Origin of the sequence: Nocardia yamanashiensis (assembly GCF_021183565.1) — a bacterium.
In the GTDB taxonomy this organism is placed as follows: domain Bacteria; phylum Actinomycetota; class Actinomycetes; order Mycobacteriales; family Mycobacteriaceae; genus Nocardia; species Nocardia yamanashiensis.
Window position 1 is genome coordinate 7483846 of record NZ_CP089226.1, and the last position, 115343, is coordinate 7599188.

100 protein-coding genes and 1 pseudogene (2 of these 101 only partly in view) are annotated in these 115343 nt (G+C 69.0%); 57 read left to right on the plus strand and 44 right to left on the minus strand.

All coding sequences use genetic code 11. The features are described from left to right. From LTV02_RS34435 to LTV02_RS34455, 5 genes are all read right to left on the minus strand, one after another. Positions 1–255, minus strand: partial view of a glycosyltransferase gene (locus LTV02_RS34435; RefSeq protein ID WP_233035765.1) — the start only. Its footprint begins 1047 nt before the window's first position; only the first 255 of its 1302 coding nucleotides appear in the window; its start codon is at positions 253–255; its stop codon lies beyond the left edge, outside the window. Beyond that, complete coding sequence (locus LTV02_RS34440; protein ID WP_408639301.1) at positions 252–1028, minus strand: LppM family (lipo)protein; 777 nt, start codon at positions 1026–1028, stop codon at positions 252–254. Before LTV02_RS34440 ends, LTV02_RS34435 begins: the two co-directional genes overlap by 4 nt. A 3-nt stretch (positions 1029–1031) precedes the next feature. Continuing rightward, the gene (locus LTV02_RS34445) at positions 1032–1835 is read right to left on the minus strand and encodes a carotenoid biosynthesis protein (RefSeq protein ID WP_233035766.1); all 804 of its coding nucleotides are present in this window, start codon (positions 1833–1835) and stop codon (positions 1032–1034) included. Beyond that, positions 1832–3424, minus strand: coding sequence for a phytoene desaturase family protein (locus LTV02_RS34450; protein WP_233035767.1), 1593 nt, complete (start codon positions 3422–3424; stop codon positions 1832–1834). The genes LTV02_RS34445 and LTV02_RS34450 overlap by 4 nt, the downstream gene beginning before the upstream one ends. A gap of 199 nt (positions 3425–3623) precedes the next feature. Continuing rightward, entirely contained in the window at positions 3624–4226 is a 603-nt protein-coding gene (locus LTV02_RS34455; RefSeq protein WP_233035768.1) for a GNAT family N-acetyltransferase, read from the minus strand. A 223-nt stretch (positions 4227–4449) separates the two neighbouring features. Between LTV02_RS34455 and LTV02_RS34460 the strand changes: the two genes are divergently transcribed. From LTV02_RS34460 to LTV02_RS34575, 24 genes are all read left to right on the plus strand, one after another. After that, positions 4450–4890 carry an SAV_6107 family HEPN domain-containing protein gene (locus LTV02_RS34460; protein WP_233035769.1) on the plus strand — a complete coding sequence of 147 codons (441 nt, stop codon included), beginning with the start codon at positions 4450–4452 and terminating at the stop codon, positions 4888–4890. A 125-nt stretch (positions 4891–5015) separates the two neighbouring features. Continuing rightward, on the plus strand, positions 5016–5441 hold the full coding sequence (locus tag LTV02_RS34465) for a DUF3040 domain-containing protein (protein ID WP_233035770.1): 426 nt from the start codon (positions 5016–5018) through the stop codon (positions 5439–5441). A 457-nt stretch (positions 5442–5898) separates the two neighbouring features. After that, a complete protein-coding gene (gene mraZ / locus LTV02_RS34470; RefSeq protein WP_067717389.1) occupies positions 5899–6330 on the plus strand; it encodes a division/cell wall cluster transcriptional repressor MraZ in 432 nt (143 codons plus the stop codon). A gap of 168 nt (positions 6331–6498) precedes the next feature. Beyond that, positions 6499–7497, plus strand: coding sequence for a 16S rRNA (cytosine(1402)-N(4))-methyltransferase RsmH (rsmH, locus tag LTV02_RS34475; RefSeq protein WP_332909606.1), 999 nt, complete (start codon positions 6499–6501; stop codon positions 7495–7497). A 124-nt stretch (positions 7498–7621) separates the two neighbouring features. Continuing rightward, entirely contained in the window at positions 7622–8467 is an 846-nt protein-coding gene (locus LTV02_RS34480; protein WP_233035771.1) for a hypothetical protein, read from the plus strand. A gap of 44 nt (positions 8468–8511) precedes the next feature. Further along, positions 8512–10416, plus strand: coding sequence for a peptidoglycan D,D-transpeptidase FtsI family protein (locus LTV02_RS34485; RefSeq protein WP_408639438.1), 1905 nt, complete (start codon positions 8512–8514; stop codon positions 10414–10416). A 169-nt stretch (positions 10417–10585) separates the two neighbouring features. Continuing rightward, positions 10586–12292 (plus strand): UDP-N-acetylmuramoyl-L-alanyl-D-glutamate--2,6-diaminopimelate ligase, encoded by a 1707-nt coding sequence (locus tag LTV02_RS34490; protein ID WP_408639302.1) that lies wholly within the window; start codon positions 10586–10588, stop codon positions 12290–12292. Then, positions 12289–13770 carry a UDP-N-acetylmuramoyl-tripeptide--D-alanyl-D-alanine ligase gene (locus LTV02_RS34495; RefSeq protein WP_233035774.1) on the plus strand — a complete coding sequence of 494 codons (1482 nt, stop codon included), beginning with the start codon at positions 12289–12291 and terminating at the stop codon, positions 13768–13770. Before LTV02_RS34490 ends, LTV02_RS34495 begins: the two co-directional genes overlap by 4 nt. Then, positions 13767–14843, plus strand: a complete 1077-nt coding sequence (mraY, locus tag LTV02_RS34500; RefSeq protein WP_067717361.1) for a phospho-N-acetylmuramoyl-pentapeptide-transferase — start codon at positions 13767–13769, stop codon at positions 14841–14843. Before LTV02_RS34495 ends, mraY begins: the two co-directional genes overlap by 4 nt. Positions 14844–14892: 49 nt before the next feature. Then, the gene (gene murD / locus LTV02_RS34505; RefSeq protein ID WP_067717748.1) at positions 14893–16335 is read left to right on the plus strand and encodes a UDP-N-acetylmuramoyl-L-alanine--D-glutamate ligase; all 1443 of its coding nucleotides are present in this window, start codon (positions 14893–14895) and stop codon (positions 16333–16335) included. Then, positions 16332–17861: a putative lipid II flippase FtsW gene (gene ftsW, locus LTV02_RS34510; protein ID WP_408639303.1), complete on the plus strand. Its 1530-nt coding sequence runs from the start codon at positions 16332–16334 to the stop codon at positions 17859–17861. Before murD ends, ftsW begins: the two co-directional genes overlap by 4 nt. Beyond that, positions 17858–19021 (plus strand): undecaprenyldiphospho-muramoylpentapeptide beta-N-acetylglucosaminyltransferase, encoded by a 1164-nt coding sequence (murG, locus tag LTV02_RS34515; RefSeq protein WP_233035775.1) that lies wholly within the window; start codon positions 17858–17860, stop codon positions 19019–19021. Before ftsW ends, murG begins: the two co-directional genes overlap by 4 nt. Before the next feature lie 37 nt (positions 19022–19058). Then, positions 19059–20582: a UDP-N-acetylmuramate--L-alanine ligase gene (murC, locus tag LTV02_RS34520; RefSeq protein ID WP_408639304.1), complete on the plus strand. Its 1524-nt coding sequence runs from the start codon at positions 19059–19061 to the stop codon at positions 20580–20582. Between the two features lie 3 nt (positions 20583–20585). Continuing rightward, entirely contained in the window at positions 20586–21428 is an 843-nt protein-coding gene (locus LTV02_RS34525; RefSeq protein WP_332909546.1) for a cell division protein FtsQ/DivIB, read from the plus strand. A gap of 321 nt (positions 21429–21749) precedes the next feature. Beyond that, a complete protein-coding gene (ftsZ, locus tag LTV02_RS34530; protein ID WP_233035776.1) occupies positions 21750–22991 on the plus strand; it encodes a cell division protein FtsZ in 1242 nt (413 codons plus the stop codon). Positions 22992–23144: 153 nt separating this feature from the next. After that, positions 23145–23885 carry a peptidoglycan editing factor PgeF gene (pgeF, locus tag LTV02_RS34535; protein ID WP_233035777.1) on the plus strand — a complete coding sequence of 247 codons (741 nt, stop codon included), beginning with the start codon at positions 23145–23147 and terminating at the stop codon, positions 23883–23885. Positions 23886–23917: 32 nt separating this feature from the next. After that, on the plus strand, positions 23918–24664 hold the full coding sequence (locus tag LTV02_RS34540) for a YggS family pyridoxal phosphate-dependent enzyme (protein WP_067717349.1): 747 nt from the start codon (positions 23918–23920) through the stop codon (positions 24662–24664). A gap of 104 nt (positions 24665–24768) precedes the next feature. Then, the gene (locus tag LTV02_RS34545) at positions 24769–25566 is read left to right on the plus strand and encodes a cell division protein SepF (RefSeq protein WP_067717346.1); all 798 of its coding nucleotides are present in this window, start codon (positions 24769–24771) and stop codon (positions 25564–25566) included. A 346-nt stretch (positions 25567–25912) separates the two neighbouring features. Next, entirely contained in the window at positions 25913–26215 is a 303-nt protein-coding gene (locus tag LTV02_RS34550) for a YggT family protein (protein WP_067717345.1), read from the plus strand. A 72-nt stretch (positions 26216–26287) separates the two neighbouring features. Continuing rightward, positions 26288–27115 (plus strand): DivIVA-like cell division protein Wag31, encoded by an 828-nt coding sequence (gene wag31, locus LTV02_RS34555; RefSeq protein WP_067717343.1) that lies wholly within the window; start codon positions 26288–26290, stop codon positions 27113–27115. Between the two features lie 102 nt (positions 27116–27217). Beyond that, positions 27218–27421: a hypothetical protein gene (locus LTV02_RS34560; RefSeq protein ID WP_233035778.1), complete on the plus strand. Its 204-nt coding sequence runs from the start codon at positions 27218–27220 to the stop codon at positions 27419–27421. Between the two features lie 333 nt (positions 27422–27754). Beyond that, on the plus strand, positions 27755–30910 hold the full coding sequence (gene ileS / locus LTV02_RS34565; protein WP_233035779.1) for an isoleucine--tRNA ligase: 3156 nt from the start codon (positions 27755–27757) through the stop codon (positions 30908–30910). 191 nt (positions 30911–31101) lie between these two features. Beyond that, positions 31102–32067 carry an SMP-30/gluconolactonase/LRE family protein gene (locus LTV02_RS34570; RefSeq protein WP_233035780.1) on the plus strand — a complete coding sequence of 322 codons (966 nt, stop codon included), beginning with the start codon at positions 31102–31104 and terminating at the stop codon, positions 32065–32067. 120 nt (positions 32068–32187) lie between these two features. Beyond that, positions 32188–32724, plus strand: coding sequence for an NlpC/P60 family protein (locus tag LTV02_RS34575; protein WP_233035781.1), 537 nt, complete (start codon positions 32188–32190; stop codon positions 32722–32724). A 6-nt stretch (positions 32725–32730) separates the two neighbouring features. On the opposite strand, the gene LTV02_RS34580 is transcribed toward LTV02_RS34575, so the two are convergent. Beyond that, positions 32731–33144 (minus strand): organic hydroperoxide resistance protein, encoded by a 414-nt coding sequence (locus LTV02_RS34580; RefSeq protein WP_233035782.1) that lies wholly within the window; start codon positions 33142–33144, stop codon positions 32731–32733. Between the two features lie 108 nt (positions 33145–33252). Here LTV02_RS34580 and LTV02_RS34585 point away from each other — a divergent pair, with 108 nt between their 5' ends. Continuing rightward, positions 33253–33795 carry a TetR/AcrR family transcriptional regulator gene (locus tag LTV02_RS34585; RefSeq protein ID WP_233035783.1) on the plus strand — a complete coding sequence of 181 codons (543 nt, stop codon included), beginning with the start codon at positions 33253–33255 and terminating at the stop codon, positions 33793–33795. A 21-nt stretch (positions 33796–33816) separates the two neighbouring features. Here LTV02_RS34585 and LTV02_RS34590 read toward each other — a convergent pair whose 3' ends face one another. After that, the gene (locus LTV02_RS34590; protein WP_233035784.1) at positions 33817–34395 is read right to left on the minus strand and encodes a TetR/AcrR family transcriptional regulator; all 579 of its coding nucleotides are present in this window, start codon (positions 34393–34395) and stop codon (positions 33817–33819) included. Between the two features lie 136 nt (positions 34396–34531). Here LTV02_RS34590 and LTV02_RS34595 point away from each other — a divergent pair, with 136 nt between their 5' ends. Continuing rightward, the gene (locus LTV02_RS34595) at positions 34532–35356 is read left to right on the plus strand and encodes a carboxymuconolactone decarboxylase family protein (protein ID WP_233035785.1); all 825 of its coding nucleotides are present in this window, start codon (positions 34532–34534) and stop codon (positions 35354–35356) included. Between the two features lie 80 nt (positions 35357–35436). Then, complete coding sequence (locus LTV02_RS34600; protein WP_233035786.1) at positions 35437–36744, plus strand: MFS transporter; 1308 nt, start codon at positions 35437–35439, stop codon at positions 36742–36744. Here the strand turns inward: LTV02_RS34600 and LTV02_RS34605 are convergent, their stop codons facing one another. Next, positions 36745–37785: a hypothetical protein gene (locus LTV02_RS34605; RefSeq protein WP_233035787.1), complete on the minus strand. Its 1041-nt coding sequence runs from the start codon at positions 37783–37785 to the stop codon at positions 36745–36747. Positions 37786–37838: 53 nt separating this feature from the next. Here LTV02_RS34605 and LTV02_RS34610 point away from each other — a divergent pair, with 53 nt between their 5' ends. Beyond that, positions 37839–38294 carry a MarR family winged helix-turn-helix transcriptional regulator gene (locus tag LTV02_RS34610; RefSeq protein WP_233035788.1) on the plus strand — a complete coding sequence of 152 codons (456 nt, stop codon included), beginning with the start codon at positions 37839–37841 and terminating at the stop codon, positions 38292–38294. 60 nt (positions 38295–38354) lie between these two features. Here LTV02_RS34610 and LTV02_RS34615 read toward each other — a convergent pair whose 3' ends face one another. Both LTV02_RS34615 and LTV02_RS34620 read right to left on the minus strand, forming a co-directional pair. Beyond that, complete coding sequence (locus LTV02_RS34615) at positions 38355–39452, minus strand: alpha/beta hydrolase (RefSeq protein WP_408639306.1); 1098 nt, start codon at positions 39450–39452, stop codon at positions 38355–38357. Positions 39453–39585: 133 nt separating this feature from the next. Continuing rightward, the gene (locus tag LTV02_RS34620) at positions 39586–40464 is read right to left on the minus strand and encodes a UTP--glucose-1-phosphate uridylyltransferase (protein ID WP_233035790.1); all 879 of its coding nucleotides are present in this window, start codon (positions 40462–40464) and stop codon (positions 39586–39588) included. A gap of 146 nt (positions 40465–40610) precedes the next feature. Between LTV02_RS34620 and LTV02_RS34625 the strand changes: the two genes are divergently transcribed. The 3 genes and pseudogenes from LTV02_RS34625 to LTV02_RS34635 all read left to right on the plus strand — a co-directional run bounded on the left by LTV02_RS34625 (position 40611) and on the right by LTV02_RS34635 (position 46111). Next, on the plus strand, positions 40611–41990 hold the full coding sequence (locus tag LTV02_RS34625) for a DNA polymerase IV (protein WP_233035791.1): 1380 nt from the start codon (positions 40611–40613) through the stop codon (positions 41988–41990). Between the two features lie 194 nt (positions 41991–42184). Further along, positions 42185–42685: a hypothetical protein gene (locus LTV02_RS34630; RefSeq protein WP_067717301.1), complete on the plus strand. Its 501-nt coding sequence runs from the start codon at positions 42185–42187 to the stop codon at positions 42683–42685. A 133-nt stretch (positions 42686–42818) separates the two neighbouring features. Further along, positions 42819–46111, plus strand: a pseudogene (locus LTV02_RS34635) (arabinosyltransferase domain-containing protein). A gap of 166 nt (positions 46112–46277) precedes the next feature. Here the strand turns inward: LTV02_RS34635 and LTV02_RS34640 are convergent. The 3 genes from LTV02_RS34640 to LTV02_RS34650 form a co-directional block, all read right to left on the minus strand. Then, positions 46278–46742 carry a VOC family protein gene (locus LTV02_RS34640; protein ID WP_233035792.1) on the minus strand — a complete coding sequence of 155 codons (465 nt, stop codon included), beginning with the start codon at positions 46740–46742 and terminating at the stop codon, positions 46278–46280. Positions 46743–46827: 85 nt separating this feature from the next. After that, complete coding sequence (locus LTV02_RS34645; protein ID WP_233035793.1) at positions 46828–47541, minus strand: hypothetical protein; 714 nt, start codon at positions 47539–47541, stop codon at positions 46828–46830. Further along, the gene (locus LTV02_RS34650) at positions 47538–48542 is read right to left on the minus strand and encodes a hypothetical protein (RefSeq protein ID WP_408639307.1); all 1005 of its coding nucleotides are present in this window, start codon (positions 48540–48542) and stop codon (positions 47538–47540) included. The genes LTV02_RS34645 and LTV02_RS34650 overlap by 4 nt, the downstream gene beginning before the upstream one ends. Before the next feature lie 263 nt (positions 48543–48805). Between LTV02_RS34650 and lspA the strand changes: the two genes are divergently transcribed. From lspA to LTV02_RS34670, 4 genes are all read left to right on the plus strand, one after another. Beyond that, positions 48806–49507: a signal peptidase II gene (lspA, locus tag LTV02_RS34655; RefSeq protein WP_233041836.1), complete on the plus strand. Its 702-nt coding sequence runs from the start codon at positions 48806–48808 to the stop codon at positions 49505–49507. Beyond that, positions 49504–50430 (plus strand): RluA family pseudouridine synthase, encoded by a 927-nt coding sequence (locus tag LTV02_RS34660; protein ID WP_233035794.1) that lies wholly within the window; start codon positions 49504–49506, stop codon positions 50428–50430. Before lspA ends, LTV02_RS34660 begins: the two co-directional genes overlap by 4 nt. A gap of 3 nt (positions 50431–50433) precedes the next feature. Then, entirely contained in the window at positions 50434–51081 is a 648-nt protein-coding gene (locus tag LTV02_RS34665) for a hypothetical protein (protein ID WP_233035795.1), read from the plus strand. Positions 51082–51155: 74 nt separating this feature from the next. Then, on the plus strand, positions 51156–51977 hold the full coding sequence (locus tag LTV02_RS34670; protein WP_233035796.1) for an acyl-CoA thioesterase domain-containing protein: 822 nt from the start codon (positions 51156–51158) through the stop codon (positions 51975–51977). A 12-nt stretch (positions 51978–51989) separates the two neighbouring features. Here the strand turns inward: LTV02_RS34670 and LTV02_RS34675 are convergent, their stop codons facing one another. Beyond that, complete coding sequence (locus tag LTV02_RS34675) at positions 51990–52508, minus strand: pyridoxamine 5'-phosphate oxidase family protein (RefSeq protein WP_233035797.1); 519 nt, start codon at positions 52506–52508, stop codon at positions 51990–51992. A 150-nt stretch (positions 52509–52658) separates the two neighbouring features. Here LTV02_RS34675 and LTV02_RS34680 point away from each other — a divergent pair, with 150 nt between their 5' ends. Continuing rightward, positions 52659–53573 (plus strand): ADP-ribosylglycohydrolase family protein, encoded by a 915-nt coding sequence (locus tag LTV02_RS34680; RefSeq protein WP_233035798.1) that lies wholly within the window; start codon positions 52659–52661, stop codon positions 53571–53573. A 34-nt stretch (positions 53574–53607) separates the two neighbouring features. Here LTV02_RS34680 and LTV02_RS34685 read toward each other — a convergent pair whose 3' ends face one another. Beyond that, the gene (locus LTV02_RS34685) at positions 53608–54435 is read right to left on the minus strand and encodes a PhzF family phenazine biosynthesis protein (protein WP_067717279.1); all 828 of its coding nucleotides are present in this window, start codon (positions 54433–54435) and stop codon (positions 53608–53610) included. 146 nt (positions 54436–54581) lie between these two features. Continuing rightward, positions 54582–57029, minus strand: coding sequence for an HAD-IC family P-type ATPase (locus LTV02_RS34690; protein ID WP_233035799.1), 2448 nt, complete (start codon positions 57027–57029; stop codon positions 54582–54584). A gap of 125 nt (positions 57030–57154) precedes the next feature. Between LTV02_RS34690 and rarD the strand changes: the two genes are divergently transcribed. After that, a complete protein-coding gene (gene rarD / locus LTV02_RS34695) occupies positions 57155–58060 on the plus strand; it encodes an EamA family transporter RarD (protein WP_233035800.1) in 906 nt (301 codons plus the stop codon). Between the two features lie 48 nt (positions 58061–58108). Here the strand turns inward: rarD and LTV02_RS34700 are convergent, their stop codons facing one another. From LTV02_RS34700 to LTV02_RS34710, 3 genes are read right to left on the minus strand one after another with little or no spacing between them, the layout of a single operon-like run. Next, positions 58109–59158: an ABC transporter substrate-binding protein gene (locus LTV02_RS34700; RefSeq protein WP_233035801.1), complete on the minus strand. Its 1050-nt coding sequence runs from the start codon at positions 59156–59158 to the stop codon at positions 58109–58111. 3 nt (positions 59159–59161) lie between these two features. Continuing rightward, on the minus strand, positions 59162–60049 hold the full coding sequence (locus LTV02_RS34705; protein ID WP_233035802.1) for an ABC transporter permease: 888 nt from the start codon (positions 60047–60049) through the stop codon (positions 59162–59164). Continuing rightward, complete coding sequence (locus LTV02_RS34710) at positions 60039–60845, minus strand: ABC transporter ATP-binding protein (RefSeq protein ID WP_233035803.1); 807 nt, start codon at positions 60843–60845, stop codon at positions 60039–60041. Before LTV02_RS34710 ends, LTV02_RS34705 begins: the two co-directional genes overlap by 11 nt. 163 nt (positions 60846–61008) lie before the next feature. Here LTV02_RS34710 and LTV02_RS34715 point away from each other — a divergent pair, with 163 nt between their 5' ends. Both LTV02_RS34715 and LTV02_RS34720 read left to right on the plus strand, forming a co-directional pair. Beyond that, entirely contained in the window at positions 61009–63072 is a 2064-nt protein-coding gene (locus LTV02_RS34715) for an ATP-binding protein (protein ID WP_408639308.1), read from the plus strand. Next, on the plus strand, positions 63054–63734 hold the full coding sequence (locus LTV02_RS34720) for a response regulator (protein ID WP_233035804.1): 681 nt from the start codon (positions 63054–63056) through the stop codon (positions 63732–63734). Before LTV02_RS34715 ends, LTV02_RS34720 begins: the two co-directional genes overlap by 19 nt. 5 nt (positions 63735–63739) lie before the next feature. On the opposite strand, the gene LTV02_RS34725 is transcribed toward LTV02_RS34720, so the two are convergent. Further along, on the minus strand, positions 63740–64663 hold the full coding sequence (locus LTV02_RS34725) for a LysR family transcriptional regulator (protein WP_233035805.1): 924 nt from the start codon (positions 64661–64663) through the stop codon (positions 63740–63742). 103 nt (positions 64664–64766) lie between these two features. Between LTV02_RS34725 and LTV02_RS34730 the strand changes: the two genes are divergently transcribed. After that, on the plus strand, positions 64767–66200 hold the full coding sequence (locus tag LTV02_RS34730; protein ID WP_233035806.1) for an MFS transporter: 1434 nt from the start codon (positions 64767–64769) through the stop codon (positions 66198–66200). A gap of 56 nt (positions 66201–66256) precedes the next feature. Here the strand turns inward: LTV02_RS34730 and LTV02_RS34735 are convergent, their stop codons facing one another. Next, complete coding sequence (locus LTV02_RS34735; RefSeq protein WP_233035807.1) at positions 66257–67390, minus strand: alpha/beta hydrolase family protein; 1134 nt, start codon at positions 67388–67390, stop codon at positions 66257–66259. Between the two features lie 152 nt (positions 67391–67542). Between LTV02_RS34735 and LTV02_RS34740 the strand changes: the two genes are divergently transcribed. Then, positions 67543–67941 (plus strand): VOC family protein, encoded by a 399-nt coding sequence (locus tag LTV02_RS34740; protein WP_067717252.1) that lies wholly within the window; start codon positions 67543–67545, stop codon positions 67939–67941. Between the two features lie 6 nt (positions 67942–67947). Here the strand turns inward: LTV02_RS34740 and LTV02_RS34745 are convergent, their stop codons facing one another. Next, entirely contained in the window at positions 67948–68565 is a 618-nt protein-coding gene (locus LTV02_RS34745) for a class I SAM-dependent methyltransferase (protein ID WP_233035808.1), read from the minus strand. Between the two features lie 147 nt (positions 68566–68712). Here LTV02_RS34745 and LTV02_RS34750 point away from each other — a divergent pair, with 147 nt between their 5' ends. After that, positions 68713–69966 carry a serine hydrolase domain-containing protein gene (locus LTV02_RS34750; protein ID WP_233035809.1) on the plus strand — a complete coding sequence of 418 codons (1254 nt, stop codon included), beginning with the start codon at positions 68713–68715 and terminating at the stop codon, positions 69964–69966. A gap of 56 nt (positions 69967–70022) precedes the next feature. On the opposite strand, the gene acs is transcribed toward LTV02_RS34750, so the two are convergent. From acs to LTV02_RS34790, 8 genes are all read right to left on the minus strand, one after another. Next, entirely contained in the window at positions 70023–71972 is a 1950-nt protein-coding gene (gene acs, locus LTV02_RS34755) for an acetate--CoA ligase (protein ID WP_233035810.1), read from the minus strand. A gap of 47 nt (positions 71973–72019) precedes the next feature. Beyond that, on the minus strand, positions 72020–73645 hold the full coding sequence (locus LTV02_RS34760; RefSeq protein WP_408639439.1) for a solute symporter family protein: 1626 nt from the start codon (positions 73643–73645) through the stop codon (positions 72020–72022). A 5-nt stretch (positions 73646–73650) separates the two neighbouring features. Beyond that, on the minus strand, positions 73651–74004 hold the full coding sequence (locus LTV02_RS34765) for a DUF485 domain-containing protein (protein ID WP_067717243.1): 354 nt from the start codon (positions 74002–74004) through the stop codon (positions 73651–73653). Between the two features lie 220 nt (positions 74005–74224). After that, entirely contained in the window at positions 74225–75754 is a 1530-nt protein-coding gene (locus LTV02_RS34770; RefSeq protein ID WP_233035812.1) for a sodium/solute symporter, read from the minus strand. Between the two features lies 1 nt (position 75755). Further along, positions 75756–76085: a hypothetical protein gene (locus LTV02_RS34775; protein WP_233041839.1), complete on the minus strand. Its 330-nt coding sequence runs from the start codon at positions 76083–76085 to the stop codon at positions 75756–75758. Between the two features lie 489 nt (positions 76086–76574). Further along, positions 76575–78086 (minus strand): alpha/beta fold hydrolase, encoded by a 1512-nt coding sequence (locus LTV02_RS34780; RefSeq protein WP_233035813.1) that lies wholly within the window; start codon positions 78084–78086, stop codon positions 76575–76577. A gap of 112 nt (positions 78087–78198) precedes the next feature. Beyond that, the gene (locus tag LTV02_RS34785) at positions 78199–78984 is read right to left on the minus strand and encodes a LytR/AlgR family response regulator transcription factor (RefSeq protein ID WP_233035814.1); all 786 of its coding nucleotides are present in this window, start codon (positions 78982–78984) and stop codon (positions 78199–78201) included. Between the two features lie 7 nt (positions 78985–78991). Further along, the gene (locus LTV02_RS34790) at positions 78992–79564 is read right to left on the minus strand and encodes a TetR/AcrR family transcriptional regulator (protein WP_233035815.1); all 573 of its coding nucleotides are present in this window, start codon (positions 79562–79564) and stop codon (positions 78992–78994) included. Positions 79565–79637: 73 nt separating this feature from the next. On the opposite strand from LTV02_RS34790, the gene LTV02_RS34795 reads away from it, so the two are divergent. After that, positions 79638–80783, plus strand: a complete 1146-nt coding sequence (locus LTV02_RS34795) for an FAD-dependent monooxygenase (RefSeq protein WP_233035816.1) — start codon at positions 79638–79640, stop codon at positions 80781–80783. Here the strand turns inward: LTV02_RS34795 and LTV02_RS34800 are convergent. Continuing rightward, positions 80774–81871, minus strand: a complete 1098-nt coding sequence (locus tag LTV02_RS34800) for a sensor histidine kinase (protein ID WP_233035817.1) — start codon at positions 81869–81871, stop codon at positions 80774–80776. The two genes, LTV02_RS34795 and LTV02_RS34800, sit on opposite strands and share 10 nt — an antisense overlap. A gap of 203 nt (positions 81872–82074) precedes the next feature. On the opposite strand from LTV02_RS34800, the gene dnaE reads away from it, so the two are divergent. Further along, positions 82075–85575, plus strand: a complete 3501-nt coding sequence (gene dnaE, locus LTV02_RS34805) for a DNA polymerase III subunit alpha (RefSeq protein ID WP_233041840.1) — start codon at positions 82075–82077, stop codon at positions 85573–85575. A 47-nt stretch (positions 85576–85622) separates the two neighbouring features. Then, positions 85623–86786 carry a beta-mannosidase gene (locus LTV02_RS34810; protein ID WP_233035818.1) on the plus strand — a complete coding sequence of 388 codons (1164 nt, stop codon included), beginning with the start codon at positions 85623–85625 and terminating at the stop codon, positions 86784–86786. 3 nt (positions 86787–86789) lie between these two features. Here the strand turns inward: LTV02_RS34810 and LTV02_RS34815 are convergent, their stop codons facing one another. The 6 genes from LTV02_RS34815 to LTV02_RS34840 form a co-directional block, all read right to left on the minus strand. Further along, positions 86790–88499, minus strand: coding sequence for an ArnT family glycosyltransferase (locus LTV02_RS34815; RefSeq protein WP_233035819.1), 1710 nt, complete (start codon positions 88497–88499; stop codon positions 86790–86792). Beyond that, entirely contained in the window at positions 88496–89965 is a 1470-nt protein-coding gene (locus LTV02_RS34820; protein ID WP_233035820.1) for a glycosyltransferase, read from the minus strand. The genes LTV02_RS34815 and LTV02_RS34820 overlap by 4 nt, the downstream gene beginning before the upstream one ends. Further along, positions 89962–91461 (minus strand): exosortase/archaeosortase family protein, encoded by a 1500-nt coding sequence (locus LTV02_RS34825; RefSeq protein ID WP_233035821.1) that lies wholly within the window; start codon positions 91459–91461, stop codon positions 89962–89964. The genes LTV02_RS34820 and LTV02_RS34825 overlap by 4 nt, the downstream gene beginning before the upstream one ends. 7 nt (positions 91462–91468) lie before the next feature. Continuing rightward, positions 91469–93427 (minus strand): hypothetical protein, encoded by a 1959-nt coding sequence (locus LTV02_RS34830; RefSeq protein WP_233035822.1) that lies wholly within the window; start codon positions 93425–93427, stop codon positions 91469–91471. 40 nt (positions 93428–93467) lie between these two features. After that, positions 93468–94109 carry an MspA family porin gene (locus LTV02_RS34835; protein ID WP_233035823.1) on the minus strand — a complete coding sequence of 214 codons (642 nt, stop codon included), beginning with the start codon at positions 94107–94109 and terminating at the stop codon, positions 93468–93470. Positions 94110–94222: 113 nt separating this feature from the next. Next, complete coding sequence (locus LTV02_RS34840; RefSeq protein WP_233035824.1) at positions 94223–94444, minus strand: hypothetical protein; 222 nt, start codon at positions 94442–94444, stop codon at positions 94223–94225. A 93-nt stretch (positions 94445–94537) separates the two neighbouring features. Between LTV02_RS34840 and LTV02_RS34845 the strand changes: the two genes are divergently transcribed. Both LTV02_RS34845 and ilvA read left to right on the plus strand, forming a co-directional pair. Beyond that, the gene (locus tag LTV02_RS34845; RefSeq protein WP_233035825.1) at positions 94538–94975 is read left to right on the plus strand and encodes a nitroreductase family deazaflavin-dependent oxidoreductase; all 438 of its coding nucleotides are present in this window, start codon (positions 94538–94540) and stop codon (positions 94973–94975) included. Between the two features lie 154 nt (positions 94976–95129). Next, complete coding sequence (ilvA, locus tag LTV02_RS34850; protein ID WP_408639441.1) at positions 95130–96455, plus strand: threonine ammonia-lyase IlvA; 1326 nt, start codon at positions 95130–95132, stop codon at positions 96453–96455. On the opposite strand, the gene LTV02_RS34855 is transcribed toward ilvA, so the two are convergent. Continuing rightward, complete coding sequence (locus tag LTV02_RS34855) at positions 96452–97126, minus strand: response regulator transcription factor (RefSeq protein ID WP_233035827.1); 675 nt, start codon at positions 97124–97126, stop codon at positions 96452–96454. The genes ilvA and LTV02_RS34855 overlap by 4 nt on opposite strands. A 164-nt stretch (positions 97127–97290) precedes the next feature. Here LTV02_RS34855 and LTV02_RS34860 point away from each other — a divergent pair, with 164 nt between their 5' ends. Further along, positions 97291–98535, plus strand: coding sequence for a DUF2235 domain-containing protein (locus tag LTV02_RS34860; protein ID WP_233035828.1), 1245 nt, complete (start codon positions 97291–97293; stop codon positions 98533–98535). On the opposite strand, the gene treY is transcribed toward LTV02_RS34860, so the two are convergent. The 3 genes from treY to LTV02_RS34875 are packed head-to-tail and all read right to left on the minus strand — an operon-like array spanning position 98536 to position 104060. After that, positions 98536–100944 (minus strand): malto-oligosyltrehalose synthase, encoded by a 2409-nt coding sequence (treY, locus tag LTV02_RS34865; RefSeq protein WP_233035829.1) that lies wholly within the window; start codon positions 100942–100944, stop codon positions 98536–98538. A gap of 11 nt (positions 100945–100955) precedes the next feature. Then, positions 100956–103073: a glycogen debranching protein GlgX gene (gene glgX / locus LTV02_RS34870; protein ID WP_233035830.1), complete on the minus strand. Its 2118-nt coding sequence runs from the start codon at positions 103071–103073 to the stop codon at positions 100956–100958. 9 nt (positions 103074–103082) lie between these two features. Beyond that, positions 103083–104060, minus strand: coding sequence for a bifunctional helix-turn-helix transcriptional regulator/GNAT family N-acetyltransferase (locus LTV02_RS34875; RefSeq protein ID WP_233035831.1), 978 nt, complete (start codon positions 104058–104060; stop codon positions 103083–103085). Positions 104061–104252: 192 nt separating this feature from the next. On the opposite strand from LTV02_RS34875, the gene LTV02_RS34880 reads away from it, so the two are divergent. Continuing rightward, on the plus strand, positions 104253–105515 hold the full coding sequence (locus LTV02_RS34880; RefSeq protein WP_233041841.1) for an adenosylmethionine--8-amino-7-oxononanoate transaminase: 1263 nt from the start codon (positions 104253–104255) through the stop codon (positions 105513–105515). A 10-nt stretch (positions 105516–105525) separates the two neighbouring features. Here LTV02_RS34880 and LTV02_RS34885 read toward each other — a convergent pair whose 3' ends face one another. After that, positions 105526–105819, minus strand: a complete 294-nt coding sequence (locus LTV02_RS34885) for a hypothetical protein (protein WP_067717185.1) — start codon at positions 105817–105819, stop codon at positions 105526–105528. A 98-nt stretch (positions 105820–105917) separates the two neighbouring features. Here LTV02_RS34885 and LTV02_RS34890 point away from each other — a divergent pair, with 98 nt between their 5' ends. Next, a complete protein-coding gene (locus LTV02_RS34890) occupies positions 105918–107072 on the plus strand; it encodes an 8-amino-7-oxononanoate synthase (protein ID WP_233035832.1) in 1155 nt (384 codons plus the stop codon). Positions 107073–107163: 91 nt separating this feature from the next. Further along, the gene (gene bioD, locus LTV02_RS34895) at positions 107164–107853 is read left to right on the plus strand and encodes a dethiobiotin synthase (protein ID WP_233035833.1); all 690 of its coding nucleotides are present in this window, start codon (positions 107164–107166) and stop codon (positions 107851–107853) included. Positions 107854–107864: 11 nt separating this feature from the next. Here bioD and LTV02_RS34900 read toward each other — a convergent pair whose 3' ends face one another. Then, positions 107865–108071 (minus strand): hypothetical protein, encoded by a 207-nt coding sequence (locus tag LTV02_RS34900; protein ID WP_233035834.1) that lies wholly within the window; start codon positions 108069–108071, stop codon positions 107865–107867. Between the two features lie 90 nt (positions 108072–108161). On the opposite strand from LTV02_RS34900, the gene LTV02_RS34905 reads away from it, so the two are divergent. The 6 genes from LTV02_RS34905 (at position 108162) to LTV02_RS34930 (ending at position 114911) form a co-directional block, all read left to right on the plus strand. Then, complete coding sequence (locus LTV02_RS34905; RefSeq protein ID WP_233035835.1) at positions 108162–109376, plus strand: DUF1800 family protein; 1215 nt, start codon at positions 108162–108164, stop codon at positions 109374–109376. A 151-nt stretch (positions 109377–109527) separates the two neighbouring features. Continuing rightward, positions 109528–110781 (plus strand): DUF1501 domain-containing protein, encoded by a 1254-nt coding sequence (locus LTV02_RS34910; RefSeq protein ID WP_233035836.1) that lies wholly within the window; start codon positions 109528–109530, stop codon positions 110779–110781. A 329-nt stretch (positions 110782–111110) separates the two neighbouring features. Then, a complete protein-coding gene (locus LTV02_RS34915) occupies positions 111111–111794 on the plus strand; it encodes a response regulator transcription factor (protein WP_233035837.1) in 684 nt (227 codons plus the stop codon). Then, positions 111784–113034, plus strand: a complete 1251-nt coding sequence (locus tag LTV02_RS39405; RefSeq protein ID WP_269821584.1) for a sensor histidine kinase — start codon at positions 111784–111786, stop codon at positions 113032–113034. The genes LTV02_RS34915 and LTV02_RS39405 overlap by 11 nt, the downstream gene beginning before the upstream one ends. 186 nt (positions 113035–113220) lie before the next feature. Next, on the plus strand, positions 113221–113703 hold the full coding sequence (locus LTV02_RS34925) for an SRPBCC domain-containing protein (RefSeq protein WP_233035838.1): 483 nt from the start codon (positions 113221–113223) through the stop codon (positions 113701–113703). Positions 113704–113762: 59 nt separating this feature from the next. Then, on the plus strand, positions 113763–114911 hold the full coding sequence (locus tag LTV02_RS34930) for an alpha/beta fold hydrolase (RefSeq protein WP_233035839.1): 1149 nt from the start codon (positions 113763–113765) through the stop codon (positions 114909–114911). Positions 114912–114950: 39 nt separating this feature from the next. Here the strand turns inward: LTV02_RS34930 and LTV02_RS34935 are convergent, their stop codons facing one another. After that, positions 114951–115343, minus strand: partial view of an aldo/keto reductase gene (locus LTV02_RS34935; protein WP_233035840.1) — the end only. Its footprint extends 495 nt past the window's final position; only the last 393 of its 888 coding nucleotides appear in the window; its start codon lies off the right edge, out of view — the gene reads right to left on this strand; it ends in the stop codon at positions 114951–114953.

Below are 115343 nucleotides of genomic sequence, written 5' to 3' on the forward strand. Positions count from 1 at the left end.
GTAGGTGCCGTCGATGGACGCGTCGTCGAGGACTATGACGCGCAGGTGCGGAAGTCCTTGCTGGGCAAGCAGATCGGCAATCAGCGCGGGGAGGCGGTCGGCCTCGTCGCGCGCCGGGACGCAGACGGTGACCCTTTCGGTTACCGTCGCGTCGTGCGGGCGGAGCTGCCGCATGGTGAGGCGATTGCCCAGGGCGGCAACGGCTCCGGCGACGGCGAGGCCGGTGCCCGCCCGCACCAGGCGGGCGGCGATCATTCGCGGGTGTCGGTGAAGGTCTTGTCGGGGCGGATCCAGCGGGCGGCGCGGACGTAGGCCGGCGGGTCGGGGTTGCGGCTCATGTAGGCGAGGACGGCGACCACGGCGGCGACGGCCAGGGTGATGCCGCCGACGATGCCCGCCCAGCCCGCGAAGGAGCGCGTATTCGGGTCGGAGTAGCCGACTTCGGCGTTCAGGTTGGTGACCTCGCCGGCGGGCAGCTTCCACGTCACCACGGAATCGCCTTCGCGGGTGCCGTTGGTGGTGGCCACGCGGGCGGGGAAGGCGATGGTGAACTGGACGTCGGAACCGCGCGGCGGCAGGCTCTTGAGGTCGACGCGCCCGGTCAGCGTGACCAGGTCGCCGGAGCGGCTGAACTGCAGGGTGAACATGCCCTGGGTCTGGTCGGACAGGCTGCCCAGCTGCTGCACCTCACCGAAGGTGAGATCGTCGAAGTAGACCTGGCTGCCGACGTACCCGTCCTGGGAATAGGAGTCCACGCGCACCTTGGACGAGAGCGCGTCGGGCGCTTTCAGCTGCGGGCCCTTGTCCTGGTTGTTCTGCGGCACGGCCGCGGCGATGATGCGCCCGGACACCCGGTCGTTGGACGACACGCCCATCGAGACCTGTACGCGCAGGCACCCGGTCAGCATTACCGCCAGCGCCGCGAAAAGTACGGCCGCCGCGACCCGCACCCAACGGCGCGGACGCCGCACAACCGGCGCGGATTCGAGCGTTTCCCCTGCGATGGCGATGATCGGACTCGGCTGCACGGCTCACATCGTGCCATGACCCCCGGGCCCCAGCGTGATTCGACGGGCGCGTAACGCGCGAACCAGCGGAAACCCGAGCGTGCCGAGCCCGAGGAAACCGTAGATCGCCGACACCGGCAGCCCCAGGAATACCGCGTGCGCGAGCGCCGATCCCAGCCAAGTCCACCCGAACACCGCGACCGGAACGACACGCGCCGCCCCGCTGTCGGGCGCGGTCCGGTCCCACAGCTGCAGCAGCCCCGCCATCACCGCCGCCACGCCCAGCCAGCCCACATAGTTCGTCACCGGAATATCCGGCAACCCCGGCAGCCCCGCGACACTCGAGCACCACGTCCACTGCCCATCGGCCACCATCTGCGGATCCAGGAACAGATCCCACCCCACCGCCCCGGCCGCCGTCATCGAAACCCGCTGACACGCGCGGGGATACAACATTCCGGCCACGGTCCACACCGGATACAACCCACCCGTCCAAGCCAGCGGCACGATCAACGGCACCCCGGCCAGCTCCGGCCCGATCCGCCCACTCGCATAGTCATAGCAACCGAACGGCACACCGCTGGCCGTCCCGATCATCTCGGCGACGAACCCGACCCCCGACACGATCACCAGGAACCCGGCCGCCCACCACACCCCACGCGTGATCCCGGCATGCGTCAAAGCCGTAGCGGCCGACAGCAACACCACCGCCACCGTCACCCCATCGCGCCCGGTCCCGTGCGCCAGCGGATACGTGATCTGCGCCAGCACCAGCAGCACAGCGGGCACCGAGGCGATCACCGTCGACCGGCGGTTCGGGTCTTTCACCGACGCAGGAAGCTCGGCCGGCGGGGGCGCAGGTCGCGTTCGACGAGCCGGGCGACGCTGCGGCCGCTGGCTCCGGACACGCCGCCGCCCGGATGCGTCGAAGCCCCGGTCAGGTACAGACCGGGTGCGCCGGGGACGCGGTGCCCGGCCATTTCCGGCAGTGGGCGCCACATGAACATCTGGTCTATGGACATCTCGACGTGCATGACATTGCCGCCGATCAAACCCATTTCGCGTTCCAGGTCGGCGGGAGTCTGGACGAAGCGGTCGAGCACGGTGCCGGCGAATCCCGGTGCGTGGGCGTCTACTTCGGCGATGATGCGGTCGCCTTCGTGCTCGGCGTGCGCAACCCACGAGCTACCGTCGGCCAGTTCGTAGGGATGCCATTGGGCCCACAGGGAGAGTTGATGTTGCCCGGGCGGGGCGAGGGTGGGGTCCAGGGCGCTGAAGCTCATGGCCAGCACCACCGGGCGCGGCGGCAGGTCGCCGGCCATGGCCGCGCCGTGTGCCCGCCGCAGCTGGCGCCGGTCGCTCACCAGGAGTTGCAGACCGTGTGCCGACTCTTCGGGTTTCGCGCCCGGATATTGCGGCAGCGCGCTGGTCGCCGCCCGCACCACCATGCCGATGCCCGGCCCGACGCGGATCCGCCGCCGCCAGTCCGCGATCGTGCCCGCGTCGAATCCGCCCTGCTCCAACAGCTCCAGCGTGGTCAGGATGTGACTGCCCGCGATCACGGTGTCCGCGTGCAGGTCCCGCCCGCTCGCGGTGCGCACCCGCCAGCCGTTTCCGGCGCGTGCGACGGAAATCACGGCGTCACCGGGGCTTACGGTTCCGCCATCACTCCGCAAACGCGCCACCAGGGCTTCGCTCAACGCGCCGCTGCCGCCGACCGCACGCCCGGGCGGCAGCGTGTGCATGAGCGCCGCGAACCCCACCATGGGCGCGGACCCGGGTTCGGACATGGGCGGGCCGGACTGCGCGCCGAACCAGGCCAGCGCCGCCTTCAGCCGCTCGCTGTCGAAAAGGCTGTCCAGCAGCGCGTCCCCGGTCTGCATCATCTCCCGCGAGAGCGCGTTCCCGCTGCCGCGCCCGGTCGCGCCCGCCGCCTCCCGCGCGTCCAGCCCCCAGAACGACCGCAGCAGGTTCCCGCCGGTCGGCGCGCCCCCGAACGCCCGCATGACCCGCGCGCTCCGCTCGCCCCACACCTTCACGAACCGCCGGTAGGCCACCGCATCCCGCTCCCCGCAGGCCGCGGCGATGGACGCGCACGTCCGGTCCAGGTCCCGGTGGAACACGATCGGCGGCAGGTCGGCGCCCGGCGGCGCGGGCGCGAAAGCCCAAGGATCACAGTCGATATACCGCAGCCCGAACCGTTCGAGCTCCAGCTCCTCGATGATCCCCGTGTGCCGCACCATGATGTGCGCCGACGACCCGCGATCCACCCGGTGCCCCGGGAACCGCTCCACCGTCGACACGGCTCCACCGAGCACCGTGTCCCGCTCGAGCACCTCGACCGCGTGTCCCGCCCGGGCGAGATAGCACGCCGCGACCAGCGCATTGTGCCCCGAGCCGATGATCACCACGCTCATGCGACGACCTCGCGGCGCCGGATTCCCTCCACTGCGCATCCCTTTCGTCCCGCGCTCGAAGCGGCAACCGCCACGCGCTGTGTAGTGAGTCCTCGGTGCCGGTCGCGCCGGACCCGCCCGCGTGATTCCCGGTGCGGCGGGACGCCGTTCGCCGCCGCTGGACCTGACCGCCGCCGAGCGCCGCTGCGCATCCGCCGCATCACAGCGGCAGCTGGCGTCCGAGTACCGCGAAGCGGCGGGTGTCGCCGGAGAAGATGAAGTGGCGCACGATATCGCCGAAACCCTGGCGGCGGTACAGCTTCCAGGCCCGATTGGCTTCCTGGTCCACCTCGGGGGTGGAGAGCAGGACCATGCGCTCGGGGCGGTTCTGCAGCAGCCGGGTGAGCAGGATCTCGCCGATGCCGCGGCCCTGGGCGCTGGGGTGCACGTGCAGTTCGGTGAGTTCGAAGTAGTCCGAAAGCAGGTCGCGCGCCGCGTGTTCGGGCCAGCCGGTGCGGCGCATCCCGCTGTAGACCTGCTGATGCCACCACTGGTGCGGTGCGCCGCGATACCCGTACGCGATGGGCGCGGTGCGCAGGTCGAGACGGCCGTCGTCGTCGGGGAGCAGCGCCGCCACGGCCTGCCAGCCGGGGCGCGTGGTGTGTTCGGTCCACATGGGTGCGCGCTGGTGTTCGGTGCCGCGCGGGTAGTCCATGGCCGCGACGTAGACCGACAGGGCGTCGTGCAGCCGGGCGCGCAGGGTCGCTGCCGAGAGATCGACGACGACGGGTGCGGGCGTGGTGTTCGGAGTGACTGCGGTCATCGGTTGGGCGCGGCTCTCGTTCGCGGCGGGCGGATGGATCCGACAGTAGCCCGGATGCGGGCCGTGGAACTTGTCGGTGGGTCTCTCTATATTCAATCCCAAGTGAAACCTTCGAATACTTGTTCGATCTTCATCGCCTGTGCTGGGGAATCGGGACGCCGTCCCGGACCCGGCGGGGGAATACCGGTGAGGTCCGGGCGGGTAGACGAGTGGGGAGGTACCGATGACCGGCAAAACTGAACGCCCGCCGCATTCCGGCCGGGCCGCAGATCTGTTGCGCAAGGCCGACAACCTGCTCATACAGTCGGCGGGGGAGAAGGACCCGGCCGAGCGCTTCCGCACCGCGTACCTCGCCGCACTCCGCGGCGCCGGCGCGGTCCTGGCTCTCACCGGCGCGGATCGCGCACCCCGGGCCCGATCCCGCAATGCCTGGGTGCTGATGCAGCGCGCCGCACCGGAATTCACCATGTGGGCGGACTACTTCACCGGGCAGTCCGAAACCCGCGCCGCTTTGGAGGCCGGCCTGCCCCGGCCGGTCGATGATCGGCGCGCCGACGAGTTCGCTTCGCGGGTAGGCGCATTCCTGCACGACGTGGAAGATCTGCTGGCCGCGGCGGCTCGGCAACGTCCCAGCACGGGGTGGGTCGCGGGAATGCTGGCCTGAGTATCGGCGAGTAGGTGGTAGCGCTCTGATCGAACTCGTATTATTGGTGGCAGACAGCCGCCAAGGTCGGCTATCCGTCGCCTACCCGGAGGCGACAGCCACTACCTAGTGCCGGGGGAGGTACCGTGCCACTCTCCGAGCACGAGCAGCGCATGCTCGAACAGATCGAGAGCGCGCTCTATGCTGAGGATCCGAAGTTCGCCTCGACCGTTCGGGGCGGACGGTTACGTTCTGCCACCGGACGACGCAGACTCCAAGCGGCGGCTTTGTTCGCCCTCGGGCTGTTTCTGTTGGTGGCGGGCATTGCCGCTCCGTTCAAGCCGGGCGGTTTCCCGATCATCAGTTTGATCGGTTTCGCTGTGATGTTCGGCGCGGGCGTGCTGTTGCTGATCGGTGGCCCCCGGATGTCTTCCGGTGGCGGCCGCGGCACGGACGCCGCTCCGGGCGCGAGCAGCGGTCCGGGCGCCCAGCGCGCCAAGCCGAAGAAGCAGGGCGGCTTCTCCTCCCGTATGGAGGATCGTTTCCGCCGCAGATTCGAACAGGACAACTGAACCGGTCGGTCGTGCAGCCCTTTTCGGGGCGACGCACGGGCCAGGGTTGCTCCAATAACTGAAGACAGTGCGACACGCCGTGACGCCACACCGATTTGAGGTGTGGCGTCACGGCGTTTCCTGTAGGTCGCCGACCGGCGTGTCGCGTCCCTTCCGCTTCTCCCCACCACCCCCCACGCGCATCCCCCACCCCGCCCCACGGCCGCCGGATATGCGCGCTATCTGCGGGTTTGCTGGCAGTTCCCGGAGCCCCGCCGGCGCGCGTCGCGCGTGTCGGGGGAACTGCGGCGAAAGTTCCCCACCCTCGTGATAGCTGGTGTGACCTGCGAAGTTCGCCAAGCGGGGACCGAGATCACCGCCGCTTTCGATTGAAAGTGGGGGAAAGTGGGGTAATGTGGAGCGCGCACTACAGGAGGCCGAACAGTCGAGAGGGTGATCCGGTAGGAGGTGTCGAGGCTTGTTTCTCGGTACCTATACCCCTCGGTTGGACGACAAAGGGCGACTGACGTTGCCTGCGAAGTTTCGCGACGAGCTGGCGGGAGGGTTGATGGTCACGAAGGGACAGGACCACAGCCTTGCCGTTTACCCGAAGGACGAGTTCACCGCCTTGGCGCGGCGAGCCGCCGCGGCGTCGAGAAGCAATCCGCAGGCCCGCGCGTTCGTCCGGGCGCTGGCGGCTTCCACCGACGAGCAGCGTCCCGATGCTCAAGGCCGTATCACGTTGTCGATCGAGCACCGCCGCTACGCGAACCTGACCAAGGACTGCGTGGTCATCGGCTCGGTCGACTTCCTCGAAATTTGGGACAAGACGGCGTGGGATTCCTACCTCGCCGAGCACGAGGAGGACTACTCGCAGGCCAGAGACGAGTCGCTGGGCGGGATCTTCTAGCCCGCAGCGAGGCGAGTGCCCTGCGGCCTCTGCCCGACACCGACCCTGACGTACTTCCCCAACGCCAGGTGCGGTGCTTCGGTCAGAGACCACGGGGCATTGGCCACCGCAGAGTCAGAATCGCAAGCGACCCGCCACGGCGGCCGTGCGACGTACGTGAGGCAGGAAATCCGGGAGGTCGAGGTGCACCGAAGCAGTGACGGCCCCCGCCATGTTCCGGTTCTCCTCCATCGCGCAGACGAAATCCTCGGTCCCGCACTGGAATCCGTCGACGGCGCGGTCTATGTGGACTGCACGCTCGGGCTCGGCGGTCATGCCGAGTACTTTCTGCGGACCTATCCGAACATTCGTCTCGTCGGACTCGATCGCGACACCAATGCGCTGAAGCTGGCCGGTGAACGACTACAACCGTTCGCGGACCGGATCACCCTGGTGCACACCACCTATGACGGCATCGCCGGCGCGCTGGAACAGGCCGGGCTGTCCGCCAAGGGTTCGGTGCGCGGCATTCTGATGGACCTGGGTGTCTCCTCCATGCAGCTCGACGAGGCCGATCGCGGATTCGCCTATTCGATCGACGCGCCCCTGGACATGCGCATGGACGCCACCACCGGTCCCACCGCCGCCGACGTGCTCAACAACTACAGCCACGGTGACCTGGCCCGGGTGCTGAAAATCTATGGCGAGGAACGCTTCGCGGGGAAAATCGCCTCCGAGGTGCTGCGCCGCCGCCAGCGCACGCCCTTCACCACCAGCGCGCAACTGGTGGAACTGCTCTACGACACCATCCCCGCCGCCGCCCGCCGCACCGGCGGGCATCCGGCCAAGCGCACCTTCCAGGCGCTGCGGGTCGAGGTGAACCGGGAGCTGGAATCGCTGGAGGCGGCCATGCCCGCGGCGCTGGACGCGCTCGCGCCGGGCGGCCGCATCGTGATCATGAGCTACCAGTCCCTCGAGGATCGGGTGGTCAAGTCGGAGCTGGCGAAGCGTTCGGTCTCGCGCACGCCGCTGGACCTGCCCGTCGAACTTCCCGGCATGGGACCGGAATTCAAGATTCTGACCCGGGGCGCGGAGAAGGCCACCGAGCAGGAGATCGAGGAGAACCCGCGGGCCGCTCCGGTGCGCATGCGGGCCGCGGAACGGATCGCAGGGGAGGACGCGCAGTGAGGTTCCGGACGCGAGTTCGTTTGCGGGAGGGGATCTTCCTCCGGTACACCGGCGCGCAGGCGGCCGGGACCGATCGGGCCAGGGGGAGCGGGGGCGCTGTTCCCTCCGGGATCGGGGCCGCCCTATGACGATCCGGACGCAGGCGGCGGGCCGGGGGGCTCGCCGGGTGCAAGCGGCGGACCGGGTGAAATCCGGTGCGGCGCAGCGGGCTTACGCCAAGCGCAAGAACCGTGCGGGCCGCACCGAACTGCCGCCCATGCTGCGGCGCACCGGGGATCCGATGCCGCGCGGGCGCATGTACTTCGTGGCGACCATCATCGCCCTGCTCGGTTGCGGGCTGGCCATGACGCTGCTGCTCACCACCCGCGCCACCGAGGACAGCTATCAGCTCGGCGCCGCGCGCCGGCACAATACCCAGCTCGCCGATGAGAAGGCCGCGCTCCAGCGTGAGGTGGAGGCCGCCGACTCCGCGCCCGAATTGGCCCAGCGCGCCGCCGAACTCGGCATGATCCCGGCCAAGGATCCCGCGCGCCTGGTGATCGGCCCCGACGGCCAGGTCATCGTGGTCGGCACCCCGACGCCCGCCCAGGGCTCCCCGGCCGCGCCCCTGAACACCACCCCGTCCGCGCCTTCGGCGCAGCCGAAACTGTCGCAGGCCCAGGGGGAACGCGTGGTCCCGGTGACCACCACCCCGAACGCCCCCACCACCCCGGCCAACCCGAGCGCTCCGCAAAACCTTGCCGGCCAGCAGAACCCGGTCGGCCAGAACGTGGGCGGCCAGCAGAATCCGGCAGCGCAGAACGCCGGTGCACCGACCGGCGGCGGCCAGAACCCCGGTACCCAGGCGGCCGGGCAGACGCCCGGGACCCAGAACGCGGCCGGGCAGGTGCCCGGTGCGCAGAACGGAGCCGGGCAGAACGCCGGTACGCAGAACCCGGCCGTGCAGGCCGCGCCGGGAGCAGGTCGGTGAGCCCGTCCCGCGCCGCGCGCGGGCGTGACTCGGGCCGGGGCCGTGTGGATTCCGGACGGGTGCGGGCCGCCGCTGGGCGGGGCCGGGCCGGAGCGGGTCGCGCGAGTTCGGGGCCGGGGCGGCAGTCGAGACCGCGGCCCACCCCGGGGATGGACGGGGCCACGCGATTCCGGTTCGGGGTAGGCCGGGTGGTCATGCTGGTCGCGCTGCTGGTGGCGGCCATCCAATTGCTGTGGGTGCAGAGCTTTTCCGCGCCGAAACTGTCGGCGGAAGCGGCCAGTCAGCGCACCGTGCGGCTGCCGGACGTGGCGGCGCGCGGGACCATCACCGATCGCAACGGGAAGTCGCTGGCCTACACGATCTCGGCGAAGCAGCTGACCTTTCAGCCGGTGAAGGTGCGCAAGGATCTGGCCGACGCGCACGAGAAGAAGCCGACCGCGCCGGAACCGGACGCGCGGCTGCAGGCCATCGCCAAATACATTCACGAGAAGCTGGGCGCCGCGGCTCCCGAGAAGGACGTGCTGGCCAAGCTGCGCAGTGACGAGCCGTTCGTCTATCTGGTGCGCAATGTGGATCCGCGGGTCGCCTCGGATATCAGCCTGCAGTTCCCGGAGGTCGGCTCGGATCCGCAGGAGCTGCGCGAATATCCGGGCGGCTCGCTGGCCGCCAATATCATCGGCGCGACCGGCTGGGATGGCCACGGGCAGATCGGCCTGGAGTCCTCGATGGACGCCATCCTCGCCGGTTCCGACGGTTCGCTGACCTACGACCGCGGCTCCGACGGCGCGGTCATCCCGGGTTCGTGGCGCGACCGGCAGCCCGCCGTGAACGGCAACGGCGTCGAACTCACCATCGACTCGGACCTGCAGTACTACGTGCAGCAGCAGGTACAGCAGGCCAAGGAGCTCTCCGGTGCGCAGGCCGCCTCGGCGGTGGTGCTGGACGCGCACACCGGCCAGGTGCTGGCCATGGCCAACGACTCCACCTTCAATCCGAAACTGGGACCGCAGTATTGGTCGCAATCCGACCTCGGCAACCCGTCGGTGCAGGAGGTGTATGAGCCCGGTTCGGTGAACAAGATCGTCACCGCGGCCGCGGCTATCGAATACGGCCTCACCAATCCCGATGAGGTGCTCCAGGTTCCGGGCGCCATCTCCCTCGGCGGCGTCACCGTGCACGACGCCTGGGACCACGGCGTCGCCCCGTACACCACCACCGGCGTCTTCGGTAAGTCCTCCAATGTGGGCACCCTGATGCTGGCCCAGCGGGTCGGCGAGGACCGCTACTTCGACATGCTCAAGAAGTTCGGCCTGGGCCAGCGCACCGGCGTCGGCCTGCCGGGCGAGAGCGCGGGCGTGCTGCCCACCCGCGACCAGTGGTCGGGTTCCACCTTCGCGAACCTGCCCATCGGCCAGGGTCTTTCGATGACCACGCTGCAGATGACCGCCATGTACCAGGCCATCGCCAATGACGGGGTGCGGATTCCGCCGCGCATCGTCAAGGCCAAGGTCGCCCCGGACGGCACCCGCACCGAGGAGGAGCAGCCCGAGGGCGTGAAGGTGGTCAGCCCGCAGACCGCGGCCACGCTGCGCCAGATGTTCCAGTCGGTGGTGCAGAAGGACCCGCGCGGCGTGCAGACCGGCACCGGCGGCCCGGCGGCCATCGAGGGCTACCAGGTGGCCGGAAAGACCGGTACGGCGCAGCAGATCGACGCCAAATGCCGTTGCTATTCCAGCGATCGGTACTGGATCACCTTCGCCGGGATGGCGCCCGCCGACAATCCGCGCTACGTGATCGGCATGATGCTGGACGCGCCGGTGCGCAGCTCCGACGGCAGCGGCGGCGGATCGGCCGCGCCGCTGTTCCACAGCATCGCCTCCTGGGCCTTGCAGCGGGACCGGGTGCCGCCGTCGCCGCCCGCGAAACAGCTGATTCTGCAGGCGAGTTAGAGCAGGTAGGCGATGGATGTGACCCCCGCCGCGCCCGCCGTGGGAACGGGCGGGTGACCGAACTGCGCCGTGCCGACTGCGCGGCGATCGAACACAGGTAACCTGACACGTCGATCCGAGTCCCAATACTCGGAATCGGCATAAGACCACCATCCCGGAGAGGAGCTTCGTGCCCGCGCAGTCGCCGCCCCGCGGAGATTCGGCAGAGTCGCCCCGCGGAAACTCGAGCGAGCCGCAGGTGCTCCGGCCCGCCACCCCGCAGCCGACCGGCTTGCCCACGGTGGCCGAGCTGACGGGAGCCCGCCTCGCGTCGTCGCAGGTGACAGCGTGGGAGGAGGTGGTGGTCACCGGTATCGAGCAGCGTTCCAACGCGGTTCGGCCGGGTGACCTGTTCGCCGGACTGGCGGGCGCGAAGGCCCACGGCGCGCGGTTCGCCCGCGACGCGGTGGCGCGCGGCGCGGTCGCGGTGTTCACCGATCCGGCCGGCGCCGAGATCGCCGGTGAGCTCGGCGTGCCGGTGCTGGTGCACGACACGCCGCGCGCGGTGCTCGGCGAGTTGTCCTCCGCTCTTTACGGTGATCCCTCTCGCAAACTGCGCATCGTGGGCATCACCGGCACCTCGGGCAAGACCACCACGTCGTACCTGGTCGAGGCCGGACTGGCCGCCGCCGGGCTGCGCACCGCGCTCATCGGCACCATCGAGACCCGCATCGGCGGGGTGCGGGTGCCCTCGGCGCTCACCACCCCCGAGGCCCCGCAGCTGCACGCCATGTTCGCGCTCATGGTCGAGCAGGGCGTGGACGCCGTGGTCATGGAGGTCTCCAGCCACGCCCTCGCCTTGGGCCGGGTGGACGGCGTGGACTTCACGGTCGGCGCGTTCACCAACCTCTCGCAGGACCACCTCGACTTCCACTCCGACTTCGAGGACTACTTCGCCGCCAAGCGCCGCCTCTTCATCCCCGATGGCCCGGACAGCGCCGCCTCGCCCCGCCCGTCGGTGGCCGCGCGCACCTCGGTGATCTGCGTGGACGATCAGTGGGGCCGCCGCCTGGCCGACGAGATCGCCGGCGATCTGCCGTCCGATGCCGCCCGGGCGACCGCCGCCGGGGATGCGCCGCGCCGCCTGCTGACCGTTGCGACTACTGTTGGCGCACAGGCTGATTGGACCGTCACCGCATCGGCCGAGGGTCCCGCCGGCACCCAGGAGTTCACCGCCGCGGGCCCGCACGGCAAGGTGGATGTACGCCTGCGGCTGCCGGGGGCGTACAACATCGCCAACGGCCTGCTGGCCGTCGCCGTGTGCGCGGCGGCGGGCGTGGACGAGACTTCCGCTGCGGCGGCGCTGGGCGCGGTCGACGTGCCCGGTCGCATGCAGCGGGTGGACCAGGGGCAGGATTTTCTGGCCGTGGTGGATTACGCGCACAAGCCGGCCGCGATCGAATCGGTCGTGGCCACGCTGCGTGCGTTGCTCACTGAGAAGGGGGAGGGGAGGTTGGCGGTGGTGGTCGGCGCGGGCGGCGACCGCGATGCCGGGAAGCGTCCTCTGATGGGCGCGGCCGCGGCGCGCGGAGCGGACCTGCTGATCATCACCGACGACAATCCGCGCAGCGAGGATCCGGCGAGCATTCGCGCCGCGGTCCGGTCCGGGGCCGTCGAGCTCCCGGACGGCGAGCGCGGGGAGGTCCGGGAAGTCGGGGATCGGGCCGCCGCGATCGAAACCGCCGTCGACTGGGCCCGCCCCGGTGACGTGGTGCTGGTCGCGGGCAAGGGACATGAGACAGGGCAGGAGATTTCAGGCGTGAAGTATCCGTTCGACGACCGCGAGGTGCTCGTGGCAGCCCTGTCGCGAAAGACGAGGGACCTGACGCATTCATGATCGAGATGACTCTGCGGGAGCTCGCGGAGGTCGTGGGCGGCACGCTGCACGACGTCCCCGACCCCGAGGCGAAGGTCACCGGACAGGCCGAATTCGATTCGCGCCGTGTGGGTTCCGGTGATCTGTTCCTGGCGCTGCCGGGTGAACGCGTCGACGGCCACGAGTTCGCGGCCCGGGCGATCGAACAGGGCGCGGTGGCGGTGCTGGCCGCGCGCCCGGTCGGGGTGCCCGCCGTGGTGGTCGCGCCGCGTCCGCACGCCAGCCGCGCTATCGCCCTGGCCGCCGATACCGATGGTTCCGGGGCCGCGGTCCTGGAAGCGCTCGCCAAGCTGGCCCGCGCGAGCGTGGATCGCCTGGTGGCGAACGGCCTGACCGTGGTCGGCGTGACCGGTTCCTCCGGCAAGACCTCCACCAAGGATCTGCTCGCGGCTGTACTGGCCCCGCTGGGACCCGTGGTGGCCCCGCCGGGCTCGTTCAACAACGAGCTGGGACATCCGTGGACGGCCCTGCGCGCCGATGCCGAGACCAAGTTCCTGGTCCTCGAACTGTCGGCCCGCGCACCCGGAAACATCAAGGCGCTCACCGAGATCGCGCCGCCGCGCGCCGGTGTGGTGCTGAACGTGGGCACCGCGCACCTGGGCGAGTTCGGCAGCCAGGAGGTGATCGCGCAGACCAAAGGCGAACTGGTGGAAGCCCTTCCGGCCGACGGCCTGGCGGTGCTGAACCTCGACGATCACCTGGTCGCCAAGATGGCCGAGCGGACGAAGGCCCGTGTGGTCACCGTCGGCCTGGCCTCGAACGCCGATATCCGCGCCACCGACGTCACCCTGGACGAGCAGGCCCGCGCGCGATTCACCTTGCACGCCAACGGCGAATCCATCGCGGTTCAGCTGGCAGTGCACGGCGAACACCAGGTCGGCAATGCCCTCTCCGCCGCCGCGGTCGCCATCGACCAGGGCGCGGACCTCGCCACCGTGGCCGCCGCCCTGGCTGGCGCCAAGCCGGTCTCCGCGCGCCGCATGGACGTGCGGACCCGCGCCGACGGCGTCACCGTCGTCAACGACTCCTACAACGCCAACCCGGATTCGGTGCGCGCCGCCCTCAAGGCGCTGGTCACCATGTCCAAGGCCGGCGACACCCCGCGCCGCAGCTGGGCCGTACTCGGCGAAATGGGCGAACTCGGCGACGAATCCGTGCTCGAACACGACAAGATCGGCCGCCTGGCGGTGCGCCTGGATGTCGACCGCGTGGTCGTCGTCGGCGCCGGCCGCCCCGTGCGCGCCCTCTTCCAAGGCACCGTGCAGGAAGGCTCGTGGGGCGACGAAGCCGTCCACGTGCCGGATATCGCGTCCGCCATCGAACTGCTCGACGAAGAACTCGAACCCGGTGACGTGGTGCTGGTGAAAGCCTCCAAGTCCGTTGGACTGTGGGCGGTCGCCGAACATCTGACCGGTGCGGAGCAGGAGGCCGCCCGATGACCCAGATTCTGCTCTCGGCCGCTATCGCGCTGGCCGTCTCCATCCTGCTCACGCCCGCCGTGATCAGCTACTTCGCCAAACAGGGCTTCGGCCAGGAGATCCGGGTCGACGGCCCGGAGAGCCACAAGGCCAAGCGCGGCACCCCGACCATGGGCGGCGTGGCCATCCTGGCCGGCATGTGGGCGGGTTACCTGGGCTCGCACCTGATCTCGATGAGCTACGGCGAGCCCGGCCCCTCGGCCTCGGGTCTGCTGGTGATGGGCCTGGCCACCGCGCTGGGCGGCGTCGGCTTCCTGGACGACATGATCAAGCTGCGCAAGCAGCGCAATCTAGGCCTGACCGCGGCGGGCAAGTACATCGGCCAGCTGGGTTCGGCCATCATCTTCGGCGTGCTGGCGCTGCAGTTCCGCAATGCCGACGGGCTCACCCCCGCCAGCCGGAAGCTGTCCTACGCCCGCGATATCACCACCCTGTCCATGGGCGTGATCATCTTCCTGCTGTTCGTGTCGCTGGTCGTGGTGGCCTGGTCCAACGCGGTCAACCTCACCGACGGCTTGGACGGCCTGGCCGCGGGTTCGATGAGCCTGGTGCTGGGCGCGTACATGATCATCACCTTCTGGCAGTGGCGCAATGCCTGCTCCACCCACGTGGCCGGCGGCTGCTACAACGTGCGCGATCCGCTGGACCTGGCGCTGGTGTGCGCCGCGGGCGGCGCGGCGTGTATCGGCTTCCTATGGTGGAATGCCGCGCCCGCCAAGATCTTCATGGGCGATACCGGTTCGCTCGCGCTGGGCGGTCTGCTCGCGGGCCTGTCCATCACCACCCGCACCGAACTGCTGATGATCGTGATCGGCGCGCTGTTCGTGGCCGAGGCCGCGTCGGTGATCCTGCAGGTGGCGGTGTTCCGGACCACCCGCAATCGATTGTTCAAGATGGCGCCCTTCCACCACCACTTCGAGTTAAGTGGCTGGGCCGAAACCACGGTGATCATCAGGTTCTGGTTGCTGGCCGGTATGGCATCGGCGATCGGCCTGGGCCTGTTCTACAGCGAATACCTCTCAGCGGTCGGGTGATAGGACGATGGTCGAACATGCTCCGCGGGTCCTGCGTTCGCCGGGACCCATGCTCGAATTCCTGCGCGGCCGTGACGTTCTCGTGGCCGGCTGGGGTGTTTCCGGGCGCTCGCTGATCGAGCCGCTCCAGGACATCGGCGCGCGCCCGGTGGTGACCGACGGCGGCGGCAAGGCCCTGGCCGAGGCCGCCGAACTCGGGCTGGCCACCGCCACCGCCCAGGACCTGCTGGAACCCGATGCGCTGCAACGCTTCGCGCTGGTCATCACCAGCCCGGGCTGGCGGCCGGATTCACCGGTGCTGGTTTCCGCCGTCACCGAGGGCATTCCGGTCTGGGGTGACGTGGAATTCGCGTGGTGGGTGGATCAGGCGCGCATCTACGGGCCGGTCCGCAAGTGGCTGGTGATCACCGGCACCAACGGCAAGACCACCACCACCCAGATGACGCACTCGATTCTGCGCGCCGCCGGGATTCCCAGCGTGGCCTGCGGCAATATCGGGCTGCCCATCCTGGACGCGCTGCGCCGCAATCCCGGACCGCAGGTGCTGGCCGTGGAACTGTCCTCGTTCCAGCTGCACTGGGCGCCGTCGGTGCGCCCGGAAGCGGGCGTGGTGCTGAATGTGGCCGAGGATCACCTGGATTGGCACGGCGGGCTCGACGCCTATGCCGCCGCCAAGGCGCGGGCGCTGACCGGTCGGGTCGGCGTCGTCGGCCTCGACGATCAGGTGGCCGCCGCGCTGGCGCGTAAGTCCAAGGCGCGCCGCACGGTCGGCTTCCGCATCGGCGTGCCCGCCGACGGCGAACTGGGCGTGGTGGACGGCAAGCTCCTCGATCGCGCCTTCACCAAGGCCGCCATCCTGGCCGAGACCGGCGATATCAGCCCGCAGGGCCCGGCCGGTGTGGCCGACGCCCTGGCCGCCGCCGCGCTCACCCGGTCCATCGACGTGGCCCCGCAGTTCGTGAAAGAGGGGCTGCAGGAGCACAAGGTCGGCCCGCATCGCGCCGCCTTCGTGCGCGAACTCGCCGGCGTCGAATTCGTCGACGACTCCAAGGCCACCAACCCGCACGCCGCCCGTTCCTCGATCCTGGCGCACCAGTCGGTGATCTGGGTGGCGGGCGGACAGCTCAAGGGCGCGGGCGTGGAAGACCTCGTCGAAGAGGTGCGCGAGCATCTCGTCGCCGCCGTGCTCTTCGGCGCGGACGCCGCCGTGATCGCCGCCGCACTCGCGCGACACGCGCCGGATGTCCCCGTGGTGGAGCTGAATTCGGGGGACGATGCTCGAATGGGTGATCCCTTCACCGAAGTCGAGCCCGAAGCGGTGATGGCCCGCGCCGTGCGCGTGGCCGCGGGATACGCCACTCGCGGCGACACCGTGCTGCTGGCTCCGGCCGCGGCCTCGTTGGACATGTTCGCCGACTACACGCACCGCGGCCGCAGCTTCGCGGCGGCGGTGCAGGCCCTGGACGAGAAGGACATCGGGAGACCGCAATGACCGCATCACGGCACGCCGGGAGTTCCACGCCGCGGCGTGCCGTGAAAACGGCCTCGGGTCCGGCCGCGCGCCGCACCGGCATGAGCTGGTTCGGGGCCTGGCTGGCCCGGCCCCTCGCCTCCTTCCATCTGGTGGTGGCGATCGCGGTGCTGCTCACCGTGCTCGGGCTGGTCATGGTGTTGTCCGCCTCCAGCGTCGAGTCCTACGCCGGCGGTGGATCGGCCTACAAGCTGTTCGTGCAGCAGGCGGTGTTCGCGGTGTTCGGCGCCGTGCTGTTCTACATCGCGCTGCGGATTCCGCTGCGGGTGATGCGGCGGCTGTCGTTCCCGGTGTTCGCGCTGTCGGTGGTGGCGCTGGTGCTGGTGCTCATCCCCGGTATCGGCTCGGAGGTGCAGGGTTCGCGGCGCTGGTTCGACTTCGGGCTGGTGTCGGTGCAGCCCTCGGAGCTGGTGAAGATCACGCTGGTGGTGTGGGGTTCGCATCTGCTGGCCTCACGGCAGAGCGAAAAGGCCGGGTACAAGGAAATTCTCATGCCCTTGGTGCCCGCGGGCCTGCTGGTGTGTTTCCTGGTCGTGCTCGAGCCCAACCTGTCCACCACCATCGCGCTCGGCATCGTGCTGTCGTCGCTGCTGTGGTTCGGCGGGCTGCCGCTGCGCATGTTCGTGACCATCGCGGCCTCGGGCGCGGTGGCGGCGGCCATCCTGGCCCTGTCGGCCGGGTACCGGTCCGACCGCATGCGTGCCTTCTTCAACCCCGGTGAGGATCCGCAGGGCATCGGGTATCAGTCGCGGCAGGCGCTGTATTCGCTTGCGGACGGCGGGATCTGGGGCCGCGGGCTCGGGCAGTCCCGGGCCAAGTGGAGCTATCTGCCCAATGCGCACAACGATTTCATCTTCGCGATCATCGGCGAGGAACTCGGATTCCTCGGATGTGCGCTGGTGCTCGGCCTTTTCGCGCTGTTCGTCTACACCGGCCTGCGCATCTCCACCCGTTCGGTGGACCCGTTCCTGCGGCTGCTGACCGCCTCGGCCACCACCTGGATCACCGGCCAGGCGCTGATCAACGTCGGCTACGTGGTCGGCCTGCTGCCCGTCACCGGCCTGCAGCTGCCGCTGGTCTCGGCCGGTGGTTCCTCGCTGGCCATCACCCTGTTCATGTTCGGCATCATCGCCAATGCCGCCCGCCACGAACCCGAGGCGGTGGCGGCGTTGCACGCCGGGCAGGACGGGCGGGTCAGCCGCATGCTCCGGCTGCCCAAGCCCGAAATGTATTCCCCCGCACGGGCCCAGGCCTCCCGCGCCCGCGCCAAGGCCAAAGCCAAGCCCAAGGTCAAACCGGCCCCGCAACGCCGCGCGCTGCCGCCCACCGGACGCGGCCGGGGCGGATCGGACAACGGCGGCCGCCGCTCGATAGATTCGGATTCGGCCCGCCGCTCCAGCCGCTCCACCGAATCCTGGCGCAGCACCCGGGCCTGGGAACCCAGCTATCCGGTCAATCACGCGAGAGAACGAGGTAATTCGAGGTGACGGCGGCCGGCCTCCCAGTGCCCGCGACCCGGCCCCTGTCGGTGATCGTGGCCGGCGGGGGCACCGCGGGCCACATCGAACCCGCCCTCGCCGTGGCCGACGCGCTGCGCCGCCGCGATCCCGCCATCCGGGTCACCGCGCTCGGCACCCACCGCGGCCTGGAAACCACCCTCGTCCCCGCCCGCGGCTACTCCCTCGAACTCATCCCGCCGATTCCCTTGCCCCGCAAACTCACCGCCGACCTGCTGCGCCTGCCGGGCCGCATCCGAGCCGCGGTCCGCCGCACCCGCGAGGTGATCGACGCGGTGGACGCCGACGTGGTGATCGGCTTCGGCGGCTACGTCTCGCTCCCGGCCTACCTGGCCGCCGGACGCGGTCTGCGCCGTACCCGTAAGCGGGTCCCCGTAGTACTGCACGAGGCCAATGCCATGGCGGGCATCGCCAACCGGGTCGGCGCGCGCCTGGCCACCCGGGTACTGGCCGCCGCACCCGATTCCGGTGTCCGCGCCGCGGGCCGTGCCGACGCCGAAATCATCGGCATCCCGGTGCGTTCCACCATCACCGCCCTCGACCGCGCCGCCCTGCGCGCCGCGGCCCGCGCCCACTTCGGCCTGCCCGCCGACGGCCCGGTACTGCTCGCCTTCGGCGGCTCCCAGGGCGCCCGCAGCATCAACGAAGCCGTCTCCGGCGCGGCCCCGCAACTCGCCGCCGCCGGGATCTCGGTGCTGCACGCGCACGGCCCCAAGCACCCCCGCACGGCCGACTTGCGCGCGACACCCGGAGCCGGTGCCGCCAAATACCTTGCCGTGCCCTACCTTTCCCGTATGGACCTGGCCTACGCCGCCGCCGACGCGGTGATCTGCCGCTCCGGCGCGATGACCGTGGCCGAGGTGTCCGCGGTCGGCCTGCCCGCGTGCTATGTCCCGCTCCCGCACGGCAACGGCGAACAGGAGTTCAACGCCCGTCCGGTGGTCGCCGCCGGCGGTGGCAGAATCGTCGCGGACGCGGAGCTGACTCCGAAATACGTGATCGACGAGGTGATACCGCTGCTCATGGATCCTGACCGGCTGACCACGATGGGCCGTGCGGCCGCCGACGCGGGCCACCGCGACGCCGCCGACGCGGTCGCGCGCATCGCGATGGAGGTGGCGGGCCGATGACAACGGGAACCCTGCGAGTAATGGAGGTGGAGGGTCGATGACCGACGCGGCCGATATCGAGCGGACGGCGGTCGATCAGCAGACCGATCTGCCGGAGTTGTTGCAGCGCGTGCACATGATCGGGATCGGCGGGGCCGGCATGTCCGGGATCGCGCGGATCCTGTTGTCGCGCGGCGGGCTGGTGTCCGGATCGGACGCCAAGGAGAGCCGGGGTGTGCTGGCGCTGCGGGCGCGCGGGGCGCAGGTGCGGATCGGGCACGACGGGAGTGCGCTGGATCTGCTGCCGGGCGGGCCGACCGCGGTGGTGACCACCTACGCGGCCATTCCGAAGACGAATCCCGAACTGGTGGAGGCGCACAAGCGCGGGCTGCCGGTGCTGCTGCGGCCCGCCGTGCTGGCCGAGCTGATGCAGGGGCACAAGACGCTGCTGGTGTCGGGGACGCACGGCAAGACCTCCACCACGTCGATGCTGGTGGTGTCCTTGCAGCACTGCGGGCTGGATCCGTCGTTCGCGGTCGGCGGCGAGCTGAACGAGGCGGGCACCAATGCCCATCACGGAACCGGCGGGATCTTCGTGGCCGAGGCCGATGAGAGCGACGGCTCGCTCTTGCAGTACGCGCCGGACGTCGCGGTGGTGACCAATATCGAATCCGATCACCTGGACTTCTTCGGGACCGACGAGGCGTACGTGCAGGTCTTCGATGATTTCGTGGACCGGCTCGAACCGGGCGGCAAACTGGTGGTGTGCCTGGACGATCCGGGTTCGCTGGGACTGGCGCGGCGCTCGGCGGCGCGGCTGGCCGGGGATCCGCGCGGCATCGAGGTGATCGGTTACGGCTCGGGCGATTTCGCCGAAGCCGGCATCACCGTCGGTGCGCGGCTGCTGTCCTGGGAGCCGCGCGATGTCGGCGGCAATGCGGTGTTCCAGCTCTCGGACGAGGCCGCGCCGCGCGGGCTGCGGCTGTCGGTGCCGGGGCGGCACATGGCGCTCAACGCGCTCGCGGCACTGCTGGCCGCCCGCGCCACCGGAGCCGATATCGACGAAATCATCCAGGGCCTGGAGGGTTTCGGCGGCGTGCACCGGCGCTTCCAGCTCACCGGGCGCGAGAACGGCGTGCGCGTGTTCGACGATTACGCGCACCATCCGACCGAGGTGCGCGCGGTGCTGTCCGCCGCCGCCGAACTGGTCGCGCAGGAAGCCCGGGACGGTGCGCGGTCGCGGCCGGGCCGGGTGATCGTGGTCTTCCAGCCGCACTTGTACAGCCGCACCGCCACTTTCGCGACCGAGTTCGGCGCGGCCCTCTCGCTCGCCGACGAGGTCGTGGTGCTCGATGTGTACGGCGCGCGCGAGGAACCGCTGCCGGGCGTGAACGGCGCGCTGGTGGCCAATGCGGTCACCAAACCCGTGCACTATCAGCCGGATATGTCGCGCGTCGGCAAACAGGTCGGTTCGCTGGCTCGGCCCGGCGATGTGGTGATCACCATGGGCGCGGGCGATGTGACCATGCTGGGCAGCCAGATTCTGGACGGGCTGCGGGCACGAACCTCACACGGGCGGTGACCGATGAGCCCGGGTGGGGGAGCGGACAGCAAATCCGGTCACGAGGACGATTGGGACGAAACGGATTCCGGGCGCGCGGGGGTCGCGGACTCCGCTGACGCCGCCGCGGCCGAATCCGCGGCGGCCCGGCGCGCCCGCTTGCGCCGGGGCCGCGCGCCCCGAGAATCGCGGCTCGGCAATGCCTTACGGTCCGGGCGGGTGCGCCTGGGCATCGCCGCGGGTGTCGTGGTGGTGATCGCGCTCGGACTGGTCGCCTGGTTCACGCCGGTGATCTCGGTCAGCACGGTCCGCGTCGACGGCCTGTCCACGGTTCCGGAACAGGAAGTGCTGACCGCGCTCGAGGTTCCGGAGGGCCTGTCCATGCTGCGCCTGGACACCAATGCCATGGCCGAACGCGTCGCCGCCCTGCCCAAGGTCCGGTCCGCCCGCGTGCAGCGGGTCTTCCCGTCCAGTGTCGAAGTGACGGTGGACGAACGGGTCGCGGTGGCCTATTTCGACAGCCCCGACGGCACCCATCTGCTCGATCGCGACGCCGTGGAATTCGCCATCGAACCGCCCTCGCCGAGCCTGCCCAAACTGGTCACCGAGCATCCCGGCGGCGCCGACCCGGTGACCAAGGCGGCCGTAGCCGTGATCGCCGCCGCCCCACCGGATCTGCGCGTCCTGGTGGAACGGATCATCGCGCGCTCGGCCTCCGATATTGCTCTCGAGTTGCGCGACGGGCGTACCGTGCTGTGGGGTGGGGTAGCGGACTCGGCGCGTAAGGCGGCGGTCGTGATGCCGGTGCTGACCCAGGACGGCAAGGTGTTCGACATTTCGAGTCCGAATCTGGTCACGGTAAAGTGAGCGATACCCATTGGGCCGCCGGAAATTTCGGTGGCTTGCCGGAAAGTCACCGCTGGTTCCGATCCCGGCACCGGAGGGCAACCGTCCACGATACGATGCGCAAGTGGGCCGGACGAGCCGAATCACACAAGATTCTGGTACTGCGTTCGGCGCGCCTGCGCCCGTAACGCGGTGGCTGCGAATACCGTTCGGCACCAGTCGGATACTTGACATAACGCTGAACCTATGGTTGAGAGTTTACCGGACCGAGACCAAACGGGTCGCGTAACGGCGAGTATCCGAAGACGACAAGCTTTTTGGATCGAAGGAAGGCGAACGCGAATGACGCCCCCGCACAACTACCTTGCTGTGATCAAGGTCGTCGGTATCGGCGGCGGCGGCGTGAACGCCGTCAACCGAATGATCGAACAGGGACTCAAGGGAGTCGAGTTCATCGCGGTCAATACCGACGCGCAGGCTCTGCTGATGTCCGATGCCGACGTCAAGCTCGACGTCGGCCGGGAACTCACCCGTGGTCTCGGTGCCGGCGCCGATCCGGAGGTGGGCCGCAAGGCCGCCGAGGACCACAAGGACGAGATCGAAGAGGTGCTCAAGGGCGCCGACATGGTCTTCGTGACCGCCGGTGAAGGCGGCGGCACGGGCACCGGCGGCGCGCCGGTGGTGGCCAGCATCGCCCGCAAGCTCGGCGCGCTCACCATCGGTGTGGTCACCCGCCCGTTCTCCTTCGAGGGCAAGCGCCGCAGCAACCAGGCCGAGGCCGGTATCCAGGCGCTGCGCGAATCCTGCGACACCCTCATCGTCATCCCCAACGACCGCCTGCTGCAGCTGGGCGATGCGGCCGTCTCGCTGATGGACGCCTTCCGCTCCGCGGACGAGGTGCTGCTCAACGGTGTTCAGGGCATCACCGACCTGATCACCACCCCCGGCCTGATCAACGTCGACTTCGCGGACGTCAAGTCCGTCATGTCCGGCGCGGGTTCGGCCCTGATGGGCATCGGCTCCGCCCGCGGCGAGGGCCGCTCGGTGAAAGCCGCCGAGGCCGCGATCAATTCGCCCCTGCTCGAGGCCTCCATGGACGGCGCCCACGGCGTGCTGCTCTCCATCGCCGGCGGCTCCGACCTCGGCCTCTTCGAAATCAACGAGGCGGCCTCCCTGGTGCAGGAAGCCGCCCACATCGAAGCCAACATCATCTTCGGTACCGTCATCGACGACTCGCTCGGCGACGAGGTCCGGGTGACCGTCATCGCCGCCGGTTTCGACGGCAGCGGTCCGGCCCGCCGCATCGAACCCGCCGTCGGCCGCCTGCCCTCCTCCTCGACGAGCACCGCCCGCGCCGTCGCCGGCGAGGTCGGCTCCGCGCGCACCGAATTCACCTCGCGCGCCCCGGAACCGGCACCCGTCCGCGCCCCGGAGCCCGCCCCGGCCCCGGTCTCCCGCATCCCGGCCCCGTCCTACGAACCGGCCCGCCCGGTCGAGCCGACGGTCCAGCACAACTCCCGCGAGCACATCCAGCCCTCCGACGATGACGACGAGGTGGACGTCCCGCCCTTCATGCGCCGGTAAGTTCCAGCGCCCATAGGGATTTCGCATAGGCCGTGCCCGCCCCGCCATCCGGGGCGGGCACGGCCGTTTCCGGGCGCCGCCGCGCCCGTCGCATGACGAGTGCCACGCCCGCCAGGTGGGAGTTGCCCGGAGTTCACCACTACCCTCGTAGGTATGACTTCAGCGGCACCGGTTTTCCGGACCAGACGAGTGGTGACGTCCCGGACGGGCGGGTTCTCGCAGGCTCCCTACGACTCGTTCAATCTCGGTGATCACGTGGGGGACGATCCGGAGGCGGTGCGGCGCAATAGGGTTCGGCTGGCCGAGAGCATCGGGCTGCCGTTCGAGCGGCTGGTGTGGATGGAGCAGATTCACGGGCGGAATGTGGAGATCGTGGACGGGCCGCGGGCGGAGCCGGTTCCTGCCACGGATGCGCTGGTGACCACGCAGCGGGATCTGGCGTTGGTGGTGCTCACCGCGGATTGCGTGCCGATTCTTTTGTCGGACGACGAGGCCGGGGTGATCGCGGCGGTGCACGCGGGGCGGATCGGGGCGCGGATCGGGATCGTGCCGCGGGTGCTGGAGGCGATGGTTTCGGTGGGGGCGAAGCCCGAGCGGATCGGCGCGTTCCTGGGACCGGCGGCCAGCGGTCGCCAGTACGAGGTGCCCGCCGCCATGCGCGCGGACGTGGAGGCGCATCTGCCGGGAAGCGCGACCACCACGGCCAAGGGGACGCCGGGGCTGGATCTGCGGGCCGGGATCCGGCGGCAGCTGGAGGCGGCGGGCGCTGCGGCGGTGGCCATGGATCCGCGGTGCACCATCGAGGACAAGACGCTGTTCAGCCATCGGCGCGGCGCGCCGACTGGAAGACTCGCCGGTGTGATTTGGATGGCATCGGAAGGAACCGCAGAATGACCGAAAACGGAGTCACCGCAAGGGGTTCCGAGATGGCGAACGAGGCGCAGGTCACTTTCGAAGGGGAAAGGGCCGAGCAACTGGCCGGTTCGCTGCGTGCCCTCACCGCTCGCATCGACGCTGCGTGCCGGGCCGCCGGGCGTGCACCCGGCGAGGTCCGGCTGCTGCCGGTCACCAAGTTCCACCCCGCTTCGGATATCGAGATCCTCTATGGCCTGGGGCTGCGCGAGTTCGGGGAGTCCCGTGAGCAGGAGGCCTCGGGCAAGGTGGCGCAGTTGCGCCACCTGTCTCGAGTGCGCTGGGAATTTATCGGACGCCTCCAGCGTAACAAGGCGAAATCCGTTGCACGCTGGGCAAATACGGTCTATTCGGTCGATTCCGACCGGTTGGCAAGTGCCCTGGACGCCGGCGCCCGAGCGGCCCTGGACGCGGGGGAGCGCGACACCCCGCTGCGGGTGCTGCTGCAAGTCAGCCTCGACGCCGACCCGGCCCGCGGCGGCGCCTACGAAGCGGAGTTGCTGGCCCTCGCAGATCAGGTGGAGACCGCCGCATCGTTGCAGCTCGGAGGCTTGATGGCGATCCCGCCGCTGGATGCCGAGCCGGACGCCGCGTTCGCGCAACTCGCCCGGCTCCATACCTCTCTTTTGGCGGAACATCCCCAGGCCACGGAGCTGTCGGCGGGTATGTCGAACGATTTGGAGGCCGCGATCCGCCACGGATCGACGTGCGTGCGTGTCGGAACCGCGTTGATGGGCGCGCGACCGATAACCTCGGCGTAGCAAAGAAACCTCATCAGTCACATTTGAAACATATGCTTGGTGACAGACGAGGTCTGAGCAGGACAACACCCCAGGCCAACCGGGGCCGAAGGAAGGTCGACCAGATGAGCACGCTGCATAAGTTCAAGGCGTACTTCGGGATGGTTCCGCTCGAGGATTACGAAGACGATTACGTCGACGACCGCGGAGTGAGTGGACCCGCCCGGAGTGCCGACGAGCGTGGCCAGCGTCGTGCCCCCCGTTCCTACGCCGATCGCGAGTACGACCGGTACTCCGACGAGCGCTACGACGACGAGCCGGCGTACGCCGAGCCGTCCTACAAGGCGCCGTACAAGCCGGGTTACAGCGTGTCCCGCCGGGACGACTACGCGGACGAGCGCGAGCGCGGCTACGACGCCGACGATCGCTACGAGCCGCCGCGCCGCCCCACCCGCATCGACACCGCGCCCTCCAGCCGCACCCGCAGCATGGGCGGCAGCGCGCCGAGCATGCGCGGAGCGACCCGCGGCGCCCTGGCCGTCGACACCGAGGCCGAGCGGCGCATGGAAGAGCTGCGGATGGAGGAGCGCCGGCTGGAGCAGCCCGCGCCGCGCCGTTCGCAGATCTTCGAGGACGGAGGCCCCTTGTCCAAGATCACGACACTGCGCCCGCGCACCTACGCCGAGGCCGCCATCATCGGCGAGCGGTTCCGCGACGGCACCCCGGTGATCATGGATCTGGTCGAGATGAGCAACTCCGACGCCCGCCGCCTGGTCGACTTCGCCGCGGGACTCGCCTTCGCCCTGCGTGGTTCGTTCGACAAGGTCGCCACCAAGGTGTTCCTGCTCTCGCCCGCCGACGTCGACGTCTCCGCCGAGGAGCGCCGCCGCATCGCCGAAAACGGTTTCTACAACCAGAAGTAACGACGACACCGAAAACCGGTGTCGTCAACGGGGGTTGCGATTTAGTCGCTGGCGCGTGTTCGGCGACTCTTGCTCGGTTCGCTCATTCGGGGGTGCGCGCGTGTCGATTTCCGCGCTGCCATAGGCAAACCTTCTGCCGCACTTCGTCTTCTACCGTCACGCCCAAAGTTCGCGGCCGTCTCGTTCTGGACTGAGCGGAGCGGAGGAGCGAAGCGGGGGAGCGGAGGGAGGGAAGAACGAGACATGCAGGCCGCGAACCCGCCCGGAGCGAAGCGCAGGGCGCGAAGGCACCGAGATCACAGTGTTTCTGTTTTGCTGATCATGGAATCTGAGGCAGAGTGGTCGGGTGGCCCTCTTCCAGGTGTTGTACTTGCTGCTCTTCGTCTTCTGGCTGCTGTTGATCGCCAGGGTCATCGTCGAGTTCATTCGCAGCTTCGCCCGGGACTGGCGACCCGCCGGGATCCTGGTGGTCATCCTGGAGGTGATCTTCACGATCACCGACCCTCCGGTGAAACTTCTGAGGCGTTTGATACCCCCAGTGAATCTTGGGGGAATTCGGCTCGATCTGTCGATTATGGTGCTGCTGTTTATCGTCTTCATCCTGATGACGATCACGGGCTCGCTCGGGCAGTCGGTAGCTCAGGTGTGACAGAATGGGCCGAAAGAATGCTTGCCCAGATCTACCGCTAGATCTCCATACGAAGCGTGAAGGGATCGTTCCATGCCGCTGACCCCCGCCGATGTTCATAACGTCGCGTTCAGCAAACCACCGATCGGGAAGCGCGGCTACAACGAGGATGAAGTCGACGCCTTCCTCGACCTGGTCGAGCAGGAGCTCTCACGCCTCATCGAAGAGAACGCCGATCTGCGCCAGCGGGTCGCCGAGCTGGATGCCGAACTGGCCGACGCCAAGAAGAACCGCGGCCCGGTGCAGGCGGTGAAGGGCCCGCAGGTCCCCGAGCCGGTCAAGGCCGCGCCGGTGGCCCCGCCGCCGCCCATGCCGGCTCCCGCGCCGGTCGCCCAGGTCAAGGCCGAGGCCCCGTCCGCGGACGCGAATCTGCAGGCCGCCAAGGTGCTTTCGCTGGCCCAGGAGATGGCCGACCGCCTCACCTCCGACGCCAAGACCGAGGCCGAGCAGCTCCTGGCGAATGCCAGAGCGAACTCCGAGCGCCTGGTCAGCGACGCCCGCACCCGCTCCGAAGCGATGATCGCCGACGCCCGCCAGAAGGCCGAGGCCATGCTGTCGGACGCGCAGAACCGCTCGGATTCCCAGCTCCGCCAGGCCAAGGAGAAGGCCGACGCCCTGCAGGCCGACGCCGAGCGCAAGCACACCGAGATCATGGCCACCATCACCCAGCAGCGCAGTGTGCTGGAGAGCCGGATCGAGCAGCTCAAGACCTTCGAGCGCGAGTACCGCGTGCGCCTGAAGTCCTACCTGGAATCGCAGCTGGAAGAGCTGGAGAACCGCGGCTCCGCGGTGCCGGTCGACGGCGGCGAGTTCGGCGAGGGCGCGTCCGGCAACGGCGCACTCCTGAAGGGCGGCAAGTAAACTCGTAACTACGGACATCGGTGTCGCATTGCCCGGTCCTGACGGCCGGGCGGCGCGGTACCTCCACCGCCGCTATCGACACAGCGCTAGGGGTTGGTGCTCTTGCTCGTAGTGACGCTCGTTCTCGCGGCCATCGGCTTCGGCCTACTGGTAACCGCGCTGACCACCGGTTCGGTGATCTGGGCGTGGGGCTGCATCGTGGTGTGTGTGATCGGCGCGGTGCTACTGCTGGTGAGCGCGTTGTCGCTGCGTGACGGTGACGAGGACGCCGAGTCCCGCCCCGGCGGCAGGCACGCCAGGCATTAGGTCTTCCGGCGCCAGGTTTCGGCAAGCGACCTGGACGGGCGGGCCGGGGGAATATCCACTGGACGCGCCCCGCTAGAATCGGACACAGCAGTAACACAGCAGTTCGGCGTCGATCCGGCCATCACCGGGGAGCTTTCGGAAGAACGGCGCGGGATTTCCGCGCTCACTAGAACCGAACGGGTGAGCCCGTCACAGCTCGCAATGAAGTGGTTCGGCCGCAGGAGTCTCGTCACGGCCGGGCAAGCGGGGTGGTACCGCGGTCACGGCGCACCGAGCGCCGGGATTCGTCCCCGTGCCTACCAGGTGAATGGCACGAGGAGACGAGAGGCCGCGATGGCGGACGAGACGACCACCCGAAACGCGTACCCCCGGGTCGAACTGGCCGCGACCGGCGGTCCGGTGTCGTTCCCGGACCTGGAGCAGCGCGTGCTCGAGTACTGGAGCGCCGACGACACCTTCCGGGCCAGCATCGAGAACCGTTCCGATGCAGAGGAATTCGTCTTCTACGACGGCCCGCCGTTCGCGAATGGCCTGCCGCACTACGGTCATCTGCTGACCGGATACGTCAAGGATTTGATCCCGCGTTTCCAAACCATGCGCGGTAAGAAGGTCGAACGGCGATTCGGCTGGGATACTCACGGGCTGCCCGCGGAAATCGAAGCTGAGAAGCAGCTGGGTATCACGGACAAATCACAGATCGATGCCATGGGGCTCGCGGAATTCAATGCCGCGTGTAAATCCTCGGTGCTTCGCTACACCAACGAGTGGCGCAACTATGTGACCCGTCAGGCCCGCTGGGTCGACTTCGACAACGACTACAAAACCCTCGACCTGGACTTCATGGAATCGGTCATGTGGGCGTTCAAGTCGTTGTACGACAAGGGTTTGATCTATCAGGGCTTCCGGGTGCTGCCCTACAGCTGGTACGAGCAGACCCCGCTGTCCAATCAGGAAGCGCGCCTGGACGACGCCTACCGCATGCGCCAGGATCCGGCGGTCACCGTGGACATGGTGCTGTCGGTGCCGGCGGATCATCCGCTGTCGGCCCTGAACGGCGCGAACGCGCTCATCTGGACCACCACGCCGTGGACGCTGCCGTCCAACCTCGCCATCGCCGTGCACCCGGACGTCACCTACGCCCATGTCGAGGGCAAGGACGGCAAGCGCTACCTGCTTGCCGCCGAACGCGTCTCGCACTACACGCGCGAGCTGGGCGACGAACCGGTCGTGCTGTCCGAGCACACCGGCGCGGCGCTGGCCGATCTGCGCTACGCCCCGCCGTTCGACTTCTTCCTCGGCCACCCGAACGCGCACCGCGTGCTGAACGCCGACTACGTCACCACCGACTCCGGCACCGGCATCGTCCATCTCGCACCGGCTTTCGGTGAGGAGGATATGGACGTCGCCACCGCGGCCGGCATCGAACTGGTGCAGCCGCTGGACGCGGGCGGCAAGTTCACCTCGATGGTGCCGCCGTACGAGGGCCTGATGGTCTTCGACGCCAACCCGGTCATCATCAAGGACCTCAAGGCGGCCGGAAAGCTGCTGCGGCACGAGACCATCGAGCACTCCTATCCGCACAGCTGGCGTTCCGGGCAGCCGCTCATCTACATGGCGGTGCCGTCCTGGTTCGTGGCCGTCACCAAGTTCCGTGATCGCATGGTCGAGCTCAACAAGGAGATCACCTGGGTTCCGGAGCACATCCGCGACGGCCAGTTCGGCAAATGGCTGGAGAACGCGCGCGACTGGAACATCAGCCGCAACCGCTACTGGGGCGCGCCCATCCCGGTGTGGGTGTCGGACAATCCCGAGTACCCGCGCGTGGACGTGTACGGCTCGCTCGATCAGCTCGAGCACGACTTCGGCGCGCGCCCGGCGGATCTGCACCGGCCGATGATCGACGAGCTGGTGCGCCCGAATCCCGATGACCCGACCGGGAAGTCGATGATGCGGCGCGTGCCCGAGGTCCTGGACTGCTGGTTCGAGTCCGGTTCCATGCCGTACGCGCAGGTGCACTACCCGTTCGAGAACAAGGAATGGTTCGAGGGCACCGCCGACGCGGCCCCGCACTCGCCCGGCGACTTCATCGTCGAGTACAACGGCCAGACCCGCGGCTGGTTCTACAACCTGCACGTGCTCTCGACCGCGCTCTTCGACCGCCCGGCGTTCAAATCGGTGGTGGCGCACGGCATCGTGCTCGGCGACGACGGCATGAAGATGTCGAAGTCCAAGGGCAACTACCCGAACGTCAACGAGGTCTTCGACCGCGACGGCTCGGACGCCATGCGCTGGTTCCTGATGGCGTCCCCGGTCCTGCGCGGCGGCAACCTGATCGTCACCGAGCGCGGCATCCGCGAAGGCGTCAGCCATGCGCTGCGCCCGCTGTGGAACGCGTGGACCTTCCTGCAGCTGTACGCCTCGACGCCCGGCACCTGGCGCACCGACTCCAGCAATGTGCTGGACCGGTACATCCTGGCCAAGCTGGCGCAGACCCGCGACGTCATGACCGAGGCGCTCGAGGTCTTCGACATCGCCGGAGCCTGTGACGAGCTGCGCTCGTTCGCCGACGCGCTCACCAACTGGTATGTGCGCCGGTCGCGTTCGCGCTTCTGGGAGGAGGATCGCGACGCCATCGACACCCTGCACACGGTCCTCGAGGTGACCACGCGGCTGGCGGCTCCGCTGCTGCCGCTGCTCACCGAGGTGATCTGGCGGGGCCTGACCGGCGGCCGTTCGGTGCATCTGACCGATTGGCCGGCCGCGACCGATCTGCCCGCCGATCCGGACCTGGTCTCGGCCATGGACGAGGTGCGCACGGTGTGCTCGACGGTGCTGAGCCTGCGCAAGGCGCAGAACCTGCGGGTGCGGCTGCCGCTGTCGGAGGTGACCGTGGCCGCCGCCGACGCGGAACGACTGAGCCAGTTCGCCGAGCTGATCGCCGACGAGGTCAACGTCAAGAAGGTCGACCTCACCACCGATGTGGCCGCGCACGGCCGCTTCGAGCTGGTCGTGAACGCCCGGGCCGCCGGTCCGCGCCTGGGCAAGCAGGTGCAGACGGTCATCAAGGCGGTCAAGGCCGGCGAGTGGAGCGAGGCCGCCGACGGCACCGTGACCGCCGCGGGCATCGCGCTGCTGCCCGAGGAGTACACCCAGCGCCTGGTCGCCGCCGAACCCGAATCCACCGCCGCGCTGCCCGGCAATAGCGGTCTGGTGGTGCTGGATTCGGTGGTCACCGAGGAATTGGAGGCCGAGGGCTGGGCCCGCGACCTGATCCGCGATCTGCAGGAGACCCGCAAGTCCCTGGGCCTGGACGTCTCCGACCGCATCACCGTGGTGCTGGATGTCCCGGCCGAGCGGCTGGGCTGGGCGGAGACGCACCGCGAGCTGATCGCCGGAGAGATCCTGGCGACCGCACTCACTTTCGGCGATGCGGGCGCGGGCGCGGCCGAGATCGTCGGCGGTGTGAAGGCGGCGATCACCAAGGCGTGATCGCGGCCGCCGCCACGGCGGCGGGTGTGAGGTGAGACAGGGGCGGGATCCGTACGGGTCCCGCCCCTGTCGCACGCTGTGATGTCGAGACCGTGGCCGTTTCCGTCATGTCGCTCCCGCGGCAGCGCGCTTGCGGCGACTAACATAGCCATCTGCTATGTCCGATTGATCCTTTTGTCGAAAGGTTCAGCATGCGGGGCAAGCGATTGGCGGTGCTGCTGGTGCTGTGCGCGGCGGGTTGCGCGGTGCGGCAGGGGGATATCGAAGTTCCGGGCACCACGACCGCCGACGGCAATGCCGCGGTGACGGCCCCGGCCCCGGTGGCGAAAACCGCGGTCCTCGAGGGGTTCTCGGCCCCGGAATCGGTGTACTTCGCGGGCGATCGGGTGTTCGTGTCCAATATGGGCACCGCCGATCGGAGCGCGAAGGACGGTGACGGCTTCCTTTCCGAACTCACCTCGGCGGGCACCATGGTGGAGCCGAAAGCCCTGCCGCGCGAGGGTGATCCGGTGCTCGACGCCCCGAAGGGCATGGCGCACATCGGCAATCGCCTGTACGTGTCCGATGTGAACCGAATCGTCGGCTACGACATGGACACTCGTGAGCAGGTATTCGAAGCGACCATGAGCACCGCCCGGCTGCTCAACGGGCTGGCGGTGCTGAACCCGACCACGCTGCTGGTGACCGACACCTTGGCCTCGTCGCTGTATCGGCTGGATCTGGACTCGCGGCAGTTCGCCCTCGTCGCCGACGGCATGTCCGGCGCGAACGGCATCGCCCTCGATCCCGCCGGTCAGGTGGCGTACGTGGCGGCCATGGGCGTGGATTTCGGCGGCGGCAATGTGTACCGCCTCGACCTGGCCGCGGCCCCGGTGACCCCGGTCCGGGTGGGCACCCTGTTCGGCATCCACGACGGCATGGCGGTGCGCCCGAACGGCGATCTGGTTGTCTCCGACTGGGTTTCGACGCCCGGCGACGAGCCCGGCACGGTCACCGTCTACGACCCGGAGGGCATCGCGCTGGCTCCGGTCGTGGTCTCCGCGCCCCTGCACGGCCCCACCGGTTTCGCTCTCGACCCCGACGGCATGAGCATCTGGATTCCCTCGTTGATCGACAACCGCGTGGTCCTCGCCCCGCTCCCCGCGACGGCTACGTGACCTGGATCTCGAGACACGCCCGGTTTGTACCCCTTGTGGCCAGTGTGGCTGATGCGATAGAACAGCTAATTGATAGCAATCGAGTTGTTCACGGCATTACCTGATGCAAGGGGCAAGTGCATGACACGCAGACTGCTACGCCGATTAGCCGTATCCCTACTCTCGATCGCGACGTTGACGGTGCCCAATGCCGTACTGGCGAGCTCCGCCTCGGCGGATTCCGGTTCTGCTTCGGGCTCTTCCTCGGGTAGTGCGAGTGGTTCTGCCTCCGGTAGCGCCAGCGGTTCAGCAAATCTTCCGCTAGCAAGCCCGCGCGCCATGGTCGCGCTCACCCTGGCCACCACCCAGACCGGTAAGCCGTATCTGTGGGGCGGCACCGGCCCCGATGCCTGGGACTGCTCCGGGTTGGTGCAGTGGGCCTTTCGCAGCGTCGGCATCGATATGCCGCGCACCACCTGGCAGCAGGCGGACGCGGGGCTCGAAGTCCCTTACGGCGCACTGCAACCCGGCGACATCATCATTCTGAACGGCGACGCCTCCCACGTCGGCATCTACGCGGGAGGCGGCAATGTGTTCAATGCCCACAGTCCGGGCGTGCCGGTCGGCCTCACCCCGCTGTCGGACTTCGAGATCTACGACATTCGCCGCTTCTACTGAATCGCGTTACTCCACAACCAGTTCCACCGGGATATTGCCCCGGGTGGCGTTCGAGTACGGGCACACCTGGTGCGCGGTCTCGACGAGCTGCTTGCCGGTCTCGTTGTGCAGATGCTCGGGCAGTTCCACGCGCAGCACGACCGAGAGCGAGAAACCGCCGCCCTCCTTGGCGTTCAGCCCGACCTCGGCCGTCACCGCCGCGTCCTCGGCCTCGATCTTCATGCGCTTGGCGACCAGCTGCAGCGCGCTGGCGAAACAGGCCGAGTAGCCGGCCGCGAACAGCTGTTCGGGATTGGTGCCCTGGCCGTCGCCGCCGAGCTCCTTCGGTCGCGCGAGGGTCAGATCGAGAATGCCGTCATCGCTGACCGAGCGGCCTTCGCGGCCGACCGAGGTGGCTACTGCGGTGTACATGGGGGCCATGATTCCTCCTAGACAGACTTGTCTGTTCACTTCGCGTTCGAGAGTAGACAGATCTGTCTGCTATCGTCAACAGTGAGATTCCGATTCGGAAGGAAGTGCAGGTCAGCGATGAGCGAAGCGCGTGAGCGGCTGCTCGACACCGCCACCCGGCTGTTCTACGCCGAGGGCATTCACACGGTGGGCATCGACCGCATCATCGCCGAGGCCGGCATCGCCAAGGCCACCTTCTACCGGCATTTCAAGACCAAGGAGGACTTGGTCGTGGCCTATCTGATCCGCGAGTACGAGCGGCAGCGCGGCGTGCTGGAAGCGGTGCCCGGCGACGGCGTCGACAGCATCGCGGCGATCTTCGAACGGCTCGGCGAACTCAGCTGCGGGCCCGGCTTCCGAGGTTGCCCGTTTCTCAATGCGGCCGTGGAGTTTCCGGATCCCGGCCATACCGTGCGCAAGGTGGTGGACGACTACCGCGCCTGGTTCCGCGATCTGATGGCCGATCGGCTGACCGCTGCCGGGCACGGCGACCCGGAGGGAACGGCCCGCGCGCTGCTGCTGACCCGCGACGGCGTGGCCGTCAGCGGCGGCGTCGGCGATGCCGAGACGGTGCGGGCCGGTGTGCGAACCGCCTTGGCGCACTTGGGTTCCCGGTGCTGATTCCCGTGGCCTGACTTCGGGTCAGCCGCGCGGGCGCAGGCCGTCGAGGACCTGCTCGACCAGTGCGGGGGAGTCGGCGACGTCGGCGACGCCGAGCAGGAAGCGGAAATAGACCGGGCCGTAGAGCAGCTGGACCATGGTCGCGGTGGGCAGATCGGCGCGCAATTGCCCGGCGGCGACGGCGATTTCGAGGCGGGCCCGGCACTGGGTGGCGCGCGGTTCGATGATCGTCGCGCGCACCGCCTCGGCCAGCCGCGGATCGGTCTGGGCCTCGGCGATCACGCCGCGATAGACCCCGCCCACCTCGCCCGCGAGGGCTTTCGACAGACCCGTGAACTGGGTTCGCAGGTCGGCCGCGATATCGCCGGTGTCGGGAAAGTCGGTGGCGCTGCCGAGCTGCTCGTTGATGGTGTCCAGCGCCAGCGCGCCCTTGGACGGCCACCAGCGGTAAATGGTCTGCTTGCCGACCCCGGCCCGCGCGGCGATCGCCTCGATGGTGAGTTTGCCGTAGCCATTGCGCACGGCCAGGTCCCAGGTGGCGTCCAGAATGGCCTGATGGGAGCGCGGACTGCGTAATTCCGGATTCGGGGGTGGGGTCACGGGGTAGATCCTAGCGTGGAACGAGACGCAACGTCTCGTCTTGACAGTCCATCCGGCCCGGGGCTAGCGTCATGACACGAGACGGACCGTCTCGTTCGCTGAGGTAGATCCCCGCACATCGTCGAAGGAAGCCGCCATGAGCACGCACGCCGAGCACTCCGAGACCGCCGCCGCCCGCTTCGAGCGCGGGCTCACCGTCCTGGATCGGGTCGGCGGGCCGAACGGCCGGGCCGTCGTCGAATCACTCGCCGATATCGCCCCCGACCTCGGCCGCTATGTCGTCGAATTCGGTTACGGCGATATCTATTCGCGTCCCGGCCTCACCCTGCCGCAGCGTCAGGCCGTCAATGTCGCCGCGCTCACCGCGCTCGGCTTCGCCGCCCCGCAGCTGCGCTGGCACATCGACGGGGCGCTCAATGTCGGCGTCACGCCCGCCGAAATCGTCGAGATCATCGTGCACACCGCGATTTACGCGGGCTTCCCGGCTGCGCTCAACGGCCTCACCGTCGCCCGGGCCGCCTTCGCCGATCGGCCCGAGGCCGGAAACCCGGTGTCCGCCAGCGCTATCCGGCCCGGGGAAACCACCGAACAGCGCTACCAACGCGGCCTGGCCAAACTCACCGAGGTCGATGGCGCGGCCGCCGACCACGTCCTGGCCGCCCTCGCCGATATCGCCCCGGACCTGGCCCGCTACCTCATCGAATTCTGTTTCGGCGACGTCTATTCGCGCCCCGGCCTGGACCTGAAGACCCGCGAACTGGCCACCGTCGCCGCCTGCACCGTGCTCGGCACCGCCGGCCCGCAATTGCGCGTCCACCTGCACGGGCTGCTCAATGTGGGCGGCACCGAGCAGGAAGCCGTGGAGACCATCATCCAGATGGCGGGCTACGGCGGCTTCCCGGCCGCCATCAATGCCATCGGCGCGGCCCGCGAGGTGTTCGCCGAGCGCAAGCCGGAGTGAAACCCCGGGCCCGCCGCCGCCGTCCGTGCGAACATTGCCGCGCCCTTGCTGTTCGACTTCGACGCGCGAGGAGGAAACGCATGGACGATGTGACCGCGGTGGGACGGGCGGCGGCGCCGGTGAATTCGGGGCGGCGGATCGCGGTGGCGAGCTTCGTCGGCACCGCGATCGAGTACTACGACTACTACATCTACGGCACCGCGGCGGCGCTGGTGCTGAACAAGCTGTTCTTCCCCACCTTGTCGGCGTTCGCGGGCACGCTCGCAGCGCTGGCCACCTTCGCCATCGGGTTCATCGCCCGGCCGCTCGGCGCGGTGCTCTTCGGTCATTTCGGGGACCGGATCGGGCGCAAGGCCACACTGGTGGTTTCACTGCTGCTCATGGGATTGTCCACGGCCGCCGTGGGTTTGCTGCCCGGCTACGGCACGCTCGGCATCGCCGCGCCGATCCTGCTGGTGGTGCTGCGGGTGTTGCAGGGCATCGGGCTCGGCGGTGAATGGGGCGGCGCCGCACTGCTTTCCACCGAACACGCACCGGCCGGGCGACGGGGACTGTTCGCGGCAGCCGCCCAGATGGGCGCGCCCGTAGGGTTTTTCGCCGCCACCGCGATCTTCTGGGCGTTGTCGAGCGGGTTGTCCGACGCCGCCTTCGAATCCTGGGGCTGGCGGATCCCGTTCCTGCTGTCGTTCGCCCTGGTCTTCGTCGGACTGCGGATTCGCTTGCGAGTGGCGGAGACTCCGGTTTTCGCCGCCCTCGTCGCGGATCGGGAAGCGCGGCGCGCACCGCTGGTCTCGGTCGTTCGCCGCTATCCGCGCGAACTGCTGCTGGGCGCGGGCGGGATCGTGGTGTCCTACGTGCTGTTCTACACGGTGGCCACCTACTGTCTGAGCTATGCCACCAAGACCCTGCACGTCCCGCGGAACACCATGCTGGCAAGTACTTCGGTGGCCGTCGTGGTGCTGGGCGTGACGACCTTGCTGGTGGCCCGGCAATCGGATCGCACCGGCCGCCGGGTGCTGCTGCTCGGCGGTGCGGCGCTCGCCATGGTCTTCAGCCCGGCGCTGTTTCCCCTGTTGGACACCAGGAATCCGGTGCTGATCACGGTCGGGCTCTCCGGTGCGCTGTGCTGTATGGGCATCGTCTACGGTCCGCTCGGCGCGTTCCTGCCGGAGCTGTTCGGCACCGATGTCCGCTACACCGGCGCGGGCATCGCCTACAACCTGGGCGGCGTATCGGGCGGCGGCATCGCGCCTTTGGTGATCGCGCAACTGGGGGAGAGCTACGGTTCGGGGGCCATCGGCTGGTTCATGAGCGCGATGGCGCTGTGCTCCCTGCTGTGCCTCGTCGCACTGCCGGAGACGCGCCATCGCGCCCTGGATCGGGTCTGATCAGACGCCGACCGCTTCTTCCATCTCCTCCTCGGCCTCTTCCCGGGCCTCGTGCCGCGCCGCGGAATCCGGGCTCACGGCGGGGCGCTGCTGCCGCTCGCGCAGCGCCGCCAGGCCGATGAGCACGAAACCGGCTGCCAGCCAGGCGATCAGGGTCGCCAGGTGCCCGGTGAATCCGGTGCGGCCGAAGTACAGCAGGCTGCGCGCGCCCTCGACGAACCCGGCGCCGTTCCAGAAGGAATGCAGGACACCGAAGAAGTCGTGCTGCAACCACGGGCTGTACACGCCGCCGGAGGTGGTGAAGTTGAGCATAACGAACAGCACCATCATGACCAGGGTGGTCCAGCGCTGCAGGAAGGTGTGCAGCCCGATGCCGATGGTGAGAATGCCCGCCGAGTAGATCCACGACATGGCCCAGATGCCGGCGTAATCGTGGTCGATGATGTGAAAGACCGGACCGGCCAGCACGATTCCGATAATGCTGACCGCCAGCGAGGTCCCGATGGCGAACAGCGCGCGAATCCGCATGGACAGCCCCGCGCCCGCCGCGCCGATGGCGGCCACGCTGCCGTACGAGCCGATGGACAACGCCACCAGCAGGAAGAACAAGCCCTGCGCGGTCGGATCACCCGAACTGGGCGGGGCCACATCGGTAATGGTCAGCGGCACGCCCTGCTGCGCCGCCACCGGCGTGAAGACCAGTTCGGTGGCCATGGCCGTGGTGTCGGATCCGGCCTTGGCGACCAGCAGTTCGGGATGCTGCGGGTCCGGGAGGTAGGCCCCGGCCAGTTTGCGATCCATCAGTTCGCCGACGGCGGCGTCGCGGCTGGGCAGGGTGACGACGTCGAGTTTGTCGCCGCCCTTGTCCTTCAGCGTCTGCGCCAGCACCTTGACCTGCGGGGCGTCGCCGACCACCGCCACCGCGAGCCGGTTGGGCTCGGGCTGGTGGAACGCGCCCAGGTAGGCGAGGCCCATGCCGACGCACATCAGCAGGGGGGTGAGCAGATGGGTGGCGACATGCCGGATCTGATGCGAGGCCATGGAATCTCCGAACAGTTGGTAAATGCAACTATATGAGGTTGTACTATACAACTATGAGCGGCGAAACGGTATTCCCCGGGGGCGAACCCGGTCGTGACCAGGCCATCGAGGTGATTCAGCGCGAGCTCACCGCCTTCGCGCGCCGGGCCCGGGGCCGGGCCGCCGAACTGCATCCGGAGCTGTCGCTGGTCGCCTCCAGCGTGCTCGACCTGGTCATCGAGCGCGACGGCTGCCTGGCCGCCGATCTGGCCGGGCACTTCCACCTCGACAAATCCACCGTGAGCCGGCAGGTGTCGGCCCTCGAACAGCTCGGCTACCTGGTCCGCGAGGTCGATCCGGCCAATCGCCGCAACCACATCCTGCGGGCGACCCCGGAAGGGCGGCGGGTGGCGCGCGCGGCCGCCCGCAGCCGCGCCGACGCCTTCACCGAGCGCTTCCAGGACTGGGACGACGGCGATGTGGCGCGGCTGGCGGCGTATCTGGTCCGCTACAACGCCGCCGACGAATAGACCGGGCCCGTCTCGCCGGTCGGGGCGAGACCTTCCGCTGGAAGGTGAGCGCGTAGCCGCTCAGGACTCCGGCAACTCCAGCCCCTTGGCCAGGACCGGCCACGAACTGCGCAGCGCGTCCTGCCAATACCCCCACGAATGCGTGCCCGCCTGGCTGATGTCGAAGGTCGCCGGAATCTGCAACTGCTGCAACCGCACCTGCATGTTGCGCGCGCACCAGTCGCTGGCCGCCTCCAGCACGCCACCGACCAGCAACTGCTGCATCAGCCCGCCGTCGTTGGGCCCGAGCGTCCGCACATCGGTGAGGGTGTCGTGCCGGCCCGGCAGGCCGCTGCCATTGGAGATGTAGAGCCCGAGGCCCCGCAAACCCTCGGCATGCACGTACGGATCATTGGCCGCCCACATCGGATCCTCCGGCGGCCCATACATATTCGCCGGATTGCCGCCGCCGATCGACACCACCAGCTCGGCGAACTGCCGCCCGATCGGATCGCTGATCTGCGCGCACCCGCTGTAGGCCGCCACCGCCCGGTACAGTCCCGGCCTGGCCAGCGGCAGCTGCAGCACCGACGTCCCCGACATCGACATCCCGGCAATGGCATTGACCCCGTTGGTGTCCAGGGCCCCGTCGATGATCGGCGGCAGCTCCTCGGTCAGGAAGGTCTTCCACTTGTTCACGCCGAGCTTGGGATCGCTGGTCTGCCAATCGGTGTAGTAGCTGAACGCGCCGCCGATGGGCATCACCACGTTCACGTTCTTGTCGGCGAAGAACTGCACCGAATCGGTATTGCGCTTCCAGGTGGCGGTGTCCTGCCCGCCGCCGGCGCCGTTGAGCATGTACAGCACCGGCCGCGGTGCGGTGGCGTCGGCGGGCCGCTGCACCTCCACCCGCACCTCGGTGTTCATGGCCGCCGAACGCACCCGCAGGGTGAGGTTGTGGGCGTCCACGATCTCGAAACCGGCGATGGCCGAGCCGTCCTCGGAGACCGGGGTATCGGCGAGCGTCGCGGTGCTCGTGATGGGATCCCGTGGCGCCGCCGCGGCTTCGGCGCCCCACCAAGCGGTCGGCGAACTCCCCAGCAAACACACAGCGGCAGCGAGCGCCGACGCTCGTGCACCATATCCACTACGCAAGATCCAAACCTCTTGTACATCCATACGTGATTCGAGAGAGCTGATCGCGAATCCGTTATGAGTGTTTCAGATTTGCCGGGATCTTGGGGAGACTCATAGGTGGCACCCGGCCCATGTGTGCCGGACCACCTTGTGGAACAGGGCCGTTACATTCGGACTACTCCTCGACGAGACCACGCAGCACCGGCCCGTAGTCCGGATGCGCCAGCGCCGAGGCGAACTGGGCCACCAGATAGTCGGCCGGATTGCCGGTGTCGTACCAGCGCCCGCGAATCACCTGGCCGTACACCGGGTTAGCGGCCGCGAACAGATTGATGGCATCGGTCAGATACACCTCGCCGGTGCGATGGGTGTACCAATTGTCCACCTGCGCACGCAGTTCGGCGATGATGCCGGGCGTCACCACATAACCGCCGATGGCGGCGTACGAGGACGGCGCGTCCGCGGGCTTCGGCTTCTCCTTCAGCCCGCTGATCCGCATCAGGCCCTCGCCGACGGTGTCCTCGACGACCGGCACGCCGTAGCGCTGGGATTCGGCCGGGTCCATCGGCATCAGCGCCAGCACCGGCGCATCGGTCTTGACGTAGGCGTCGATGAGTTGCTGGGCGCGCGGCACTTCGGCCACGAACACGTCGTCGGGCCACAGCACCAGCATGGGTTCGTCGCCGAGATTGCGGGCGGCGTTCAGTACCGGGGTGCCGTTGCCGTAGGGGCCGTGCTGATCCAGATAGGTGATGTGGCCCTGCCGGCTCAGCTCGCCGACCTCCTCGACGGCGTCGGCGTAGGCCGCCTTGCCATCGGCGCGCAATTGCGCGACCAGGGCCGGATTGGGGCGGAAGTGGTCCTGGATCAACGACTTTCCGCCGCTGACCACGATGGTGATATCGGTGATGCCGGAGGCGACCAGCTCGCGGACCGTGTGTTCGATGACCGGTTTGTCGCCGACCGGGAGCATCTCCTTGGGGATCGCCTTGGTCAGCGGTAGCAGGCGGGAACCGATGCCGGCGGCGGGGATCACGGCCTTGCGAATCGTCATTACCCGATCATCACACACCGGCGCTTACGTACCTGTCGGTAGCCGCGCGTAGATTCCCGATTGTGAACCCCCCTGCCCGAAATCCGAGCGAGCGTATCGTGCCTGGTCACGGCTCTGAAGCCGGTTCGGACGGGTTAGCCGGGGCGATGCTGCACCCGGATTCGCGCCCGGGCCGGCGCTGGGTGCTGCACATCGACATGGACGCCTTCTTCGCCTCGGTGGAACAGCTCACCAGGCCGACCCTGCGCGGGCGGCCGGTCCTGGTGGGCGGCATGGGCGGGCGCGGCGTGGTGGCCGGGGCCAGCTACGAGGCACGGGTGTTCGGGGCGCGGTCGGCCATGCCCATGCATATGGCGCGGCGGCTGGTGGGCGGCGGCGCGGTGGTGGTGCCGCCGCGCGGCGCGGTGTACGGGGAGCTGAGCGGGCAGGTGTTCGAGGCGCTGCGGTCGCGGATTCCGGTGCTGGAGACGCTGTCCTTCGACGAGGCGTTCGGCGAACCGGCCGAGCTGGCCGGGCGGCCGGCCGCGGCGGTGCTCGAATTCTGCGAGGAATTGCGGGCATTGGTGCGCGAGCGCACCGGCCTGGTCGCTTCGGTGGGCGCGGGCAGCGGCAAACAGCTCGCCAAGATCGCCTCCGGCCTCGCCAAACCCGATGGCGTGCGGGTGATTTCCCCCGCCGAACAGCAGGGTTTCCTGGCGGCGCTGCCGGTCGGCAAGCTGTGGGGCGTCGGGCCGGTCACCCAAAGCCGTTTGCGCTCATTGGGTATCGAGACGGTGGGCGCGCTGGCGGCGCTGCCGGAAACCGAGGTCACCTCGATTCTCGGCAATGCCATGGGCATCGCGCTGCACCGGCTGGCGCGCGGCATCGACGACCGGCCGGTGGCCGAACGCGCCGAGGCCAAGCAGATCAGCGCCGAAACCACCTACGAGACCGACATTCTCACCCTCGCGCAGCTGCGCCCGGCCATCGACGCCATGGCGGTGTCAGCGCACCGGCGGCTCACCGAGGACGGCCGGGCGGCGCGCACGGTGGTGCTCAAACTCAAGAAGTCCGACATGTCCATCGTGACCAGATCGTCCACCCTGCCTTATGCCACCGAGGATTTGACGACGCTGACCGCCGCCGCGCAGCGCTCGGCCATCGATCCGGCGGAACTGGGCCCGATCCGCCTGGTGGGCGTCGGTTTCGCGGGTTTGTCGGAGATTCGCCAGGAATCGCTGTTCCCGGAGCTGGATCAAACCGTCGAGACCGCCGAATCGGTCTCGGAGGAACCGACTCTCGGCCTCGCCGAAGTCCCCGAACCGCCGCCCGTGCCGCCGCCGACCAGGTCCTACACCACCCAGATCTGGTATCCCGGCCTGGATGTCGAGCATCCGGAGTACGGTCATGGCTGGGTGCAGGGCGCGGGCCACGGCGTGGTGACGGTCCGCTTCGAGACTCGTTCCAGCGGACCGGGTCCGGCACGCACCTTCGCCACCGAAGATCCGCAGCTGAGACGCGCTGATCCGCTCGGCAGCCTCGCGTGAACCGACGGGATTCCCGCTCTAAGGGGCAAATCGCCGAATTATGAGGATTCGGACTGAAAGTGCCGCGGCACCGCTTCCGGAGTCGGTTTCGCAGCCGACTCGTTGGTAGTCTCGGCCCTCGTGCAGCGTCGCCGGTCGGGTGCTCGGCTGTCATGTTGTCGTAACGGACCTACTCGAACGCAAAGGACGAGCAGTTGAAGCTTCAGAAGACTGGACGAATCGCGGTCGCCACCCTCGCCGTCGTAGCCGCTCTCGGGCTGACGGCGTGCGGCAGCGGTGACAAGAAGGAAACCACCAAGCCCAAGGTGAGCACCTCCAAGACCACGAGCGCGGCCCAGAACTACCCGGCGGCCCCGACCGTCGCGGATCTCAACGCGGAACTGCAGAAGGCCCTGGACCCGAACGTCCCGAACGCGCAGAAGCTGGACATGATGCAGGGCGTGCAGGCCGACCCGAACCTGCCGCAGCTGCTCAGCGACGCCTACAAGGCGAACAACGCCAGCATCACCGTCACCGGCGTGACCGACCTCGGCAACGGCACCCTGACCGCCGATGCCCAGGTCGCCGTCAACGGCGGCGCGCCGCAGAACGCCGTGGTGCCGTTCGTGGCCGAGGACGGCAAGTGGAAGGTCCAGAAGGAATGGATCTGCAACATGCTGTCGCTGGGCAACCAGACCTCGCCCGCCTGCAGCTAGCGCTTTTCCGGCGGGCCGGGCCTCCCACCAGGGCGGACCGGTCCGCCGGTGGACCGGGCCAAGTCTGCTTGCCGGACGCGGGGGAGCGCGTTCCCAGGAACGCCGCCTAATATCTCCGGTCGTGACCGACGTGTTGGAGAGAGCCGGGCAAGGCCCGGCCGGGAGTGCAGGTACCGCCGCAGTAGAACGGACTCCCGGTGGCTGGCAACGGCCGCTCGCTCTGATCGCCGGCTTGATCGCCGTCCTCTCCGCGATCGCCGTGCCGCTGCTGCCGGTCGAGGTCGACGCCGCCACCATTTCGTGGCCGCAGGACAACTCGACCCGCAGCATCGAAGCGCCGCTGGTGTCCTACGCGCCTTTGACTTTCGACGCCACCATCCCGTGTTCGGCTGTGGCGCAACTGGCTTCGACCGGCGGGACACTGGTGGCGACCGCGCCCAACGGCGCCCCGGACCTGGAACGCTACGGGTTCACGGCCCGGGTCAAGGCCGCGAGCACCGCCTCCGACGGGACCGTGACGCCCGCCAAATTCGAAGCGGTACTGCAGAATCAGGCCCTGGTCAGCGTGCCGGTCGAGCAGCTCGCGGCCGGCTGCGAGTTCACCGTGCACTCGGGCATGACCCAGACCACGGCGGTGCTGACCGGATCCACGCTCGCACCGGTCACGCTGTCCGGGGACTACCGGCCGCAGCTGGTCGGCATCTTCAGTGATCTCCCGGTCGCCGACGGCACCCAGGTCAGCGCCGATATCGACAGCCGGTTCTCCTCGCATCCGAGCCTGATCAAGACCGTCGCCATCTGGACGGCCGTGCTCGCCACCCTGGTCGCACTGTTCGCCCTGTATCGCCTGGACCGGCTCGACGGCCGCCGGGTGCGCCGCTTCCTGCCGCAGCGCTGGTGGACCTTGCGGCCCGTGGACGGCGCGGTGCTGGGCACGCTGGTGCTGTGGCATTTCATCGGTGCCACCACCGCCGACGACGGCTACCTGTTCGGGATGGCCCGCACCGCCGGTCACGCGGGCTACATGGCCAACTACTTCGGCTACTTCGGCGTCCCCGAAACCCCGGTCGGCACACCGTATTACGACCTGCTGGGCCGGATGGCCGACATCAGCACCGCCAGCCCGTGGATGCGGCTGCCCGCGCTGCTGGCCGGCATCGTCATGTGGCTGGTGCTCAGCCGCGAGGTGATTCCCCGCCTCGGCGCGCGCATCCGCCACGACAAGCTGGCCGTGTGGACCGGCGCGCTCGGCTTCCTGGCCGTCTGGCTGCCCTACTGCAACGGTCTGCGCCCCGAGCCCATGGTGGCCCTCGGCGTGCTGCTGACCTGGGTGTCGGTGGAGCGTTCGATCGCCACCAGGCGGCTGCTGCCCTACGCGGTGGCCATTCTGATCGGCGCGTTCGCCTGTACCGTCGGCCCGTCCGGCATCATCTGCGTCGCGCCGCTGCTGGCCGGTGTCCGCCCGCTGTGGCGCACCATCGACCAGCGGGCCGAGGCCATGAGCGCCGCGGTCGCGCCGGGCGCGGGCCTGATCCCGGCGCTGCGCGCCCGCTGGGTCTCCTACCTGGCGCTGGGCCTGCCGCTGCTGGCCGCGGGCGCGGTGGTGCTCGCCATCATGTTCAACGATCAGCCCATCTCGGCCATGTTCGAGATGCGCCGGGTGCACGACCTGGTCGGCCCGAACGTGCACTGGGACGGCGAATACATTCGCTACCAGTACCTGTTCATGCCCACCATCGACGGCTCCATGGCGCGCCGCTTCGGCATGCTCATGCTGTGGCTGGGCATGGCGGTGTGCGCGTTCGTGCTGCTGCGCAAGGGTGGCCGGATCCCGTTCGCGGCCGCCGGTCCCGCCCGGCGCCTGCTGGGCAGCTGCGTCGGCGTCATCCTGCTCATGATGACCACCCCCACCAAGTGGACCCACCACAACGGCATCTACGCCGGACTGGCGGGCGCGGTGGCGGTGCTGGCCGCGGTCGCGGTCGGGCCCAAGGTGCTGCGCTCGCCGCGCAATCGCGCGCTGTTCGCCGCCGTGGTGTCGTTCGTGCTGGCCATCTGCTTCGCCAGCATCAACGGCTGGTGGTATGTGTCGAACTATTCGATCCCGTTCAACGACAAGTCGATTCAGGTCGCCGGGTTCGAGCTGAGCAAGGCGTGGCTGGGACTGGCGCTGCTGTTCCTGGCGCTGGCCGGCTGGTTCCATGTGCGCGCGCCCGAACCGGGTGCGCCGCACCGCATCTCGAAACGCGGCTGGCGGCTGGTCGCGCTGCCGCCGCTGACCGTGGCCGCGGCGCTCATGGTGCTGCTCGAGGTGGCGTCGCTGGCCAAGGGCGCGGTGGCGCAGTACCCGGCGTTCTCGCTGGCCCGCTCCAATGTGGATGCGGTGCTGGGCAAGTCCGGCGGGCTGGCGCGGGACGTGCTGGTCGAGGTGGACCCCAACAAGGGCATGCTGAAGCCGGTGAACGGCGACGTGTTCGGCACCTTCACCGCGGACGCGACCGGCTTCACCGCCGAGGGCGTGTCGAAGGATCTGCGCGCCGACGACGAGATCGACACCGGCGGCGGCATGTCCAGCCAGGTGAGCAATCGCTCCGATCACACCGTGGACGGAACCACCACCACCGCACTGCCTTTCCGGTTGAACCCCGGGACGACGCCGGTGCTCGGCAGCTACGGCAGCTCGGGCGTGTCCGCGCTGACCACCGGCTGGTACGCGCTGCCCAAGGCCGACGAGCGGTCGGGGATCATCGCCGTCACCGCGGCCGGGCGGATTCGCTCGGTCAACAAGGACGGCATCGTCACGCCGGGGCAGTCGGTGGAAATCGAGTACGGGACAACCGGTCCCGACGGCGCCATGCAGCCGCGGGGGCGGGTCACGCCGATCGATATCGGTCCCGCGCCGACCTGGCGCAACCTGCGGGTGCCGCTGTCGGAGATTCCGGGCGATGCCACCGCCGTGCGGATCGTCGCCGAGGATCGCAATGGCGATGCCAAGCAGTGGGTGGCGCTGACGCCGCCGCGCATTCCGCAGACTCGCACCCTCGACGCGCTGGTCGGCTCCGAGACGCCGGTCCTCACGGACTGGGAAGTGGGCCTGCAGTTCCCCCGAACCAGCGGCCGTTCAACCACCGCTACGGCATCGCCGAGGTGCCCGAGTACCGCATCCTGCCGGATCGCGGCGGCGCGGGCATGACCACGCTGTGGCAGAGCCACGACGGCGGCGGCGCGCTCGGCTGGAGCTCGATGCTGTTGCGCCCCTACACCCTGGCCACCTACGCCAAGGACGACTGGCGCAACGACTGGGGCGAGCTCCAGCAGCTCGCGCCCATCGACCCCACGGCGGTTCCGGCCAAGGCCGCGATCACCACCGAAACCCGTTCGGGGCGATGGACTCCCGGGCCGATCAATGTGACCGGCTGGCGCTGAGAGGGACAACTCTCGTAGCTCTCAGGGGCAAGCCCCTGAAACCCCATGGTGCAGGGGCGACTCTCATAGCTCTCGGAGGCGGCCCCTGAAACCCCATTGCGCAGGCGCGATTCTCGTGGGTTTCAGGGGCGAGCGCCGGAAACCCACGTGGAGTCGACGAGGCGGTTCAGCCCTGCATCATCTCGGCCATGCGTTTCTCCATTTCTTCGGGGCTGACGTCCTCCACGTGGGTGGCGATGGTCCAGCGGTGGCCGAAGGGGTCTTCGAAGGCGGAGGTGCGGTCGCCGTAGAACTGGAGGGCCGGGGCTTGCATCTCCTTGGCTCCGGCGGCCAGGGCGGCGGCGTGGGCGGCATCCACGTCCTCTACATAGGTGTAGAGGTTGACGGGGGTGCCGCCGACGGTTTTCGGATCCAGGAAGCCGAGGGACGGGGCCGGGTCGCCGAGCATGACCACGGAATTGCCGAACTGCATTTCGCAGTGGGCGATCTTGCCGTCCGGTCCGGGCATGCGCACGCGTTCGTCGGCGCCGAACACGTGTTTGTAGAAATCGATCGCGGCGGCCGCGCCGTCCACCGCGAGCGCGGGGGAGACGACCGGGTAACCCTCGGGAATGTGTTTGACATCGGACATCGGAAACCTCCGATCGAGGTTGTTGTCGGACACCCCAGATGCTAGGCCGGGGCACCGACGACAATCGCCGGAATCTTTCGATGATCTAGGGTCCGGTGGCGCCGCTGAGTTTGCGCACCTGCGCCGCCGTCAGGGCGCTGAGCTGCTGCGAATCCGGTTCGCTCGCACCGGACATATTGATTTGCACGACCGTGGCGCCGACCAGAATCACGCTTACCGCCGAATACAACGTGACGCCCTGGCTGGTGGTGTGAACGCGGAAGGCGATCGAGGCGTCACCCGCGTTCGGCTGTTCCAAACCGCCCAGCCGGAATTCGACTTTGGTATTGTCCGCGTCCGTTCCGGAGTATTTCGTGCATTCGCGCAACAGTGATTGCACCGCCGAGAAGGCTTGCGCCGCTCCGCCGTTCGCATAGGACGCGGCATCGATATCGACGCTGGCGAAATTCGGCCCGCCGAACTCGGCCACCGCCGACGCCGCCGCGCCCGGCGCCTGATCCGCCACGGGCGCCAGCACTTTCGCGCACCGCGCCGGATCCGTCGTCGAACCCGCGCCGCTGGTACTGCCCGGCGCGGGATCCGGGAAAGCCGTATAGCCGCTGGGCAATTGGCCCGCGTCGAGCAGATCGTTGCGCAGGGTCACCTGGTCCAGCGCGGCCGCCGGCCCGGACCCGGCCGGCGGCGTCACCGACGGCCCGAAACTCGGCAGCGGCGACCCGGAATCCTTCGTGCCGCAGCCGCTTACCGCCAGGGTCACCACCGCGGTGAGGGACAGCAGCGCGATCGTCCGCCGGATCATGCGCCCCACTGCACCTGGGTGCGCAGCGTCTGCCGCAGCACGACCGAACTGTGCGGGTCGCGATAGGTCTGATTGCCGCCGACCTCCACCGCGCCCGAAACCGGCAGCGGCAGGCCGAGATCCACGGTCACATCGCCGGTGCCGTGCATGAGGTAGTCCACGATCTCCAGCTGCCCCGCTTCGTTGGGCAGATGCCACACCGTCGATTTCGGCGTCTGCACCACGTTCAGCGCGATGGTCAGCAGATTGCCCTCGCGATGGGTCAGCGTCGCGGTGGTCACCTGCTCCAGCGGTACGCTGCCCGAGATCTGCTGGCGCACCGTCCACACCGCGCCCACGCCGACCGGTTCGTCCGGGAATGCGATGGACTGGTACACCGCCTGATAGAAGGCCTGCTCCAAGGCCGCGCGCGCCACATCGGTGGTGGCGGGCTTGGGCGAGAGCCGCAATGCCGTGATCGCGCCCAGATCGCTGATGTCGAACCCGACCTGCGAGCCGTCGGCGGGCAGCAGCGCCTTGGCCATCGCCGGATCCGGTGAGGTCACCGAACCGAGGGTCAGATTCACCCGATCGTTGCCGGCCTGCGCGGTCAGCGGAATGGTCACCGCCGGCGGGGAGAAGTCCCGCACCGCTTGGCTGTTGATCTGCTGCTCGATGTGATGATCGGTGCTCAAGGTCACCTGTTGGGTGGTGCCCTCCGCGACCGCGGGACGCAATGCCGCGCGGGGTTCGGCGCCCGGTTCGATGACCGTGGTGGTCATCGTGGATATCGGCACCGTCACCTCTTTGCCGAGCCCGACCGGTTCGGTGCCGTCGGCATCGGCCGAGGTTTCCGACCGGCTGCTGCATCCGGCTCCGAACGCCGACAACGCGACCGCGAGCGCCAGCAGCAGGACTCCGGAGCGAGCGCCGCGCTGGAACCCCGGACGCGCTCGGCCGGGTGAACCGGTACAGCGTGCGGTGGCGTGCGCCGAGCTGGGGGATGAAGACAACACCGTCACGTCGAACAGGTTACGGCTCGTTCCTGATAATCAGCTTGGGATCGCGCCCGCGCCCGGGCAACCCATTGCCATAAGGAATGATGTGTCGGGTGAGTACCGACCGGCCGCGCGACCCCGACGCAGATGAAGCCGACATTCCCGTCACCGCAGAGACGTCCGGAACGGACGCCGCCGCCGGCGTGCGGGCGGACGCGACCGGGGGCGAAAAGAACGGGGCCGCCCCGGTTGCCGGTGGGAACAACGGCGCCGATGCGGGCGCGGCCGTGACTGCCGCCACCGCGCGGCCCGGCGATAACGGTGGGAAGGCCGCCGCCGACACCGACGGCGAAAAGGCCGGTGCCGCAACCACCGCCGCGGCCGACGGTGCGGGCGCTGCATCCGCTGCCGCCGCGGCCGACGGCGAGAGCGCGGAATCCGCTGCCGCCGAGGATCAGCGCGCGGCCGGGCGCAAACGCCTGCCGTTGCTGCTGACGCTCGCAGCCGTATTGCTGGGTCTGGATCTGCTGACCAAGACCATCGTGGTGGCGCAGCTGAAGCCGGGGCAGCCCATCTACCTCATCGGGGATTGGCTGCGGCTGAGCCTGGTGCGCAATCCCGGCGCGGCCTTCTCCATGGCCACCGGCATGACCTGGCTGCTCACCCTGATCGCCGCCGCGGTGGTGATCGGCGTGATCCGCATCGGCCGCACGCTGCGGTCGGTGCCGTGGGCCATCGGGCTGGGCATGGTGCTGGGCGGTGCGCTGGGCAATCTGATCGACCGGCTGTTCCGCGCGCCCGGGCCTTTGCAGGGTCACGTGGTGGACTTCGTGGCGGTCGGCTGGTGGCCGGTGTTCAATGTGGCCGATTCGGCGATCGTGTGCGGCGCCATCCTGCTGGTCGCGCTGACGGTATTCGGTTTCGAGCCGGACGGCACCCGGGCCGGCCGGAAAGAGGAGGACGAGATCGCGGAGGAGAAGACGGTATGAGGGAAACCCGGAGCATGCCCGTGCCCGACGGCCTGGACGGCATGCGGGTCGATGCCGGCCTGTCGCGGCTGCTCGGCCTGTCGCGCACCGCGGTGGTGGCGCTGACCGAGGAGGGCGCGGTCCAGTTGGACGGGGTGGCGGCGGGCAAGTCCGACCGGCTCACCGGCGGCGCCTGGCTGGAGGTCGAATTCCCCGAGCCCAAGCGCGAACTCACCGTCGAGGCCACGCCCGTCGAGGGCATGAAGATCCTCTACGCCGACGACGACATCGTGGCGGTGGACAAGCCGGTGGGCGTGGCCGCGCACACCGGCGTCGGCTGGACCGGACCCACCGTGGTGGGCGGGCTGGCGGCCATGGGCTACCGCATCTCCACCTCCGGCGCGCACGAACGGCAGGGCATCGTGCACCGGCTGGACGTCGGCACCTCCGGGGTGATGGTGGTCGCGCAGTCCGAGCACGCCTACACCCAGCTCAAGCGAGCCTTCAAGTACCGGACGGTGGAGAAGCGCTATCACGCGCTGGTACAGGGACATCCGGATCCGAGTTCGGGCACCATCGACGCCCCGATCGGCCGGGCGCGCGGCAACGACTGGAAGTTCGCGGTCACCGCCGACGGCCGCCCGTCGATCACGCACTACGACACCGTCGAGGCGTTCCAGTCCGCGAGCCTGCTCGACATCCATCTGGAAACCGGTCGCACGCATCAGATCCGGGTGCATTTCTCGGCGGTGCGCCATCCCTGCTGCGGTGATCTCACCTACGGCGCGGACCCGCGGCTGGCCGAACGGCTGGGCCTGGAGCGGCAGTGGCTGCATGCCCGGCAGCTGGGCTTCAACCATCCGGCCGACGGCCGCTGGATCGAGATCACCAGTGAATATCCGGCCGACCTCGAGCACGCCCTGGATGTACTCCGTAGCGTGTAGCCGGTGAAACGTGCCGTAATCGCCGCGATCGCCGGGCTTCTGGTGCTGCTCGACATCGTCGTCGGGGTGGCGATCCCGCCCCGCGCGGGCGTCATCGCCACCGACCGGCTAGGGCCGGATTACGGCGAGCGGATCGACGACTACCTGCTGCGCGCGCGGAACTCCTTGCAGGGCAACGACACCGGCGCGCACTGGGCGCTGATCTCGTTCACCGCGGCGGTCTCGGCCGACAGCGTGCCGGGATACGCTGCCGGGCACCGTATTTCGGAGGTCGACTATCACGTGGCCATCGACCGGGTGGCCACGCCCATCGTGTCGATCGGCGTCCCGGCCGGTGCGGCGGTGGCGGTGAAGTCCATCGACGCGGCCGGTTATCTGGTCACCGCCAACCCGGCCTACGACGAGCGTTCGGCCCGCGTGCAGCAGGTGGTGGCCGCGCGCCTGCACGCGCACTGCGCCTGCGTGGTCGGCATCGTCGTGCACGCCCCGCTGCCTGATTTGCGGAACATGGCGGACCGTCCCGGCGTGCGCGCGATCGAGGCCCTGCCCGCCGATGCCTCGGCCGGCGTGTTCGCGGTATCGCCGCTGCTCCCGGAGTATTCGGTCACGGTGACGGCGTCCCCCGACGACGGCCCGGTGCCCGCGAACTGACCCGTCCCGCGCCCGCAGTTCTAGAACGTGTTCTAATTGCGGGGAGATCTTGGAGCGGAAAGGGATCGAACGAGATGGTCGCATTCTTCACGCCGGTGGACGGCAGCCTGGTACCGACCGCGATGTCGGTGAGCGCCTGGTCGCCGACCAATCTGGCCGGAACCGCCGTCTGCGGCCTGCTGGCCCGCGAACTGGAAACCCACGGTCCCGCCGCCGATTTCATCCCGGCCCGCTTCACCGTCGATCTGTTCCGCCCGGTGCTGAACGAGCCGATCACGCTGCGCGGCGAGGTGGTCCGCGACGGCACCCGGGTCCGGGTGGTCGACGCCGCCCTCGTGCAGCGCGACGAGGTCCGCGCCCGCGCCTCGGTCATGTACCTGGCGGTCGGCGAACAGCCGCCCGGCGAGGTCTGGCAGGCCGGCCACGACCTGCCCGTCCCCGAATACGTACTCGACTCGCCGTACGGCGAGGCCCCGCATTTCAAATCCGGTGACCAGGGCTGGACGCCCGACTTCGGATCGGGTGCCAACAACCTCCGCAAAGCCGTCTGGCAGAACCTCCCGGCCCTGGTCGAAGGCGAACCCCTCACCCCCTTCCAGCGCGCCGCCTTCGTCGCCGACTGCACGAACATGGTCTGCAACTGGGGCACCGCCGGCGTCGGCTTCATCAACAGCGACGTCACCCTCACCCTGGCCCGCCTGCCCATCGGTCACGAGGTGGGCCTGCACGCCCAGGATCACATCTCCGCGGCGGGCGTCATGGTCGCCACCGCCACCCTCTACGACCGCACCGGCCCCCTCGGGACCACCGTCATCACCGGCCTGTCCAATGCCCGCCGCCAGGTCGACCTGGCCGCCTTCGCCGAGGGCCGGTCCCTCCCCGTCACCGCGAACTGAGTTCGCCGCGAGTCAGCGGAAGCGCCAGCGGGTCGCGCCGTGCGGGTCGGTGAGGCCGAGGGCGACCGCGGTGTCGGGCTCGAAACGGTAGAGGTACCAGGGGGCGGGGCCGGCGCTCTGGGCGCTGTAGGGAGCGGTGACCGCTTCGCCGTCGCGGGTCGCGGGCCAGCCGCCGGCGGCGAAGACGGCGGTCACCCGGTCGAGTTCGGCGTGATCGACGACGCGGGTGGCCGTGCCTTCGAAGATCAGGTCCGATTCGGGGAAACGGAACGAGAGGGTGCAGGCCGGGTTCGCGGCCAGGTTCTTGGATTTGCGGGTGCCCGGGCCGCTGGTGAAGTAGATGAAGCCCTGGGTTTCCACGGGGCCGATGCCGGTGGAATGCGGGCGGCCGTCCGGGCCGACCGTGCCGAGGAAGGCGGGGGTCTCGGGCAGGCCGATGCCCGCTTCGAAATGCTTGCGCACCAAGCTCCACGGCAGTTCGGCGGGCTCGTAGATATTGAGATCGGTGGCTTCGACGGGATCGGGCAGCATGATTCCTCCTCGGTCGGTGATACGAGTCGAGACGGGCGGCGGAGCGCGGATTCATCGGTCCGGTCCGGCAAGTATGTCCCGGGCCGGGTGCCTGTCGGAGGACTGTGCAAGATTGGAGGGAGCTCAGCTGAGGAGAGGGGTCGGGAACCGATGGTTTTGACTGCCGAACAGGCCGATCGGGCCAGGGGCGTGCTGTTGGGAACGGCGGCGGGGGACGCGCTGGGGGCGGGGTACGAGTTCACGCACCCCAAGCCCGATGTGGTCATCCGGATGAAGGGCGGCGGCGCGTTCGACTGGGCGCCGGGGGAGTGGACCGACGATACGGCGATGGCCATCGCGGTGGCGCGCGCGGCGGCCGAGGCCGGGAACCTGCACGAGGAATCCGGATTGGACGCGGTGGCGCGGGAATTCGTGGCCTGGTGGGACACCCGCCCGAAAGACGTGGGCGCGCAGACCAGCCAGGTGCTGCGGCACCGCGATCTGTCGGGGCGCGAGATGCAGATCCACGCGCACGAACTCGGCGGCCTGAAGGCGGGCAACGGCTCGCTCATGCGCACCGCGCCGGTGGCCCTGGTCTACCTCGACGACGAACCGATCAAATGCGCCAAGGCGGCCGCGGTGGTCAGCTCGCTCACCCACTATGACCCGCAGGCCATGCAGGCGTGCAAGATCTGGTCCCTGGCCATCCGGCACGCGGTGCTGCACGGCACGTACGACGGTGTGCGGGAAGCGCTTTCGATCGTGGACGCCGGATTCTGGGGGCCGCTGCTGGACACCGCGGAACACGGTGCGCCGGAAGACTTCCCGAAGAACGGCTGGGTGGTGCACGCCCTGCAGACGGCGTGGTGGGCCATCACCCACACCGATTCCCTGCCCGCCGCACTGGAAGCGGCGGTGCGGGCCGGCGGCGACACCGACACCACCGCGGCCATCGCGGGCGGACTATTGGGCGCGCGCTGGGGCGCCTCGGCGATTCCGGCGGAATGGCTGGAACTGCTGCACGGCTACCCGGGCTATCGCGCGGACGATCTGGACAAGCTGACCGAACGGATCCTCGAGCGCTGACGCGGGCGCGCCCCGGGGGAGGGGCGCGAAAGCCTCAGTCCGGCAGCCGGACCACGCCGTCGAGATACCGGCGGCACCGCCCCGATAGCCGCACCCGTTCCCCGGTGAGCGTGCACCGCAGGGCCCCGCCGCGCGGCGAGAGCTGGCGGGCCGACATGGTGGTGCGGCCGAGTTCCTTGGCCCACAACGGGGCCAGCTGCGCGTGCGCGGAACCGGTCACCGGATCCTCGGGGATGCCGACCCCGGGCGCGAACACCCGCGAGACGAAGTCGATCTCGTCGCCGGTGGCGGTGAGAATGGCGGCGCGGCTGAGTTTCGGGAAGATCGAGAAGTTGGGCCGGGCGTCGGCCACCTCGTGCTCGGCGGTGACCACCAGCACGATGTCGGTGCCCTCGTAGGCGCGCAGCGGCCGCACCCCCAGCGCCTTGGCGAGCGCCTGCGGAATGTCCTCGTGCACATCGATTTCGACCGACGAGACCACTGGCAGATCCAGCACCAGATCGTCGCGGTCGCGGTCCACCCGCAACCAGCCGCTGCGCGTGTAGAAGTGGACCCGGTCCGCGCCCGGATGCATATCGTCGAGGATCTGCGCGGCGGCGGCCAGGGTGGCGTGCCCGCACAGGTCCACCTCGACCGCGGGCGTGAACCAGCGCAGGTGGAAGGCCGGCGAATTGTCCGGCGGCGCACCGGCGTCCACGGGTAGCGCGGAGGTGTAGAAGGCGGTTTCGGCGAGGTTGTTCTCCTCGGCCAGGTGTTGCAGCAGCTCGTCCGGGAGCCAGTTCAGCAGTGGCATGACGGCTGCCGGATTGCCCGAGAACGGTGCGTCGGCGAACGCGTCGATCTGGTGCAGGAGGACCTCCATGAGGCCCAAGGTACCCGGGGATTCAATGCCTGCCCAGGACAAGGCAGTTCACGGCGAGCCAAACCATGCGACCAGTTTGGATGTAAAAGCAGCGGCGGCGGGCCGTGAGGCCCGCCGCCGCGTACCGGCTCCGAATTCCGCTGAGATCAGCGCTTTTCGATCACTTCCTCGGGGGCGGTGGGCAGCAGGTGCGGCGTCTCGCCCTGCAGGCGCGCCTGCAACCACCACGCGGCCTCCACCAGCACCACGCCGATCGCCCCGCACACGACCGCCGATGTCGTCAGCGCGACATTCGACGGATCGAGTTTGAAGAAGTGCCGGGTGAACGGAACGCTGAACAGGATCAGGTATCCCGCAACGGAACCCGCGACCAGCAGGATCTTCCACCAGTTCCACGGCCGCGCCACGATCGCCAGCACCCACACCGCGATGATCAGCAGCGTGATCAGCGCCGTGGTGCCGGCCTGCACCTTCTCGGTCTCCCCGGCATCGGGGCCCTGGTAGGCGATCAGGTAGGAGATGAACGTCATCACGCCGATGACCACGCCGGACGGGATCGCCAATCGCATGACGCGTCCGACGAATCCGGTGCGCGCCCGCTCGTTGTTGGGCGCGAGGGACAGGATGAACGCCGGAATACCGATGGTGAACCAGGCCGCGATGGTCACGTGCCGCGGCAGGAACGGATAGCCGATCGCCTTGTAATGGAAGATCTGCGAACCGATTCCGGCGATGCCGATCAGGAACGCCAGCACCACCGAGTACACGGTCTTGGTGAGGAACAGGTTGGAGACCCGTTCGATATTGCCGATCACCCGGCGGCCCTCGGCCACCACGTAGGGCAGGGTGGCGAACTTGTTGTCCAGCAGCACGATCTGTGCGACCGACCGGGTGGCCGGACTGCCCGAACCCATGGCGACGCCGATATCGGCGTCCTTGAGCGCGAGCACGTCGTTGACGCCGTCACCGGTCATGGCGACGGTGTGGCCGCGCGATTGCAGGGCGCCGACCATGGCGCGCTTCTGATCCGGCCGCACCCGGCCGAAGACGGTCTGTTCCTCCAGCACGTCCGCCAGCTCGTTCTGGTCGGTCGGCAACTTGCGGGCGTCGACCGCATGCGCACCGGCCGCCAGGCCCAGCGATTCGGCCACCGCGCCCACCGACACCGCATTGTCGCCGGAGATCACCTTGGTCGAAACGTGCTGGGAGGCGAAGTATTCGAGAGTGCCCTTGGCATCGGGGCGCACCTTCTGCTCCAGCACGACCAGCGCCGCGGGCGTCACGTGCCCCGGCGCGTCCTTGGCGTCGACCGACCGGTCGCTACTGGCCAGCAGCAGCACCCGCAGGCCCTTGGCGCCGATCTCCTGTGCGGCAGCGGCAATTTCGGATTCCGGATCCAGCAGCACATCGGGCGCGCCGAGCAGCCAGTTGCCGTGCTCGCCGTAGGAGAAGCCGCTCCACTTCTTCGCCGAGGTGAACGGCGCGATCCCGCTGACCTGCCAGCCGGGCGCGTCGGTGAGCGCCTCGGCGATGGCGGCGACCGAGGCGTTCGGCCGCGGGTCATCGGAGGCCATGGCGGCCAGCACGGTGCGCAGTTCGGCTTCCGGAACCTCGCCCACCGGACGGACTTCCGCGAGCCGCATGCCGTTCTCGGTGAGCGTGCCGGTCTTGTCGGCGCACACCACGTCCACCCGGGCCAGGCCCTCGATGGCGGGCAGTTCCTGTACCAGGCACTGCCGCCGTCCCAGCCGCACCACGCCGACGGCGAAGGCGATGGAGGTCATCAACACCAGGCCCTCGGGCACCATCGGCACCAGGGCGGCGACCATGCCGTTGACGGCGGGCCGCCAGGATTCCTTGGACGACACCAGCTGGTTGTAGATGGACAGCAGGCCCGCCGGAATCAGCAGGTAGGTAATGACTTTCAGAATGGTGTCGATGCCGTTGCGCAGCTCGGACTTGACCAGCGTGAACTTGCTGGCCTCGTCCGCCAGTTTGGCCGCGTAGGCGTCCTTGCCGACCTTGGTGGCCCGGTAGGCCCCGCTGCCGGACACCACGAAGCTGCCCGACATGACCTGCGCCGCAACGCCTTTGTCGATCGGGTCGGCCTCGCCGGTGAGCAGCGACTCGTCCACCTCGAGGAGTTCGGCCTCGACCACCTCGCCGTCGACCACGATCTGATCGCCGGGCCCCAGCTCGATGATGTCGTCGAGTACGACCTCCTGCGGCGCGACCGCGGTGGCCTTGCCCTCGCGCCGCACCACCGGCTGCGCCTGCCCGACGATGGCCAGCTTGTCCAGGGTGTTCTTGGCCCGGATCTCCTGGATGATGCCGACCGCGCTGTTCGCGACGATCAGCAGCCCGAACATCCCGTCGATGATCGACCCGGTGGCCAGCACCAGAATGAACAGCACACCCAGGATCGCATTGATCCGGGTGAAGACGTTCGCCTTGACGATGTCCCGGACCGACCGGCTGGCGCGCTCGGGCACATCATTGGTCAACCCATCCCGTCGCCGCTGCTCCACCTCGGCTGTACTCAGCCCTAACGTGGGTGGACTGGGCGCACTCGACTCCTGCGTCGTGATCGACATGCCGAACAGCCTAGATGGCTGTCCGGAAAACGCAGGTGAGCGGCGCTCGACCGACGTCAGCGGGTCGCCGGTCCGCTTCGGGGAATTCGTTTCGTCTGGTAATAACCGCGCGCTACGGTAGTTCGGTGAGCGAACGATCCCAGCAGGAACTAGGTGTCAGCTTCGGCGTCGGCGCGTACCTGCTCTGGGGATTGTTCCCGGCCTTCTTCGGCTTGCTGGCGTTCGCGAGCGCGGGCGAGGTGCTGGCCGAGCGGATTCTGTGGACGCTGGTGGTCTCGCTGGCGCTGCTGACCGTCTCCGGCCGCATCGGGGAATTGCGGCGGATCGACGCGCGGACCTGGCGGCTGGCGTTCGTGGCCTCGGCGGCGATCTCGCTGAACTGGGGCGTGTACGTCTACGGCGTCATCTCCGGGCAGGTGGTGGAGTGCGCGCTCGGGTACTTCATCAATCCGCTGGTGACGGTGGCGTTCGGGGTGCTGATCTTCCGGGAGCGATTGCGCCGAACGCAGTGGGCCGCACTGGCGTTGGGCGCGGCGGCCGTGGTGGTGCTGACCGTCGACTACGGGCGGCCGCCGTGGATCGCCTTGATCCTGGCGTGCTCGTTCGCCACCTACGGGCTGGTCAAGAAGGTGATCAAGCTCGACCCGCTGCGGGGACTGGCGGCCGAGGGGCTGGTGGCCGCGCCGTTCGCGCTCACCGCGGTGATCGCGCTCGGGGTGACCGGTCAGGCCACCTTCGGGTCGAGCGTGTCGCATACCGCGCTGCTCATGTCGACCGGGCCGGTGACGCTGGTGCCGCTGCTGCTGTTCGCGCTGGCCGCACCGCGAGTTCCGTTGTCCACCATGGGGATCCTGCAGTATCTGACGCCCGCGTTGCAGCTGACCTGGGGTGTGGCGGTGGTGCACGAGGACATGCCCGCTTCGCGCTGGGCCGGATTCGCCTTGATCTGGCTGGCTCTGGCCGTATTCACCGTCGATGCGCTGCGGCGGTCCCGGAAGACGGTCGCCACTCCGGTCACCGTGCCGGAATAGCGCGGAACCGCGCACCCCTCATCAGATGCGCGGTTCCGGCGGGCCGGCTCAGGGTTGCTTCGTACCCTGCGCCTTTTCCACGAACTGGTTGGTATAGGTCGCGTCCAGGTCGATGCGATCGCGGACCGGTTTCACATTGCGCGAGTACTGGCCCAGGATGCGCAGGACGTTCTCCGCGCCTTCGCGTTTCATCAGGCCGTCGCCATTGAACATGCTGATGGAATCGCGCACCGACTTCACATACAGGTCCGGATTGCCGCCCGCGTACTGCGACGGCATCTTTGCGGCGATCTCCTCGGGGGAGTGCTGCTCGATCCACTGCAGGGTCTGCACGAACGCGGTGGCCAGCTTCTGCACGATATCCGGATGCGATTCGACCGTCTCGCAGCGCATGTAGAGCGAAGCCGCCGGGTAGAGGCCGCCGAGCGCCTTGCGGGTGCCCTCCTCGTTGCGCATATCGATGAGGATCTGCGCCTCGCCCGAGGTCACCATCTTGGCCACGGTCGGGTCGGTGGTCATGCCCGCGTCGATGCCGTTGTGGTTCATGCCGGCGATGAAGGTCTGTCCCGCACCGACTTTCACCCGGGTGTAGTCGGAGGTGCTCAGGCCCGCCTGACCGGCCAGGCCCTGGGTGAGGAAGTCGGTGGAGGATCCGAGCGAGGTGACGCCCAGGTTTCGCCCTTTGAAGTCGGCCGGCGATTTGATGGTCGCCGCGTCCTCCTTCGACACCAGCTCCACCTCGCCGGGCACATCGGCGAACTGCACGACGGTCTGGATGCACTGATCCTTGGCCTGCAGATCGATGGTGTGGTCGTAGAACCCCACCACCGCCTGCACATCGCCGGTGAGCAGCGCGGTTTCGGCGTTCGCGCCGGACTGTTCGCCCAGCAGCTGCACGTCGATGTCATTGCGCTCGAAATTGCCCAGCTGCTGGGTGAGCATGGCGGGCAGGTAGATGACCTTCTCCAGGCCGCCGACCATGATGGTGATCTGCGGGCGGCCGTTCTCCACCGGGATGGCGCGCGAATCGCGGCAGCCGGTGGCCAGCAGCAGCGAGGCGGCGAGGGCGAGCAGTGCGAAAGGCTTGCGGTACTTCATGCCTCACACCCCGTGGCCCGAGCCGGACTGCGCCGGACGCCATTTCAGCAGGCGGTTCTCCGCGATGCCGATCAGCCATTCCGCCACCAGCGCCACCACCGTGATGATGATCATGCCCGCGTAGATGCCGGCCGCGTCGAAGGTGCCCTGGGCATTGGAGATGAGCAGGCCCAGACCCTTGCTGGCGCCGGCGTATTCACCGACGACCGCGCCGATCAGGGCGAAGCCGAAGGCGGTGTGCAGGGAGGACAGGATCCAGGTGGTGGCGCTGGGCAGCACGATGGTGCCCAGGATCTGGGTGCGGCTCGCGCCCAGGATGCGGGCGTTGTTGATGACGTTGCCGTCGACTTCGCGGGCGCCGGTGAAGGCATTGAAGAACACCGCGAAGAACACCAGCACCACCACGGTCGCGACCTTGGAGCTCAGGCCCAGGCCGAACCAGATGATGAACAGCGACGCGAGGACGATGCGCGGAACCGCGTTGAGCGCCTTGATGAACGGGGCCAGCACATCGGCCCAGTAGCGGGAGCGGCCCAGTAGCACGCCGAGCACCACGCCGGCCACGGTGCCGATCACGAAGCCCAGCACGGCTTCCTGCACGGTGGTGTACAGCTGCAGCCAGATGGAGCCGAATTGCGTGCCCTCGGTGAACCATTCGACCAGGCGATCCCAGATCAGCGACGGCTTGGAGTAGAAGAACGGGTCGATCCACAGCGTGGCGGTCAGCTCCCACGAACCCAGCCACAGCGCCACCAGCAGGGCGCGCAGGCCCCAGGTGCGGGCCTTGGCCTTACGGGCGTTGCCGCGCACCCGCGCCAGTATCTGCTCCTCGGTCTCCACCTCGAATTCCGGTGCGCTCTTGGCGGTTTCGGCCATCACATCAAGCGACACGGGAGGCTCCCTTCTTGCGCGCCGCATCGACCTGATCGCGCAGCGTCTCCCAGATTTCCTTGTAGAGGTCGCGGAACTCCTCGGTGAGCCGCACCTCCTCGACATCGCGCGGGCGCTCCAGGGTGACGGTGAAATCACCGCAGACCGTGGCCGGGCTCGCCGTCATCACCACCACGCGGTCGGCCAGCACGATGGCCTCCTCCAGGTCGTGGGTGACGAAGATGACCGCCGCCCCGGTGCCCGACCACACCCGCAGCAGTTCGTCCTGCATGAGCTGGCGGGTCTGCACGTCCAGGGCGCTGAACGGCTCGTCCATCAGGATGATCTCGGGCTCGTTGACCAGGGTCTGGGCCAGGGCCACGCGCTTGCGCATACCGCCGGACAGCTGATGCGGGTAGTACTTCTCGAACCCGGCCAGCCCGACCTTGGTCACCCATTCCTGGGCGCGCTCGCGGGCCTCGCCCTTGGACTTGCCGCGGAAGCGCGGGCCCAGCGCCACATTGTCGATGACCGTGCGCCACGGCAGCACCGCGTCCTGCTGGAACATGTAGCCGACGCCGTCCGGGATGCCGCGAACATCCTTGCCGTGCACCAGGGTCCGGCCCGCCGAGGCCGGTTCCAGGCCGGAGACGAGCGACAGGGTGGTCGACTTGCCGCAGCCGGTCGGCCCGACCACGGCGACGAATTCGCCCGGCGCGACCGTGAAATTCAGATCCCGCACGGCGGTGTGGATACCGCCGCCGGTGCCCGGGAAACGCTTCGTCGCGCCCCGCAGCTCGATCAATGGGGAGTTCATTGACAGCTCCTGTTGTCCTGCGTCGCACGGGAGTGACGTGCAACCGATGTGGGTACGGTAAGTGCCCTGGGTCACACGGCCCGGGATTGTGCGCACAACCCGCGCAAGCGGCAATAGCGGCATTGTGCGCATTGTGCTCACGACGGTGTGCTTTGATGGCCGGGTGAGCGTGTTCGGCCGCCGCGCGTTTCCCGTGCGGTTGCGGACACAGATCGTTCTGCTGCAGGTGGTACTCGTCGCGTTGACCCTCGGCATAGCGTTCGGGGTGTTCGCCTACGTCAGTGACCAGCGCCTGTCCGGCGAATACGGGCAACGCGCGCTGGCCGTCGCGCGCACCGTCGCCTCGGATCCCGAGGTGCGTTCCGAGGTCTCCCGCTACTCCGACGCAAACCTGAAATCCGGCCCGGCTCTCACCGCCGAACTGTCCTCGGGTGAGCTGCAGCAACTGGCGGTGGCCGCCGGCCAGCGCACCGCCGCCCTCTTCGTCGTCATCACCGACGACGCCGGCATCCGCCTCGCCCACCCCGACCCCGCCCGTCTGGGTGAACGCGTCAGCACCGACCCCTCCCGCGCCCTGGCCGGCTCCGAAGTGGTGATCCGCGAACGCGGCACCCTCGGCGAATCCGTCCGCGCGAAGGTTCCGGTCCTGCGCCCCAACGGCGAATCCGTCGTAGGCGAGGTAAGCGTCGGCATCTCCACCGAAGCGGTCCGCGACCAACTCCTCCGCGACCTCCGCCGCGCCGGCCTCCTCGTCGGCCTCGCCCTCCTCGCAGGCGTAGCCGGCTCCCTCCTGCTGGCCCGCCGCTGGCACGGCCTCACCCTCGGCCTCGAACCCCAAGACCTGGCCGAACTGGTCCGCGAACAAGACGCCGTCCTGCACGGCATCGGCGAAGGCGTAGTAGCCGTCGACCCCCACTGGCGAGTCACCGTCGTCAACGACGAAGCCCGCCGCCTGCTCGGCCTGGACACCGCAGCCGCCACAACCGGCGATTCCGTCCGCGCGCAAGACGGCAGCGCCAGCGATCGAGATCGATCAGCGGGTCTGGCGACAGCGCCCTCCGCTTCGTCGGGCCACGGGCCAGGGGACGTTGCCATCGCGCCCGCCGAGCCGGGTCGCAGTGCGGGGGAAGCAGATGCGGCGGCCGAGACCTTCGGCACCGGCGGCGCGGCGGCCGAAGCGGTTCTGGCGGCCGACATCTCGCGTGCGGCGCGGGCGCTCTCCGGCCGCGCGATCGACGACATCGGGCTCACTCCCCGGGTGCTGCAAGTCTTCCGGGCGGCGGACGGGGTGCCGGTGCAAGCCGCCGTCGGTGATCGCATCGTGGTGATCACCGCTCGTCTGGTGCGGCGCGACGGCCGGGAGCTGGGGGCGGTGCTCTCCGTCCGGGACCGCACCGACGTCGAATCGCTCACCCGACAGCTCGATGCCGTCCGCTCGATGAGCACGGTCTTGCGCGCGCAGCGTCACGAGTTCGCCAACCGCCTGCACCTGCTCAACGGACTCCTGCACGACGACCGCGCATCCGAAGCCGCCCAATACATTTCGGAACTCCTCGGCTCCGGCCCGCTCGGCGCGGCACTGCCCGGCATGGACGCGGTCCACGACCCGTACCTGCAAGCCTTCCTCGCCGCCAAGGCCGCCCATGCCCGGGAAAGCGGCGTCACACTGCGCCTCGGACCCAACACTTGGGTGGACGCCAGTCTCGTTCTCCCCGTGGATGTCACCACCGTGCTGGGCAACCTGCTCGACAACGCGATCGAAGCCGCTCGCGTCGGCGAACCTCCACGCGAGGTGGAAGTCGAGCTGTTGCGGGAGGATTCGACGCTGCACCTCGCGGTGGTCGACAGCGGGCGGGGTATCGCGCCCGGCCTGACCGAAGCGGTCTTCACCGAAGGCGTCTCGACCCGCCCCGACACCGGCCTGCCCGGTGGCCGTGGGGTCGGCTTGGCGCTCGCGCGTCAGATCGCCCGTGCTCTGGGCGGCGACGTCCGCCTCGCGCACCCGGGCGGCCGGCGACCCGACGGGCGAGATTCGGAGGCGGTCGGACCCGGCGGTGATTTGGCTGCAGCACAAGGAATTCCGCTGTCGTCGCGGGACGCCGGGATGGTCGCTGCCGGCGTTTTTCCGGTCGATGCGCCGGTCGCGCCGCTGGCCGGGGCCGAGTTCATCGCGCGACTGCCGGGGGTATTGGTGGAAGGAGAATCGGCGTGGGCCGAACGGATTTGACGGTGCTGGTGGTCGATGATGACTTCCGGGTGGCGAATCTGCATGCCGGAATCGTCACGGCGCTGCCGGGTTTCACGGTCGGGGGCACCGCGAATTCGCTGGCTGCGGCGCGGGAGGCGCTCGGTGGTGCGACGGTGGATCTGGCGTTGGTCGACGTGTATCTGCCGGACGGGTCCGGGATCGATCTGGTGCGTGAGATGCGTTGCGACGCCATGATGCTCACCGCGGCGACCGAGGCCGAGACGGTGCGCGCGGCGTTGTCGGCGGGCGCGCTGGGGTATCTGGTGAAGCCGTTCGACCATGCCACGCTCGCGGCTCGGCTGGCGGGGTATGCGCGCTATCGGCGGATTCTGTCCGCGTCCGAGGTCACCGCCCGCGATGTCGATCACGCGCTCGAAGCGTTGCGGCCCGGGAGTGGCGGTGGGTCGGCGGCTGGCGTCGCTGCCGTGGCCTCGCCAACCAAAACGCTGGTGCTGGAAGCGATTCGGGCCGCGACAACCTCGTTGTCGGCCGCGGAGGTGGCTGCCGCGACCGGCATGTCACGCGCCACCGCACAGCGTCATCTGGCGGCTCTGGTCGGGTCCGGCGAATTGCGGATGCAGTTGCGCTACGGCAGCACCGGGCGTCCCGAGCAGGAGTACTCGCTGCCGCGCCGGTCCTGAGCGGTTCACGGGGTGGTGGACATGACGGCACGGACGGTGTCGCGGAGCCAGATGTGGGCGGGGTCGGCGTCCTGGCGCGGGTGCCAGGCCATGGCGAAGGGGAGGGGTGCGAGGTCGAAGGGGAGGGGAAAGGTCACCAGGCCGAACCGCTCGGCTACCGGGCTGAGGCGGTGGGGAAAGTGGCCGACGAGGTCGCTGCCGTGCAGGAGGAACAGGGATGAGGTGAAGGTGCTGGTGGTGGCGGCCACGGTGCGGCGCAGGCCTTGCTTCTCCAGTTCGGTGTCGATGGGGCTGTGTGAGCGGCCGCGCCGGGAGACGATCAGATGCCTTGCGCGGGCGAAGGTTTCCGGGGTGACGGGGGCTTCGAGGAGCGGGTGATCGGGGCGGGCCAGTCCGACCATGTGGTCGTCGAAGAGCGGTTCGGTGAGGATTTCCGGGGCGCGGGTGTCGATGATGCCGACTTCGAGGTCGGCCTCGCCATCGCGCAGGACGGGCAGGTCGATGTGGCTTTCCTGGAGGAAGCCCAGGCGGAGACCGGGCGCTTCGGCCGCGGCGCGCGCGAGCAGGGCGGGACCGTAGGCGGCGGCGATCACATCGGGCATGAGCAGGGTCATACCGCGCACCAGGCTGCGCAGATCGGTCGAAGTCGCCGCGGCGAACAGGGCTTGAACACGTTCGACCAGGTCGCGAACCTCGGCTTCGATGGCGAGCGCGTGCGGGGTCGGGACCATCACGCGGCCCGCGCGCACCAGCACCGGATCGCCCAGCGCCTTCCGGATCCGGCCGAGAGCGCGACTGACGGCCGGTTCGGACAGGTGCAGGCGGTCGGCCGCTCCGGTCACGCTGCGTTCGGAGAGCAGGGCGTCGAGGGCGACCAGCAGATTCAAGTCCAGATTGCGTGGGTGCCCGGTGGATTGCGTCTGATGCATCTATTACTTTCCTGTATTGCATTTGAGTAATCAATGCAGGCAGCATACCGTCGAAGACGTCGCGACACCGATAACCACCATGACGCTCTCGTCAGGAGTTTCCGTGTCATCCCATTCCTCCGACGCCGTGCTGGACACGGCGTCCATCCCTGTCGAACCCGCACCGCCGCAACGGATTCCGCGTGCGGTCGTGCTCACGCTGTGCGCTTGCGTGGCGCTGGCGCAGAGCATGGTGGCCTCGGTCAATCTGGCCATCCCGCTGCTCACCAGCTCCGCGCTGCATCCCGGCGGCGAACAGCTGCTGTGGACCGTGGACGCCTACGTCATCGTGTTCGCCGGGCTGCTCATCCCGGCCGGTGCGCTCGGTGACCGGTACGGGCGCAAAGGCGCGCTGCTGACCGGCCTGGCGCTGTTCGCGGCCGGTTCGCTGCTCAGCGCGGCCGCGCCGCACATGGCGCTGCTCATCGCGGGCCGGGCGGTGTCCGGTGCGGGGGCGGCGTTCATCATGCCCGCCACCATGTCCATCCTGGTCGGCCTGGCCCCGGATGCGATGGCTCGCGCCAAGGCGCTCGCGGCCTGGACGCTCGCGGTCGGTCTGGGCGGCACGCTGGGCAATATCGGCGGCGGGCTGTTGCAGCAGTATCTGTCCTGGAGAGCGCTGTTCTGGGTCGTGGTGCCGCTGGCCGCACTGCTGGCGCTCACCGTCCTCCGGGTGGTGCCGCGTACGCCGCGTCGTGCGGCGGCCCCCGATCCGTTCGGCGCGCTCCTGCTCACCCTCGGCGCGACGGCGATTCTGTACGGCATCATCGAAGGTCCCGGCCGGGGCTGGGACGCACCGGAAGTGCTCGCGGGCTTCGCGCTCGGCGCGGTGCTGCTGGTGGTGCTCGTCGCCTACCTGCTGCGGGCCGCGCATCCGCTCGTCGATCCGCGCGTATTCCGTTCGCGCCCTTTGCGAATCGCCCTGCTGGGCACCGCAGCCAGCTTCTTCGGCATGTTCGCGCTGTTCTACGTGAACGCCCAGTACCTGCAATACGCCAAGGGCTACTCGCCGGCGCTCACCGGTCTGGGCATCACACCGGCCGCTCTCGGCATGATGGTCATGCCCCGCTACGCCGTCCGCATCCAAATGCGTTACGGGCCGCGGCTTCCCGCCGCCGGTGGTTTGGCGCTCATCGCCCTGGGCCTGCTGGCGATGGCCACCGCCACACCGGGCACCCCGTACCCGCTCTACGCCCTGTACCTGATCGTGCTCTCCTCGGGCATGGGGTTGTGCGCGCCCGTGCTGACCACCGGCGTGATCGCCGGCCTGCCCGCCGAACAGGCCGGAATGGGCGCCGGATTGAACACCGCCGCACGGGAATTCGGCGCCGCGCTGGGCGTCGCGGTGGTCGGCACCGCGCTCGAGGGCCGTGCGCACGCGGTCGCCGATCCGGCTGCCTTCGCCGACGCCATGGGCACCGGCCTGGCCCTGGTCGGCTCGGTGGTGCTGCTGGCCGCGGCCACGGTGGCCCTGGGCTATCGCACCGCGCGAGCGTGAGAACGGCTCGTCAGCAGTGGTTTTCGGGAGTATTCAGCCCGACCGGCGGCCCCCGATCAGTGTCCCGCCGGGAACCGCTGCTGCAACCACCCGGTCACATACCCCAGCACCTGCGGATCGATGGTGGTCTCGATCTTCGCGTACTCGTCGGGCAGCCCGGTGTCGGCGGGTTGCATCAAATGGTTCAGCCCGTCGAACACCACCACGGTCGCGTCCGGATCCGTGCTCAGCAGTGCCCGCGCCGGACCTTCGTTCTGTTTGGCCGGCACCTGCAAATCCTTGCCGCCGTAGAAAGCCAGCACCGGAATTCGCATGGCGGACAACGCCGGAGCCGGATCGTAGGTGAACAGCCCAGCCATGTACTGCGTCACGGAGGCGTCGATCTCCGCGCTGGTCGCGCGTTCCTCGGCGGGCAGCGAATCATTGTGCTGGTAGGCGAAGTCCCGGGCGGCCGCCATATCCCCGATCCGGAAGATATTGGCCAGCCCCGACAGGAACCCGATCTGCGAGCTGAGCTGCTCGGAACTCGCGCCCTTGGCCCGCAGGATCAGGTCGTTCTGTTCCAGCACCACTTCGGAACCGGTCACCGACGGCCCCGCCATCAGGATCGCGAATGCCACCCCGCTGTCGGGCCTCGACGCGTACAGCGGCGCGAGATAACCGCCCTCGCTGTGCCCCAGCAATCCGATTCGCGCCCGGTCGATTTCGGCCCGCCCGCGCAGGAAGCTCACGCCCGCCCCCACATCGTCGGCGAGCTCCTGATAGGTGGAGGTGTCGAGATTCCCGCCGGTCCCGCCCACCCCGCGATCGTCGGTGCGCAGCACCGCGAACCCGGCCCGGGTGAGCGTATCGGCGAGCAGCAGGAACGGCTGATGGCCAAGGAGGCTCTCGTTGCGATCCTGCGCCCCGCTACCGGTGATCAGCACCACCGCCGGGAACGGCCCGGTCCCGTTCGGCTCGGTCAGCGTGCCCGCGACGGTGATCTCTCCACTGCGATAGCCGACCTCCTCGGACCGGTACGGCCACGGCGGCTTCGGTTCCTGCGGCCGGGCCCCGGCGGCTTGCGCCGGCGCGGGTCGCTCGGCGCTGGTCACGGGCGGCGGAGCCGTCGTCGGCGTCTCGGAATCGGAACATCCCGAGGCGACCAGGGCGACGAGCAGGGCGGGCACTAACGACCGCGGCAGGCGCACGATCTCCAGCCTACGCGCGCCCTGTGACTCCAGTCACAGGACGGTTGGCGGATCCGGCGGCGATTCGCTAACTTCGAACGAGTGGCGGTGCTCCTGTCGGCCGACTTGTACCGGTCCAGGGTCGGGATCGCCACGGACACAGGAGAAATCCGATAACTATTCAGTTCAACCACACCATCGTCGGCTGCAACGACCACCGGGAATCCGCCCAATTCTGGGGCGACATACTCGGATTGGAGGTGGGGGAGCAGTGGGGTCCGTTCATTCCGGTCAAAGTCGCGAATGACGTCACCTTCGATTTCGCGAACGTTCCCCCCGATCTTCCCGGCGGTATCCAGCCGCAGCACTACGCCTTCCTGGTTTCCGAAGCCGAATTCGATTCCGGCTACGCGAAAATCGTCGAACGCGGGCTCACCTACTGGGCGGACCCGCGCGGACAGGCGGAAGGCCAGATCAACCACAATGACGGCGGCCGCGGCATCTACTTCCGCGATCCCGCCGGTCACTACCTGGAGATGATCACCGTCCCGTACGGCGGCTGGCCGCAATAGCCGGCGTCAGGGCGTGACCGCCACGCCCAGGGTCAGCGCGCCATAGCTTTTCGGCGTGTGCGCTTCGTAGAAGACGTCGAGGTCGCGGATTTCGAAACCCGCGGCCTCGACCAGCCCGCGAATATCCCGATTCAGATGACAGCCGCCGGCGATGACCTTCTGAACCGGATTCAAACGGTTCTGCCAGGTCCGCACTTTCGCATCGGGCGCGCGCCCGTGCTCGACGAAATGAAAAGTCCCGCCGGGGGCCAGTACGCGCCGCACTTCGGCCAGCGCGGCCGCCACATCGGGAATGGTGCACAAGGTCCAGGTGGACAGCGCCGAATCGAAGGAATCGTCCGGGAACGGCAGCGACTGCCCGTCCAGCCCGGCGCGTTCCACCGGCACCGTGGCCGCGGTGACGCGTTCGGCCGCCATCTTCCAGCCCAGGTCGGCGGGTTCCACGGCGCTCACCGATTTCACGGCCGCCGGATAGAACGGCACATTGCGGCCGGAGCCGAAGCCGATCTCGACCACCCGCCCGTGCAGTCCCGCGCAGGTCCGCTCCCGGGTCGAATCCAGGAACTTGGATCCGCACGTCAGGTCGACCAGATGCGGCAGGAGCCGGTCTTCGTAGATGCCCACATACCCATAATGCCCCCGTTTCACACCGCCGTCGCCATAACGCTCGCGTCACCAGTCGGCAAACCGGAATAACCTCTCGGCCAACGGGAATAACTCTGGCGAGCGGGTCATTGCCCGCCGCGAGAAGGGACTCGTACCGTGGAACCCGTGAGCAATGACGCTTCCTCCCCGGGCCTATCGCACCTACCGGCCGGTGTCGGCGGTTACGCCGTCCCCGAATTAGGGCCGCTGGTACGGACTTTCGCACGACGCATGGGCGGTCGGCCCGGATCGGGGGGCGCCGTCACGGTGCGGCGGCACGGTGAAACCCTCGCCGAGATCTGGGTGGGTGAGCGTTCCGGCGGTAACGCGTGGACCGCGCACACCGGATCGATCGTCTTCTCCGCCACCAAAGGCGTGGCCGCCACGGTCATCCATCGCCTGGCCGACCGGGGGCTGATCGACTACGACGCGCCCGTCGCCGCCTACTGGCCGGAGTTCGCGGCGGGCGGTAAGCAGGCCATCACCGTGCGGCAGGTGCTGACGCATCGGGCCGGGCTGTCCGGGCTGCCGTCGATCGCCCGCGGCCTGGACGACGTGCTCGATCACCGGTTGATGGAGACACAGCTCGCCGCCGCGAAACCCGATCATCTGCTGGGCGTTCCGGCCTATCACGCGCTGACCTTCGGCTGGCTGCTGGCCGGGCTGGCGCGGGCGGTCACCGGGCGCGGCATGGCCGAACTGTTCCGCACCGAGGTGGCCGAACCGCTCGGCACCGACGGCATTCACCTGGGCCGCCCGCCCGCGAGTTCGGCGACCGTGGCCGCGAATCTGGACGGCAATCGGCTCGCCCCGGTCGGCAGCACCTACGCCTCGATGTTCCTGGGCCGCGCCTACGGCTTCCCGGCCGTGCTCGGCACCCTCGCCCGCTGCCTGTTCCTGCCCGGCCTCGAAGGTCTGGTGGACGGCGACGAACCGCCGGTGCTCGATACCGAGATGCCCGCCGGGAACGGCGTCTGCACCGCCTCCGGCCTGGCCACCCTCTACGGGGCGATCGCGAACGGCGGCATGCACGAGGGTCGCCGCTACCTCTCGCCCGGCACCATCAAGGCCATGCGCCGCATCGAGACCTACCAGCTCGATCACGCCCTCGGCTACGCGCCGATGATGTGGCACCTGGGCTATCACTCGCTGCCCATGCCGGGCGCGCGCGGCGGTTTCGGGCATGTCGGGCTCGGCGGTTCGCTGGGCTGGGCCGATCCGAATTCCGGCGTATCCATCGGTTTCGTGCACAACCGGCTCGGGATGGGCGCGCTGGTCAACGAGCAACTCGCGTCGGCATGGGTGCTGCCGCTGGCGGTCCGGGGCGCGCGTGCCGTGCGCCGTACCGCCGACCTCGTCCCGGTGCGTGAGGTAGCTTGACCGGAAGACGAAGGGCCCGGCCGGATTTCCCGGCCGGGCCCTTCGCCGCGGGTGGATCAGCGGCGGGCGATCGCTTCGAACACGGTGGGGTCCACCAGGGTCGAGGTGTCGCCCAGTTCGCGGCCTTCGGCCACATCGCGCAGCAGGCGGCGCATGATCTTGCCGGAGCGGGTCTTGGGCAGCTCCGGGACCACGTGGATATCGCGCGGCCGGGCGATGGGTGAGATCTCCCGGGAGACTTCGGCTTTCAGCTCCGCCACCAGCGCGGGACCGGTATCGGTGGCCTCGGCGGTCAGGATCACGAAGGCCACGATGCCCTGGCCGGTGGTGGCGTCGGAGGCGCCGACGACCGCTGCTTCGGCCACGCCGGAGTGCCCGACCAGTGCGGATTCGACCTCGGCGGTGGAGATGCGGTGGCCGGAGACATTCATGACGTCGTCGACGCGGCCCATCACCCAGAGGTCGCCGTCGGCATCGAGGCGGGCGCCGTCGCCCGCGAAATACCAACCGCTGGTGGCGAATCGATCCCAGTAGGTTTCCTGGAACCGCTGCATATCGCCCCAGATGCCGCGGGCCATGGCGGGCCAGGGCTGATCCAGGACCAGCAGGCCGTCGGCGTCCTTGTCGCCCAGGTCGTTCCCGTCCTCGTCCACGATCTTGGCGGAGATGCCGGGAAGCGGGGTCATGGCCGCGCCGGGTTTGGCGGCGGTGACGCCCGGGAGCGGGGAGATCATGATGGCGCCGGTTTCGGTCTGCCACCAGGTGTCCACGATGGGGGTTTTGTTGCCGCCGACGACTTCGCGGTACCAGCGCCAGGCTTCGGGGTTGATCGGTTCGCCCACGGAGCCGAGCAGGCGCAGGCTCGACAGGTTGTGGGATTCGGGGATTTCCCGGCCCCATTTCATGAACGTGCGAACCAGGGTGGGAGCGGTGTAATAGATGCTGACACCGTACTTTTCGATGATTTCCCAATGCCGGTGCTCGTTCGGGAAGTTCGGGGTGCCTTCGTAGACGACCTGGGTGACGCGGTTGGAGAGGGGTCCGTAGACGATGTAGGAGTGCCCGGTGACCCAGCCGATGTCGGCGGTGCACCAGTAGACGTCTTGTCCGGGTTTGTGGTCGAAGACGTAGTGGTGGGTGTAGGAGGCTTGGGTGAGGTAGCCGCCGGAGGTGTGCAGGATGCCTTTGGGTTTTCCGGTGGTGCCGGAGGTGTAGAGGATGAACAGCGGGTGCTCGGCGTCGAAGGCCTGCGCCTCGTGCTCGGGCGAAGCGAGAGAGACGGTTTCGTCCCACCACAGGTCGCGCCCTGCGGTCCACTCGGTCTCGATCCCCGTGCGCCGCACCACCAGCACGTGTTCGACGGTGGCGGCGGCGGCCGAATCGCCTTGCGCGGCAAGCGCTTCGTCCACCGCCGCCTTGAGCGGGGCCGCCGTGCCCCGCCGCCACTGGCCATCGGAGGTGATGACCAGCCGGGCCTGTGCGTCGTCCACCCGCTGCCGCAGCGCGCTCGCCGAGAACCCGGCGAACACCACCGAGTGCACCAGCCCGAGCCGCGCGCACGCCAGCATGGACACGACCGCCTCGGGAATCATCGGCATATAGATGGCCACCCGGTCCCCGGCCCGCAAACCGAGTCCGGTGAGAACGTTCGCCGCCCGGCACACTTCGGCCAGCAGGCCGGCGTAGGTGATATCGCGGGAATCCCCGGGCTCACCCTCCCAGTGGATCGCGACCTGATCCCCGTGCCCCGCCTCGACATGCCGATCCACGCAGTTGTAGGCCACATTCAGCTGCCCGTCCGCGAACCACTTCGCGACCGGCGCACCGGACCAGTCCAGCACCGAGGTGAACGGCCGGTGCCAGTGCAAGCGCCCGGCCTGCTCCGCCCAGAACGCGTCCCGGTCGGCGGCCGCCCGGTCGTACAGGGCGGCGCCGGTATTCGCCTGCGCCGCGAAGCCGGCACTCGGCGGGTAGGCGGCGAGACGGTCGTGCACGATGCTGGTCACTGCGTAATCTCCTGTCGAATAGTCATGCGGGGCACGGGGATTGCCGATCAGTGCGCGATGGCCTGCTCGGCGCCGACGCCGGTGAGGGAACGGACTTCCATCTCCGAAGCCTTGGCCGGATCCTCCTTGCCGCGACCGGCGAAGGTGCCGGCGATGCCGAGCACGAAGGCCAGCGGGATGGACACGATGCCCGGGTTGGACAGCGGGAACCAGTCGAAGTCCATGCTCGGCAGCATGGCCGTCTTGGAACCGGACACGGCGGGGGAGAAGACGATCAGCACGATGGTGGAGATCAGGCCGCCGTACATGCTCCACAGCGCGCCGGTGGTGTTGAAGCGCTTCCAGAACAGCGAGTACAGGATGGTCGGCAGGTTCGCCGAGGCCGCCACCGCGAAGGCGAGGGCCACCAGGAAGGCGATGTTCTGGCCATTGGCGAGAATGCCCAGCCCGATCGCCATGATGCCGACCACCACGGCGGTGATCCGGGAGACCTTCACCTGTTCGGCGTCGGAAACCTTGCCGCGCTTGATGACTCCGGCATAGATGTCGTGCGCGAAGGACGCCGACGCGGTGATGGTCAGACCGGCCACCACCGCCAGGATGGTCGCGAACGCCACCGCCGAGATGATGCCCAGCAGCACCACGCCGCCCAGTTCGAACGCCAGCAGCGGGGCCGCCGCGTTCTGCCCGCCGGCCGCGGCCAGGATCTTGTCCGGGCCCACGATGGCCGCCGCGCCGTAGCCGAGCACCAGGGTGAACAGGTAGAACGCGCCGATCAGGCCGATCGCCCACACCACCGAACGGCGCGCTTCCTTGGCGGTCGGGACCGTGTAGAAGCGCATCAGCACGTGCGGCAGACCGGCGGTGCCGAGCACCAGCGCCAGGCCCAGCGAGACGAAGTTCAGCTTCGAGGTGCCGCTGCCGCCGTATTGCGCGCCGGGCGCGAGGACGTCACGCTTGGCGACCGCCTTGGTGGCCGATTCGGACACATGCTGCTGTGCCGAACCGAGGATCTCGGAGAAGTTGAACCCGAACTTGCCGAGCACCAGCACGGTCATGAACGCCGCGCCGGCGATGAGCAGCACGGCCTTGATGATCTGCACCCAGGTGGTGCCCTTCATGCCGCCGATCAGCACGTACGCGATCATGAGCACGCCGACCACGGCGATCACCACGGACTGGCCGGTGCGGCTCTTGATATCCAGCAGCAGCGCCACCAGGCCGCCGGCGCCGGCCATCTGCGCCAGCAGATAGAACAGCGACACCGCGAGGGTGGTGAGGGCGGCCGCGGTGCGCACCGGGCCCTGCTTCAAACGGAAGCTGAGCACATCGGCCATGGTGAATTTGCCGGTGTTCCTGAGCATTTCGGCCACCAGCAGCAGCGCTACCAGCCAGGCCACCAGGAAGCCGATGGAGTACAGGAAGCCGTCGTAGCCGTAGACGGCGATGGCGCCGGCGATGCCGAGAAAGCTTGCGGCGGAAAGGTAATCGCCCGCGATGGCGATGCCGTTCTGCGGGCCGGAGAACCCGCGCCCGCCGGTGAAGAAGTCGGCCGCGCTGGCATTGTTGCGGCTGGCCTTGATCACCACCACCATGGTGACGGCGACGAACAGCGCGAAGATCGCGATATTGGCGGCCGGATTGCCGACGGTCGCGGCGGCGGCATAGGTCACGGTGCTCACGCCCGGCCCTCCATCTCATTGCGAATGGCCGCGGCGCGCGGATCCAGCTCCCGGTTGGCGAACCGCACGTACAGGCCGGTGATCAGGAACGTCGACACGAACTGCCCGAGTCCCAGCACCAGGCCGACATTGATGTTCCCGACGACCTTGGTCGCCATGAAGTCGTGGGCGTACGCGCCGAGCAGCACGTACACCAGGTACCAGGTGAGGAACAGCGCCGTCATCGGGAAGACGTACCGGCGCAGCCGATTCCGCAGCTCCTGAAACTCGGGGCTGGCCTGCACCGCGGCGAATTCCGCCGCCGTGGGCGTGTGCGGCGGGGTGGATCCGCCGACCTCTGTCGTACTCATCGAACGTCCTAGCGTGTGACGTGGCTTACTTGCCGCAGACCGTATCCAGCCGACCGTGACCGGACCATGATGTGGGCTGGGTCACTCGCCGAACGCCCGCGGTCGTGCGCCGAACGGTCGATCCCGCGCGACGAACGGTTACGCCCTTGGTCATCGCGGCGTGCTTCTGCCGGGATTCGCACGCCCACCGCATGGAAAATGCCGGAAGGAACAGGGGCGGTCAGCGGGCGCGCTGACCCGGTTCGCGATCCGCGCCCAGTCCGAGCCGCTCGGGGGCGTGTAGGCGCACGAAGATTCGCGCGACCTCCGGCACCGTCTGGCCGCGCGTCATCCGGCTCACGGCGATCATGACGGTGAAGGCGAGTGGAACACTTACCGCCGCTGGATAACTCAGCACCGCTTCCAGCCAACCCCCGGCCAGCCGCTCGGATACGCCTCCGGTCACGGACACCACGGTCGCTCCGCCGGAGACCAGTCCGCCCGCGACCAGCCCGGCCGCCGCCCCCGCGGCCGTGAGCCGCCGCCACCAGATGCCCAGCACCAGCAGCGGGCACAGCGTCGAAGCCGCTACCGCGAACGCCAGCCCGACCGTCCGCGACAGGTCCAGGGAGGCCACGGTGAGCGAAAGTCCCAGCGGGACCGCCCCGGAGACCAGCGCGGCCAGCCGGAAGTCGCGAATCCGGCCCGGCAGCATATCCGTTCCGATCACGCCCGCGAGGCTCACCAGCAGGCCCGAGGAGGTGGACAGGAAGGCCGCGATCGCGCCCGCCGCGACCAGCGCGCCCAGCAGTTCACCGGGCAGTCCGTCGAGTACCGAGCCGGGGAGCAGCAGCACGGCCGCGTCGGAGGCGTCGCCGAGTTGCCGGGCCGGTACGTACAGGCGCGCGAAAACGCCCAGCAGGATCGGGAACAGATAGAACAATCCGACCAACCCGATCACCGTCGATGCGGTCGTCCGCGCGGCCCGGCCGTCCGGGTTGGTGTAGAACCGCACCAGCACGTGCGGCAATCCCATGGTCCCGAGGAATGTCGCCACCATCAGCGAATACACCTGGAACAGCGGATGCGCCCCGCCCAATCCGCCGCCGGGCGCGAGCCATTCGGCCGGCAGCGGCTCGGGCGCGTGTGCCCCGCGCAGGAAGTGCGCCGCCAGCACCAGCGCGGGAATCGCGATGGCGGTCAGTTTCAGCCAGTACTGGAACGCCTGCACGAAGGTGATGGACCGCATCCCGCCGCCCGCCACCGTCCCGATCACGATGGCCCCCACCGCGATCGCGCCCACCCAGTCCGGTACCCCCAGCAGAATCCGCAAGGTCAGCCCCGCGCCCTGGAACTGCGGAATCAGGTACACCCCGCACACCAGCACCACCACCAGCGCCGCGAGCCGTCGCAAACGCACCGAGCCCAGCCGGAATTCGGCGAAGTCCGGCACGGTGTACGCCCCCGACCGCCGCAGCGGGGCCGCCACGAACAGCAGCAGTCCGAGGTATCCGGCGGTGAACCCCACCGGGTACCACAGCGCGTCCGCACCGTATTTCGCGATCAGTCCGGCGACGCCGAGAAAGCTTGCCGCCGAGAGATATTCACCCGAGATTGCCGCCGCATTCCACCGCGCCCCGACACTGCGCGATGCCACCAGGAAATCGGAAGTGGTGCGCGCCAGCCGAACCCCGTACGCCCCGATCCCCACCGTCGCGACCGCCGCCAGCAGCAGCGCCGCCCAGGTGAACCCCGATGCCCGCGAATCCACTTCAGTCCCCGGTCAATTCGGCGAAGTCCTGCTCGTTCCGCTCCGACCAGCGCACATAAACCCGCCCCACCCCGTACAACAGCGGAAAAGCCGCCACCCCCAGCAGCAACCACGGCAACCGCACCCCGAAGACCTCCGCCCGCCCCACCGGCCCGAGAAACAGCACCGGCAAAACCCCGAGCAGCACCACCGTCCCCACCCCCAGCCGCGCCGCCAACCCGAACTGCGCCCGAATCAACCCACCGATCAACGCCGCCCCGACCTCGGTCTGCTCGGCCACCTCCACCCGCGTACGCACGGTCCGTGCGCCCCGGCGCTCGGCCAGCACCACACGCTCCCGCACGGGTCGCCGCTGCTCGGCATTCACCGGCTCATCCTACGAGCGCCCGACTCGATTTCGGCTCCGGTCCGCCGCGCCGGCCGCAGCGGCGAATTTGGCTCGGCCCGCCCGGCCGTCGTTATATTCGGCTCGGATCCGTCCGGCCGGCTGTCGTGACGGTCCGGCTCGAACCGCTCTTGCCGGTCGGCGCGTCGGATCCGGCCCGGTCCGTCCGGCCCACCGTCGTGATGGCTGCTCGCGGATCCACTGCCCCACGCCTCGTGCCGAATTCGGGCGCGGGTTCGCGCTGATGCTCGTCCCGCCCGGAGTGGGCTCGGCCTGTTCCCAGGGTTGCCGGTGCCGGTCGATGTCGGGTCGTCCGGTGGAAGGTCGTGCCGTTCGGCTTCGTGAAGGCGTGCAAGGCTCGCCAAGAGGCGTGCCGGACCAGGTCCAGGCGGTTTCGTCGATGGTGTCGGCGGCTACGGGCCGATCGGCTGCCGTTCAGGCCGGGAAGTAGGCGGGGTCGGGTTGGCAGGTCAGGTCGGCGGCGGGCAGATTGCCGGTGGCGAGGTAGTCGTTGACGGCGGCGGTGACGCAGGGGCTGAGGCCGACGCGGAAGGCGCCGTGGATGCGGGCGCCGGCCAGGGTGACCAGGCGGGAGGCGGTCAGGTCCGCGTGCAGGGCGAGGCCTTCCTGGTAGGCGGTGCGGGTGTCGTGCTCGGAGACGAGAATGAGCGCCGGGGCGTCGTTGCGGACCGCCGTGGCGGGTTCGACCGGGTCGGGCCAGTAGGCGCAGGCGGTGATGTTGTTGGCGAACGCGCCGAATACGGGCTGGTCGGCGCGGGTGCGCTCGATATTGGCCTGGTAGTAGGCGGGATCCTGCGGGGCGCGGTTGTCGCCGCACAGGACGGCGGCCAGGCTCGCCGCTTCCAGCGGAACCGCCGCGGTCACTTTGGCTTTGAGGTCGTCGAGGTCCAGGGGGAGACCGTCGACGCCGTCGGAGATCATGCGGACGACGGTGGCCAGACGGGCGTTCCACTGCGGGTTGGCCAGCAGGGCGAAGATCATCAACGGGACGGTGTGCTCGTCGACCAGGTAGACCGAGCTGATGCTGGCGACGGGATGCGCGGCGGCCCGGCGGATCATGTCCTGGATGAAGGCGCGGACCGCGGGCGCGGTGGCGCCGAAATGGTATTCGTCGTCGTGCCGCGCCGCCCAGGCCGCCCAGTCGTCGAGGGCGTACTCGTTGATCGCGCCCATGTCCTGGTAGTGGCGGGTCCACACCTTGTCGGGATCCACGGCGCTGTCGAGTACGAAGCGGTCGGTTCGGCCCGGGAACATCTGCATGTAGACCGAGCCGAGATAGGTGCCGTACGACGCCCCGAAGTAGTTGACCGTCTGCTCGTCGAGCGCGCTGCGGACGATATCCATATCGCGAGCGGTATTGCGGGTGGTGATGTTCCGGATCTTCTCGGCGTCGGGTGTGGTGCACGCGGTGGCGAGCGCGGCCGCGAGGGTGGTGTCGCGGGCGTAGCCGAGGGCGTCGAAACCGGCCGAGTAGAGGATGCTCGGCACCGGGAAGGCGCAGCTCACCTTGTCCGAGCGCCCGATGCCGCGCGGGTCCATCCCGATCAGGTCGTATTGCGCGCGTACCGAATCCGACAGGTTCTTCTGCGTGGCCACCATGTACCGCAGCCCGCTGCCGCCCGGGCCGCCCGGATTCGACAGCAGCACCCCGCGCCGCCGGGCCGGATCGGTCGCGGCGATCCGCGAGATCGCGATGCTCAGCGTGCGACCGTCGGGCTTGGTGTAGTCCAGCGGCACAGTGACATTCGCGCACAGTGCGCCCGCGTCGTCGAGGGTGGCGTCCTCGCACGACCGCCAGTCCAGCCGCTGCCCGTAATACCGATCGAGCCCCGCCGGAATATCGGAGCCGGTCGCGCCCGCCACGGGTGTGGCCGCCGCCAGCAGCGTCACACTCAGCGCGATCCGTCGAATCCACCCGGCGGGCATGGTCTCTCCTTGCGGTCACTGGTCGGCCGTTGACATGACACCATCCGTCGGCGGAGCGTTCCAGCCCCGACTTCCGGGAGCCGGCAACGGCGCTCACGCGACGGATCGGCGTTCACCGTAGGCCCTTGCCGCGCGGCGGAACCAGCTTTTGCTTGAGCTCGCGCACCTGACGCCGCGCCACCGGCAATTCGACGGCGGGCGCGTCGCCCTCGGCGCGCAGGCGCACCACGGTCGCGGTCCCGGCCGTGCGCAGCCCGGTGACCTCCCGCAGCGCCACCAGATACGAGCGGTGCACCCGCACGAACCCGGCTTCGCGCCACCGATTCTCCAACTCGGACAGCGGAATCCGCACCAGATGCGAACCGTCGCGAGTGTGCAGCCGGGCATAGTCGCCGTCCGCCTCCACCCAGCTCACGTCCGCGCGATCGACCAGCGTGGTGACGCCGCCGAGCTCGACCGGAATGACCTCGTGCGGATCCGTTTGCCCCGGCGCGGGCGCGGCGACCGTGCGCGCGGCCACGATCCGCCGCACCGATTCCGCCAGCCGCGCCTCCCGCAACGGCTTCAGCAGATAGTCGACCGCGCCGAGATCGAACGCCGCGACCGCCTTGTCGTCGTGCGCGGTCACGAACACCACGGCGGGCGGATGCGCGAATTCGCTCAGCACGCCCGCGAGTTCGAGCCCGTCCAGCCCCGGCATATTGATATCGAGGAACACCGCGTCGACCGGATGCGCCCGCAGTACCCGCAGCGCCGAGGTGGCATCCCCGGCCTGATGGATATCGCCCACCTCGGGCTGTGCGCGCAACAGGAAGACCAGCTCGTCCAGAGCCGGCTTCTCGTCGTCTACGGCCAGCACCCGCAGCGCGCCGGGTCCGGTCTCGGTGTTCTGAGTCACAGCCGGACTATCGTACGGTGAAAGCTCCGAGCAGCACGGTGAGCGTCTCCCGCAGCTGTCCGGCATCCAGCGAATCCGCGCCCGCACCGGCCAGCTGATCGAACATCAACCCGTCGACGCAGCCCACGAACCCGAGCGCGCGCGCCTCCGCGTCCGGTGCGCCCAATCCGGCGAGCAGTTCCGCCGCGAGCGCGCGGAATCGCGCCCCGCTGTCGGCGAGGGCGCGCCGCAGTTCCGGCCGCCGCGTGGATTCCAGGGCGAGTTCGTAGCGGGCGAGCATACGTTCCCGATCCGGTCCCAGCCAGCGCGTCATGAGCGTGCACAGCAGCTCGGCTACCTGCTCGACGTTGCCGAGTTCCAGTGCCCGCGAAGGCAACTCGCCGCTGTCGCGCTCGGCCAGCCGGTCGACCGCGCCGGTGAGCAGCGCCTCGCGGGTGCGAAAGAGATTGGAGCACGACCCTTCCGGCAGCCCCGCGGCCTGATCGACCGCCCGATGGGTGAGCCCGCGCAACCCGCTGCGCGCCAGCACCGTGATGGCGGCATCGGCGAGTACGGCGCGGCGGTCCGTGGTGTCGGTCACGGTGTCTTCCTCTTTCCGCTCGATCGGACTACAACTGTAGTTACGACAAACTACAGCTGTAGTGGAGGATATCGTGAGCGAATCACGGACGGCGATCGTGGTGGGCGGCGGCATCGGCGGTCTCGCGACCGCCATCGCCCTGAGCCGGCGCGGCTGGCAGGTCGAAGTGCTCGAGCAGGCAGCCGAAATCGGCGAAGTCGGATCGGGTATCTCCCTGTGGCCCAACGGCCTTCGCGCCCTGGATGCGCTCGGCGTCGGCGACCGGGTGCGCGCCGCCGGCCGCGTCGAACTGGACGCCGGAATCCGCGACCGAACCGGCCGCTGGCTGTCCACCACCGACAGCGCCGAACTCGAGCGCCGCTACGGATCACTGGTGGTGCTGCGCCGCGCCGAACTGTTCGCGATCCTGGCCGACGCCCTGCCCGCCGGTGCGCTGCGGCTCGGCACCACCGTCACCGAGATCGAGGCCGGTCCGCTCGCGCGAAAGGTCGTGCATACCGGTGGTGTCTCGGAAGCCGATCTGATCGTCGGCGCGGATGGTATCCGTAGTGCGGTGCGTGCGGCGTTGTGGCCGGATGCGCCCGCGCCTCGATATGCGGGCTACACCGTGTGGCGGGCGATCACCGCGCCGCTGGATTTCGCGTTCAGTAGCGGTGAGACCTGGGGGCGCGGTGAGCGTTTCGGTATCGCCGCATTGTCCGACGGTGGGGCCTATGTTTTCGGTTGTGCGAACGCGCCCGCCGGGGAGCGGCGGCCGGGGCGGGAATTCGAGGAGCTTTCGCGGCGGTTCGGTGACTGGGCGGATCCGATACCCGGTGCGCTCGCGGCCATCGATCCGGAAAGCGTGCTCCGACATGACATCTACGACCTGCCGCCGTTGGACACCTTCGTCCGTGCGGGCGTGGCGTTGGTCGGGGACGCGGCGCATGCCATGACGCCGAATCTGGGGCAGGGGGCCAATCAGGCGATCGAGGATGCGGTCACCTTGGCGGCGGTGCTGGACGGGGCGCCGGTGGGGGAGGGGCTGGCGGAGTACGACCGGGTGCGGCGGCCGCGGACGCAGGCGATCGCGCGGCGGTCCCGGGTGATCGGCGCGGTCGCGCATTGGACGTTTCCCGGCGGAACTCGGTTGCGGGACATGCTCGTTCGGCTGACTTCGTCGCGTTCGATGCTGGACAGCCTCGATTCGGTGCTCTCCTGGGAGCCGCCTCAGACCTGAATTCCGGCACGGAACTTGGGTATGCGCATACTCACCTTCGTGCCGGCGCCTACGGCGGTGTCGACCACCAATCCGTAGTCGTCGCCGAACGCGGCCCGCAATCGATCGTCGACATTGCCCAAGCCCACGTGTGCGCCCTCGGCGGCGTCGAGGCCGCCGGATCGCAGCAGTTCCGGATCCATGCCCACCCCGTCGTCCTCGACGCTCACCACGCAATCGGTGCCCTCGTCGACCGCGGTGATGACGATCGTCCCGCCGCCGGTCTTGGCCGCGAGCCCGTGCCGCACAGCGTTTTCCACCAGCGGCTGCAAGGCCAGGAACGGCAGCACCACGTTCAATACCTCGGGGGCGATCTGCAGGCGCACCTGCAAAGCATCGCCGAACCGGGCGCGCTCCAGAATCAGATACCGGTCGATGTTCTTCAGTTCGTCGGCGAGGACGGTGAATTCCCCGGCGCTCCGGAAGGAATATCGGGTGAAGTCCGCGAAATCCAGAATCAATTCGCGAGCGCGCACCGGATCCGTTCGCACGAACGAGGCGATGGTATTCAACGCGTTGTAAATGAAATGCGGTGAGATCTGGGCGCGCAATGCCCGCACTTCCGCCCGGTCCAGGCGGGCCCGCGAGGCATCCAGTTCCGCGAGTTCGATTTGCCCGCAGGCGTATCGCGCCACCTCGGCCACCGCCCCCAGCATGCCGGGGTCCGGCTGCTCCGAAGTGACCGCGCCGAGCACCCCGACCATGCCGTTGTATTCGGTGACCATCGGCTGCGCCAGCAGGGTCCGTCCTTCGGTGCCCGCCCCCGAGACCAGCACCGGCCGCCCGGTTTCCACGGCCCGCCGCGCCGCATCGGCGAAGACCGGTTCGAGCGCTCCGTACGGACCGTCCCAGGCCAGCAACGCACCCGAGGAATCGGACAAACCGAGCGCTTCGGCTCCGGTCAGCGCCCGCAGCGAGGGCGCGGCTTCCCGGGCCGACTCGGCCGTGAGCCCGCGCCGCAACGGCTTCGCGGCCAGCGACGCGGTGTGCAGCGCCATGTGCACCGCCCGCTCGGCCGGCGTGGTGACGGTCCGGCGAAACCATCTCATCGCCCGATTATCACTGTGCCGCTCCCGCAGTGACATTCGCCACGACCGAACCGGGGACGCAACGCGACACGCGAGGACGCCACGCCGATCTTCGCGCTCGGCTCCGCGTGGCTTCGAAACCCGTCGGTGGGGGCGCTTAGTATGTCTGGGTGTCAGCCTCGTCGGGATCATTCGTCCATCTCCATAACCACACCGAGTACTCGATGCTCGACGGCGCGGCGAAGATCACGCCTCTGTTCAAAGAGGCGAACCGGCTGGGTATGACCGCTGTCGGCATGTCCGACCACGGCAATATGTACGGCGCCTCCGAGTTCTACAACTCGGCCAAGAAGATGGACATCAAGCCCATCATCGGCATCGAGGCCTACATCGCCCCCGAGTCCCGGTTCAACACCAAGCGCGTGCTGTGGGGCGACCCGTCGCAGAAGAGCGACGACGTCTCGGGCTCGGGTTCCTACACCCACATGACCATGGTCGCGGAGAACGCCACCGGTTTGCGGAACCTGTTCAAACTGTCCAGCCTCGCCTCCATCGAAGGCCAGCTGGGCAAGTGGGCGCGCATGGACGCGGAGATCATCGCCGAGCACGCCGAGGGCATCATCGCCACCACCGGCTGCCCCTCCGGCGAAGTGCAGACCCGCCTGCGCCTGGGCCACGAACGCGAAGCCCTCGAGGCCGCCGCCAAGTGGCAGGAGATCTTCGGCAAGGACAACTTCTTCCTCGAGATCATGGACCACGGGCTGTCCATCGAGCGCCGGGTGCGCGAGGGGCTGCTCGACGTCGGCCGCAAACTCGGCATCCCGCCGCTGGCCACCAACGACTGCCACTACGTGCACGAGAGCGATTCGGCCAACCACGAGGCGCTGCTCTGCATCCAGACCGGCAAGACGCTCTCCGACCCGACCCGCTTCAAGTTCGACGGCTCCGGCTACTACCTGAAGTCGGCCGAGGAGATGCGCGCCATCTGGGACGCGGAAGTGCCTGGGGCCTGCGACAATACGGTGCTCATCGGCGACCGCGTGCAGTCCTACGACGATGTCTGGGCGCACCGCGACCGGATGCCGATCTTCCCGGTGCCCGAGGGCTACACCCAGGCCACCTGGCTCGAGCACGAGGTGATGGCCGGCCTGGACCGCCGGTTCGCGGGCAAGGAAGTGCCGCACGACTACGTCTCGCGCGCCAAGTACGAGCTCGGCGTCATCAACGAAATGGGCTTCCCGGCCTACTTCCTCGTCGTCGGTGACCTCATCACCTACGCGCGCTCGGTCGGCATCAATGTCGGCCCGGGCCGTGGTTCGGCCGCCGGTTCGCTGGTCGCCTACGCCATGGGCATCACCAATATCGACCCGATTCCGCACGGTCTGCTGTTCGAGCGATTCCTGAATCCCGAGCGTGTGTCCATGCCCGATATCGATATCGACTTCGACGATCGCCGCCGCGGTGAAATGGTCCGCTACGCCACCGATAAATGGGGCAGCGACCGGGTCGCCCAGGTGATCACCTTCGGTACGATTAAAACCAAAGCGGCGCTGAAGGACTCGGCGCGCGTCCAGTTCGGTCAGCCCGGTTTCGCCATCGCCGACCAGATCTCCAAGGCGCTGCCGCCGCCGATCATGGCCAAGGACATTCCGCTGTCCGGCATCATGGATCCCGAGCACGAGCGGTACAAGGAAGCCGCCGAGGTTCGTGAGCTCATCAATACGAACCCGGACGTCAACAAGATCTACGAGACCGCCCGCGGCCTCGAGGGCCTGATCCGCAATGCCGGCGTGCACGCCTGCGCGGTCATCATGTCCAGCGAACCGCTCACCGACGCCATCCCGGTGTGGAAGCGCGCGCAGGACGGCGCCATCATCACCGGCTGGGACTACCCGTCGTGTGAGGCCATCGGCCTGCTGAAGATGGACTTCCTGGGTCTGCGCAACCTCACCGTCATCGGTGACGCGCTGGTCAATATCAAGAACAACCGCGGTATCGAACTCGATCTCGACACGCTGCCGCTGGAAGATCCGGCCACCTACGAATTGCTCGCGCGCGGTGACACTCTCGGCGTGTTCCAGCTCGACGGCGGCGCCATGCGCGATCTGCTGCGGCGTATGCAGCCCACCGGCTTCGAGGACATCGTGGCCGTGCTCGCGCTGTACCGCCCCGGCCCGATGGGCATGAACGCCCACAACGACTACGCCGACCGCAAGAACAACCGGCAAGAGGTCAAACCGATCCATCCGGAGCTCGAGGAGCCCCTGAAGGACATCCTGCGCGACACCTTCGGCCTGATCGTGTACCAGGAACAGATCATGCAGATCGCGCAGAAGGTGGCCGGTTACTCGCTCGGCCGAGCCGATATTCTGCGCCGCGCCATGGGTAAGAAGAAGGCCTCCGTGCTGGAAGCCGAATTCGAGGGCTTCGAAGCGGGCATGATCTCCAATGGCTTCACCAAGCCCGCCATCAAGGCGCTGTGGGACACCATTCTCCCGTTCGCCGGTTACGCGTTCAACAAATCGCATGCCGCCGGCTACGGTCTCGTGTCCTTCTGGACCGCGTACCTCAAGGCCAATTACCCCGCCGAATACATGGCCGGTCTGCTCACCTCCGTCGGCGACGACAAGGACAAGGCCGCCGTCTATCTGGCCGACTGCCGCCGCCTGGGTATCCAGGTGCTGCCGCCGGACGTGAACGAGTCCGAACTCGAATTCGCCTCCGTGGGCAATGACATTCGCTTCGGCATGGGCGCGGTGCGCAATGTCGGCGCGAACGTGGTCGCCTCGATCATCGCCGCGCGCAAGGAGAAGTCGAAGTTCACCGACTTCTCCGACTACCTGAACAAGATCGACGCCATCGCCTGCACCAAGAAGGTCACCGAATCCCTCATCAAGGCGGGCGCTTTCGACTCGCTGGGCCATCCCCGCAAGGGCCTGCTGCTGGTGCACTCCGACGCCATCGACGCCGTCATGTCCACCAAGAAGGCCGAGGCCATCGGGCAGTTCGACCTCTTCGGCGGCCTGGACGAAGGCGACGATTCGATCGCCAGCGTCTTCAATGTGAAGGTCCCCGACGAGGAATGGGAGACCAAGCACAAGCTGGCCCTCGAACGGGAAATGCTGGGCCTGTACGTGTCCGGGCATCCGCTCAACGGCGTCGAGCACGTGCTGGCCGCCCAGTCCGACACCCAGATCCCCGCCATTCTGGAAGGCGATGTCAAGGACGGCTCGCAGGTCACCATCGGCGGCATCTTCGCCAATGTGACCCGGCGCGTGAACAAGAACGGCATGCCCTGGGCGTCGGCGCAATTGGAGGACCTCTCCGGCGGCATCGAGGTGCTGTTCTTCCCGCAGTCCTATTCGGTGTACGGCATGGACGTCACCGAGGACGCCATCGTGCTGGTCAAGGCGCGCGTCAATGCCCGCGACGACCGCATCTCGCTGATCGCCAACGACCTGGTGGTGCCGGACCTTTCGCATATCGGCGTGGAGAAGCCGCTGTCGGTGATCATCCCGACCCGGCTCTGCACGCCCGACAAGATCGGCGCGCTGAAGCGGGTGCTGACCAGCCATCCGGGCACCGCGGACGTGCACATCAAGCACGTCGGGTCGCGCGATCGCACCACGGTGCTGAAAGTCGCGGACAATCTGCGGGTTTCGCCGTCCTCGGCGCTGATGGGTGATCTGAAGGCGCTGCTCGGCCCGGGCTGCCTCGCCAGCTGATCCGCACCTCCCCGGAATCCGCTGGTCACGGCGGTAGGGTGCTGATCATGGCGGCCCTACCGCGCGTGCGCAGTCTCGCCGTGCTCACGGCCGTGGCGCTGCTGGCGGCCACGGCCTGCGAGGATCACCCGCATTCGGTGGTCACCACCTCGGTCCGGCAGGCCCCGGTGCCGGGCGGGCCGCCCGCAGCCGAAGCGGTGGTCAGCGCCGGGCCGGACGGGCTGCGCCTGCGTGGACAGCCGTGGTGGCCATCGGGTTTCAACGGGCCGCAGCTGGCCACCGACTATTCGATCAATTTCGGGTGCGGTGCCGAGGTCGACCTGGACGCCTTCTTCGCCGAGGTGCCCGAGCACTCGCTGACCCGGTTCGGCCTGTTCCAGGCCTTCGCCCTCGACAAGCAGTCCGGCGAGCTCGACTTCCGGGCCGCCGACCGGGTTTTCGCGGCGGCCGAGAAACACGGGCGGCTGATCCTGCCCGTGCTCACCGACCAGGCCGGGCAATGCGGCGACGAGATCTTCAAACAGCGCGAGTGGTACATCGACGGCTGGAAGAAATCCAACCGGATCCTGGGCCGCACCATCATGAGCTTCCAGGACTGGGTGCGCACCGCCATCTCCCGCTGGCGCGGTTCGCCGGTACTGGCCGGGTGGGAGCTGGTCGGGGAACCCGAAGTGAGCAAATGCAATCGGGGCGGCTGCGAGCTGCGGCACCGGACCTGCCCCGGCGACGCGCCCCAGGTGCTGCGGCATTTCATGGACGAGGCGGGGGAGCTGGTGCGCGGACTGGATCCGCACCGGCTGATCTTCGCCGGTTTCGTGGGCGGCAGCCAATGCGGCATCGCCCGTGACGCTTTCCGCTACGTCAGCGAATCGGCGGGTATCGACGTGGTCGAGTATCACGACTATTCCGAGGACGGCAATCCGCTGCCCGGCGGCCCCAACAACGGTCTGGCGCGGCGCATCACGCTGGCCCGGCAGATCGGGAAACCGCTGCTGGTGGCCGAACTCGGCGAATACGCCGGCTCCTGCGAGTCCCTGGAGGATCGCCGCGACATCGTGGACCGCCGCATCACCGGGCAGCGGGCGGCGGGCACGGCGGGCGCGCTGATCTGGGCTTATGTACCCGATCCGCGGCCGGACGAATGCACCTACGATGTCGGCCCGCAGGACCCGCTGTGGGAGCTGGTGGCGGCCAAGACCACGCTCGGCTGAGCCTCAGCTGCCGATCACCCGGTACAGCCGCCAATCCGGTTGCCCGGCACCGTCATTGGGGATCTCCAGCTCCAAGGTGGCGATCTGCGCGCCGTTCTCGTACATGGTCGGATACCGCCGGTTGATGGCGTCGGAGGTGCCGCGCCCGGTATTCGGCACCGCCAGAATGTATTTCACGCCGCGCTCCACCGGGCGATTGAGATTGCGCACGAAGTCCGAATCGGACGGGATGACGAACCGGTCCGGACGATCGGAGGCGACCAGCACCGCGAAGCCGTACACGGTGTCCATGACGATCGAACCCGGCGGCAGGTCCAGGGCGTCCAGATAATTCGCCAGCTTCCGCTCGGTGGAGAAGGTGGCGGCGATGCGCGCGGCGTCGGCGTACTTGTCCGAGACATTGTCCGGATCCGGGAACAATACGGCGCGCAACGGATACTCCTGCACCGCCATGAGCTGGCTGTTCATCCCCAGCCCGGTCACCGGCAGCGAGCCGATGAGCAATACGGACACCAGCACCGCCGCCACCGTCACGGCGGCCCGAGGCGTACCGGACCCCGTCAGCCCGCCGTGCGCGTGGCCGGGATCCCTACGCCCGCTGTCGCTTTCGCTCGCACTCTCGCCGGGAACATCCGCGTACTTCCCCAGCCGCTTACTCGCCGGGAACCCGCGCTCCGGCACCAGCGTCAACGCCAGAATCGCGGTCAATGGAATCGCCGCGATATAGAACCGCAGGAAGGCGAAGGTGGAACCGGTGACGTAGGTGAGGGTCTGGAACGCCAGCACCGCACCGAACAGCAGAATCGGCACCGCCGGTTGCCGATCCCGCCGCCGCACCGCCAGCGCCGCGGCGACGGGCAGCAGCAGCGGCAGGATCGGCGCGAGAATCAGCATGGCCCCGATCGAATACTGCGCGGCCTCCAGCGGATGGTCCGGCTCCCCGGCCCCCGACTGCTGCAGGATCGCGGAATTGCCGTACTGCGAGGTGAACTGCTGGAACGCCTGCCCGGTGATCAGCCAGCTGGTGGCCGCCCACACCACGAACGCCAGCGCCACCGGCGCGATCAGCAAGGCGAAATCCATCACCGCCCCGGCCGTGCGCTGCGTGGTGCGCCGCCGGTAGCTGAACCCGAACACCAGCACCCCCGCCGCCATGGCCGGCGCCAAAGCGTCGTAGCGGGTGAGATAGCCCAGCCCGAGCGCGATTCCGGCCGCCACCAGATCGTGCACGCCGTCGGTGCGCACCCAGCGCATCAGCCGACGCACCGCCCAGCAGCAGCAGAACAGGAACAGCGCCTCGCTCATCCCGTTGCCGCCGTAGAACACCACCATCGGATTGAGCGCGAACACGGCGGTGATCAGTACGCACAACCAGTGCGGCGCACCGCGATCCACGCCGATGCCCCAGACCATGGTGACCGCGCCCGCCATGAACAGCGCCGTCATCACCACCCCGGACAAGCCCCAGCGGGTGATGCCCGGAAACCATTGCGAGAACGCCACGAACGGCAGCTGTGCCAGCGAGGTCAGCGGCGTGAACACGAACCCGATGGCCGACAGGTGCGGGTCCCGGCTGAACACCGCCGACTGGGTGGCCGAGACGCGGCTCAGCGCATCGCCCATGAGATCCGCGCGCCCGGCGGTGAGGAAGGTCCCGGTCACCAGATACAGCACTGTCGAGGCGGCGAACACCACCCGGGGCGCGGGGTTCACGACTTGTCCTCCGACGATGTGCCCAGACCGTGGAAGGTCTTCTCCCAGTAGGACGGATTGCGCACCAGCTGCCAGCACCCCTTGGCCGCCGCGACCGCCATCAGCACCCAGTACAGCGGTGAGGTGAGGCAGGCGAGCAGCAGGTCCGGCCGGTCGTTCTCCCGGCAGGCGATCATGTTCATGTACACGGTGGCGGCATTGCCGAGCACCAGCGCGATGAGCGCCGGGAAGTACACCGCCGCCGGGAACATCTTCTCGATCACCTCGGGCTGGCCGAAGATCCAGGCCAGGGTGACGAACCAGAACACCAGGTTCAGGCAGGCGATGATCGGCGTCCCGGCCAGGATGAGGGTGAACCGCAGGAAGCTGACCGGCCCGATCTTGCGCCACAATTCGACGGGCCGCCGCGCGTGCACCAGCCAGCTCTGCAGATAGCCCTTGTACCAGCGCGACCGCTGCCGGATCCAGTTGATGGCATCCGGATTGGCCTCTTCCAGGGTCACCGAATCGATGACGGCCGTGGAGTATCCGCGCGCCGCGATCCGCACCCCTAGATCGGCGTCCTCGGTCACGTTGTACGGATCCCATGCCCCGATGGCGGTCAGCACATTGCGCCGGAAGTGATTCGAGGTGCCGCCCAACGGGATCGGCGCGCTGCTGCGCATCAAACCCGGCAGCAGGAAGCTGAACCACAGCCCGTAATCCATGGTGAACCAGGAGGTCAGCAGATTCTGCCGGGCATTGTGGAACGCCAGCTTGGCCTGAATGCACACCACCGACCGCGGCAGGCCCGCGAAAGCCGCCACCACCCGGCGCAATTGCAGCGGATCGGGAATGTCCTCGGCGTCGTAGATGGTGACGATATCGCCGGTCGCGGCATGCAATCCGTAATTGCAGGCCTTCGGCTTGGTGCGCGGATCGGCCGCCGGCACCAGCACGATGGTGATGTGTTCACTACCGGCCGTACCGATTCCGGCCCGTCGCGCCGCCTCGATGGTCGGAGTGTCGTCCTCCTCGAGCAGCAGGAGCGCCTGCATCCGGTCGCGCGGATAGTCCAGTCCGTTCAGCGCCGCGATCAGATCGCCCACCACCTCGGGCTCCCCGTAGGCCGGCACCAGAATCGTGTACGGCGGCAACTGCTCGTCGGGCAGCGCCCGCGCGGTGGCATCGTCGATGGTCAGGATGGCGTCGCGCGACATGCCCCGCGCGAACACCAGCACCCGGTCCACCATCACCGCGATGTACCCGAGGGTGGCCGCCGCGATCACCGCGGTGAGCGTCGGCATGGGCGCGAACACCGCGCACCCCAGCAGCACCGCGCACACCGCCAGCACCGTATTGCGTTGCCACGGCAGGAAAGCCACCGACGCCGAGGCCATCGGATTGTCCTCGCGCAGCCCGTGCACCGCCGCGTGCAGCGCCCGCTCGCGTTCGGCGGGGGTGGCCAGGCCGGGAAGTTCGCTCATCCGCCCGCTCCGATCCGGACCACCTCGCGCGCCACCGCGGTCAGCATGGGCTCGTCCTTGTACTCCGATTCCGGATCGCCCAGATCCGATTCCGGGTCGATGATCACCGCATTGCCGCGCAGCACCTGGTGCGCCTGGTTCTGGATGAGCGCGGTCACCGAGGCGTTCGGCTGCGGGAACGCCGCGTCCGGCAGATGATTGTCGGCCGCGATGAGACTGACCCGTTCCGCGCCGTCGCGGCCCTCCCAGTTCCAGCTCAGCCAGGTCCAGCTCAGCAGGTGCCGGTCGTCGACCACGGTATTGAGCCGGCCGACCACGCCGTGCCCGAGATCGATGCGCCGCGGCGGACTGACGCGGGGCTGCGTGAGCATGTATACGGTGAACTCGGGGAAGTACTCGAGCCCGCGCACCTGCTGCGTCCGGATGACATCCACCATTATCCGGCGGCGGCGAGATTCCTTGTCCCACTCCGGATTACCGCTCGCAGCCCGCCACTGCTGACGGTGCCAGCTGGTTGATGGGCCGAAGAAGCGTGAGGCCCAAGGGTATTCGCGTTCGTTCAGGAGCTGCCATCCCGGCGGTGGCGCCGGGTTGTCGGCGATCGACATGCTCGACATATCGGCGATCCGCACCAGGTACTGCTCCGGGTGGGGGATCAGCGCGATCAACGCGGTGGCGACCAGAGCGGTCACCAGGGCACTCGGTGAAGGAGAAGCCGTATGCGGCAGCAGCGGACGATCGAATGGTCGTATGTTCGCCCAGCCCCGGTAACCGAGATACAAGACCGCGCAGGCTGTGGCCACCGCGACCATCGGCGGGATCAGCTGGTAGTACAGCGCCGACGCATCCGGGTACCAGCCCCACAGTACGAACAAGGTGAGTGCGCCGGTCACGAGCGCGATGACCCCGCCCGCCAGCGCACGTCCGCGGGTGCGCCCTGCCCCGATGGCCGCCGCGACCGCGGCCGGGACCAGTAGCACCGCACCCTTGGCGACATAGGACCCGCCGGCCAGCGCCACCGCCAGCCGGTACGGCATCGGAGTCACACACAGCAGCACCAGCAGCCACACCGGCCAGAACCGGAACACCGGCCGCAGCCCGAACAGCAGGATGCTCACGCTCATCAGGAACAGCGGCGCGGCCAGCAGATCCAGATGCCAGATCTCGTACTCGTAGCGGTAGCGCAGGACCAGCAGCCCGATCAGCGCGCCCGTGCACACCAGGCCGAGCAGACCGGCGATGATATCGGTCTGCCGGTCGTAGATGGGCAGTTCCGGGCCGCGCCGCAGCGCCATCCCGGTGGCGGCGAAGGCGGCCAGCACCGGGAGGGCGAAGAAATAGCCGATATCGGAGCCCTGTCCGATGTCCTCGACCAGCTCGGCCCACAGATTCCAGAACGCCGCCCCGGTCAGCGCCACCACCAGCACCAGCCGGAAGACGGTCAGCCACGGTACATGTCGTTCCGGCGCGCGGGTCTCCTCCGCGGTGGCGGTCATGGCCGGGTCAGCGGGAACGCCGGCGCTGCAACAGGATCACGGCCCCGGCCAGCAGCCCGGCCACCAGGACGGCGCTGCCGACCAGGGTCAGCTTGCGCGCCAGCGGAATATCGCGATCGGGCTCGGCGCTCGTCGCGAACTCCTCCGGGGACGAGGCGACCGGATCGAAGAGCTCCGGTTCCCGGTCTCCGGCCTGCAGCAGCACCGGCCCGGTCAACTGGAAGGACCGCTCCGGATCCGCGACCAGCCAGTTCAGCAGGCGGTCCAGATGTTCCGGGGCCGAGGTGGAGGTGGCCACGACCACCGTGCGCTTGCCGCTCCAAGTCGCTTGCAGCGAACCGAAATTCAACGGCGGCGACAGATCGATGGTGGTCTTCAGATAGGCGTCGTCACCGTAGACGGTGAGGGTGTCGCCGCTGCGCGACAACGGCATCGCGATCGCGGACGGGACCTCGCCGTCGGGCACGATCAGCACCGCGGGCAGGCTGCCGTTCGCGGCGTCGCCGAAGGAGGTCAGTTCCGGCCGCAGCGGCACCGCCGTCAAACGCTGCAGGGCCACCAGCACCTGTGCGGCCCGGACGGTATCGGCGAACCCGGGGGTCTGCAATCCCACCCGCACCCGGGGCAGCAGCGCCTGCGGCAGCGCGCCCAGCCCGCCCGGCGCCGGCGGCGCGGACAGCGTGCTCTGCACCTCGCCCTCCGGATCGATGGTCAGCGTGACCGGCTGCTCCAGACCGCAACCGTGGGTCAGGCCCGCCTGCTGCAGAGTGACCGTCACGGTGGTGAACCGGCTCAGCAACTGATTCGGGATGGTCACCCACTGGTCGAAACGCCCGGACGGTTCCACCGGCCAGGCCGCGATCTGCCGATCCCCGACCGCCACGCTCAGCTGCCCGTTCAAGGTGTCCGGCAGCGGAGTGTGGTTGCCGTACAGATTGATTCGCACGCCCTGCGACGGCCGCCCCAAGCGGGTCTGGTCGATGGCGAAGGACACCTGCACGTACCCGATGGCGGTGGCGCTGAGCTGGTTCTGCCCCAGCTCCTGCAGCGTGGTCGATTCCGGAGCCAGCTGCGGTGCGGCGGGCAGGCCGAGGGCGGTGGCGTCGGTGCCCAGCGCCGCGCGGGCCAGATCGCTGGTGAGCAGGCGCATCTGGACCGGCAGCGACTTGGCGTCACCGGACACGGTCAGCACCGGCGCGGGCCCACCGGCCAGCCGCAGCCCCGCATCGCTGGATTCGCGCACCGCCACCTGACGTTCCAGGAAGGCGGGGGGATGATCGGGAAGCGTTGCGCCGGAATCGAACCGGCGCACGTCCACCGCCACCGGACGATTGACATAGCGCGCGGTCACCGCCGTCACCAGCTGCAGCGCCGCCGCCGATTCGGTCTGCGAGGGGTTCGCGGGCAGATACACGGTGAGCCGGTCCAGCGCCGCCGGCAGGAATTCGGCCACCGTGGCGGGCTGCTGTTCCTCCCCGAAGTAGGTGACCGCGGCATCGGTGAGCGTCATCGGCTGCCCGGTCCAGTCGTCGGGGCAGATGCCGGGTTCGGGCACCAGCGCGGAGATCAGCGTGACCGCCACCGCATTGCCCTTCACCTCCGCCCCGGCCAGCGAGATGCGCAGTGGCGCACGGGGATCGGCGGGCAGATTGACCCGATCCAGCACCTTCTGCCCCGATCGCGCCTCCAGGGTGCCGCGCGCCAGGGTCGGCGGCAGCTGCACCGTGCCCACGATGGCGGTGGGCGCCAGTCCCGGCAGGATCGGCAGGGTGAGCGTGATCTCGTGGGTCCGCCCCGGGAAACGCAGCGCCTTGCCCAGACCCAGGCTCTGCAACGCGAGCGGATGATCGGCGGGTTCGGCCGTGGCGATCACCGGGGTGGTGACGGCCAGTGCCGCGGTCGTGAGCGCCAGCAGCGCCAGGGCCGAGCGGCGCAGCACGCCGGAGGGGAGGGCACGCAGGGGCATCGCTGAGCTCCTGAGCTCTGTCGGAGGGCGCGAATCCGCCCTACAGCCAAGTGGATTCGCCGAAAACCGCACCGCTGTCGTCGACCTCGGGGGATTTCGTGAAGAGATAGGTGTAATGCCGGATGGCGACCGGCCCGGTGCACTGGTTGACGATGATGTGGAAGTCCCGGATCACGATGGTCCCGACCGTGCCCGCCACGATCTCCTTCTCGCCGACCGGGACCTCTTTCACCTCGCCGGCCGAGAGGTTCAGCGTGGCGACGGGATTCGGATTCGCGCCGAGGATGAGCGGCGGGATGGCGCCACTCGGGTCGGGGCTCAGGATCTTGCCCGGATCGATGGTGGTGCCGACGGTGAGGTCGGGGGTGGCGCCCACCGTGCCCGCGCCGATGCTCACCGCGCAACCGACGTGATAGCCGGTCTTGAGCACCCCGGTGGCGGGGCCGAGGATGTGCCCGTAGGCGATATTGTCGACGAACGCCTCGCGGGTGGTGCCCACCATATTGAGTGGGGCGACGCGATTGATCCGCTCGTCACGATGGCCGACGACGAAACTCCCGTTGAGCGATTGAATCGTGCGCTCGTGCGGCGGCAGCGCTTCGACGTCGGCATGCGCCGCTGCGGAGGGGGTGAGGGTGGCGGCTGCGATGAGAAGGCTTATGAACCCGAGTTTGCTGGCCACCAGCAGACTGTAGTAGCCGACACGTATCAATCTCGGGAAGACACGCGGTGATCAGTCCGGGAAATGCCTGCTCAGGACGATATGCGGCGCGGCCGCTCGGGAGTGATTCCGGCTCAGCCGCGCGCGAGGGCGAGTAGCCAGCGGGCCGAGGTGATGGTCGCCGCCGCCAGCACGGCGATCTGCGGCGAACCGGTGATCAGCGCCAGCAGCAGGCCGACGACCAGGCCCGCGCCCAGGGCTTCGAGCTTGTACACCGGCCACGCCGTGCCCGCGAGCTCCACGCTCGCCCGGCGTGCGGGAGAACGGTCGACCTGCGTGGGGTGAACCAGTGCCATCAGCTCAGGCTACCCGCGGACCATAAGTTCGGGCAACCGAACTTTGCTGTGGTGTGGTGGAACAAGAACGCGGCGGCGCGTGTTGTGCCCGGCATGCCACTAACCGGAGAGTACGAACCCAGCACATCCGATTGGGCCCGCGAACAGGCCGAGAAGTTCGAGAATTCGGGCGGCACCGAGGGCACGACGATCAAGGGCAAGCCGATCGTCCTGCTCACCAGCCGCGGCGCCAAGACCGGCAAACTCCGCAAGACCGCGCTCATGCGCGTCGAGCACGACGGTGAGTACGCCGTGGTCGCCTCGCTCGGCGGCGCGCCCAAGCACCCGGTCTGGTACTGGAACATCAAGGCCGAACCGCACGTCGAGTTGCGCGACGGGGCCGTGGTCAAGGACTACGACGCCCGCGAGGTGACCGGCGAGGAGAAGGACCTGTGGTGGAAGCGGGCCGTGGCGGCCTGGCCGGATTACGCCGGATACCAGACCAAGACCACCCGCGAGATCCCCGTCTTCGTCCTCACGCCCCGCGACTGAGTTCGGATCGAACAGTGCCCCGGCAGTTGCTGCCGGGGCATTTTCGTAGGTGGCAAACCGGATGATTCGCCCGATTGTCGGCGCTGCCTCGAGCGCGCGCCCCGCTCCCGGCTAGCATGTTCGGGTGTCTGATCCGCTTGCTGTAGCCGAGAAAGTGTCCAATCCGCTGCCCGAACTGACGGCGGACGAGATCGACGCGGCCGCGAAGCGAATTTCCGACATTATCGAGCCGACGCCGCTGCAACGCATCGCACGGCTGTCGGCGCTGACCGGGGCCGAGGTCTACCTCAAGCGTGAGGACCTCACCGCCGTGCGCTCCTACAAGCTGCGCGGCGCCTACAACCTGATCGTGCAGCTGACAGCGGCCGAGCGCGCGGCCGGCGTGGTGACCGCCAGCGCCGGAAACCATGCCCAGGGCGTGGCTTTCGCCTGCAAGGCCATGGGCATCAAGGGCCGCATCTACGTGCCGACCACCACCCCGAAGCAGAAGCGCGACCGCATTCGCGTGCACGGCGGCGAGTTCGTGGAGCTCATCGCCACCGGCGACACCTACGACGCGGCCGCCGCGGCCGCCGCCGATGATGTCGCCCGCACCGGCGCGACCATGGTGCCGCCCTTCGACGATCCGCGCACCGCGGCCGGGCAGGGCACCATCGCCGCCGAGTTCCTGGAACAGCTGGGCCGCGCACCCGATCTGGTGATCGTGCCGGTCGGCGGCGGCGGCTGCCTCGCCGGCGTCGGCACCTATCTGCGCGAAAGGTCCCCGCGCACCGCCATTCTGGGCGTGGAGCCCTCCGGCGCCGCGTCCATGACCGCCGCGCTGGTGGCCGGGGGACCGGTGACGCTGCCCGAGATCGATCCGTTCGTGGACGGGGCGGCGGTGCGCCGCATCGGCGCGGTGCCGTTCCAGGCGGTGTCGCGCTTCGGCGGCCACGTCCGCTCGCACGCCTCGCTGCCGCTGCTGACCAGCACCGAAACCGATTCCGGCGCAGGGTCTTTCCGCATGATGCAGGTCGACGAAGGCGCCATCTGCACCGCCATGCTCGAGATCTACCAGAACGAGGGCATCGTGGCCGAACCGGCGGGCGCGCTGTCGGTGGCCGCGCTGCGCGAAGTGCACATCGAACCCGGCTCCACCGTGGTGTGCCTGCTGTCCGGCGGCAACAACGACGTCTCCCGCTACGGCGAGGTGATCGAGCGTTCGCTGGTGCACCAGGGCCTGAAACACTATTTCCTGGTGGACTTTCCGCAGGAGCCGGGCGCGCTGCGGCGCTTCCTGGACGAGGCGCTGGGGCCCGACGACGACATCACGCTCTTCGAGTACGTCAAGCGCAACAACCGGGAAACCGGTGCGGCGCTGGTGGGTATCGAACTGGGTGCGCCGGAGGGACTGGACGCGCTGCTGAGCCGCATCAAGGCCTCGCGAATCCAGTGCGAGCGGCTGGATCCGGGTTCCCCGGCCTACCGCTACCTCACCTAGACGTGCAGCCGGTAGCCGGCGGCGGCCGGGTGGATCAGCTTGGGCGCACCGAGTTTGCGTTCCAGCCTGGTCATCAGGTCGTCGACGGCGACCGGTGACGGCTCGTTGCAGTATTCGGCGAGTTCGCCCCGGGTGACCAGGCTGCCCGGCCGCGCGGTCAGCAGTTCCAGCGCGGCGAATTCGCGCATGGTCATGATCAGCAGCACCCCGCCGCGCTGCACCCGCCGCCGGACCCGGTCCACCACCAGATCGCCGATGGTCAGGATGGGCGACGGGGCTTGCGCGCGGCGCTGGCACAGCGCCCGCACCCGGGTGGCCAGCTCGCCGAGCGAGAACGGCTTGGCCAGGTAGTCGTCCGCGCCGCCCGCGTAGCCCTCGGTCCGGATCGCGGGACTGTCGCGGGCGCTGATCAGCAGCGCGGGGGTGTGATCACCCGATTCGCGCTGCCGGCGCACCAGATCCAGGCCGTCGCCGTCGGGCAGCCCGCGGTCGACGATCAGGCAGTCGTAGAGCCGGGCCCCGCAATGCCGGCACGCCTCGGCCAGATTCCGGGTCAGATCGACGGTGAATCCGGCATCACGCAAACCCTGGGCAACGCGTTCCCCCAGCTCGTCGTCGTCCTCGCACACCAGTACCCAGGCCGTGCGTCCGGTTCCTCGATCGTCGAGCATGGCGCCAGATTGTCACAGAGATCATGAACGAATCATGAGCGATCGCCGTATAGGTCCCGCGCGTTAACACTACGGTCGCGGTTAACAACCGCGTCGGGGGCGCGCGATGACTCGGGTAGTCCACTACGCATGAAACCGAACAGTCAGGGGCGGAGGCTAGTTTCATGAAGAAAAGGCTGGTGGTGTGCTGCGACGGCACTTGGAAAGCCGAATCCAGCGACACCGTTTCCAATATCGTGAAAATCGCGCAGGCCGTGAGCTTGCGAGGCACCGACGACAACGGGGAAGTCGTCGGGCAGCGGGTCTTCTACGTTTCCGGTCCGGGAGCGCGCGGATTCGCCACGGACAAGCTGCTGGGCGGCGCCTTCGGCTACGGGCTCGAGGCGAATCTGTCCTCGGCGTACTGGCAATTGGCGCTCAACTACGAACCCGGCGACGAGATCTACATCTTCGGTTTCAGCCGCGGCGCGTACACCGCGCGCAGCCTGGCGGGGATGATCGACCGGCTCGGAATCCTCAAGCCCGAGGCCATGATTCGCAAGCAGATCTATAAGGAGGCGCTCGATATCTACCGGACGCCGAAGCCGCAGCGGGACGATCCGGTGCCGGATCCGGCGGTGAAATTCCGGAACGAGAACTCCTTCCCGGATTCCAGCCGGATCCATTTCCTCGGCGTCTTCGACACCGTGGGCGCGCTGGGCATTCCCGGGATTTCGCGCCGGCGCTACAAATTCCTCGACGTGCATCTGTCGAGCGGCGTGCACTGCGCCCGGCAGGCGCTGTCCATCGACGACCGGCGGCGTGCGTTCGAACCGTGCCTGTGGACGGTGCCGGTGGAATTGCGGCACAAATATCGCCGCACCGATCGGGTCAAACAGGTCTGGTTCGAAGGCAGGCACAGTGATGTCGGCGGCGGTCTCGAACGTTGTGTGCTGTCGGATCTGTCGCTGCGCTGGATGATTCACGAGGCGCACGCCGAGGGCCTGGAATTCGATCCGGTGCGGCTGCGCGAGTTGCTGCCGGACGCTCCGGCGCCGGCGCTGCGGCACCAGATCCGCACCTGGCCGGGCCTGGGTTACAGCATCCTGAATCTCGTTCGGCTGCTTCGGCATCCGCGCAGCAAGCGGTTCTACTGGGACGCCTGGCGGCGGCTGCTCACGGACGGCGACCAGAACAGCTACCTGGCCTCGACGGTCGATATCTCCCAGCACGCCAACCTGCGCCGCTGGGCGGCCGCGCTGCCGGACGACGCGGCGCTGTCCGGCCTGATCGAGCAGATACCCACCGGGCCGCTGCCGCAGCGGCGGCCGGTCCCGGTCACCCGGCCGATCTTCGTGCCGGAACCGGCCGCGACCGACACCGTGCTGGTGCTGGAGACGACCGAACCGGACGACGAGTCGGCTGCCTGATCAGCGCACCAGCAGGGCCACGGGCAGGCGCGCGAAGAGCTTCTCCAAGCGCGCCCGGCCCGAGAAGGTGTGGCCGGTGAGCCGATCGGTCCAATGCCCCTGCGGCAGATCCAGGACCGTATCGGCCCAGCCGCCCTCCTCGTCGAGCCGGATGCTGTGCCGGGTGGCGGCCACGATCACCTCGGGCGTCTCCCCGGCGCGGCCGCGCGCGAAGGACACCAGGTGCGAGGCCTGCTCGCCGCCGGCGAAGAGCGGGGTGTAGGTGCCGCCGACGAAACAGTCCGGGCGTTCCCGGCGCAGCCACAGCGCATAGGCCGCGATCCACATCTTGACCGCGCCGGACGGGTCCAGATCCGGTGTGCCGGTGAGCGATTGCAGCAGCAGGGTGCGGTGGGTGAAGTCGACCGGGCGGCGATTGTCGGGATCGACGAGCGCGTCCTCCCACAGTTCGGTGCCCTGGTAGATATCGGGGATGCCGGGCCCGCACAGCTGCAACAGCTTCTGCGCCAGCGCATCCGACCAGGCGTGGGTGGCCAGATCGGTGACGAACTCGCCGAGTTCCGCGCCGACCGGGCCGTCGATGACGGCGTCGATCCAGCGGTGCACCTGATTCTCGAATTCGAGATCCGGTTCCTCCCAGGAGGATCGGGTGCCCGCCTCGCGAACGGCCTTCTCCGCGAACACGTGGATGCGTTCCCGGAATCCGGGCACCACCGCGGCCGGGCGGCCGTCGGCGGGCCAGGCGCCGAACATGTTCTGCAACAGGAACAGCGTGGTCGCGCCGTCCGGGCCGGGGGCCATCTCGTTCCAGGTGGTGACCGCGCGCGCCCAGATATCGGGCACCTGCGAGAGCATGCCGATGCGGGCCCGCACATCCTCGCCGCGTTTGGTGTCGTGGGTGGACAGCGTGCTCATGGCGGCCGGCCAGCGCACGGCGCGTTCGGCATTGGCGAGATGGAACTCCACCAGCGAACGACCCCAGCGGGTCGGGTCCGCGCCCAGCTCCTGCAGCGACACCAGGCGCGCGGCGCGGTAGAACATGGTGTCCTCCACGGCTTTCGCGCTCATGGCCACGCCGACCTGATGGAAGCGCACGGCCGCCTCGCCGTGCGCCGCGAGCGCGGTCGCCAGCACCTGCAGCGGCGCGGTGAGTTCGCCGTTGCGCCGGGCCACCTCGGCCACCACCGCGCGCACCACCCCGGCCAGCGGCGCGTAGTCGGTGCGGGCCACCGGCATGAACGAGAGCACTTCGATGACGGCGTTGGTGAGCGACATGGTGTCGAAGGTGCCGGCCCGCGCATCCTGTTTGACGGCATTGACCAGGCGCCGGATCTCGGGAACCAGCATCGTCTCGGCTACCGCGCGTTTGATGCGGTGCCGCTGTTCGTCGAACCAGGCGCGGTCACTGCCGTGCCCGGTGAACTGCCGCGAGAGCTCGGTGAGTTGCTTCTCACCGTCCGGGTCGATGAGCACCCCGCCGATATCGGCGAGCGCGTCGTAGCCGGTGCTGCCGTCGATGGGCAGGGTGGCGTCGAGGGGTTCCTGATCCGAGAGCACCTTCTCGACCAGCAGCAGCCGGCCCGGGCCGATGAGTTTGCGCAGCCGGGTCAGGTATTCGGCGGGGTCGGCCAGGCCGTCGGGATGGTCCACCCGCACGCCGTCGATCAGGTCGTGCTCGCACCAGGCCGCCAGTTCCCGATGGGTGGCGTCGAAGACCGCGGCCTCCTCCTGCCGCACCGCGGCCAGCCCGCCGACCGTGAAATAGCGCCGGTAGCCGCACAATCCGGACTTCCAGTTGACCAGCCGGTAGTGCTGTTTGTCGTGGATGCGCAGCGCGTTCTCACCGTCGGTGCCGGGCGCGATGGGGAAACGCATATCGTGCAGCGCCAGCATCGGTTCCGGGCCGCTGCGGTCCACGGTGAGCGCGGCCGGATCGTTCTCGTTGGCCAGCACCGGCAGCGCGATGCGCCCGCCCGCGCCGTTGGCGGGACCGAAGTCGATATCGAACCAGCGCGCGTACTGCGAATCCTTGCCGTTCCGCAGCACGTCCCACCACCAGGCGTTCTGCCGCGGATCGGCGACGCCCACGTGATTGGGCACCAGGTCCACGATCAGGCCCATACCGCGGCTGCGCACCTCGTCGGCGAGCGCCTTGAGCCCGGTCGGCCCGCCCAGCGCCTTGGACACCGTGGTCGGGTCGGTGACGTCGTAGCCGTGGGTGGAGCCGCGCGCGGCGGTCAGGATGGGCGACAGGTACAGGTGCGAAATGCCCAATTGCTGCAGGTATTCGGCGATGCCGCGGGCATCGGCGAAGGTGAGCGCGTCGGGCCGCAGCTGCAGCCGGTAGGTGCTGCGCACGGGCGTCTGCCGGGCGATGGGTCCGGTGGTGTGTTCGGGCGAGCTGGTCATGGCGGTATCGATCATGCCGTACGGCGGAGGACGAGCAGACAACGTGCGGGGACTTGCACGGTGGACGCGGCGGGGTGCACGCGCGGCGCGGCGGGTATGCCGGTGGGGGCGGAGCAGTCCAGGGCTATCTCCCAGTTATTGCCGTGTTCCGGGTCGGGCAGGGTGAAATCGAGCGCCGCGTCGTGGGCGTTGAAGCAGAGCAGGAACGAGGCGTCGGTAATGCGTTCGCCGCGCGGCCCGGGTTCGCGAATGCCGTCGCCGTTGAGGAAGACGGTGAGCGAGCGGCCGAAACCGTTGTCCCAATCCGGATCGGTCATGGGCGCGCCGTCCGGGGTGAACCAGGCGATGTCGTCGGGATGGTCGTGAGTGGGGGCGGGGCGCCCGTCGAAGAAGCGCCGCCGCCGGAACACCGGGTGCGCGGCGCGCAGAGCGACTGCGCGGCGGGTGAATTCGAGCAGATCGGCCTGGGCGTCCAGCAGCGACCAGTCCATCCAGGACAGGGCGTTGTCCTGGCAGTAGGCATTGTTGTTGCCCTGCTGGGTGCGGCCGAATTCGTCGCCGTGCAACAGCATCGGGGTGCCCTGGGACAGCAGCAGGGTGGCGAGCAGATTGCGTTGCTGGCGGGCGCGCAGGGCCAGGATCGCCGGATCGTCGGTCGGGCCTTCGACGCCGCAGTTCCAGGAGCGGTTGTAGTTCTCGCCGTCCAGGTCGCCCTCGCCGTTGGCGGCATTGTGTTTCTCGTTGTAGGACACCAGATCCGCGAGGGTGAAGCCGTCGTGCGCGGTGACGAAGTTGATGCTGGCCGAGGGGCGGCGGCCGGTGGCCTCGTACAGGTCCGAGGAGCCGGTGAGCCGGGAGGCGAACTCGCCCAGGGTGGCCGGTTGCCCGCGCCAGTAATCGCGCACGGTGTCACGGTATTTGCCGTTCCATTCGGTCCAGGCCACCGGGAAATTGCCGACCTGATACCCGCCCTCGCCGACGTCCCACGGTTCGGCGATCAGCTTGACCTGGCTCACCACCGGATCCTGGTGCACCAGATCGAAGAAGGTGGACAGCCGGTCCACATCGTGCAGTTCCCGGGCCAGGGTGGCGGCCAGGTCGAAGCGGAAACCGTCCACGTGCATCTCGAGGACCCAGTAGCGCAGCGAATCCATGATCAGTTGCAGGGTGTGCGGATGCCGGACGTTGAGGCTGTTGCCGGTGCCGGTGTAGTCCATGTAATGCTGCGGATCATCGTCCACCAGACGGTAATACGCGGCATTGTCGATGCCCCGGAAGCAGATGGTCGGCCCGAATTCATTGCCCTCGGCGGTGTGGTTGTAGACCACGTCGAGGATCACTTCGATATCGGCGGCGTGCAGGGCGCGCACCATGGCCTTGAATTCGCTGACCGCCGCGCCGGGCGCCGGGCTCGCGGCGTATTCGGCGTGCGGGGCGAAATAGCCGAAACTGTTGTAGCCCCAATAGTTTCGCAGGCCGCGGTCCAGCAGGATGCGGTCGTGCAGGAACTGGTGCACCGGCATCAGTTCGACGGCGGTGATGCCCAGGCCGCGCAGGTGCTCCACGATCGCCGGATGCGCCATGCCCGCGAAGGTGCCGCGCAGGGGCGGCGGGACCTCCGGATGGGTTTGCGTCATGCCCTTGACGTGGGCCTCGTAGATGACGGTCTCGTGATAGGGCCGCCCGGGCGCGCGGTCGCCGGCCCAATCGAAGAACGGGTTGATGACCACGCCGGTCATGGTGTGGCCCAGCGTGTTCTGACCGTGGTTGTAGGGTGCGGCATCGGCCCCGAACTCGCCGGTGAACGCCTTGCCGTACGGGTCGAGCAGCAGCTTGGTCGGATCGCAGCGCTGCCCCAGCGCCGGATCGTAGGGTCCGTGCACGCGGAAACCGTAGCGCTGACCGGGGCCGACGCCGGGCAGATAGGCGTGCCAGACGTACCCGTCCACCTCATCCAGGGGGATGCGGGTCTCGCGGTCGCGCTCGTCCAGCAGGCACAGCTCGACTCGCCGGGCGACCTCGGAGAACACCGAGAAATTGGTGCCGGCTCCGTCGTAGGTCGCGCCCAGCGGGTAGGCGGTTCCCGGCCAGACCCCGAGCGGGGCTTGGTCGGTGGTCGCGGGGGCCATGCCCAGACCCTATCGGTCGGGCGTGCGGTCCTCGCCGAGTGCCCTGCGCCAGGTCTGGCCGAGGAGATCGTGGCCGAAACTGTGGTGCGAATTCGATTCCGCCAATTCGAATCCGGCGCGCTCGTAGATGCGCCGGGCGGCGGTCAGCACGTCATTGGTCCACAGCACCAGTTCGCGATAGCCGGCCGCGGTGGCGAAGCGCAGGCATTCGTCCACCAGCGCGCTGCCCACGCCCAGTCCGCGGGCCGACGGTTCCACCAGCAGCAGGCGCAGCCGGGCGGTGGTATTGCTCTCCCGCATGCAGTAGACCGCGCCGACCGGGACGCCGTCGTACTCGGCGATCCACGCGCGCTCCCGTTGCGGGTCAAGGGAATTCAAATAGTCGGCGACGATGCGGGCAACCAGCGCCTCGTACTCCTCGTTCCAGTCGTACTCCTCGGCGTAGAGCACCGCGTTGCGCTGGATCACCCAGCCGTGATCGCCCGGCTTCGGAGCGCGCAAGGTGACATGAGCCGGGTCCGGCTCACCCGCGTCGAGAATGTTCTCGATGGTGCGCATGGCGCCGACCAGCCGGTTCCGCGCCGCCGGCGAATGCGGCCCCAGCAACTCGCCGATCTCGCGCTGCGACCGCGAATCCAGCTCCGCGAACACCTCCCGTCCCGCCGCCGTCAGCACCACCACCTGCTTGCGCGCATCGGTCTCCGACCGCCGCCGCGCCACCAGCCCCCGCTCCTCGAACCGGGTCAGCATCCGGCTCAGATACCCCGCGTCCAGATCCAGATCCCGCCGCAGCGCCACCACCTCGGCGGCCCCGAAACTGGCCAGTTCGAACAGCACTCGCGCCTCGGTCAGCGAGAATTCGGTATCGAGCAACCCACCCCGCAGCACTCCGATGATGCGCGTATACCGCCGGTTGAACGCACGCACCGCGGCGATGTGCCGCGCATCGACGGTGTGACCGGTGTATTCGCTGGCGCTGGTCGCCATGGTCGGCTCCAATCCTTTGACTTGGTCAAAGAATACGCCGTGCGGGCCGGTCGTGGCCGGATTCGCCGGGATTCCCGCTGACCGCACCCGGACTCCCGGAAACGCTGTTCCGGTGATAACTTGAACGGCGTTCAAGGCTGTCGCGGCGGGTGCCGGGCGGCCGGTCACCGACCCGGAGGACGACCCGTGGCAATGACCCCCGACGAGATCAGCGCCGTCGACGCGGCGCACGTGTGGCATCCCTACGGCGGGTTCCCGGCCAGTACCGAGCCGCTGGTCGTCGCGTCCGCCTCGGGTACCCGATTGACCCTCGCGGACGGGCGGGAACTGGTCGATGGCATGAGCTCGTGGTGGGCGGCGGTGCACGGGTACGCGCATCCGGTGCTGGACGCGGCGCTGCTGGCGCAATCGCGGCGGATGAGTCATGTCATGTTCGGCGGGCTGACTCACGAACCGGCCGTGCGGCTTTCGCAATTGCTGGTGGAGCTGACGCCGGAGGGGCTGGACAAGGTTTTCCTCTGCGATTCCGGATCGGTGTCGGTGGAGGTCGCGGCGAAGATGTGCCTGCAATACCAGCGCGCGCTCGGGCGGCCGGAGAAGCGGCGGCTGTTCACCTGGCGCGGCGGGTATCACGGCGACACCTTCACGCCCATGAGCGTGTGCGATCCCGAAGGGGGCATGCACTCGCTGTGGACCGATGTGCTCGCCACCCAGGTCTTCGCGCCGACGCCGCCGAGCGAGTATGAGCCGCAGTACGTTTCGGAACTGGAACGGCTGCTGGCCGAGCACGCGCACGAGGTGGCGGCGGTGATCGTCGAGCCGATCGTGCAGGGGGCGGGCGGGATGCGATTCCACCATCCGCGCTACCTCGAAGATCTGCGCCGGCTCTGCGACGAGCACGGCGTGCTCCTGGTGTTCGACGAGATCGCCACCGGATTCGGGCGCACCGGAACGTTTTTCGCCGCCGACGCGGCCGGGGTGCGGCCCGATGTGATGTGCGTGGGCAAGGCGCTCACCGGCGGGTACATGACACTCGCCGCGGCGCTGTGCACTTCCGAGATCGCCGAGACGATCAGCCGCGAGCACGGCGGGCTCATGCACGGGCCCACCTTCATGGGCAATCCGCTGGCCTGCGCGGTGGCGGTGGCATCCATCGAACTGCTGCGGTCGCGGGACTGGCAGGGCGAGGTGCGGCGCATCGAAGCGGAACTGAAAACCGGGCTCGCACCGGCGCGGGAACTCCCCGGCGTGGCCGAGGTGCGGGTGCTCGGCGCCATCGGCGTGATCGAACTAGACCATTCGGTAGACATGCGGAAGGCGACGCATGCCGCAGTCGACTCCGGCGTGTGGTTGCGGCCCTTTCGCAACCTGATCTACTCCATGCCGCCGTTCATCAGCGGCACCGCGGACGTCTCGCGGATCACGACGGCCATGCTCGCGGCTGCTGCCGTCTGATCGCGATCGGTCAACGGCTGGCGCGTTTTTCCTTCACCCGATCGGGACTCTCGCTGTCCGACAGCACTTCCCAGACGCGGAAAACGCAGTGATAGTCGTCGGACCAGCCCCGGGCGATCAGCATGAAGGTGTCGCCGTCGCGCAGGATGGTGCGGCGGCTGACCATCTTCGGATGATCGGGGATGAATTTCGACACGAGGTCGGGCACCTTCGCGAGGGCTTGTTCGCGGGTGCCCACCACCTCGGTGAGGACCTTCGGACTCCAGCTCTTGCTATCCCCGAAGCCGGTCGTCTGCTCGACCACTATGGCCCACCGTGGCATCGCGCAGCCTCCTTACGCCTACCACCATAGCGCCGGCCGGCCAGTGACACTTGAACGCCGTTCAAGTATGCTTCCGAGCTGTGACCGCCGATCCCCTCAGCTGGCTGGACCGTCGCGCCGCCGAGCGCGTGGACGCCGGGCTGCGCCGTGAACTCCGCCCCCGCGCTCCCGAGACGGCGAGCATCGACCTCGCCTCCAACGACTATCTGGGCCTGGGCCGCCATCCCGAGGTCATCGAGGGCGGTATCGAAGCGCTGCGGAAGTGGGGCGGCGGGTCCACCGGTTCGCGTCTGGTCACCGGCACCACCACCGAACACGAGGCGCTGGAAGCCGAACTGGCCGAATTCGTGGGCGCGGAAGCCGGACTGGTCTTCGCCTCCGGGTACGCCGCCAATCTCGGTACGGTGACCGCCTTGGCCGGCCGGGACGCGCTCATCGTCTCCGACGCGGGCAGCCACGCCTCGCTGGTCGATGCCTGCCGCCTCTCGCGCGCCCGGGTGGAGATCGCGCCGCACCGGGATGTCGCCGCCGTGGACCGATTGCTGTCCGCGCGCACCGAGGAACGCGCGCTGGTGCTCACCGACTCGGTCTTCAGCGCGGACGGTGACCTCGCGCCCCTGGCGGACCTGCATCGCGTAACCCGGGCCAACGGCGCGGTTCTCATCGTCGACGAAGCCCACGGTCTCGGCGTGCGCGGCGCAGGCGGCCGCGGCCTGGTCCACGAGGTGGGCCTGGCCGGTGCGCCCGATCTCATCATCACGGCCACCCTGTCCAAGGCGTTCGGCTCCCAAGGCGGCGTGGTCCTCGCCCCCGAACGGGTCCGCGCCCATCTGATCGACACGGCGCGCACCTTCATCTTCGACACCGGCCTGGCGCCCGCCGCCGTCGGCGCGGCCCGGGCCGCCCTCCGCCTGCTGCGCGCGGACCCCGATATGGCCACCCGGGTCCTGGCCCGCGCCACCGACCTGGCCCGCATAGCCGGTGTCCCGCAACCCGATTCGGCCGTCGTCTCGGTCGTGCTCGGCGAAGCCCAGGTCGCCTACGACGCCGCCCAGGCCTGCCGGGCTCGCGGTCTCGACGTCGGCTGCTTCCGCCCCCCATCGGTCCCCGAGGGCACCTCCCGCCTCCGCCTGACCGCCCGCGCCAATCTCACCGAGGCCGAACTGGCCACCATCGCAACAGTTCTCGACGAAGTCCTGGCCACCGCCCGAAACCGCCGCCCCGTCTCCGCATGACCTGTCACCGGCACGGTTGCCGCGCCCGCCCCGGCAACCGAATCCGTAGCCGCACTTACCTTTCCGCACCCGCTGTTCGAGAGGCGACACCGTGACCCTGCTCTTCATCACCGGCACGTCGACCGATGTCGGCAAGACCGTCGCCACGGCCGCCCTCGCCGCGACCGCCCGCGCCGCCGGAGCCTCGGTGGCCGTGGTCAAACCCGCCCAAACCGGCGTGGCCCCGGGCGAACCCGGCGATCTCGCCGAGGTTGTCCGTCTCAGCGGCGTCACCCGCACGGTCGAACTGGCCCGCTACCCCGAGCCGCTTGCCCCCGACACCGCCGCCCGCCGCTGCGGCGCGCCACTGCTCACCCTCGCCGAAACCGCCGCCGCCATCGAGTCGTGCGCCGACGCCGACCTCACCCTGGTCGAGGGCGCGGGCGGGCTGCTGGTCCGCATCGGCGAATTCACCCTCCTGGACCTCGCGCAGAAACTCGACGCCCCGGTCCTGCTGGTGGCCGCCGCCGGTCTCGGCACCCTCAACCACAGCGAGTTGACCACCCGCGCACTGCAATCCGCCGGCGTGCGCTGCGCGGGCCTGGTCATCGGCTCCTGGCCGGAAACCCCCGACCTGGCTTCGGAATGCAACCGCACCGACCTGCCCGCCGTCACCGGCGTGGACCTGGTCGGATCGCTCCCCGCCGGAGCCGGCGGCTGGCCCGCGGACCGCTTCACCGCCGCGGCTCCCGGCTGGTTCGACCCTGCCTGGTCTGCCCACTACCTGCACCCCGCGAAGTAGCCCGCGGCCGGTCAGGTTCGCGGATAGAAGACGCGGTTTTCGGCGAGCAGTACTGCCGCAGCGGCGATTTCGCGGTCGGAGCCGTCCAGCAGGGGGAGCACGTCGTCCGCGTGAAAGACCGGCAGGTGCAGGGAACCGTGCTGGTGAGCTTCGACGAGGCGCACGATCAGGTCGCCCGGGAGCCGGGGCGGCGGGGTGCGGTGGTCGGGGGAGGGCATGGCCGACAGCATTCCGGGGTGGGGTGACAGGTGGCGGTGCGCGAATGTCGGCTCATGAATTCCTAATGGGTGCTCTGCCAGGGTTGGGGGATGGACGAGTTCGCGGCGATCGCGCACGTGCTGCGGCGGACGACTTTCGGGCCGTTTCCGGGGGCGGTCGAGCGCTGGGGCGGCCGGGCGGCGGTGCTCGACGGGGTGCTGGACGCGCCCGCGCTGGAGGTGGGGGCTCCGGTGTTCGACGACGGGGACGAGGACAATGCCGGTGGGCCGGTGGAGGTTTGGCTGCGGGCCATGCGGGATCCCCGGGCGGGAGTGCACGAGAAGCTGGTGTGGTTCTGGCACGGGCATTTCACGTCGAGCCATGACAAGGCGGATTCGTGGGAGCTGATGTGGCGGCAGCATCGGGTGCTGCGGCGGCATGCGCTGGGGAACTTCCGGGAGCTGGCGTGCGCCATGACCGTGGACGGGGCCATGTTGCAGTGGCTGGACGGGGACGGGTCGGTGGTGAGTGCGCCGAACGAGAATCAGGCGCGGGAGCTGCTGGAGCTGTTCACCGTGGGGCGGGGGAATTACGGGCAGGCGGATGTGCGAGCGGCGGCGGTGGCGTTGTCGGGCTGGTCGGTGGATGCGGGCGGCGCGGTGTCGTTCGAGCGGGAATCGGGGAATTCCCGGCGGGTTTCGCTGCTCGGCCGGGAGGTGGTGGGGGCCCGGGATGTCGTCGATGTGCTGTGCGATCGGGTGGAGTGCGCGCGGCTGGTGGCCGGGAAACTGCATTACTTCTTTGTCGGAGGAGTGGCTTCCGAACAGCGGCTGGGGGAGTTGGCGACGATCTTCCAGTCGGCGGGGCTGGAGATCCGGCCCCTGGTCGAGGCGATACTGCGGCACGAATCGTTCGCCGCGGCCGTGCACACGCGGCCGCGCTATCCGGTCGAATGGGTGACCGCCGCGCACGCAGTGTGCGGAATCGATGATCCTGCACTGGCTTTCGAGGCCATGACCGGGCTCGGCCAGTCGCCGTTCTATCCGCCGAACGTGGCGGGCTGGCCGCCGGGCACGCGCTGGCTCGCCCCGGGCACGGCCGTCGCCCGCGCGGCGGCCGTGGTGGACGCCCCGGTGCTCGGCGAAATCGCCGGAGCCGCGGACCCGGTCGCCGTCGCGTTCGCGCGCGCGGGCATCCACGCGCCGACCGCCGCGACCACCACGGCGGCGCGCGATCTCGTCTTCGCGCTGCGCCGCGATCCGCGGCAGGCCGCTTCCGCGCTCCTGGCGCTGGTCCTCACCGCACCGGAATTCGTGCTGGCATGAATTCGGTCGACTGGACGAGCCAGGTCTCCGCTATCGCCGCGATCGGGCGTGCGTGCTCCGGTATCCGAGAGCGCTTCCCGGATCACCGCTCGGCCGCCCTCGATCCTGGCGTCGGCGCGGCATCGTCAGCTCCACGAGCACAAGGAATCTCATGATCGAATTCGATCGCCGCACCGCGTTGCGGGCCGGGCTCGCCGTCGGCGCGCTGGGCGTGGCAGGCGGGTTCGCGGCCCGCGAAATGACCCGTACGCCGTCACCGTCGGCGACCAAGCCACCGGCCCCACCGCGCCCCGCCGCACTCGCGCATCGCAAACTGGTCGTCATCGAAATGGCCGGGGGCAGTGACGGATTGTCGATGACCGTGCCCTACACCGACTCCCGCTACCGAGACCTGCGCCCCACCACCGCGATCGACGCCGAGCGCGTGCACCCCATCGACTCCGCGCTCGGCTTCCACCCCGAACTGGCGCTGCTCGCCGCGGGCGGGGCGGCGGTGGTGCCCGGCGTCGGCATCGCCACCCCGGATCTCTCCCACTTCGAGATGCTGCACCGCTGGCAGACCGGCGATCCGGACGGCACCGTACGCCCCGGCACCGGATTCCTCGGCCGGCTGTGCGATCACCTCGGGGATGCGAGCGCACCGGCCGTCGGCGTGGCCCTGGGCACGGGCGACAGCCGGGCGCTGGCCTGCGAGAAGGTCACCACCCTGTCGGTGGATGCCGAAAACGACGGCCTGTTCCCGGTTTTCGAGGACGAGAACGTGCGTGCCGCCTGGCTGGCCGCCCAACGCGCCATGGCGCATCCCGACCGCGCGGACACCCCGCTGTTCGCCACCGCCCGCGCCGGAACCGCTGCCGCCCTGCGCTTCTCGGACGCCGTCGCGACCCTGCCGCCCGCCGCCGACGGCTACCCCGGCACCGATCTCGCCGTCCAATTGCGGCTGGCCGCCCGCCTGCTCGCCGACGATGCCCTCGGCCTGCGCATCATCCACATCCCCATGGGCGCGGATTTCGACACCCACACCGACCACCCCGCCCGCTACGCCGCGCTCATGTCGGACCTGGACGCCGCCCTCGCGGCCTTCCGCGCCGATCTCGCCGCCCGCCGCCTCACCGACCGCGTGCTGATCTCCGCCTACAGCGAATTCGGCCGCCGGGTCCCCGACAACGGCTCGAGCGGCCTGGACCACGGCGCAGCGGGCACCGCCCTCCTCCTCGGCCCGGTGAACCCCGGCGTCTTCGGCGAGATCCCCTCCCTGCGCGCCCTGGACGCCGACGACAATCTCCGCGCCACCACCAACATGACCGAGTTCTACGCCACCCTCGCCGAATCCTGGTTCGGCGTCCCCGCCACCGACGTCCTCCCCGGCGCACCCCGCCCGATCCCGGGCGTGATCGCCGCATGACGGGCCGCGCCTCGGGGGCAACTCTCGTCCCGGTTCCGGGGGTGATCGCCGCATGACCGGCCGCGCCTCAGGGGCAACTCTCGTCCCGGTTCCGGGGGTGATCGCCGCATGACCGGCCGCGCCTCGGGTGCAACCCTCGCCCAGATCCCGGGGTGGTCGCCTCATGACTTGTCGCGCCTTGGGAGCACCTTTCGCTCAAATCCCGGGGGTGATCGCCGCATGACCCGCCGCGCCTCAGGGGCAATCCTTGTCAGCAGCACTTCTGCGGGTGTTTTGCCTGATTCGGTCTTGGTGGTGCGCCACCTGCCCGGACTTCTTCGGGTGCTGTAATGGCGAAGGTGCGGGTGCTGGTGTGCGAGGACGATCGGGAGCTCGGCGACGAGGTCGCCGCGGGATTGCGGGCCGCCGGGTTCGCGGTGGACCTGGCGCGTGATTACGCCGACGCGGACTTGAAGATCGCGGTCAACCACTACGACTGCCTGGTGGTCGATCGCGGCCTGCCGGACGGCGACGGACTGGATCTGGTTCGGGCGCAGCGCGATTCGGGCCGCCGCACCCCGGTCCTGATGCTCACCGCTCGCGACGCCCTCGCCGACCGCCTGGACGGTTTCGCGCACGGCGCGGACGATTACGTGGTCAAACCGTTCGCCATGGACGAACTGGCCGCCCGCGTCCGTGCGCTCTGCCGCCGTCAGGAGCTCCCCGAACCGACCCGCACCACCGTGGCCGACCTGGTGATCGATCGTCCCCGGCGGCGCGTGCATCGCGCGGGCACCCTGCTCACCCTGACGCCCAAGGAGTTCGGCGTGCTGGAGTTGCTGGCCGTCCGCGCGGGCACCGTGGTCACCCGCGCCGAACTCATCGAATGCTGCTGGGATGAAATGGCCGAACCCGCGTCGAACGTCGTCGACGTGATCGTCCTCCAGCTCCGCCGCAAACTCGGCGACCCGCCCCTCATCGAAACCGTCCGCGGCGTCGGCTTCATGATCGGCTCGGTGCGCAATGCGCCGTGACCGCGCGTCGGCGCTGACGCCGGGCCGGTTCCGGCGGACGCGCTGGGCGTTGACGGGGTTGTTCACGGTGATCACGGCGCTCTGCCTGATCGTGCTGGGCGGCGTTGCGGCGTCGATCGATTCGCAGTCGCGGGACCGGGCGCTCAACGACGGGGTCGATCGGGTGGTGACCGGATTGGCGCGGGAGGTGTATTGGGACGAGGACGGGAACGCTGATCTGGAGGTGGTGCGTGATGACGACCTCGCCCAGGGGACCACGGCGGTCGCGGTGCTGGTTCGGGACGGGGAGGGCCGTTGGCGGGAAGCGTTCGCGCACGAGCGCGCCGGACTGCCGGAGCAGCTGACCGAACTCGCCGCGCATACGGCCGACGCCGAGGAACTGGTGCTGAGCACGCTGCCGGATCGCGACGGGAACCGGGTGCGGGTGGCGGCGGAACCGGTGTGGGGCAATGAATCCGAGGTGAGTGCGGTGGTTTTCGCGGCGGCGGGGACCGCGGCGGGTGAGCGGGACCATCGGCGTCTGCTGCTGGCCCTGGAGTTGGGCGGGCTGGCGCTCGTCGCGGTGGCCGCGCTGGCCGGGCATCTGCTGTCGGGCGTGAGTATGCGGCCCGCCGCGCGCATGCTGGCCGAACAGGAGCGATTCCTCGCCGACGCCTCGCACGAACTGCGCACCCCGCTGACCAAGCTGCGCCTGTATCTCGATGCGGCCCTGCGTGATCCGGCGGATGCCCGGCGCGCTGTCACCGATGCCCGCACACTCACCGACCGCATGGGCCGCCTGGTCACCGGCCTGCTGGCGCGCACCCGCGCCGAGACCGGCATCGGCGAACTCGATACTCAGCGCCTGCATCTGGATCAATTGGTCGAAGGCGTGGTGGCCGAGAGCGGCCTGCCCGGCATCGACCTGCGCACTGAACCCACTGCGGTACACGCTGATCCGGACCTGCTGTCCCTGGCGGTGCGCAACCTCGTCGACAATGCCGCGGTGCACGGCGGCGCGCCGATCGAGGTGACGGTGGCGCGGGGCCGCGTCACCGTGCGCGACCACGGCCCGGGATTGGATCCCGCCCTGGCCGATCCGTTCGAGCGCGGCGCGACCGGCACGGGCGGGCGGCACGGCATCGGCCTGTCGATCGTGCGCTGGGTGGCCCAGGTACACGGCGGCTCGGTCGAGATCGCCGACGCGCCCGACGGCGGCGCGGTCGCCACACTCGCGCTGCCGCCCGCCCCCGAGGCGTGATTTCGCCCCGCCCCGAAGGCCGGCCTGCCGCGCGTCGCCACCTCGGGCCGGGGGCGGCGATGGCGATCCACGCCCATCCCGCCGAGGGCGATCGTGAGCCGGGCGCATTCGGCGCGACACGCAAGCCCCCTGGCGGTTCCACCCAACCTCCTGTGATCTAGGTCACCTCGGGCGTATGGTGCTCGCGTGACCGCCACCAATGTCGAATGGCTCGTGAGTGCGCAGCGTCCGAACGTTTTCCGCGCGCTGCTGGACGCGCGCTCGGTCCGCACCTGGATGGTGCCGGACGGAATGACCAGTCGCATCCACGAATTCGATGCGCGGGTGGGCGGGCGCTTCCGCATCTCGCTCACCTACGACGTGCCGAACGCGGCGGGCAAGACCTCGGCGCGCACCGACACCTTCCACGGCTGTTTCGCCCGGCTGGTCCCGAATTCCGAAGTGGTGCAGACGGTCGAGTTCGAGACCGAGGATCCGGAATTACAGGGTGAGATGACGATCAGCTACACCCTGGCCGACGCGCCCGGCGGCACCCGCATCGTGGCCCGGCACGACAACCTCCCGCCCGGCCTGTCCGCCCAGGACAACGAGGTCGGCTTCCGCATGGCGCTGTCCCGGCTGGCCGCGGTGGCCGAACGCTGGGTGGCCGCGCATCCCGAACCCGAGTGACCCGGCCGGCTCCCCGGTAGGGCTTGATCGTTTCCGGCTCGTGCTTACAGTGGGTTGGTATGGCCTTGCCGGATTACCCCAATCCGTCCACGGTCGCCGAGTACGACGACCGGCGGCGCCGGGCCCGCCTGCTCGACACCCGCTGGGGGCAGGACTGGGTGCGCTGGCGGCGCGCCCGGCTGTTCCTGTTGCGGCTCAGCCTGATTCCGCTGGTGCTGCTGGTGATCTTCGCCCAGTACATGGCGCGCGACGTGGCCCCGGAACGCGCCCGGCTCGCCCGCACCACGCCCGCGGTGCTGCCCATCGCCGGTCCCGCCGACCCGCAGGCCCGGGACACCGCCGTTTTCGACCTGGTCGGGCTCGGCGTGCTCGACGCCTCCGACACCGCCCGCGCCCTGCCCGCCCTCGCCCGGCTGGGTTCGGTGTGGGCGGTGCGCTACGACAATGCCGGTATCGACACCAAGGTGATCGCGGACCTGATCGTGAAGGTCACCGAGGCGGCGAAGATCCCGAACGTCACCCTGGTCGGGCACAGCATGGGCGGGGTGATCGCGCTGGAGATCGCCGCCCACCTGCACACCGAGAGCACCCGGAAAGTCGTTGCGGTGGTACTGGATTGCACGCCCGTCGACCTGCACGCGGTGCGCCCGGAAAGCCGCGACCAGGGCGAGAACATGCAGCGCTGGATGGGCTGGATACCCGGCGCGCGCGAGAGCCGGATCCTGCGCTTCACCGTCGAGACCTATGCCCGCCACGAGCGATTCCTGCGCGGCCGCAACGGTTTCCGCGCCGATGAATTCCGCGAGGTGGTGCTGGACGTGCTGGAGGACAAGATCTTCAATACCGACACCGCCAGCAACGGCCTGATCGAAGCCCAGTTCAAGGCGATCGTGTCGGGCGGCGCGGTCGACGATCTGCGCGCCCTGGCCAAACCGGCGGACGGCAAACCGCGCCCGGCCATCGTGTTCATCCGGCCGCACGAGGCCTACCGCGATCCGATCGTGGACGTCGAGTACTCGCATCGGGCCTTGATCGACCGGGTGGGCGGTGTGGACGGCACCCTGCTGGTGGTGACGACCCGGACCACCGCCCACGCCAATCCGATTCAGCGTCCCGAGGAGTACAACACGGTCATCGCGCAGCAGATCGTGCCGTTCGTGCGGCTGGTGCAGCGGGAATCCGGGACGGGAGCCACGGCGGGCCGATAGCGCGCCTCGCGGACCGGCGGGCTCACGCTGCGGGCCGGATCACGCCGTCGCGGTGGCCAGTTCCGACAGGCGCGCGAACTGGGCGTCGGACAGGCGCACCGAGCGGGCCGCCACGTTCTCCGCGAGATGTTCGAGCGAGGTGGTGCCCGGAATCGGCAGGATGGTGGGGGAGCGGTGCAGCAGCCAGGCCAGCGCGGTCTGGGCGGGCGTGGCCCCGATTTCGGTGGCGACTTCGGCGACCGGCGAACCCGGGCCGGTGACCGCGCCCCCGGCGACCGGGAAGAACGGAATGAACGCGATCCCTTGGGCGGCGGCGTAATCCACCACGTCCTCGTGACCGCGTTCGGCCAGGTTGTACATGTTCTGCACGCTGGCGATCGGGGTGATCTGCTGCGCGGCCCGCAACTGTTCGACGCTGACCTCGGACAGGCC

Coding starts and splice junctions, on each gene's coding strand:
- LTV02_RS34450 (WP_233035767.1), bottom strand. CDS start 3,424: ATGAGCGTGGTGATCATCGGCTCGGGGCACAATGCGCTGGTCGCGGCG.
- LTV02_RS34455 (WP_233035768.1), bottom strand. CDS start 4,226: ATGACCGCAGTCACTCCGAACACCACGCCCGCACCCGTCGTCGTCGAT.
- LTV02_RS34460 (WP_233035769.1), top strand. CDS start 4,450: ATGACCGGCAAAACTGAACGCCCGCCGCATTCCGGCCGGGCCGCAGAT.
- LTV02_RS34480 (WP_233035771.1), top strand. CDS start 7,622: ATGACGATCCGGACGCAGGCGGCGGGCCGGGGGGCTCGCCGGGTGCAA.
- LTV02_RS34495 (WP_233035774.1), top strand. CDS start 12,289: ATGATCGAGATGACTCTGCGGGAGCTCGCGGAGGTCGTGGGCGGCACG.
- mraY (WP_067717361.1), top strand. CDS start 13,767: ATGACCCAGATTCTGCTCTCGGCCGCTATCGCGCTGGCCGTCTCCATC.
- murD (WP_067717748.1), top strand. CDS start 14,893: ATGCTCGAATTCCTGCGCGGCCGTGACGTTCTCGTGGCCGGCTGGGGT.
- ftsW (WP_408639303.1), top strand. CDS start 16,332: ATGACCGCATCACGGCACGCCGGGAGTTCCACGCCGCGGCGTGCCGTG.
- murC (WP_408639304.1), top strand. CDS start 19,059: ATGACCGACGCGGCCGATATCGAGCGGACGGCGGTCGATCAGCAGACC.
- LTV02_RS34525 (WP_332909546.1), top strand. CDS start 20,586: ATGAGCCCGGGTGGGGGAGCGGACAGCAAATCCGGTCACGAGGACGAT.
- ftsZ (WP_233035776.1), top strand. CDS start 21,750: ATGACGCCCCCGCACAACTACCTTGCTGTGATCAAGGTCGTCGGTATC.
- pgeF (WP_233035777.1), top strand. CDS start 23,145: ATGACTTCAGCGGCACCGGTTTTCCGGACCAGACGAGTGGTGACGTCC.
- LTV02_RS34540 (WP_067717349.1), top strand. CDS start 23,918: ATGGCGAACGAGGCGCAGGTCACTTTCGAAGGGGAAAGGGCCGAGCAA.
- LTV02_RS34545 (WP_067717346.1), top strand. CDS start 24,769: ATGAGCACGCTGCATAAGTTCAAGGCGTACTTCGGGATGGTTCCGCTC.
- wag31 (WP_067717343.1), top strand. CDS start 26,288: ATGCCGCTGACCCCCGCCGATGTTCATAACGTCGCGTTCAGCAAACCA.
- ileS (WP_233035779.1), top strand. CDS start 27,755: ATGGCGGACGAGACGACCACCCGAAACGCGTACCCCCGGGTCGAACTG.
- LTV02_RS34570 (WP_233035780.1), top strand. CDS start 31,102: ATGCGGGGCAAGCGATTGGCGGTGCTGCTGGTGCTGTGCGCGGCGGGT.
- LTV02_RS34575 (WP_233035781.1), top strand. CDS start 32,188: ATGACACGCAGACTGCTACGCCGATTAGCCGTATCCCTACTCTCGATC.
- LTV02_RS34580 (WP_233035782.1), bottom strand. CDS start 33,144: ATGGCCCCCATGTACACCGCAGTAGCCACCTCGGTCGGCCGCGAAGGC.
- LTV02_RS34585 (WP_233035783.1), top strand. CDS start 33,253: ATGAGCGAAGCGCGTGAGCGGCTGCTCGACACCGCCACCCGGCTGTTC.
- LTV02_RS34595 (WP_233035785.1), top strand. CDS start 34,532: ATGAGCACGCACGCCGAGCACTCCGAGACCGCCGCCGCCCGCTTCGAG.
- LTV02_RS34600 (WP_233035786.1), top strand. CDS start 35,437: ATGGACGATGTGACCGCGGTGGGACGGGCGGCGGCGCCGGTGAATTCG.
- LTV02_RS34605 (WP_233035787.1), bottom strand. CDS start 37,785: ATGGCCTCGCATCAGATCCGGCATGTCGCCACCCATCTGCTCACCCCC.
- LTV02_RS34610 (WP_233035788.1), top strand. CDS start 37,839: ATGAGCGGCGAAACGGTATTCCCCGGGGGCGAACCCGGTCGTGACCAG.
- LTV02_RS34615 (WP_408639306.1), bottom strand. CDS start 39,452: ATGGATGTACAAGAGGTTTGGATCTTGCGTAGTGGATATGGTGCACGA.
- LTV02_RS34620 (WP_233035790.1), bottom strand. CDS start 40,464: ATGACGATTCGCAAGGCCGTGATCCCCGCCGCCGGCATCGGTTCCCGC.
- LTV02_RS34625 (WP_233035791.1), top strand. CDS start 40,611: ATGCTGCACCCGGATTCGCGCCCGGGCCGGCGCTGGGTGCTGCACATC.
- LTV02_RS34640 (WP_233035792.1), bottom strand. CDS start 46,742: ATGTCCGATGTCAAACACATTCCCGAGGGTTACCCGGTCGTCTCCCCC.
- LTV02_RS34645 (WP_233035793.1), bottom strand. CDS start 47,541: ATGATCCGGCGGACGATCGCGCTGCTGTCCCTCACCGCGGTGGTGACC.
- LTV02_RS34660 (WP_233035794.1), top strand. CDS start 49,504: ATGAGGGAAACCCGGAGCATGCCCGTGCCCGACGGCCTGGACGGCATG.
- LTV02_RS34670 (WP_233035796.1), top strand. CDS start 51,156: ATGGTCGCATTCTTCACGCCGGTGGACGGCAGCCTGGTACCGACCGCG.
- LTV02_RS34675 (WP_233035797.1), bottom strand. CDS start 52,508: ATGCTGCCCGATCCCGTCGAAGCCACCGATCTCAATATCTACGAGCCC.
- LTV02_RS34680 (WP_233035798.1), top strand. CDS start 52,659: ATGGTTTTGACTGCCGAACAGGCCGATCGGGCCAGGGGCGTGCTGTTG.
- LTV02_RS34685 (WP_067717279.1), bottom strand. CDS start 54,435: ATGGAGGTCCTCCTGCACCAGATCGACGCGTTCGCCGACGCACCGTTC.
- LTV02_RS34690 (WP_233035799.1), bottom strand. CDS start 57,029: ATGTCGATCACGACGCAGGAGTCGAGTGCGCCCAGTCCACCCACGTTA.
- LTV02_RS34700 (WP_233035801.1), bottom strand. CDS start 59,158: ATGAAGTACCGCAAGCCTTTCGCACTGCTCGCCCTCGCCGCCTCGCTG.
- LTV02_RS34710 (WP_233035803.1), bottom strand. CDS start 60,845: ATGAACTCCCCATTGATCGAGCTGCGGGGCGCGACGAAGCGTTTCCCG.
- LTV02_RS34725 (WP_233035805.1), bottom strand. CDS start 64,663: ATGCATCAGACGCAATCCACCGGGCACCCACGCAATCTGGACTTGAAT.
- LTV02_RS34765 (WP_067717243.1), bottom strand. CDS start 74,004: ATGAGTACGACAGAGGTCGGCGGATCCACCCCGCCGCACACGCCCACG.
- LTV02_RS34780 (WP_233035813.1), bottom strand. CDS start 78,086: ATGCCCGCCGGGTGGATTCGACGGATCGCGCTGAGTGTGACGCTGCTG.
- LTV02_RS34800 (WP_233035817.1), bottom strand. CDS start 81,871: ATGAGATGGTTTCGCCGGACCGTCACCACGCCGGCCGAGCGGGCGGTG.
- dnaE (WP_233041840.1), top strand. CDS start 82,075: ATGCTCGACGGCGCGGCGAAGATCACGCCTCTGTTCAAAGAGGCGAAC.
- LTV02_RS34810 (WP_233035818.1), top strand. CDS start 85,623: ATGGCGGCCCTACCGCGCGTGCGCAGTCTCGCCGTGCTCACGGCCGTG.
- LTV02_RS34820 (WP_233035820.1), bottom strand. CDS start 89,965: ATGAGCGAACTTCCCGGCCTGGCCACCCCCGCCGAACGCGAGCGGGCG.
- LTV02_RS34825 (WP_233035821.1), bottom strand. CDS start 91,461: ATGACCGCCACCGCGGAGGAGACCCGCGCGCCGGAACGACATGTACCG.
- LTV02_RS34830 (WP_233035822.1), bottom strand. CDS start 93,427: ATGCCCCTGCGTGCCCTCCCCTCCGGCGTGCTGCGCCGCTCGGCCCTG.
- LTV02_RS34840 (WP_233035824.1), bottom strand. CDS start 94,444: ATGGCACTGGTTCACCCCACGCAGGTCGACCGTTCTCCCGCACGCCGG.
- LTV02_RS34845 (WP_233035825.1), top strand. CDS start 94,538: ATGCCACTAACCGGAGAGTACGAACCCAGCACATCCGATTGGGCCCGC.
- LTV02_RS34855 (WP_233035827.1), bottom strand. CDS start 97,126: ATGCTCGACGATCGAGGAACCGGACGCACGGCCTGGGTACTGGTGTGC.
- LTV02_RS34860 (WP_233035828.1), top strand. CDS start 97,291: ATGAAGAAAAGGCTGGTGGTGTGCTGCGACGGCACTTGGAAAGCCGAA.
- treY (WP_233035829.1), bottom strand. CDS start 100,944: ATGACCAGCTCGCCCGAACACACCACCGGACCCATCGCCCGGCAGACG.
- glgX (WP_233035830.1), bottom strand. CDS start 103,073: ATGGCCCCCGCGACCACCGACCAAGCCCCGCTCGGGGTCTGGCCGGGA.
- LTV02_RS34875 (WP_233035831.1), bottom strand. CDS start 104,060: ATGGCGACCAGCGCCAGCGAATACACCGGTCACACCGTCGATGCGCGG.
- LTV02_RS34880 (WP_233041841.1), top strand. CDS start 104,253: ATGACCCCCGACGAGATCAGCGCCGTCGACGCGGCGCACGTGTGGCAT.
- LTV02_RS34900 (WP_233035834.1), bottom strand. CDS start 108,071: ATGCCCTCCCCCGACCACCGCACCCCGCCGCCCCGGCTCCCGGGCGAC.
- LTV02_RS34905 (WP_233035835.1), top strand. CDS start 108,162: ATGGACGAGTTCGCGGCGATCGCGCACGTGCTGCGGCGGACGACTTTC.
- LTV02_RS34910 (WP_233035836.1), top strand. CDS start 109,528: ATGATCGAATTCGATCGCCGCACCGCGTTGCGGGCCGGGCTCGCCGTC.
- LTV02_RS34915 (WP_233035837.1), top strand. CDS start 111,111: ATGGCGAAGGTGCGGGTGCTGGTGTGCGAGGACGATCGGGAGCTCGGC.
- LTV02_RS39405 (WP_269821584.1), top strand. CDS start 111,784: ATGCGCCGTGACCGCGCGTCGGCGCTGACGCCGGGCCGGTTCCGGCGG.
- LTV02_RS34930 (WP_233035839.1), top strand. CDS start 113,763: ATGGCCTTGCCGGATTACCCCAATCCGTCCACGGTCGCCGAGTACGAC.